General features: G+C 61.5%; 113 protein-coding genes, 1 pseudogene and 1 riboswitch (2 of these 115 only partly in view). Of the genes and pseudogenes, 72 read left to right on the top strand and 42 right to left on the bottom strand.

All coding sequences use genetic code 11. The features are described 5' to 3' along the window. On the top strand, positions 1–403 hold the 3' portion of the coding sequence (hyi, locus tag AC097P_RS21510) for a hydroxypyruvate isomerase (RefSeq protein WP_479612486.1). Its footprint begins 380 nt before the window's first position; only the last 403 of its 783 coding nucleotides appear in the window; its start codon lies off the left edge, out of view; it ends in the stop codon at positions 401–403. 27 nt (positions 404–430) lie between these two features. Then, complete coding sequence (locus tag AC097P_RS21505) at positions 431–1723, top strand: glycerate kinase type-2 family protein (RefSeq protein WP_479612485.1); 1293 nt, start codon at positions 431–433, stop codon at positions 1721–1723. Between the two features lie 35 nt (positions 1724–1758). Here the strand turns inward: AC097P_RS21505 and AC097P_RS21500 are convergent, their stop codons facing one another. Beyond that, positions 1759–2364 carry a DJ-1/PfpI family protein gene (locus tag AC097P_RS21500; protein ID WP_479612484.1) on the bottom strand — a complete coding sequence of 202 codons (606 nt, stop codon included), beginning with the start codon at positions 2362–2364 and terminating at the stop codon, positions 1759–1761. Positions 2365–2465: 101 nt separating this feature from the next. On the opposite strand from AC097P_RS21500, the gene AC097P_RS21495 reads away from it, so the two are divergent. Continuing rightward, entirely contained in the window at positions 2466–3440 is a 975-nt protein-coding gene (locus AC097P_RS21495; protein WP_479612483.1) for a GlxA family transcriptional regulator, read from the top strand. A 41-nt stretch (positions 3441–3481) separates the two neighbouring features. Here the strand turns inward: AC097P_RS21495 and AC097P_RS21490 are convergent, their stop codons facing one another. Continuing rightward, positions 3482–4132 (bottom strand): FMN-dependent NADH-azoreductase, encoded by a 651-nt coding sequence (locus AC097P_RS21490; protein ID WP_479612482.1) that lies wholly within the window; start codon positions 4130–4132, stop codon positions 3482–3484. A gap of 116 nt (positions 4133–4248) precedes the next feature. On the opposite strand from AC097P_RS21490, the gene AC097P_RS21485 reads away from it, so the two are divergent. Further along, entirely contained in the window at positions 4249–5163 is a 915-nt protein-coding gene (locus AC097P_RS21485; RefSeq protein WP_479612481.1) for a LysR family transcriptional regulator, read from the top strand. Positions 5164–5186: 23 nt separating this feature from the next. Here AC097P_RS21485 and AC097P_RS21480 read toward each other — a convergent pair whose 3' ends face one another. The 3 genes from AC097P_RS21480 to AC097P_RS21470 all read right to left on the bottom strand — a co-directional run bounded on the left by AC097P_RS21480 (position 5187) and on the right by AC097P_RS21470 (position 8386). Next, entirely contained in the window at positions 5187–5810 is a 624-nt protein-coding gene (locus AC097P_RS21480; protein WP_479612480.1) for a helix-turn-helix transcriptional regulator, read from the bottom strand. Next, positions 5807–7030: an MFS transporter gene (locus AC097P_RS21475; RefSeq protein WP_479612479.1), complete on the bottom strand. Its 1224-nt coding sequence runs from the start codon at positions 7028–7030 to the stop codon at positions 5807–5809. Before AC097P_RS21475 ends, AC097P_RS21480 begins: the two co-directional genes overlap by 4 nt. Positions 7031–7117: 87 nt before the next feature. Then, a complete protein-coding gene (locus tag AC097P_RS21470) occupies positions 7118–8386 on the bottom strand; it encodes a D-amino acid dehydrogenase (RefSeq protein ID WP_479612478.1) in 1269 nt (422 codons plus the stop codon). A 149-nt stretch (positions 8387–8535) separates the two neighbouring features. Between AC097P_RS21470 and nudC the strand changes: the two genes are divergently transcribed. Then, positions 8536–9360 carry an NAD(+) diphosphatase gene (gene nudC / locus AC097P_RS21465; RefSeq protein WP_479612477.1) on the top strand — a complete coding sequence of 275 codons (825 nt, stop codon included), beginning with the start codon at positions 8536–8538 and terminating at the stop codon, positions 9358–9360. 78 nt (positions 9361–9438) lie between these two features. On the opposite strand, the gene rsmH is transcribed toward nudC, so the two are convergent. The 4 genes from rsmH to AC097P_RS21445 all read right to left on the bottom strand — a co-directional run bounded on the left by rsmH (position 9439) and on the right by AC097P_RS21445 (position 13701). Next, a complete protein-coding gene (gene rsmH / locus AC097P_RS21460; protein WP_479612476.1) occupies positions 9439–10491 on the bottom strand; it encodes a 16S rRNA (cytosine(1402)-N(4))-methyltransferase RsmH in 1053 nt (350 codons plus the stop codon). A 49-nt stretch (positions 10492–10540) separates the two neighbouring features. Then, positions 10541–11683 (bottom strand): HupE/UreJ family protein, encoded by a 1143-nt coding sequence (locus AC097P_RS21455; protein ID WP_479612475.1) that lies wholly within the window; start codon positions 11681–11683, stop codon positions 10541–10543. Next, a complete protein-coding gene (locus AC097P_RS21450; RefSeq protein ID WP_479612474.1) occupies positions 11683–12876 on the bottom strand; it encodes a hypothetical protein in 1194 nt (397 codons plus the stop codon). Before AC097P_RS21450 ends, AC097P_RS21455 begins: the two co-directional genes overlap by 1 nt. A 105-nt stretch (positions 12877–12981) precedes the next feature. Then, the gene (locus AC097P_RS21445; RefSeq protein ID WP_479612473.1) at positions 12982–13701 is read right to left on the bottom strand and encodes a helix-turn-helix domain-containing protein; all 720 of its coding nucleotides are present in this window, start codon (positions 13699–13701) and stop codon (positions 12982–12984) included. Between the two features lie 80 nt (positions 13702–13781). On the opposite strand from AC097P_RS21445, the gene AC097P_RS21440 reads away from it, so the two are divergent. The 5 genes from AC097P_RS21440 (at position 13782) to AC097P_RS21420 (ending at position 20688) form a co-directional block, all read left to right on the top strand. Further along, positions 13782–14705, top strand: coding sequence for a proline racemase family protein (locus AC097P_RS21440; RefSeq protein WP_479612472.1), 924 nt, complete (start codon positions 13782–13784; stop codon positions 14703–14705). A gap of 73 nt (positions 14706–14778) precedes the next feature. Next, positions 14779–15444: a dihydrodipicolinate synthase family protein gene (locus AC097P_RS21435; protein ID WP_479612471.1), complete on the top strand. Its 666-nt coding sequence runs from the start codon at positions 14779–14781 to the stop codon at positions 15442–15444. 385 nt (positions 15445–15829) lie between these two features. Next, complete coding sequence (locus AC097P_RS21430; RefSeq protein ID WP_479612470.1) at positions 15830–17752, top strand: PrkA family serine protein kinase; 1923 nt, start codon at positions 15830–15832, stop codon at positions 17750–17752. A gap of 48 nt (positions 17753–17800) precedes the next feature. Next, positions 17801–19069, top strand: coding sequence for a YeaH/YhbH family protein (locus AC097P_RS21425; protein WP_479612469.1), 1269 nt, complete (start codon positions 17801–17803; stop codon positions 19067–19069). Further along, on the top strand, positions 19066–20688 hold the full coding sequence (locus tag AC097P_RS21420) for a SpoVR family protein (RefSeq protein WP_479612468.1): 1623 nt from the start codon (positions 19066–19068) through the stop codon (positions 20686–20688). Before AC097P_RS21425 ends, AC097P_RS21420 begins: the two co-directional genes overlap by 4 nt. A 20-nt stretch (positions 20689–20708) precedes the next feature. Here the strand turns inward: AC097P_RS21420 and AC097P_RS21415 are convergent, their stop codons facing one another. Beyond that, positions 20709–21530: a transporter gene (locus AC097P_RS21415; protein WP_479612467.1), complete on the bottom strand. Its 822-nt coding sequence runs from the start codon at positions 21528–21530 to the stop codon at positions 20709–20711. An 87-nt stretch (positions 21531–21617) separates the two neighbouring features. Here AC097P_RS21415 and AC097P_RS21410 point away from each other — a divergent pair, with 87 nt between their 5' ends. Together AC097P_RS21410 and AC097P_RS21405 are read left to right on the top strand one after the other, a co-directional pair. Further along, on the top strand, positions 21618–23255 hold the full coding sequence (locus AC097P_RS21410; protein ID WP_479612466.1) for a C13 family peptidase: 1638 nt from the start codon (positions 21618–21620) through the stop codon (positions 23253–23255). 32 nt (positions 23256–23287) lie between these two features. Continuing rightward, positions 23288–24427: a GGDEF domain-containing protein gene (locus AC097P_RS21405; protein WP_479612465.1), complete on the top strand. Its 1140-nt coding sequence runs from the start codon at positions 23288–23290 to the stop codon at positions 24425–24427. Between the two features lie 5 nt (positions 24428–24432). On the opposite strand, the gene AC097P_RS21400 is transcribed toward AC097P_RS21405, so the two are convergent. Further along, positions 24433–25857, bottom strand: coding sequence for an aminotransferase-like domain-containing protein (locus AC097P_RS21400; protein ID WP_479612464.1), 1425 nt, complete (start codon positions 25855–25857; stop codon positions 24433–24435). Positions 25858–26002: 145 nt separating this feature from the next. Between AC097P_RS21400 and AC097P_RS21395 the strand changes: the two genes are divergently transcribed. The 4 genes from AC097P_RS21395 to AC097P_RS21380 all read left to right on the top strand — a co-directional run bounded on the left by AC097P_RS21395 (position 26003) and on the right by AC097P_RS21380 (position 29517). Next, positions 26003–26302 carry a DUF2917 domain-containing protein gene (locus tag AC097P_RS21395; RefSeq protein ID WP_479612463.1) on the top strand — a complete coding sequence of 100 codons (300 nt, stop codon included), beginning with the start codon at positions 26003–26005 and terminating at the stop codon, positions 26300–26302. A gap of 130 nt (positions 26303–26432) precedes the next feature. After that, positions 26433–27095, top strand: coding sequence for a GbsR/MarR family transcriptional regulator (locus AC097P_RS21390; protein ID WP_479612462.1), 663 nt, complete (start codon positions 26433–26435; stop codon positions 27093–27095). Positions 27096–27104: 9 nt separating this feature from the next. Then, positions 27105–28490, top strand: coding sequence for a cytochrome ubiquinol oxidase subunit I (locus tag AC097P_RS21385; RefSeq protein WP_479612461.1), 1386 nt, complete (start codon positions 27105–27107; stop codon positions 28488–28490). Then, the gene (locus AC097P_RS21380) at positions 28483–29517 is read left to right on the top strand and encodes a cytochrome d ubiquinol oxidase subunit II (protein WP_479612460.1); all 1035 of its coding nucleotides are present in this window, start codon (positions 28483–28485) and stop codon (positions 29515–29517) included. Before AC097P_RS21385 ends, AC097P_RS21380 begins: the two co-directional genes overlap by 8 nt. A gap of 27 nt (positions 29518–29544) precedes the next feature. Here the strand turns inward: AC097P_RS21380 and AC097P_RS21375 are convergent, their stop codons facing one another. The 4 genes from AC097P_RS21375 to AC097P_RS21360 form a co-directional block, all read right to left on the bottom strand. Then, positions 29545–29949, bottom strand: coding sequence for a group II truncated hemoglobin (locus tag AC097P_RS21375; protein WP_479612459.1), 405 nt, complete (start codon positions 29947–29949; stop codon positions 29545–29547). A 137-nt stretch (positions 29950–30086) separates the two neighbouring features. After that, positions 30087–30422 (bottom strand): 2Fe-2S iron-sulfur cluster-binding protein, encoded by a 336-nt coding sequence (locus AC097P_RS21370; RefSeq protein ID WP_479612458.1) that lies wholly within the window; start codon positions 30420–30422, stop codon positions 30087–30089. Further along, positions 30377–31018: a transcriptional regulator gene (locus tag AC097P_RS21365; protein ID WP_479612457.1), complete on the bottom strand. Its 642-nt coding sequence runs from the start codon at positions 31016–31018 to the stop codon at positions 30377–30379. The genes AC097P_RS21370 and AC097P_RS21365 overlap by 46 nt, the downstream gene beginning before the upstream one ends. A 42-nt stretch (positions 31019–31060) precedes the next feature. Further along, entirely contained in the window at positions 31061–31195 is a 135-nt protein-coding gene (locus tag AC097P_RS21360) for a lmo0937 family membrane protein (protein ID WP_479612456.1), read from the bottom strand. Positions 31196–31413: 218 nt separating this feature from the next. On the opposite strand from AC097P_RS21360, the gene AC097P_RS21355 reads away from it, so the two are divergent. Beyond that, positions 31414–32238 (top strand): cysteine hydrolase family protein, encoded by an 825-nt coding sequence (locus AC097P_RS21355; RefSeq protein ID WP_479612455.1) that lies wholly within the window; start codon positions 31414–31416, stop codon positions 32236–32238. A 94-nt stretch (positions 32239–32332) separates the two neighbouring features. On the opposite strand, the gene AC097P_RS21350 is transcribed toward AC097P_RS21355, so the two are convergent. Next, positions 32333–32533, bottom strand: a complete 201-nt coding sequence (locus AC097P_RS21350) for a hypothetical protein (RefSeq protein WP_479612454.1) — start codon at positions 32531–32533, stop codon at positions 32333–32335. A 122-nt stretch (positions 32534–32655) separates the two neighbouring features. On the opposite strand from AC097P_RS21350, the gene AC097P_RS21345 reads away from it, so the two are divergent. The 4 genes and pseudogenes from AC097P_RS21345 to AC097P_RS21330 all read left to right on the top strand — a co-directional run. Further along, positions 32656–33693: an acyltransferase family protein gene (locus AC097P_RS21345; protein ID WP_479612453.1), complete on the top strand. Its 1038-nt coding sequence runs from the start codon at positions 32656–32658 to the stop codon at positions 33691–33693. Positions 33694–33785: 92 nt separating this feature from the next. Next, a complete protein-coding gene (locus AC097P_RS21340; protein ID WP_479612452.1) occupies positions 33786–34211 on the top strand; it encodes a VOC family protein in 426 nt (141 codons plus the stop codon). A gap of 42 nt (positions 34212–34253) precedes the next feature. After that, entirely contained in the window at positions 34254–34826 is a 573-nt protein-coding gene (locus tag AC097P_RS21335; protein WP_479612451.1) for a 2'-5' RNA ligase family protein, read from the top strand. 71 nt (positions 34827–34897) lie between these two features. After that, positions 34898–35092, top strand: a pseudogene (locus tag AC097P_RS21330) (3-hydroxyisobutyrate dehydrogenase); the annotation flags it as partial. A 154-nt stretch (positions 35093–35246) separates the two neighbouring features. Here AC097P_RS21330 and AC097P_RS21325 read toward each other — a convergent pair. Then, positions 35247–36911, bottom strand: coding sequence for a zinc metalloprotease HtpX family protein (locus AC097P_RS21325; RefSeq protein WP_479612450.1), 1665 nt, complete (start codon positions 36909–36911; stop codon positions 35247–35249). A gap of 372 nt (positions 36912–37283) precedes the next feature. Here AC097P_RS21325 and AC097P_RS21320 point away from each other — a divergent pair, with 372 nt between their 5' ends. Genes AC097P_RS21320 through AC097P_RS21310 form a run of 3 tightly spaced genes read left to right on the top strand, consistent with a single transcriptional unit; the run spans position 37284 to position 39383 of the window. Beyond that, entirely contained in the window at positions 37284–37763 is a 480-nt protein-coding gene (locus AC097P_RS21320; protein ID WP_479612449.1) for a helix-turn-helix transcriptional regulator, read from the top strand. A 42-nt stretch (positions 37764–37805) separates the two neighbouring features. Then, complete coding sequence (locus tag AC097P_RS21315) at positions 37806–38231, top strand: CopG family transcriptional regulator (protein WP_479612448.1); 426 nt, start codon at positions 37806–37808, stop codon at positions 38229–38231. Positions 38232–38270: 39 nt separating this feature from the next. Beyond that, positions 38271–39383, top strand: a complete 1113-nt coding sequence (locus AC097P_RS21310; RefSeq protein ID WP_479612447.1) for an extracellular catalytic domain type 1 short-chain-length polyhydroxyalkanoate depolymerase — start codon at positions 38271–38273, stop codon at positions 39381–39383. Between the two features lie 12 nt (positions 39384–39395). Here AC097P_RS21310 and AC097P_RS21305 read toward each other — a convergent pair whose 3' ends face one another. The 3 genes from AC097P_RS21305 to AC097P_RS21295 form a co-directional block, all read right to left on the bottom strand. Continuing rightward, entirely contained in the window at positions 39396–39650 is a 255-nt protein-coding gene (locus AC097P_RS21305; protein WP_479612446.1) for a hypothetical protein, read from the bottom strand. Positions 39651–39880: 230 nt separating this feature from the next. Next, positions 39881–40360: a VOC family protein gene (locus tag AC097P_RS21300; protein ID WP_479612445.1), complete on the bottom strand. Its 480-nt coding sequence runs from the start codon at positions 40358–40360 to the stop codon at positions 39881–39883. Between the two features lie 182 nt (positions 40361–40542). Further along, positions 40543–42045: a Do family serine endopeptidase gene (locus AC097P_RS21295; RefSeq protein WP_479612444.1), complete on the bottom strand. Its 1503-nt coding sequence runs from the start codon at positions 42043–42045 to the stop codon at positions 40543–40545. Positions 42046–42166: 121 nt separating this feature from the next. Here AC097P_RS21295 and AC097P_RS21290 point away from each other — a divergent pair, with 121 nt between their 5' ends. Beyond that, on the top strand, positions 42167–43771 hold the full coding sequence (locus tag AC097P_RS21290; RefSeq protein ID WP_479612443.1) for a thioredoxin family protein: 1605 nt from the start codon (positions 42167–42169) through the stop codon (positions 43769–43771). A 62-nt stretch (positions 43772–43833) separates the two neighbouring features. Here the strand turns inward: AC097P_RS21290 and AC097P_RS21285 are convergent, their stop codons facing one another. Beyond that, the gene (locus AC097P_RS21285; protein ID WP_479612442.1) at positions 43834–44208 is read right to left on the bottom strand and encodes a C40 family peptidase; all 375 of its coding nucleotides are present in this window, start codon (positions 44206–44208) and stop codon (positions 43834–43836) included. A 233-nt stretch (positions 44209–44441) separates the two neighbouring features. Here AC097P_RS21285 and AC097P_RS21280 point away from each other — a divergent pair, with 233 nt between their 5' ends. The 5 genes from AC097P_RS21280 to AC097P_RS21260 all read left to right on the top strand — a co-directional run bounded on the left by AC097P_RS21280 (position 44442) and on the right by AC097P_RS21260 (position 48466). Continuing rightward, on the top strand, positions 44442–44693 hold the full coding sequence (locus tag AC097P_RS21280; protein ID WP_209395300.1) for a hypothetical protein: 252 nt from the start codon (positions 44442–44444) through the stop codon (positions 44691–44693). A 22-nt stretch (positions 44694–44715) separates the two neighbouring features. After that, positions 44716–45330, top strand: coding sequence for an isochorismatase family protein (locus AC097P_RS21275; RefSeq protein ID WP_479612441.1), 615 nt, complete (start codon positions 44716–44718; stop codon positions 45328–45330). A gap of 81 nt (positions 45331–45411) precedes the next feature. Beyond that, positions 45412–47301 carry a propionate--CoA ligase gene (locus tag AC097P_RS21270; protein WP_479612440.1) on the top strand — a complete coding sequence of 630 codons (1890 nt, stop codon included), beginning with the start codon at positions 45412–45414 and terminating at the stop codon, positions 47299–47301. A 235-nt stretch (positions 47302–47536) separates the two neighbouring features. After that, entirely contained in the window at positions 47537–47962 is a 426-nt protein-coding gene (locus tag AC097P_RS21265) for a helix-turn-helix domain-containing protein (protein ID WP_479612439.1), read from the top strand. A gap of 114 nt (positions 47963–48076) precedes the next feature. Next, on the top strand, positions 48077–48466 hold the full coding sequence (locus AC097P_RS21260) for a hypothetical protein (RefSeq protein WP_479612438.1): 390 nt from the start codon (positions 48077–48079) through the stop codon (positions 48464–48466). A 13-nt stretch (positions 48467–48479) separates the two neighbouring features. Here AC097P_RS21260 and AC097P_RS21255 read toward each other — a convergent pair whose 3' ends face one another. From AC097P_RS21255 to AC097P_RS21225, 7 genes are all read right to left on the bottom strand, one after another. Continuing rightward, positions 48480–49046: a thymidine kinase gene (locus AC097P_RS21255; protein ID WP_479612437.1), complete on the bottom strand. Its 567-nt coding sequence runs from the start codon at positions 49044–49046 to the stop codon at positions 48480–48482. A 165-nt stretch (positions 49047–49211) separates the two neighbouring features. Further along, positions 49212–49967: a hypothetical protein gene (locus tag AC097P_RS21250; RefSeq protein WP_479612436.1), complete on the bottom strand. Its 756-nt coding sequence runs from the start codon at positions 49965–49967 to the stop codon at positions 49212–49214. 10 nt (positions 49968–49977) lie between these two features. Then, positions 49978–50523: an NUDIX hydrolase gene (locus AC097P_RS21245; protein WP_479612518.1), complete on the bottom strand. Its 546-nt coding sequence runs from the start codon at positions 50521–50523 to the stop codon at positions 49978–49980. A 24-nt stretch (positions 50524–50547) separates the two neighbouring features. Beyond that, positions 50548–51063 carry a superoxide dismutase family protein gene (locus tag AC097P_RS21240; protein WP_479612435.1) on the bottom strand — a complete coding sequence of 172 codons (516 nt, stop codon included), beginning with the start codon at positions 51061–51063 and terminating at the stop codon, positions 50548–50550. Positions 51064–51095: 32 nt separating this feature from the next. Next, positions 51096–51911 (bottom strand): thioesterase family protein, encoded by an 816-nt coding sequence (locus AC097P_RS21235; protein ID WP_479612434.1) that lies wholly within the window; start codon positions 51909–51911, stop codon positions 51096–51098. 5 nt (positions 51912–51916) lie between these two features. Next, positions 51917–52612: a fumarylacetoacetate hydrolase family protein gene (locus tag AC097P_RS21230; RefSeq protein WP_479612433.1), complete on the bottom strand. Its 696-nt coding sequence runs from the start codon at positions 52610–52612 to the stop codon at positions 51917–51919. Positions 52613–52662: 50 nt separating this feature from the next. Beyond that, positions 52663–52965 carry an antibiotic biosynthesis monooxygenase family protein gene (locus tag AC097P_RS21225; RefSeq protein WP_479612432.1) on the bottom strand — a complete coding sequence of 101 codons (303 nt, stop codon included), beginning with the start codon at positions 52963–52965 and terminating at the stop codon, positions 52663–52665. A gap of 73 nt (positions 52966–53038) precedes the next feature. Between AC097P_RS21225 and pgeF the strand changes: the two genes are divergently transcribed. Continuing rightward, on the top strand, positions 53039–53836 hold the full coding sequence (gene pgeF / locus AC097P_RS21220) for a peptidoglycan editing factor PgeF (protein ID WP_479612431.1): 798 nt from the start codon (positions 53039–53041) through the stop codon (positions 53834–53836). Here the strand turns inward: pgeF and AC097P_RS21215 are convergent. Further along, positions 53768–54064: a hypothetical protein gene (locus AC097P_RS21215; RefSeq protein WP_479612430.1), complete on the bottom strand. Its 297-nt coding sequence runs from the start codon at positions 54062–54064 to the stop codon at positions 53768–53770. The genes pgeF and AC097P_RS21215 overlap by 69 nt on opposite strands. Before the next feature lie 155 nt (positions 54065–54219). On the opposite strand from AC097P_RS21215, the gene AC097P_RS21210 reads away from it, so the two are divergent. From AC097P_RS21210 to AC097P_RS21190, 5 genes are all read left to right on the top strand, one after another. Then, the gene (locus AC097P_RS21210) at positions 54220–55914 is read left to right on the top strand and encodes a PHA/PHB synthase family protein (protein WP_479612517.1); all 1695 of its coding nucleotides are present in this window, start codon (positions 54220–54222) and stop codon (positions 55912–55914) included. 48 nt (positions 55915–55962) lie between these two features. After that, complete coding sequence (locus AC097P_RS21205) at positions 55963–57141, top strand: acetyl-CoA C-acetyltransferase (RefSeq protein WP_479612429.1); 1179 nt, start codon at positions 55963–55965, stop codon at positions 57139–57141. Between the two features lie 83 nt (positions 57142–57224). Beyond that, the gene (gene phbB, locus AC097P_RS21200) at positions 57225–57962 is read left to right on the top strand and encodes an acetoacetyl-CoA reductase (RefSeq protein ID WP_394783213.1); all 738 of its coding nucleotides are present in this window, start codon (positions 57225–57227) and stop codon (positions 57960–57962) included. Positions 57963–58198: 236 nt separating this feature from the next. Continuing rightward, the gene (locus AC097P_RS21195) at positions 58199–59485 is read left to right on the top strand and encodes an HD-GYP domain-containing protein (protein ID WP_479612428.1); all 1287 of its coding nucleotides are present in this window, start codon (positions 58199–58201) and stop codon (positions 59483–59485) included. Beyond that, the gene (locus AC097P_RS21190) at positions 59482–61536 is read left to right on the top strand and encodes a putative bifunctional diguanylate cyclase/phosphodiesterase (RefSeq protein WP_479612427.1); all 2055 of its coding nucleotides are present in this window, start codon (positions 59482–59484) and stop codon (positions 61534–61536) included. Before AC097P_RS21195 ends, AC097P_RS21190 begins: the two co-directional genes overlap by 4 nt. A gap of 93 nt (positions 61537–61629) precedes the next feature. Here AC097P_RS21190 and AC097P_RS21185 read toward each other — a convergent pair whose 3' ends face one another. The 3 genes from AC097P_RS21185 to AC097P_RS21175 form a co-directional block, all read right to left on the bottom strand. Next, positions 61630–62442 (bottom strand): sulfite exporter TauE/SafE family protein, encoded by an 813-nt coding sequence (locus AC097P_RS21185; RefSeq protein WP_479612426.1) that lies wholly within the window; start codon positions 62440–62442, stop codon positions 61630–61632. A gap of 216 nt (positions 62443–62658) precedes the next feature. After that, positions 62659–63027: a cell division protein ZapA gene (locus AC097P_RS21180; RefSeq protein ID WP_479612425.1), complete on the bottom strand. Its 369-nt coding sequence runs from the start codon at positions 63025–63027 to the stop codon at positions 62659–62661. Next, entirely contained in the window at positions 63024–63254 is a 231-nt protein-coding gene (locus AC097P_RS21175; protein WP_479612424.1) for a DUF904 domain-containing protein, read from the bottom strand. Before AC097P_RS21175 ends, AC097P_RS21180 begins: the two co-directional genes overlap by 4 nt. Positions 63255–63289: 35 nt before the next feature. Continuing rightward, a riboswitch (cobalamin riboswitch) is annotated at positions 63290–63525 on the top strand. A 77-nt stretch (positions 63526–63602) separates the two neighbouring features. On the opposite strand from AC097P_RS21175, the gene AC097P_RS21170 reads away from it, so the two are divergent. The 17 genes from AC097P_RS21170 to AC097P_RS21090 all read left to right on the top strand — a co-directional run bounded on the left by AC097P_RS21170 (position 63603) and on the right by AC097P_RS21090 (position 82358). Continuing rightward, positions 63603–65474: a TonB-dependent receptor plug domain-containing protein gene (locus AC097P_RS21170; protein ID WP_479612423.1), complete on the top strand. Its 1872-nt coding sequence runs from the start codon at positions 63603–63605 to the stop codon at positions 65472–65474. A gap of 5 nt (positions 65475–65479) precedes the next feature. Next, the gene (locus AC097P_RS21165) at positions 65480–66898 is read left to right on the top strand and encodes a cobyrinate a,c-diamide synthase (protein WP_479612422.1); all 1419 of its coding nucleotides are present in this window, start codon (positions 65480–65482) and stop codon (positions 66896–66898) included. Then, positions 66895–67740, top strand: coding sequence for an ABC transporter substrate-binding protein (locus AC097P_RS21160; RefSeq protein ID WP_479612421.1), 846 nt, complete (start codon positions 66895–66897; stop codon positions 67738–67740). Before AC097P_RS21165 ends, AC097P_RS21160 begins: the two co-directional genes overlap by 4 nt. Then, positions 67737–68342, top strand: a complete 606-nt coding sequence (locus tag AC097P_RS21155) for a bifunctional adenosylcobinamide kinase/adenosylcobinamide-phosphate guanylyltransferase (RefSeq protein WP_479612420.1) — start codon at positions 67737–67739, stop codon at positions 68340–68342. Before AC097P_RS21160 ends, AC097P_RS21155 begins: the two co-directional genes overlap by 4 nt. After that, positions 68339–69241, top strand: a complete 903-nt coding sequence (locus tag AC097P_RS21150) for an ABC transporter substrate-binding protein (protein ID WP_479612419.1) — start codon at positions 68339–68341, stop codon at positions 69239–69241. Before AC097P_RS21155 ends, AC097P_RS21150 begins: the two co-directional genes overlap by 4 nt. Continuing rightward, complete coding sequence (locus tag AC097P_RS21145; protein ID WP_479612418.1) at positions 69238–70320, top strand: FecCD family ABC transporter permease; 1083 nt, start codon at positions 69238–69240, stop codon at positions 70318–70320. The genes AC097P_RS21150 and AC097P_RS21145 overlap by 4 nt, the downstream gene beginning before the upstream one ends. A 56-nt stretch (positions 70321–70376) precedes the next feature. Continuing rightward, positions 70377–71135, top strand: a complete 759-nt coding sequence (locus AC097P_RS21140) for an ABC transporter ATP-binding protein (protein ID WP_479612516.1) — start codon at positions 70377–70379, stop codon at positions 71133–71135. Positions 71136–71210: 75 nt separating this feature from the next. After that, the gene (gene cobO / locus AC097P_RS21135) at positions 71211–71780 is read left to right on the top strand and encodes a cob(I)yrinic acid a,c-diamide adenosyltransferase (protein ID WP_479612417.1); all 570 of its coding nucleotides are present in this window, start codon (positions 71211–71213) and stop codon (positions 71778–71780) included. A gap of 23 nt (positions 71781–71803) precedes the next feature. Beyond that, positions 71804–72850, top strand: a complete 1047-nt coding sequence (gene cobW / locus AC097P_RS21130; protein WP_479612416.1) for a cobalamin biosynthesis protein CobW — start codon at positions 71804–71806, stop codon at positions 72848–72850. 22 nt (positions 72851–72872) lie between these two features. Continuing rightward, on the top strand, positions 72873–76721 hold the full coding sequence (gene cobN, locus AC097P_RS21125) for a cobaltochelatase subunit CobN (RefSeq protein ID WP_479612415.1): 3849 nt from the start codon (positions 72873–72875) through the stop codon (positions 76719–76721). Further along, positions 76718–77800: a magnesium chelatase ATPase subunit I gene (locus tag AC097P_RS21120; RefSeq protein WP_479612414.1), complete on the top strand. Its 1083-nt coding sequence runs from the start codon at positions 76718–76720 to the stop codon at positions 77798–77800. Before cobN ends, AC097P_RS21120 begins: the two co-directional genes overlap by 4 nt. Before the next feature lie 59 nt (positions 77801–77859). After that, positions 77860–78489: a vWA domain-containing protein gene (locus AC097P_RS21115; protein ID WP_479612413.1), complete on the top strand. Its 630-nt coding sequence runs from the start codon at positions 77860–77862 to the stop codon at positions 78487–78489. Between the two features lie 34 nt (positions 78490–78523). Beyond that, positions 78524–78943 (top strand): DUF1636 domain-containing protein, encoded by a 420-nt coding sequence (locus AC097P_RS21110; protein WP_479612412.1) that lies wholly within the window; start codon positions 78524–78526, stop codon positions 78941–78943. 66 nt (positions 78944–79009) lie between these two features. Beyond that, positions 79010–79207 (top strand): CbtB domain-containing protein, encoded by a 198-nt coding sequence (locus AC097P_RS21105; RefSeq protein WP_479612411.1) that lies wholly within the window; start codon positions 79010–79012, stop codon positions 79205–79207. A 24-nt stretch (positions 79208–79231) separates the two neighbouring features. Continuing rightward, positions 79232–80068 (top strand): CbtA family protein, encoded by an 837-nt coding sequence (locus AC097P_RS21100; RefSeq protein ID WP_479612410.1) that lies wholly within the window; start codon positions 79232–79234, stop codon positions 80066–80068. A gap of 485 nt (positions 80069–80553) precedes the next feature. Beyond that, entirely contained in the window at positions 80554–81684 is a 1131-nt protein-coding gene (locus AC097P_RS21095) for an AAA family ATPase (RefSeq protein ID WP_479612409.1), read from the top strand. Further along, positions 81681–82358: a DUF4276 family protein gene (locus tag AC097P_RS21090; protein ID WP_479612408.1), complete on the top strand. Its 678-nt coding sequence runs from the start codon at positions 81681–81683 to the stop codon at positions 82356–82358. Before AC097P_RS21095 ends, AC097P_RS21090 begins: the two co-directional genes overlap by 4 nt. Positions 82359–82395: 37 nt before the next feature. Here AC097P_RS21090 and cobF read toward each other — a convergent pair whose 3' ends face one another. From cobF to cbiE, 4 genes are read right to left on the bottom strand one after another with little or no spacing between them, the layout of a single operon-like run. Beyond that, positions 82396–83166, bottom strand: coding sequence for a precorrin-6A synthase (deacetylating) (gene cobF / locus AC097P_RS21085; RefSeq protein WP_479612407.1), 771 nt, complete (start codon positions 83164–83166; stop codon positions 82396–82398). Beyond that, entirely contained in the window at positions 83163–83960 is a 798-nt protein-coding gene (gene cobM, locus AC097P_RS21080; RefSeq protein WP_479612406.1) for a precorrin-4 C(11)-methyltransferase, read from the bottom strand. Before cobM ends, cobF begins: the two co-directional genes overlap by 4 nt. Then, entirely contained in the window at positions 83957–84409 is a 453-nt protein-coding gene (locus tag AC097P_RS21075) for a cobalamin biosynthesis protein (protein WP_479612515.1), read from the bottom strand. The genes cobM and AC097P_RS21075 overlap by 4 nt, the downstream gene beginning before the upstream one ends. A gap of 13 nt (positions 84410–84422) precedes the next feature. Continuing rightward, positions 84423–85604, bottom strand: coding sequence for a precorrin-6y C5,15-methyltransferase (decarboxylating) subunit CbiE (cbiE, locus tag AC097P_RS21070; protein ID WP_479612405.1), 1182 nt, complete (start codon positions 85602–85604; stop codon positions 84423–84425). Here cbiE and AC097P_RS21065 point away from each other — a divergent pair. After that, complete coding sequence (locus AC097P_RS21065) at positions 85603–86367, top strand: cobalt-precorrin-6A reductase (protein WP_479612404.1); 765 nt, start codon at positions 85603–85605, stop codon at positions 86365–86367. The two genes, cbiE and AC097P_RS21065, sit on opposite strands and share 2 nt — an antisense overlap. A gap of 2 nt (positions 86368–86369) precedes the next feature. Here AC097P_RS21065 and cobJ read toward each other — a convergent pair whose 3' ends face one another. Genes cobJ through cobG form a run of 4 tightly spaced genes read right to left on the bottom strand, consistent with a single transcriptional unit; the run spans position 86370 to position 89671 of the window. Beyond that, on the bottom strand, positions 86370–87119 hold the full coding sequence (gene cobJ / locus AC097P_RS21060) for a precorrin-3B C(17)-methyltransferase (RefSeq protein ID WP_479612403.1): 750 nt from the start codon (positions 87117–87119) through the stop codon (positions 86370–86372). After that, positions 87116–87847 carry a precorrin-2 C(20)-methyltransferase gene (locus AC097P_RS21055; protein ID WP_479612402.1) on the bottom strand — a complete coding sequence of 244 codons (732 nt, stop codon included), beginning with the start codon at positions 87845–87847 and terminating at the stop codon, positions 87116–87118. Before AC097P_RS21055 ends, cobJ begins: the two co-directional genes overlap by 4 nt. Further along, positions 87847–88479 carry a precorrin-8X methylmutase gene (locus AC097P_RS21050; RefSeq protein WP_479612401.1) on the bottom strand — a complete coding sequence of 211 codons (633 nt, stop codon included), beginning with the start codon at positions 88477–88479 and terminating at the stop codon, positions 87847–87849. Before AC097P_RS21050 ends, AC097P_RS21055 begins: the two co-directional genes overlap by 1 nt. Further along, positions 88463–89671, bottom strand: coding sequence for a precorrin-3B synthase (cobG, locus tag AC097P_RS21045; protein WP_479612400.1), 1209 nt, complete (start codon positions 89669–89671; stop codon positions 88463–88465). Before cobG ends, AC097P_RS21050 begins: the two co-directional genes overlap by 17 nt. Before the next feature lie 373 nt (positions 89672–90044). Here cobG and bioB point away from each other — a divergent pair, with 373 nt between their 5' ends. The 17 genes from bioB to AC097P_RS20960 all read left to right on the top strand — a co-directional run bounded on the left by bioB (position 90045) and on the right by AC097P_RS20960 (position 108034). Next, on the top strand, positions 90045–91100 hold the full coding sequence (bioB, locus tag AC097P_RS21040; RefSeq protein ID WP_479612399.1) for a biotin synthase BioB: 1056 nt from the start codon (positions 90045–90047) through the stop codon (positions 91098–91100). A gap of 63 nt (positions 91101–91163) precedes the next feature. Next, entirely contained in the window at positions 91164–92171 is a 1008-nt protein-coding gene (cbiB, locus tag AC097P_RS21035) for an adenosylcobinamide-phosphate synthase CbiB (protein WP_479612398.1), read from the top strand. Next, positions 92168–93184, top strand: a complete 1017-nt coding sequence (locus tag AC097P_RS21030; protein ID WP_479612397.1) for an aminotransferase class I/II-fold pyridoxal phosphate-dependent enzyme — start codon at positions 92168–92170, stop codon at positions 93182–93184. Before cbiB ends, AC097P_RS21030 begins: the two co-directional genes overlap by 4 nt. Positions 93185–93256: 72 nt before the next feature. Next, complete coding sequence (locus tag AC097P_RS21025; RefSeq protein WP_479612396.1) at positions 93257–93352, top strand: toxin-antitoxin system HicB family antitoxin; 96 nt, start codon at positions 93257–93259, stop codon at positions 93350–93352. A 7-nt stretch (positions 93353–93359) separates the two neighbouring features. Continuing rightward, entirely contained in the window at positions 93360–94847 is a 1488-nt protein-coding gene (locus tag AC097P_RS21020) for a DUF3375 domain-containing protein (RefSeq protein WP_479612395.1), read from the top strand. 59 nt (positions 94848–94906) lie between these two features. Then, the gene (locus AC097P_RS21015; RefSeq protein WP_479612394.1) at positions 94907–95143 is read left to right on the top strand and encodes an AbrB/MazE/SpoVT family DNA-binding domain-containing protein; all 237 of its coding nucleotides are present in this window, start codon (positions 94907–94909) and stop codon (positions 95141–95143) included. Continuing rightward, positions 95140–95556, top strand: coding sequence for a type II toxin-antitoxin system VapC family toxin (locus AC097P_RS21010; protein WP_479612393.1), 417 nt, complete (start codon positions 95140–95142; stop codon positions 95554–95556). The genes AC097P_RS21015 and AC097P_RS21010 overlap by 4 nt, the downstream gene beginning before the upstream one ends. Before the next feature lie 23 nt (positions 95557–95579). Continuing rightward, on the top strand, positions 95580–96248 hold the full coding sequence (locus AC097P_RS21005) for a DUF4194 domain-containing protein (RefSeq protein WP_479612392.1): 669 nt from the start codon (positions 95580–95582) through the stop codon (positions 96246–96248). After that, on the top strand, positions 96241–99648 hold the full coding sequence (locus tag AC097P_RS21000) for an ATP-binding protein (RefSeq protein ID WP_479612391.1): 3408 nt from the start codon (positions 96241–96243) through the stop codon (positions 99646–99648). Before AC097P_RS21005 ends, AC097P_RS21000 begins: the two co-directional genes overlap by 8 nt. A gap of 112 nt (positions 99649–99760) precedes the next feature. Beyond that, a complete protein-coding gene (locus tag AC097P_RS20995) occupies positions 99761–100993 on the top strand; it encodes an AAA family ATPase (RefSeq protein WP_479612390.1) in 1233 nt (410 codons plus the stop codon). 3 nt (positions 100994–100996) lie between these two features. Beyond that, positions 100997–101647, top strand: coding sequence for a DUF4276 family protein (locus AC097P_RS20990; RefSeq protein WP_479612389.1), 651 nt, complete (start codon positions 100997–100999; stop codon positions 101645–101647). 27 nt (positions 101648–101674) lie between these two features. Further along, positions 101675–102958: a DUF3322 domain-containing protein gene (locus tag AC097P_RS20985; RefSeq protein WP_479612388.1), complete on the top strand. Its 1284-nt coding sequence runs from the start codon at positions 101675–101677 to the stop codon at positions 102956–102958. Positions 102959–103046: 88 nt separating this feature from the next. Next, positions 103047–104567, top strand: coding sequence for a cobyric acid synthase (locus AC097P_RS20980; protein ID WP_479612514.1), 1521 nt, complete (start codon positions 103047–103049; stop codon positions 104565–104567). 9 nt (positions 104568–104576) lie between these two features. After that, positions 104577–105497: a signal peptidase I gene (gene lepB, locus AC097P_RS20975; RefSeq protein WP_479612387.1), complete on the top strand. Its 921-nt coding sequence runs from the start codon at positions 104577–104579 to the stop codon at positions 105495–105497. Positions 105498–105531: 34 nt separating this feature from the next. Continuing rightward, on the top strand, positions 105532–106626 hold the full coding sequence (cobT, locus tag AC097P_RS20970) for a nicotinate-nucleotide--dimethylbenzimidazole phosphoribosyltransferase (protein ID WP_479612386.1): 1095 nt from the start codon (positions 105532–105534) through the stop codon (positions 106624–106626). Between the two features lie 23 nt (positions 106627–106649). After that, positions 106650–107492, top strand: a complete 843-nt coding sequence (locus AC097P_RS20965; RefSeq protein ID WP_479612385.1) for an adenosylcobinamide-GDP ribazoletransferase — start codon at positions 106650–106652, stop codon at positions 107490–107492. Then, positions 107489–108034 carry a histidine phosphatase family protein gene (locus tag AC097P_RS20960; RefSeq protein WP_479612384.1) on the top strand — a complete coding sequence of 182 codons (546 nt, stop codon included), beginning with the start codon at positions 107489–107491 and terminating at the stop codon, positions 108032–108034. Before AC097P_RS20965 ends, AC097P_RS20960 begins: the two co-directional genes overlap by 4 nt. Before the next feature lie 35 nt (positions 108035–108069). Here AC097P_RS20960 and AC097P_RS20955 read toward each other — a convergent pair whose 3' ends face one another. Both AC097P_RS20955 and nth read right to left on the bottom strand, forming a co-directional pair. Then, on the bottom strand, positions 108070–109413 hold the full coding sequence (locus AC097P_RS20955; RefSeq protein ID WP_479612383.1) for a TAXI family TRAP transporter solute-binding subunit: 1344 nt from the start codon (positions 109411–109413) through the stop codon (positions 108070–108072). A gap of 9 nt (positions 109414–109422) precedes the next feature. Further along, on the bottom strand, positions 109423–110067 hold the full coding sequence (gene nth / locus AC097P_RS20950; protein ID WP_479612382.1) for an endonuclease III: 645 nt from the start codon (positions 110065–110067) through the stop codon (positions 109423–109425). A 236-nt stretch (positions 110068–110303) separates the two neighbouring features. On the opposite strand from nth, the gene AC097P_RS20945 reads away from it, so the two are divergent. After that, positions 110304–110465, top strand: the beginning of a protein-coding gene (locus AC097P_RS20945; protein WP_479612381.1) for an NHL repeat-containing protein. 1491 nt of this gene lie beyond the right edge of the window; 162 of the gene's 1653 nt are visible here — the first part of the coding sequence; the start codon lies at positions 110304–110306; its stop codon lies beyond the right edge, outside the window.

Raw genomic sequence — 110465 nt, 5'->3', positions numbered from 1 at the left:
ATTCGCCGCGCAGGCTTTCAAGGAAGCCGGGCTGCGCTTGCTGGTTGAGCCCATCAATACCTTCGATATTCCCGGCTTTTACGTCAGCCGCACCGCGCAGGCCCTGTCAATACTGGACGAAGTCAACGCAGACAACGTTTTTCTGCAGTATGACATTTACCACGCCCAGCGCATGGAAGGTGAGTTGGCCGCCACCATCAAGCAGCACCTGTTACGCATAGGCCATATGCAACTGGCTGACAATCCGGGGCGCCATGAGCCCGGCACAGGCGAGATCAATTACCCCTTTTTGTTCGCCCACCTGGACCGTCTGGGCTACACCGGGTGGATCGGCTGCGAATACAAGCCCGCAACCACGACCACAGCGGGCTTGGCTTGGGCCAAGCCTTTCATTCAGTCGTAAGCTTCGCACCACCTGAGACCTTCACGCATGACACCTGCCACGCCCCATCACGAATCACCCGCACGTGACCTGCTGCGCCGCATGTTTGACGCCGCCATTGCCAGTGCCCAACCCGCGCTGTGTCTGCCGCCCTATTTGCCATCGCCGGAGTCTCTGGGCAACGGTCGGCTGATCGTCGTCGGGGCAGGAAAGGCATCCGCTGCGATGGCGCGCGCGGTGGAAGACCATTGGGCCGGGCCGCTGATGGGGCTGGTGGTCACACAGTATGGCTACAGCGTGCCCTGCCAGCGCATCGAGATCGTGGAAGCCGCCCACCCGGTGCCCGACGCCGCGGGTCTGGCGGCAGCCCAGCGCATGCTGGACGTGGTGAAGGGCCTATCCGAGGATGATGTGGTCTTGTGTCTTATCTCCGGCGGCGGATCTTCATTGCTGCCGTTGCCGCTACCGGGGCTGACGCTGGAGCACAAGCAGGCTGTCAACCGGGCCCTGTTGAAATCGGGCGCCACCATCAGCGAGATGAACTGTGTGCGCCGCCACCTGTCGGCAATCAAAGGGGGTCGCCTGGCCGTGGCCTGCCACCCTGCGCGGGTGCTGACCTTGCTGATATCGGACGTGCCGGGCGATGACCCTATCAATATCGCATCCGGACCGACGGTGGCCGACCCGACCCGTTGTGAAGATGCGCTGGCCATCGTGAAGCGCTATGGCATTGACCTGCCACCCGAGGTGCGCGCGGTGCTGGATTCGGGCCATGGCGAGTCTGTCAAACCGGGCGATCCACGCCTGGCACGCAACGAACTGCATACGGTAGCCGCACCGCAAATGGCATTGGAGGCCGCCGCCGCTGTAGCGCGCGACGCGGGTTACGGCGCCTACATCCTGGGCGATGCATTGGAAGGCGAGGCGCGCGATGTCGGCAAGGTGCTGGCCGGCATTGCACTGCAAGTGGCCGAACGGGGCCAGCCGGTGCAGGCGCCATGCGTGCTGCTGTCGGGTGGTGAGACCACGGTGACGCTGCGGGGCACTGGCAGTGGCGGGCGCAATGTCGAATGCCTGCTGTCGATGGGCATTGCGTTGGGCGGGCACCCACGCATCCATGCGCTGGCCGGTGACACCGATGGAGTGGATGGCGTCGCCGAAATCGCCGGTGCGTGTGTTGGCCCCGACACCCTGGCGCGGGCCCATGCGCTGGGCCTCAAACCCAACGACAGCCTCAATGACAACGACGGACACGGTTTCTTTGCCAAGCTGGGCGATGCGGTGGTGACGGGGCCCACATTGACCAACGTCAACGACTTCCGGGCCATACTGATCGACTGATACGAAGCGATCACGAAGGTAGAAGGCTGTACCGGTTACGCGCTTTCATTCCAGGTGTATTCCATTTGCCGCGCCGTCTGCATAGCCAGTTCACGGTTGACCAAGGCCTCCACCAGGTGCAGCGACATATCGATGCCGGCCGATATGCCGCCCGACGTCACCGTGTCCCCATCGCGCACCCACCGCCGTTGGGCTTGAACTTGTACTTGCGGGAACATAGCCTGCAGATCGTATGTATCTTCCCAGTGGGTGGTGGCGCGTTTGCCCTGCAGCAGCCCGGCCTGGGCCAGCAGGAATGCCCCCGTGCAAACCGATGCCGTCAGTTCACAACGCGCGGCGGTTGATGCGATCCATGCGATGACCTCGGGCTTGGTCAGCTCTGCCGTGACCACACCCCCGGGAACGATCAGCACATCGACGGCCGGGTGGTTGCCAAAGTCTGCATCCGGCACCAGGCCCAGTCCGGCCCGTGCGCGCAACGGCCGCATCGATTGCCCGACGGTCACGACCCGGAACGGCGGCTTTGCGCCCGGGTGGGCGCGCGCACTGACGCGGGCTGCGCAGGTGAAGACCTCGTAGGGACCTGCCAGGTCCAGCAATTCAACGTCATCAAAACCAAAAATAGCTATCGTTCGCGTCATACAGGCCTCATATGGAAAAGGTCAAAGAAAGCATTGCAAGGCTCGATGATGGTCGAGCCCGTGTTGACAGTTATGACATTCATGGTTGAATACCTGCCAATATGCATCAACCTAAACCCATCGCGATCTGGGTCCTCGTTTACCCCGACTTCCTGTTGCTGGATGCCACCGGCCCGGTGCAGGTTTTCTCAACTGCCAACGATGACGCGCGCGATGCTGGTCTGCAGGAACCGTATCGCATCGCATTGGTTTCCAGCCAAGGTGGCGCGGTGCGGTCGTGCTCGGGCGTCAGCGTGTTGACCCAGAAGCTGCCGCGCGGTGCGCTGGCGGGCGCCACGTTGATCGTTGCCGGCGGGCGCGGTTGCGAAGAGGTGTTGCTGGATGAGGCCAGCATGCGGTGGGTAGCCAAAGCGCACCAAACGCTTGCCCGCTGCTGTTCGGTGTGCACCGGTGCGTTTGTGCTGGCAGAAGCCGGCCTGCTGGATAACCGGCACGCGGTGACCCATCGGCAGGATGCCCAGCAATTGCAGCAACGCTACCCCGCCGTGCGGGTGCAAGACGACGCGATCTACGTCAAAGACGGATCGCTCTACACCTCGGCCGGCATTACCGCGGGTATCGATTTGTCGCTGAGCCTTGTGGAAGAAGACCTGGGCCGCCAGGTTGCGCAACGGGTCGCGAAACGGCTGGTCGTGTTTTTGAAGCGCCCGGGCGGGCAGCGCCAATACAGCTCCGAGCTGTTGGCACAGGCCAGCGATCAGGGGATTGCCTCCGGGTTGACCAAATGGCTTAAGCCACGGTTGAAGCAAAGCATTGGTGTCGAACAGATGGCCGAAGCCCTGGCCTTGACGGTGCGCACGTTGCACCGCAGGCTGCGCCAGGAGACGGACGCATCGCCAGCGCAATTCCTGACCCGCATGCGGCTGGACGCTGCCTGCGCACTGCTGGAGCGCGCGGACACCTCTATCAAGCAGGTCGCACGGCAAACAGGCTTTGGAACGGAATACAACCTGCGCCGCGCCTTTGCTGCCAACCTGGGCGTGGTACCCAGCGAGTACCGCGCCCGTTTCGGGTGAGAGTTAAGCCCCACGGTCACGCAGTGCGTATACCTTCCCAATTAGGCGGCTTTTACGCGTTGCTCTTCGTTGGCGGCGCCGTGTGCGCTGGCCTTGATGTGGGCGGCGGCCAGCGTCAGGGCCTCAGCCTTTTTGGCCTCCCCCATGGCCACACCTTCGGCACGCACAAAGCGCGCGTCGGTGATGCCCAGGAAACCGAACACGGTTTGCAGGTAGCTCTCTTGGTGCTCCATGGCGCGGCCGCCTTCACTGGTGGAATACACGCCGCCGCGGGTCGACGCCACGATCACGGTCTTGCCCCCCGCCAAGCCTTTGGGGCCGGTGGCGGTATAGGTAAAGGTACGGCCGGCCTGCGCCACGCGGTCTATCCACGACTTCAACTGGCTGGGCACGCTGAAGTTGTACAGCGGTGCACCTACGACGATGACGTCTGCGGCCAGGAACTGTGTCACCAATGCTTCCGACACCGCGTTTTCGCGCCGCTGTGCGTCGGTCAGGTTCTCGGCACCGGCGGGCATGCGAAAACCCAGCGATTCTGCTGACAGGTGGTTTGGGGTGTTTTCCACCAGGTCCAGGTACTCCACTGTGGTGTTGGGGTGGCTGGCGGTCCATGTGCTCACAATGTCGCGCGTCAATTGGCGGGAAACAGATTGGGCGCCGGTGATGCTGGAGTCAATGTGCAGGAGTTTCATGGTGAACCTTTCAAGTTGTTGGTAGCGATGGATTGATTGTGAAACTGAATCCATTCGTTGATAAGTCAGCAAAATCACGTTAAATTGTTCTATTAGCAGGACAATGAAAGGGGCCCATGCAAGATTTGAATGACATGCTGTACTTCACCGAAGTGGTGGAGGCAGGCGGATTTGCGGCGGCTGCTCGGCATCTGGGCCTGCCCAAGTCCAAGCTGTCGCGCCGCGTCGCGGAGCTGGAAGAGCGCCTGGGCGTGCGCCTGCTGCAGCGCACCACGCGCAAGCTGTCGCTGACCGACGTAGGTGCTTTGTATTTGCGCCACTGCAGCGCCATGCGCGACGCGGCCTTTGCCGCGCAAGAGGCCGTGGACTACGTGCAGACCGAGCCGCGGGGCACGATACGCGTGGCCTGCCCGCTGACGCTGGCGCTGAGCACCATTGGCCCACTGGTTCCGATCTTCATGGCGCGCTACCCGCAGGTGCGTATCGACATGCGTGTCAGCAACCGAGCAGTGGATCTGGTGGAAGAGGGCTTTGACGTGGCCCTGCGCGTGCGCCGGACGCTGGAAGACAGCGCCAGCCTGGTCGTCAAGAACTTCGGTCAGAGCCGCACCCTGCTGGTGGCCAGCCCGGCGCAGCTTCAGCGCCAATGGCAGCCCGCCACGCCCGAGCAGCTGAGCGGGCTGGATACGGTCGCCATGTCGCCGGCGGATCTGAAATCAACGTGGACCTTGATTGGCCCAGCTGGCGCGACCCACACGCTGGTGCACCAGCCACGCTACTGTGCGGACGATCTCGCTACGCTGCGCTTCGCCGTCATGGGGGGCATCGGCATGTGCTTTATGCCGGACTACATGTGTGAAGAGCATTTGCGGACCGGGCGCATGGTCGAGGTCCTGCCGGGCTGGAACCCGACACCGGGAATCTTCCACGCCGTTTACCCCACGCGGCGGGGCATGGTGCCTGCGGTAAGGGCCTTTTTGGATTTTTTGGGCCAGTCCATCGGTGCTGAAGGTTTGCCGTTGACGGGCTGACGGATAGTGCCCGGCGGTTGCGTCTATTGCACAGGCTTGATGCTGTAAACGCAGCGGCGGCCACCCGCCAGCAGATGCTCCACGCGCTCCACCGTGCTGCCGGGCCCAAGGGTGCGGCGGAACACGTCAAGTTCTGACCGGCAAAACCCTTGGCATTCGGTGGCGGCCGCGCAGATGGGGCAGTGGTTTTCGACCAGTAGAAAACTGCCATCCGCCTGTGGTTCCATCTGGGCCATATAGCCTTCGGCGTCGCGCGCCTCGACCAGCTTCGCGATTTTCTGCGACAAAGTCTTGCTGCCTGCCATCCGCGCGTTGTAGCTGGCTTCGCTCAGCTGTTCACGTGCGGTGATCAGCTTGTCCAGCCCGGAGTCGCCAAACAGTGTGCGAACCTGCGCTATCAGTTGCACTGTCAGCTCACTGTGCCGGTCAGGGAAGCGCGCGTGGCCGGACTCGGTCAGCAGCCAGTAGCGGGCAGGGCGGCCGACCTTGTCGGCGCGGTCTTCTACCAGTAGCAACCCTTTGTCCAGTGCCTGCTCCAGATGTCGGCGCACGCCCATTGATGTCAGCTGCAAGCGCTCGGCCAACTGCTGCGCTGTACTGGCGCCGCGGGTCTTCAGCAAGAAAAGGATATGGTCGTTGGTGTTCATGGATGCAGGCCCTCACGCACAGGGGGCGCGAAGTGGGGAGCCAGGCTCCATTGGCGGATCCGCCACGCCGCCCAAGTGGTCAGGCAGGCGCCCACCAGAAGGATCAGGCGCGTGTCGATCAACGTCAGCACCGAGCCCAGCACCGCCATCAGGATATTGGCCAGACAAAAGATCGTTGACAGCAGGCCCATCACCGCCCCTTGTCCGAGATGGCCAAAGCGCTCAGCACACCAGGCCGGCATCACTGCGTTGTAGTACGCATTCGGTATGCCAAACACCACGATGGCCCCCAGACCCAGCATCGGGCCGCCGAGGCCCACGGCGGCAATGCAGGCTGCGATCATCAGCGCGAAACGGCTGGCCTGCTGCAGCGGCTCGGTGCGGACCACACGGCCGGCAAATATGGATGCCGTCGTCATCGTCGCGCACAACGCTGCTGTGGCCCAGGCAATGCCCTGCGCGTCGTAGTGTGTCACTTCAACCAGCCACAGCGGATAGAACTCGTAGAAGGCGGTCACGCCGCAGGTCAACGCCAGTTGCACACTCAGCAACGTGCGCAGCTCGGCGTGCTTGAGGAGCTTCAGCGCATGCTGGTGTTTGACCACCTGCCACCAGCCCGTGGCCGCCGAGCTGCCTTGCTTGCGCGGTATGGCCACCCAACTGACGGCCGCCGTCACCAGCAGTGCAACCACGGCCACCCAGAAGGGCACTGTCACACCCCAATGCAGGGTCAGACCGGCCAGCAGCGGGCCGGCCAGCCAGCCCATGTACAGCGCACCATTGAGCCACGAAAAGGCGCGCACCCGCAGCGGGCCCTCCAGCTCATCGGCCAGCAGCGCACGGGCCACACTGCCGTTGCCCTCCATCAGACCAGTAGCAAACCGTGCGACGATGAACAGCGGATACGACAGGCTGACCAGGCTGAACGCCGTGATTGCATGGCCGGCCGCCGCGCCAAACGATGTGAGTAGCAGAACAGGCCGCCTGCCATAGCGGTCCGACAAGGGCCCCAACAGCGTGGAGCCGATCAGCAGCCCCAGCGGATTGATGGCCAGCGCAATGCCAAACAGCAGCTTGGGCGGCAGACCCCAAAAGTGGTTCAGGCTATTGGCTGCATCGGCCGCGAACAGCGGCGGCAATATGGGGTAGGGCAGGGCCGCGCCCACCGTGGAGAAGAAGGCCGCCAGGCAGGCGGCGAGTATAAGCAGGGCGGATTGCATGGCTTCATTAGTAAACTTTTGTGTTTACTAATGTAGAGTCCAAGCAGCGATATGTCAACAATTTAGTTGACATATGCCTGGATTCGATCAGCCTTGCCAGGCCTTCGGGTAGCGGTCCATCGCCAAGCCTTCCAACGAAATCTGCGGCTTGCGCCCCGAGATCAAATCGTCAATCACCCGTGCTGTGCCCGCGGCCATCGTCCATCCCAGCGTGCCGTGACCGGTGGCCAGCAGCATATTGGGGTAGGGCGTGGCGCCGACGATAGGGGTGCCGTCCGGTGTCATGGGGCGCAGGCCGCACCAGAACGTGGCTTTGGACACGTCGCCGCCTTTGGGGAACAGATCGGTCAGCACGTGGTTCAGCGTCTCGCGGCGCGATTCGCGCAGTGTCATGTCAAAGCCGGCCAGCTCGGCCGTGCCACCCACGCGGATGCGGTCGCCCAGGCGCGTGACGGCCACCTTATGTGTCTCGTCCATGATGGTCGACTCGGGTGCGAAGTTGGCATCGGCAATCGGCAGTGTGATGGAGTAGCCCTTGACCGGGTAAACCGGAATGTGGATGCCGATCGGCTTGAGCAGCTGCGGCGTAAAGCTGCCCAGCGCGGTCACGTAGCGGTCGGCGGTCAGCGTGCCGGCACTGGTTCGCACACCGGTGACTTTGCCCCCACTGACCTCAATGCCGTCTATGCTGGTGTTGTAGCGGAATTTGACGCCCAGCGCCTCCGCCATCTCGGCCAGCCGGTTCGTAAACTTGAAGCAGTCGCCGGTTTCATCGCCAGGCAGTCGCAGTGCGCCGACAAACTTGTCCTGTGTCAGCTTCAAGGCCGGCTCTACCTTGACAAAACCTGCACGGTCCAGCACCTCGAACGGCACCTTGTAGTCCTGCAGCACTTCGACATCCTTGGCGATGCCGTCCATCTGCGCCTGGGTGCGAAACAGCTGCAGCGTACCCTGGGCGCGGTCGTCATAGCCAATGCCGGTCGCGGCGCGCAACTCTTTGAGGCAGTCGCGGCTGTATTCGGCAATTGGCACCATGCGGCTCTTGTTGATGGCATAGGCCTTCTCGGTGCAGTTGGCCAGCATGGACAGGCCCCAGCGCCACATGTTGGGGTCCAGCACCGGCCAGATCACCAGGGGGCTGTGGCGCATCAGCAGCCACTTGATAGCCTTGACCGGCACGCCGGGCCCGGCCCACGGCGACGAGTAGCCCGGAGACACCTCACCGGCATTGGCAAAGCTGGTTTCCAGCGCGGGGCCGGCCTGGCGGTCTATAACCTCGACCTCGTGCCCGGACTTGGCCAGGTAGTACGCTACCGAGGTCCCGATCACGCCGCTGCCCAATACGATGACTTTCATAGCCCGACCCTTCTATTCAGATGCCTTGGAATGTACCCGCTGGGCGGCGCCAGCGGTAGCTTGTTGCCAAGCGTTCAAGGAATCAGCGGCGACATAAGCTGCGATACTGATAGCCGCACTTCCATAAGCCCACCAAACACATCCGTTCTATGCTGCAAACACCTACCGAATTTGTACCGCTGATGAGCGCCCAGGCCCATACCGACCCGCTGGCCTTTGTTTTCCAGAATGGCAAGCTGCTGGTCCGTGAAGATGATGTGTCGTTGCCCGATGCCCATGTAGGCTTGGCGCTGCACGGCCTGCGCGCGGAAGATTTCTACCCGGTGGGCCTGTGGCAACAGCGCTATTGCTGCACCACCTGGGTAGATGCCAGCGTGCAACCGGAGGCAGGCTTTGCCTTTGTGCCGCTGCGCGCACTGTTTGGCAGCATGGACGAGGCCCTGCTGGGTCTGGCCAGCCGCGCCGTGCAGTTGTCGGAATGGGCGCGCACCCACCGCTTCTGCGGCCATTGCGCCAACCCCATGCAGTTGGCCAGCGGTGAGCGGGCCTTCAAATGCCCGGCCTGCGGTATGACGGCCTACCCCCGCATCTCGCCAGCGATGATGGTGCTGATCAAGAAGGACGACCATATCCTGCTGGCCCGCCACGTCATCTCGCCCACCGGGCGCTTCAGCGCGCTGGCTGGTTTTCTGGAGGCGGGCGAATCGATTGAAGAGGCCATCCACCGCGAGGTCATGGAAGAGGTGGGCCTCAAGGTGACCAATCTGCAGTACTTTGGCAGCCAGTCCTGGCCGTTCCCGCATTCGCTGATGATTGCCTTTACCGCCGAGTACGCCGGTGGCGAGATCACGCCGGATGCGAGCGAGATCGCCGAGGCCCGCTGGTTTGGTCCGCACGATGTGCAGCCCGAAGCGCCACCCGGCATCTCTATCTCCAACCGGTTGCTGAATGCCCATTGGCCGGGTCAGCGCTGATACTTTAAGCCAAATCGGCCGCTAGCCCTCGTGCAGCGCGCGTAAGCCGCTACGAAAACAATAGCGTTTTTCGGAAGGTCAGGCTTTCACCGCCCAGCGCAACTTGGCCGATGTGGAGCGTGGATTGGCCCGGCGCTCTTCAAATGAGGCGCGCATCGGGTCGCTGGCCACGCTCGAATAGATGCCGTTGCGCTCGCCGGTCTGGAATGCCTTCTTCACGCGGCGGTCTTCGCCGGAGTGGAAGCTCAGAATAGCCACCCGGCCGCCGGGTTTCAGGCAGGACGGCAGCAGCGCCAAAAAACGGTCCAGCACGCCAAATTCGTCATTGACCTCGATGCGCAGCGCCTGGAAGGTGCGTTGTAACGCCTTCTTGGTCTCTGCCAGGCGTTCTTCTTCCGGCATCGTCCGCTTGAAGGTTGCGGCCAAGGTTTGGCGGACCAGGTCGGCCAACTGCGTCGTGGTTTCCAGGTACTGGCCCTGAAGCGCCGCGGCCAGGGGAATGGCATAGGGCTCGTCCGCGTTGTCGACAAGCAGGTCGCGCAGGCGCTGGCGGGTCACGGACAACAGCAGCTCCGATGCGGATTGGCCGCTGCTCGGGTCCAGCCGCAGGTCCAGCGGGCCATCAGCCTTGAAGCTGAAGCCACGTGCCGGGTTGTCGATCTGCATGGACGACACGCCCAGATCGGCCAGCACCACGTCAAAGCCGCCACCGGCCTCGGGCAGCAGCGTGGCCAGTTCGGAGAAGTTGATGCGGCGTATCACCAGCGCATCGGGTGAAAAGCCCAGCTTGCGCAGGCGCGCCTCGGTGCGGGGCAATTCGATGGGGTCCACGTCCACGCTAAAAAGGCGCCCGCCGGGCAGCAGCTTGGGCAATATCTCTTGCGTGTGGCCCCCAAAGCCCAGCGTTGCGTCCAGGCCTATTTCGCCGGGCTGGGGTTTCAGAATTTCCAGTATCTCGTTGACGCAGATGGAGCGGTGCATACCGGCAGGGGTCTGGCCCCTGTCCAGCACCTTCTGGATCGCTTCGGCATTGCGTGTGGGGTCCAGCTCCTTGTACTTTTCTTCAAAGCGCTTGGGGTGGGTACCCGCATAGCGCACCCTTCGTTGGTGGGGAGTGGCGTCGTCGGTCATCCACCGATTGTGGCGTATGTTATGCCTAACCGACGGTTCCGCGGGGCCATTAGGTCCCTGCGCCGGTGATCAGTTGAAGATCAAAAATCCGCTCCACCAGCCATACCGCAGCCACCAGCATGGTTAGCAGCGAGCCGCCAACAAACACGCCCTTGCGGTAGAACGCAGTGTGGCGCAGCGCAAAGGCCACCGGCAGAAAGACGGCAACGATGGCCATTTGGCCGGTTTCCACGCCCAGGTTGAACCCTAGCAACGACAGCGCCAGTGCGTCGGCAGGCAAGCCCAGTTCGGCCAGCACGCTGGCAAAACCAAAGCCGTGGATCAGGCCAAAGCAGAAGGCCACGACCCAGCGTCGGTGCGCGACCATAGGCCACACGTTGTTGGCGGCGGCCAGCACCACCGACAGTGCAATGGCTGATTCCACGAGCCGCGACGGAAGGGATACCAATCCCAGCGCTGCCAGTGACAGCGTGATGGAGTGGGCCACGGTGAACGAGGTCACGACCCACAGCACTTCTTTCCACGCCTGGCCAAAGCGCTCGGCCCCTTGCCAGGTTTTTCCATGCAGCACCAACACGGCCGGCAACAGCAAGGACAGCAGGAACAGGATGTGGTCAAACCCGATCCAGATGTGCCAGATGCCTTCGACCAGGTATTGCTTGAACTGCTGCAGCCGGGTCACGCCGTCAGCACCGAACTGCACGACGCCGCTGGTGGGTGACAACACGCTGGTGTGGGTACCGCCGTCCACCGTGGCGCGCAGCAGGCCGCGGTGCAGGCTGTCCAGGTCAAACAGCAGGCGGTAGTGCAGGCCCAGGGGGCCAGTTGCCCCGGCGCAGCTGCCGGCAAGCTTGAGTACGGCAAAGGCGCCGTCCGTATGCTCGTCTACCTGCAATGCGTTGATCTGCAAGGGGCAAGCGCCGCCGCCGCGGGTGAGCTCGAGCCGGCTCAGCGCCCAGGCTGCAATATCGCCCTGGCGGCTGCGCAACTCGCCCCACGTGACTTCGCCATTGCCGTCCTTGTCCAGGCCCAGCGCAAAGTCGATGTCGCGCACGGCGATATCCCACTGCACGGTGACGGCCGCACCCTGGGCGTTGACCAGCAGGTAGCTGTCGCTGGCCTTGTGGGCGTGGGCGTTCAGGTGCAGGCACAGCAGTAAAACCCAGCATGTAAAGGCAAGAAGACGGCGCATCATTTGGCGGCTCCGTCGGCTGCGCTAGCCAGTTGTTGTACTTGTTGGGCCAGTGCGCGTATGGGCTGGCCCGCAAAGCCGCTGCTCTGCAGCCAGTCCATTACCGCCTTAGCATCGCCAGGTTTGCGTGTAGCCAGCGCCGACTCCAACACGATGCGGGCGTCCCGCGGCTCTTTTTGCACACCGTAGTTTTCGACGGCCAGGCGCAGCGCCTCCGCTGCATTGTTGCGCAGCCGCAAGTAGAAGCGTGCCTCTTCGGCCTGGTGCGTGGTGTCGCCGCGCTGCTTGGCGGCCGCGAAGCGATCGCCCAGCATCTGCACATGGGCGCTGGCAGTGGGGCGGTTCAGCAGGGTTTCCGCCTCGGTCAGGCGCAGCAGCAGGCCGTCAGACGCTTCCCATTTGGCCAGCAGCTGCACCACTTCTTCGGTGCGGCCCTGGTCCAGCAGAAAATCGCTCCAGGCCGCGAGCAAGTAGCCATCGTCAATGCCCAGTGACAAGGCCAGGCGGTAGTGTTGCTCGGCCACAGCCGTTTTTCCTTGCCATGAAGCTACTTCGCCCAGCCGGGTGTTGAGCCATAGGCGCTGGTTGTCATCAAGGGTGAGGCCCAGCGCATGTTGCAGTGTGGTGTAGGCCGTATCCAGATGGCCGGTGTAGGCCTGCGTCAGGCCAGCGCAACCGCCGCGTAATACTGGGCGTTGCATCCGCTGCAGCGCATCGCACTCCTGGGCCGCAGCAGCGTAGTTGGCTTGCACCAAATAGATGGCGCCGCGCCAGGCGTGGGCCACCGCCAGATCGGTGTCGATCTTCAGCGCCGCTGCGTAATCTGCCAGCGCATCTGCAAAGTCGTGCCGGTATTGGCGCACGGTGCCGCGCATGGCCAGTAGCGGGGCTGTCATTGCCTTGGAAAACCGACCCAGCAGCGCGTCGGCGTAGCCCACGTAGCGCGGGTCCCCCCGGGCCGTGGCGAGGTCGAAGTAACGCTGTGCCAGCGCCAGCGCAGGCTCGGGGTCTGTGGGGCGCTGTGCCACGGCGGCGCGCAGCGCTGCCAGCTCGCGTGCCGTGGTATCGCCGGGTTTGAAGGGAAGGCGCTCAATGACTTCGCTGTCTTGTGTAGGGGTGCGGGGTGCCGCATAGGAAAGGCCCATCAAGCTGGCCAGCAGTAGAAGGAGGGGAATACGTGCAGTGTTTGGCATGGGAAGGGGTCAGAGCATTGCAGGTTGTTGTGACAACGATCGCGGAGCAAAAATCTATAGTTAGGTAGTGTATTTTGCCGCTTGGAGAGTGGGCCTTGCTCGGATCTAGTCCCGCACTTGCCGGGAGGGGCCGCTATTGAGCAATCGGAAGTCCGTGGGTGACAGGCCTATATGCCGCCGAAACGCGCGGGAAAAAGCGCTGTGGTCGCTGAAGCCGCTGTCCAAACCGATCTGCGCTACGGTGCGTTCGCCCGCAAGCTGGCCCAGCGCATATTCGAGCCGCAAGGATAGCAACCAGCGGCTGGGTGTGAGTTGCAGCAGGGCCAGCACATGGCGCTCCAGTTGCGCGACAGACAGTTTGGCGTGCTGTGCCCAATCCGCCACGCTGATGGGATCGGTACAGTGCGCACGTGCCCAGGCCAGACTGCTGGCCAGGCGTTGGTAGACCGGGTTCTGGGCAGATGGTCCTTTGAGGTCGCGCGAGATGCCGACAATGCCGCACACTTGGCCGCTCTCGCGTACCGCGTGCTTGACCGACAGGCACCAGCCGGACTGGCCGTTTGGAAACAAGTGGCGCTCCAGCATGTCGCCCATACTGGCGTCGCTGCGGATGACCATCAGATCCTGCTGCCAGTAGTGCTCCCCCAGCTGTGCAGGAAAAACTTCAGCGGCAGTCTTGCCTTTCAACGCCTTCAGGTCCGTCAAACCCAGGCGCTGCAGCAGCGTCTGGTTGGCGTGTGTGTAGCGCCCCTGCGTATCTTTGCTGAAGTAGACAACGTCGGGCAGTCGGTCAAACAGGGCGTGGTGGGCGCTGAGGATATCCATAGCTGCATTGTGCCGAATTCTGCATGCAGCGGGCAGACTTTGATCTAGACCACTGCCGCATCGCTCGCCAAAATTCGGGCATGGAAAAAATAGTTTGCATTGATTCCCATACCGGTGGCGAGCCCACGCGGGTGGTGGTGTCTGGGTTTCCGGATCTGGCCGGTTTGCCGCTGCCGGCCGCTGTAGACAAGCTGCGCACAGAGCATGACAGATACCGTAAGGCCACCGTATGCGAGCCGCGCGGCAACGACGTGGTGGTGGGCGCGCTGTTGCTGCCTGCGGTGAATGCGGGTTCGTTGGCCTCGGTCATCTTCTTCAATAATGTTGGCTACCTGGGCATGTGCGGCCACGGCACGATTGGCCTGCTGGCCACGCTGCAGCACATGGGCCGCGTCGGCCCCGGTAGCTATTCCATCGACACGCCGGTTGGCACGGTGCAGGCCCATGTGCACGGCAAGGGCTGGGTCGAGGTGGACAACGTGCCAGCCCACCGGCATCTGGCCGGCGTGGTGATGGACGTGCCCGGCTATGGCCAGGTAGCGGGCGACGTGGCCTGGGGTGGCAACTGGTTCTTCCTGACCGATGCGCGTGAACTGCCGTTGACACTGGCCGGTGTGCAGGACCTGACCGCTTTTGCGATGGCCGTGCGTCGTGCGCTGCGCAAGCACCACATCACCGGCAGTGGCGGCGCCGAGATTGACCACATTGAACTGATGGGCGCCGCCCAGACCCACGGGAACAGCGGCCGCAATTTTGTGCTGTGCCCCGGTGGCGCCTATGACCGATCGCCGTGCGGCACCGGGACCAGTGCCAAGCTGGCCTGCCTGGCGGCTAATGGCAAGCTGGCCGCGGGGGAACGATGGTTCCAGGAGAGCGTGGTGGGCAGCGTGTTTGAAGGCCGCTACCGGCTGGTGGGCGACCAATTGCTGCCCAGCATCCGCGGCCAGGCCCATGTGGTAGCTGAGACTACGCTGCTGCTTGACCAGCGCGATCCTTTCTGCTGAGGGCTGGAATAGCCCTTATTTGCCACGATTTTTGCCGCAACGTTTTTTACAACAACCACTCGGAGACAGACCCATGGCAGCACTGGCCACTGCAGACGCGGTGCGCTTTGCGCAGATGGCCGCCGAGGAAAAGTGCAGCGGCCTGATGGTGCTGCCGCCCTACGTGTACTCCACCGACTGGCGCGAGATGAAGGCCCACGTTAGCGCCGTCATTGCGGCCACGGCATTGCTCTGCATGCTGTACAACAACCCCATCGCCTACCGCACGGATTTCTCCGCCGTTCAGATGCAGGAGCTGGCTGCCGCCCACCCCAATTTAGAGGCCGTCAAGGAACCCAGCGCCGATGTGCGTCGCATTGCGGCCATCAAATCGGCGCTGGGTACGCGCTTGCAGATTTTGGTCGGCGTGGACGATCTGATCGTCGAAGGCATTGCCGCGGGTGCCACCGGCTGGGTGGCGGGTTTGGTCAATGCCTTCCCCAGAGAGTCCATCGCACTGTTCAAGTTGGCGCGCGCCGGCCGCTGGGCCGAGGCCGAGCCGTTGTACCACTGGTTCTTGCCGCTGCTGCGCATGGACGTGGTGCCGAAGTTTGTGCAACTGATCAAGCTGGTGCAGTCGCATGTGGAGATGGGCAGCCAGGCCGTGCGTGCGCCGCGCCTGGTGCTGGAGGGCGAAGAGTTGGCCCAGGCCAACGCCATCATTAAGCAGGCGCTGATGACCAAGCCTGCGCCAGCGTGACATCCGCCGTGATGGCGGAACTGATGCACACGAATACCAGCCCCATTGACCTGACACCCTACGCGGTAGACCGGTTCGGCTTTGCCTGAGCCGGTATGCGTCTTCGAGGAAGCACGCGTTTGCTGTGCAAGTGTCGCTGCTAGCACAAACGTGGACTGTTTACATCAACGCGGCCATTACAAAAAGCCTACAGTAGCCGAACGCAGCACATCGCGCGTTGAAGGTGTGTAGGTTGCAGTAATGGGTAAAGGCGGGTTCTTTGCCACCAAATGTTCTGGTAATTGTTGTCGGTAAGTGCTCAAATGAACTTATCGTTTGTTGTCTATACCTAAGGTTGTAGGAGCCACCCGATTTCTGGTGGTGCCTTATTGAAACAGGAGGCTCTATGGATGCAATTGGCAACTTCGTCGCCCGCTACGCGCGTAGCCGCGAGGAAGAACTTTCCATCGATGATTACTTGGCTGAGTGCAAGCGCAATCCGCTGGCCTATGCCACGGCCTCGGAGCGCATGCTTACCGCGATTGGCGAGCCGGAGCTGGTGGATACGCGCAACGATCCGCGTTTATCCCGCTTGTTTGCCAACAAGACCATCAAACGCTACCCCGCATTTGCCGAGTTTTACGGCATGGAAGACGCGATAGAGCAGGTGGTCAGTTACTTCCGACACGCGGCCCAAGGGCTGGAAGAGCGTAAACAAATTCTGTATTTGTTAGGCCCGGTTGGTGGTGGCAAAAGCTCCATTGCCGAGCGGCTCAAGTTCCTGATGCAACAGGTGCCCTTTTACGCCATCAAGGGATCACCGGTCAACGAGACGCCTTTGGCCCTGTTCGACCCGATTGAAGACGGGCCTATTCTGCAAGAAAATTTTGGCATTCCGCGCCGCTACCTGCAACGCATTTTGTCGCCCTGGGCCGTCAAGCGCCTGGATGAATTTGGTGGAGACATCCGCCAGTTCAAGGTGGTCAAACGCTACCCCAGCATTTTGAAGCAAGTGGGTTTGGCCAAGACCGAGCCTGGCGATGAAAACAACCAGGACATCAGCTCGCTGGTCGGCAAGGTTGACATCCGCAAGCTTGAAAGTTACGCGCAGGATGACCCAGATGCCTATAGCTACTCCGGCGGCCTGTGCCTGGCCAACCAGGGCATGTTGGAGTTTGTCGAGATGTTCAAGGCGCCTATCAAGGTGCTGCACCCCTTGTTGACCGCCACACAAGAGGGTAACTTCAAGGGCACGGAGGGCTTTGGCGCCATACCGTTTGATGGCATTGTGTTGGCGCACAGCAACGAGAGCGAGTGGAAGACGTTTCGTAACAACAAAAACAACGAGGCCTTCCTTGATCGCATTTACATCGTCAAGGTGCCGTATTGCCTCAGTGTGCGCGAAGAAATCCGCATCTACGAAAAGCTGGTGCGCGACTCGTCGTTGGGCGAAGCGAAGTGCGCACCCGGCACCTTCAAGATGATGGCGCAATTCTCGATACTCACGCGGCTCAAGGAGCCCGAGAACTCCAGCCTGTACAGCAAGATGCAGGTGTATGACGGAGAGAGCCTCAAAGACACCGACCCGCGCGCCAAGAGCTACCAGGAGTACCGCGACTACGCCGGTGTCGACGAGGGCATGAATGGTGTATCTACCCGTTTTGCGTTCAAGATTTTGTCGAAGGTCTTCAACTTCGACAGCTCCGAAGTGGCGGCCAACCCGGTGCACCTGATGTATGTGCTGGAGCAGCAGATTGAGCGGGAACAATTCCCTGTGGAACTGGAAACCAAGTACACCGGATTTATCAAGGAGTATCTGGCGCCCCGCTATGCCGAGTTCATAGGCAAGGAGATACAGACCGCGTACCTGGAGAGCTACAGTGAATACGGCCAGAACATTTTTGACCGCTACGTCACCTATGCCGACTACTGGATACAGGACAACGAATACCGCGACACTGACACCGGTGAATCCTTCGACCGATCTGCGCTGAACGCGGAGCTGGAGAAGATAGAAAAACCCGCCGGCATTGCCAACCCCAAGGATTTCCGCAACGAGATCGTCAACTTCGTGCTGCGGGCGCGGGCCAATAACCAGGGCAAGAACCCGAGCTGGACCAGCTACGAAAAGCTGCGCCTGGTCATCGAGAAGAAGATGTTCTCCAACACCGAAGAGCTGTTGCCGGTCATCAGCTTCAACGCCAAGGCCAGTGTGGACGAAGCCAAGAAGCACGAAGACTTTGTGACACGTATGGTGGCCAAGGGCTACACGGCCAAGCAAGTGCGTTTGCTGTGCGAATGGTATCTGCGCGTGCGCAAGAGTTCCTGAGCCCGCAGCACGCAGCGCTGCCACACCCACCAATGACGGAGGACCGCAATGCCCCTTCAGATCATTGACCGCCGCCTGTCGGGCAAAAACAAGTCCATAGGCAATCGTGAACGCTTTCTGCGCCGTTACAAGGACCAGATCAGCGACGCGGTGCGGCGTGCCGTCTCGGGCCGGGGCATACGTGACATGGAGCAGGCCGAGAACATCACGATCCCAAAGAAGGATATCAGCGAGCCAGTGTTCCACCATGGCCAGGGAGGCATACGCGATACGGTGCATCCCGGCAACAAGGACTATGTGCGCGGTGACCGCATTGCCCGGCCCAAGGGGGGAGGTGGTGGGCGTGGAAGCCAGGCCAGCGATTCGGGCGAAGGCGAAGACGACTTCACGTTCACGCTGAGCAAGGAAGAGTTCATGCAGATCTTCTTTGAAGATTTGGCCTTGCCACACCTGCTGCGCACGCAGATTGGTGATAGCCCGGAGTGGAAGAGCCACAGGGCTGGCTATTCGCACGACGGCACGCCGAACAATCTGCACATCGTGCGGTCCATGCGCGGTGCTTTGGGCCGCCGTATTGCACTAGGCACCTCGGCACGCCGCGAACTGCATGAAAAAGAAGCATTGCTGGCGGAATACAAGCGCTTCCCAACGGGCCGAGAAGACGATATCTTGGTGCTGGAGCGCGACATTCTGGAACTCAAACGGCGCTTGAAGAACATCCCGTTTCTGGACCCAATCGACCTGTGCTTTCGCAACCGCGTCAAGGTACCCGTGCCCACCAGCAAAGCAGTTATGTTTTGTCTGATGGACGTGTCTGGCTCCATGGACCAAGACCGCAAGGATTTATCCAAGCGCTTCTTCACGCTGCTGTATCTTTTTCTGACGCGGCACTACGACAAGATAGACATCGTTTTCATACGCCACCACACTCAGGCGCAAGAGGTGGACGAAGACACCTTCTTCCACGCCACCGAGAGCGGTGGCACCGTTGTCAGCAGTGCGCTGGTGCTGATGCACCAGATCATTGCGGCACGTTACCCGCATGGCGACTGGAACATCTACGGCGCCCAGGCCAGCGACGGTGACAACTTTTCGGACGACAGCGAACGTTGCACTGAAATACTGACCGACAAGCTGCTGCCGCTGTGCCGTTACTTTGCCTACGTGCAGGTGGCTGATGAGGAGCAAAACCTGTGGCGGGAATACGTGGCCCTTCAGGCCCAGCACCGCAACTTTGCGATGCGTAAGGCTACGGACGCGTCGCAGATCTACCCTGTTTTCCGCGACTTGTTCAAAAAGGAAGGGAGCACCGCATGACGCTCGACCTGGACCCCGTATTGGAGCGGCGCCATATGGAAAATCTGGGACGTGTCCCACCGACGGGCGATCGGCGACCCCACATGGTCTTGCAGGCGCCGTTACCTGCGCCGCAGCGCGCCGCCGAGCATCTGCCAGACCCCAGCGACTGGACCTTCGATCTGATCGAACGCTACCACGATGCCATACGCCAAACCGCCGAGCGGTTCGGGCTGGATACCTACCCCAACCAGCTGGAAATCATCACCGCAGAGCAAATGATGGATGCCTACGCCTCAGTGGGCATGCCCATCAATTACCGGCACTGGAGCTACGGCAAGGAGTTCATCGCCACCGAAAAGAAATACCGCCGTGGCCACATGGGCCTGGCGTATGAGATCGTCATCAACTCCAACCCCTGCATCAGTTACCTGATGGAGGAAAACACCACGGCTATGCAAGCCCTGGTTATTGCCCATGCGGCCTATGGCCACAACAGCTTTTTCAAGGGCAACTACCTGTTCCGCATGTGGACCGATGCGTCCAGCATTATCGATTACCTGGTCTATGCCCGTAATTACGTAGCCGAATGCGAACAACGCCATGGCCTCCAGGAGATGGAAGACTTGCTGGACTCCTGCCACACGCTGGCCAGTTTTGGCGTGGACCGCTACCGCCGTCCCAGCAAGCGCACGCTGGCGCAAGAGGTGCAGGAGCGTAAGGAGCGCGAGGCCCATGCCCAGCAGCAGATCAATGCGCTGTGGCGCACCGTGCCAGTGAAAGGGGGAGGTGGCGACCACCCGCTCAAGGTAGACCGCTTCCCGATAGAGCCGCAAGAAAATCTGCTGTACTTCATTGAAAAAAATGCACCGCTGCTCAAGCCCTGGCAGCGCGAGATTGTGCGCATCGTGCGCAAGATTTCGCAATATTTCTATCCACAGCGCCAAACCCAGGTCATGAATGAAGGCTGGGCCACGTTCTGGCACCACAAGCTGCTCAACACGCTATACGACGATGGCCATCTGAGCGACGGCGTGATGCTGGAGTGGCTAACCTCCCACACCAATGTCGTCTACCAGCCGCCGGTGGGCCACCGGGCCTACAGCGGTATCAATCCGTATGCGCTGGGCTTTGCCATGTACACCGATATCAAACGCATCTGCGAGGCACCTACCGATGAAGACCGGACCTGGTTTCCGGACATTGCCGGTACGCCGTGGCTGCCTACCTTGCACCACGCTATGCGCAACTTTAAGGATGAGAGTTTCATAGGTCAGTATCTGTCACCGAAGTTGATACGGGACATGCACCTGTTCGCCATCCACGACGATGAAAAGATCAATGACCTGGAAGTGGCTGCCATCCACGACGACGCGGGCTACCAGCGCATACGCCAGGCCTTGTCATCGCAGTACGACTTGGGCACGCGCGAGCCCAACATACAGGTCTGGGACGTAGACCTGCGCGGAGACCGCACACTGACGCTGCGCCACACCCAGTACCAGGATCGCCCTTTGGGTGAGAGTACGCTGGAGGTCATGCGGCACGCGGCCCGCCTGTGGGGATTTGGTGTCACGCTGGAAAGCGTCAACAGCGCAGGTGAGCGGGTCAAGGAGTGGAGCGTTTCCAGCCCGGCTTGAGCCCGGTCTGTATGGCCGGGTCAGTGGATCTTGCCCAGCAATACGGTCAAGCCCGCAAACGCTGTGAACTGCGGTGTGTCCTTGTTCAGGCCGGTGGCAACACCCGCGTCCACCACGAGGCGCTTATTCACCGCGTAGCTGGCCGCGGCGAGAAACTGTGCCGTGGACGGTGCGCCGCTCTGGCTGGTGCCTGACAAATCTCCCGCCAAAGTCCACGCTTCTCCGACCTGGCGTGAAATCGCGGCCGCCCACGTCCACTGGTACAGGCCCTGGTCGGCGCCCACGCTGCCCAAGCGGGTGGCCATCAGGTTGGTGTCCATGTGGAATCCGTTGGACATGTCAAAACCATAGATGCCTTTGAGGCTGTAGTCACGCTCGCCGCTGCCCAGGCCAACGGCGGCTGTGGGGAATTTGGCTGTGGCCTCCAGCCCGTAGCTCAGGCCTTCGGGTGCACCGGCGACCTTGTATTTCAACGTTACCGTCGTGTCGCCACGGCCATCCATCAGTGCAGACTGCGCGGGTGTTGTGGCCACGTAGCTATCACCACCGAGCAACAGCGCAAACCGGTCGTTCAGCGAATATTTCAGCAAGTAGGGCCAACTGTTGCGGGCATCGAAACCGTTGCCGCCCAGGCGTTGCCCGCCAAACTCCAACTCCAGCCAGCCGGGTGCCGAAATGCTGGCGCCGCTGGTGACGGTGGGGCGAAAAGGGGTCGCACTCGGCGCTGCGTCGTTGTCGTCATCGCCACCGGCCGCGTGGGCTGCCAGGGGCAGTGCCAGAGCTACGGCGCACAGGCAGGCATAGCGGGTGAGAGCGGGAAGATATTTGGATGGTGTTGTCATTGCTTTTGCATGGTACGGCGCTGCGGGGAGCGCGTCAACGCTGGCACTGCACGCGGTACGATACTTTATTCCCCATACGCACAACCCATGACATTCAACACACAGCCCGCTGCAATTCTTCTGAAGTGTTCGCCGTTGGCCCTTGCACTGCTGGCCGCGGTCTTGTGTCTCTCGGTGCTCAGCCCACTGACTGTGTATGCACAGGCCACGGCAAGGCCCGACGCGGTAACCCCCGACGGCGGCCGCTACTACGGCACTTTGGTAGAAGGCCTGCGCCAGGGCCCGGGCCGCGTGGAATGGGACAGCGGCATGCGCTATGAAGGCGGCTTTGCCAAAGGCGTCTTCGAAGGCAAGGGCAAGCTGATCGGACCCGCGGAAGAGTACGAGGGGGAATTCAAGGCCGGTCGCTACGCGGGGCGCGGCGAGATCCAGTACCGTGACGGCCGTCGATACAACGGCGAATTCACCGATGGTCAGTTTCAGGGCCAAGGCGAGTACACGACGCCCGACCGACATGTTTACGAAGGGCAGTTCGACAAGAACAGCTTCACCGGCTTCGGCGTTTTTACGCGCGTGGATGGTGTTGTGCACAAAGGCCAATTCGCCAAGTGGCGTCCCCATGGCCCCGGAACCTACACCGATGCAAACAGCAATGTCTACGAGGGCAATTTTGTGGATGGCGCTTTGACCGGCCCCGGCCGCATGCTAGGTAAGGACGGGGTGCGGTTCGTCGGCGAATTCAAGAATTGGGTATATGAAGGCCAAGGAGTCCTCAAGCTGGCCAATGGCGACGAATACAACGGTATGTTTGCCGAGGGACTGTTCCACGGGGAGGGCACCTACGCCTATGCCAAACCACAAAAGGATGGCACGACACAGAAGAACGGAGTTTGGCGCTACGGGACGCTAGTCGACAAGGATGCTGCTCAAAAGATGTTGTCCAATGTCGAGACGGCACTTTACAACCAGCGTGGCCTGTTGGACGGGGCATTGGCTGCTATTACGCCCCGAGACCCGAATGCCATCAACATGTACTTGCTGGCTGTGGCGGGCGACGGTAGCCAGGAGGTCTTTCGCCGCGAGGTTGACTTTGTGCGCCAGCAGTTTGACCGAGACTTCCGCACGCAGGGGCGCTCCGTGGTGCTGGTCAACAGTCGCAACACGGTGGCGCAGCACCCAATGGCCACGCTGACCAGCATCCGCGAGAGCATTCAAGGCATAGCTGCCCGTATGGATAAGGACAAGGACATATTGTTTGTGTACCTGACCAGCCATGGCTCTGCCGACCACCAGTTGACGCTGGACCAGGACGGCATGAACCTGCGTAACCTGCGCGCCACGGAACTGGGCGCAGTGTTGAAGGCATCGGGCGTTCAGTGGAAAGTTGTGGTGGTGTCGGCGTGCTATTCGGGCGGCTTCATCGCCCCGCTTCAGGATGAGTACACGCTGGTGATCACGGCCTCGCGACCGGACCGGCGCTCTTTCGGGTGTGCCGACGAGAACGACTTTACCTATTTTGGGAGGGCCTTCTTCAAGGAGTCTCTGACCCGCGGCACGTCGTTCGCGGATGCGTTTCACAACGCCAAAGTCCTGGTGCAGCAATGGGAGGATGGTGATTTCAAGGCTGTCAGCAAGACAGAGGAGAACGAACATTCCGAACCACAGATATCCAGCAGCCCAAAAATTGAAGAGTACCTGCGGCGCTGGCGAAGCCAGATGCAATAATTGCCCACCATGACAGGACGCTCCACCCGCCCATGCCGCAGATAGATCCACGCACGGTCGTCTTGTTGGCAGGTGTCATGAGCAGCTTCATGGCCCTGATCATGTTCTCGCTGCAACGCAGCTACCCGCCGAGCATCAAGGGGCTGGGTGAGTGGGGTGTGGCGCTGTTGTTGGTAACTGCGGGCAGCACACTGGCGTTTGGTCTGGGCACATTGCCAAACTTTTTGTCCATTACGTTACCGCGGCTACTCTTCCCTACCGGGCTCTTCCTCGGCTATGTAGGCGCCCAGCGCTTCTTTGGCCAGACACCACGCATCTGGCCCTGGGTAGTTTTGCTTGGCTGCACGTTGGCTGTGCAGATGTGGTTTACCGTTGGCGAGCCCAACTTCGCCGCACGCCTGCGGGTGTCGGGTGCTTTGGCTTTATGCCTGTTCGTCGCCTTCGTTAATCTATTGCGCAAGCAGAGCCTTGATTCGTTCGCCAAGATGCTCGCTATGGGTGTGTTGCTCACTATGGGTGCCATTGTCGGCATGCGCGTGATCACCACCCTGATCTGGCCGGTAGGAATAGATATCTACGACAACTCGCCCCACCACATGCTGTACTTAAGCGCGCTGTCGGTCTTCACCCTGCTATTGTCCGTAAGCGTGGTGCTGATGGCAGCCGAGCGCATGCACACCGAAATGGCGTACCTGGCAAGCCATGATTCGCTGACCAATGCGCTGACGCGCCGCCATATGAACGAAGTTTGCAGCATGGAGTTGGAGCGCAGCCAGCGGCAAGGTCATAGCATGGCACTGTTGATCATGGACCTGGACCACTTCAAGGTTGTCAACGACACGCACGGCCACCAGCGCGGCGACCGCGTGCTGGTGGAATTTGTGCGCAGGGTCAATGTTCTGCTGCGCCGGCCCGATCAGTTGGGCCGCTTTGGCGGGGAAGAGTTCATTGTGCTGCTGCCTGAGACATCGCTGTCTGAGGCGCTGGCCGTGGCCGAACGTATTCGCATCGCCTGCACCACCCCAGATGCCGCCGGCGGTTGCACCATCAGCATCGGGGTGGCCACCAATTCGCAAGGTAACGACACCGTGGACAGCCTGATTGCCCGGGCCGATGCGGCCGTATACCGCGCCAAGACCAAGGGGCGTAACCGCGTCGAGACCGCGGAGTAGCCGACTTACGCGCTGCGCAATTGGTCCAGGGTTTTGGCCATCCACTTCAGCATGGCTGGGTTTTGGCTGGTGGCGATATTTATACGCATCCAGGTGCTGGGTGTTTGCTGCGGCGAAAAGATGGCACCGGGCGCCAACAGATAACCGGCCTCCAGTGCTATGGCCGCCAAGCTGGCTGTATCTACGCCTGTGTCAAACCAGCTTAAAAACCCCGCCAATGGTCGACAAAACACCCTGAGCCCCATAGCCTCAAACCGTTTGAAAGCCGGCTCGCGCAGGCTCTCCAGCGCGCCCTGCATGCGCTGGCAGTGCTTGCGGTAGCTGCCCTGCGTCAACGTCTGGTAGACGATGCGTTCATTGATCTCGGGTGTCGCAAAAGATGTCAGCAGCTTCAGCCTGGCCAATGCCTCCACCAGCTCCGCACTGGCGGCTAGGTAGCCGACCCGTATCCCCGGCACCAGCGTTTTGGAGAAGCTGCCCACATAGACCACACGTTTGAGCTGGTCCAGGCTGGCCAGGCGCGCGCACTGCACGCCGCTGGGCAAAAAGTCGGCGTAGATATCGTCCTCCACCACCACGATGTCATGCGCCTCGGCAATCCGCAGAATCTGGTAGGCCGCGGCCGCTGTCAGCAGTGTGCCGGTGGGGTTGTGCAGCGGCGTGTTGATCAGCAGCATCTTCGGTCTATGCGTGGCGGCCAGCTCGGCCAGCGCTTTCACGTCGGGCCCGGCCGGCGTGTAGGGCATGCCGACCACGTTGACGCCCACCATGGCCAGCGACGCCAGTTGGGCAGACCACGCCGGGTCACCGACGATGACCGTGTCGCCAGACTGCAAAAAATGCCGCACCACCAGGTCAATCGCCTGCGTCGAGCCAGACGTGGTCAGGATCTGCGCCGAGGTACTGTAGATTTCCATCTCTTCCAGCTTGCGCGTGATCTGCTCGCGCAGCGGTGCATAACCATGCGCCAGCGCCGTATGCGAAAGCTGTAGCCCCGCGGTGGTGGACACCGAACGCAGCCCAGCACGCAACAGGTCACCGCCGCATAGCTCGGGCGGCAGGTAGCCAAAGCCGGGCGACATGTCAGCCGCAATGCCGCTTTGCATATTGCGCACCAGCCAGCCCATGTCGATGGGGCGCGCTGGCGGGGCGGCTACCTTGGCGCGGCGCACGGGTTTGGTGGTGGCGCGCTCGCGTACAAAGAAACCCGAGCCCTGGCGCGCCTGCAAATAGCCGCGCGCCACCAGCCGGTCATATGCCTCCACCACGGTGAAGCGCGACACACCCCGGTCCAACGCCAGCTGCCGTACCGAAGGCATGCGCATGCCAGGTCTGAAAACCTGCTCCTGGATGCGGTGCGTGGCCCACTGCACGATCTGTTCCGACAAGGTGGTGGTTGCGCCAAAAGCGCTGGATTCGGTGTACTGCATTAAGGCATCTGTATTGGCGTTAATACCAGGCCAGTTTGGCTAACTATCTGCATAACTGTACGGGTACTGTATTGGTACAAATTTTACACTGACAGCATCAATAGGCAAGCGCTTATTGTTGTCCCGTCACCTCCAGGAGCCCACCATGCACAACAGACCACTGCAACACTTCCAACTGGACATACCACAACAAGGCCTTGCGTTGCATCTGGCCGCGGGCGATGTGGTTCGAGCCACACGGGGCAGCATCTGGTTGACGCTGGATGGTCATAGCCGTGATGTGTGGCTTGTAGCCCCTGCGCGTTGGACCGTGCCGCTGGCAGCCAAGGCTTGGATCAGCGCCGATTCCACCGCGGCATTCGCTGTGAACGGACCGGTGACACCGGTTGACATCTCCACGCCGGAACGATCCAAGGAACGGGCGCCTCTGCCCGTCGCTGCATAGGGCAGAGCGCGGCGGGGCCGGCGCCAAATCCCCCCGGTCGCTGATCGGGAATAGGTCGCCTGTGTTGCAATTATTCTTGTAATTTCAGAAAATACTGAAAATTCAAGAAAAACCGCAACCAACGCCGCCCATGAACCTGCCACCCCTGACCCAGTCTTTCGTGCTGCATTTCGGCGAGATGGGTAGCCGTTGGGGCATCAACCGTACCGTGGGGCAGATCTACGCACTGCTGTACGTTTCGGCCAAGCCCATCAACGCCGACGAGATCGCCGACACGTTGAATTTTTCGCGTTCCAACGTCAGCATGGGGCTGAAAGAATTGCAGTCGTGGAACCTGGTCCGACTGATCCACCTGCCGAACGACAGGCGCGAATACTTCCAGTCGCCACAAGATGTGTGGCTGATCTTCCGCACGCTGGCCACGGAGCGGCGCAAGCGCGAGATTGACCCGACCCTGTCCATGCTGCGCGACGCTCTGATGGAAAAGCCCAGTGGCGAGGACGAGCGTGTGGCCCAGGAGCGCATGCGCCAGATGCATTCCTTCATCGAGTTGATGACGGACTGGATGGACGAGGTGCAGAAAATGGACTCCGCCACGCTGGCCAGCCTGATGAAGATGGGCGCCCGCGTGCAAAAACTACTGGAGGTCAAAGACAAGGTCAAGCAAGTGTTTGGCATGTCCACATCCACACCAACAGCCGACGCCGCAACGCGAGACCTGCTGCACGACACCCCTGCTGATGCGCTACCGCCCCCCGTCACAACGCCCGAAGACCCCCGCAACGCCAACTGACTAAGAGCCATGGACCACCTCGACCCCCTCATCCTGGCGCGCATGCAGTTTGCCGCCAACATCACCTTTCACATCCTGTTCCCGACCATCAGCATCTCGATGGGGTGGGTGCTGCTGTTCTTCAAGCTGCGCTTTGCCCGCACCGGTCAGCAGCACTGGATGGACGCCTACCAGTTCTGGGTCAAGATCTTCGCGCTGACGTTTGCATTGGGTGTGGTCAGCGGCATCACGATGAGCTTCCAGTTCGGCACCAACTGGCCGGGCTTCATGAACACGGTTGGCAACGTGGCCGGGCCACTGTTGGCCTATGAGGTGCTGACAGCCTTCTTCCTGGAGGCGACTATGCTGGGCATCATGCTCTTTGGTCGCGGCCGGGTCAGCGAACGCGTGCACACCACGGCCACACTGCTGGTGGCCGGCGGCACCACGCTGTCGGCGTTCTGGATCATCGCGCTCAATTCGTGGATGCACACACCCGCCGGCTTCGAGATGATTGACGGCAAGGCCCATGTGACGAGCTGGCTGCAGGTCATCTTCAACCCATCCTTCCCGTACCGGTTGACGCACATGCTGCTGGCCTCAGGCCTTACCGTGTCCTTTCTGCTGGCGGGCATCAGCGCATTCCGCTGGCTCAAGGGCGACAAGGGCGCCGAGGTGCGCGCCAGCCTGCGCACCGGCCTGGTGTTGGCAGCGGTGTTGATCCCCTTGCAGATTGGCGTCGGTGACCAGCACGGTCTGAACACCCTGCACCACCAGCCCGCAAAAATCGCAGCCATGGAAGGCATTTGGAAGACGCAGAGTGGCGCGCCCGCCGTGCTGTTTGCTTGGCCCGATGCGGCCACCCAAAGCAACCGCTACGAGATAGGCATCCCCAAACTGGCGTCGCTGTACCTGACCCATGGGTGGGACGGCGAGATCAAGGGCATTGACGCCTTTGGAGACAAGCACCCGCCCGTGCTGCCGCTGTTCATCGCCTTCCGCGTCATGGTGGGCGTGGGGATGCTGATGCTGGCCGTCAGCTGGTTTGGTACGTGGCAGACGCGGGCAGGGCGCTCGCCCCCGGTGTGGCTGCTGCGCGGGCTGGTGCTCATGACATTTGCCGGCTGGGTGGCGTTGGTTGCGGGATGGTATGTGACCGAGATCGGACGCCAGCCGTGGCTGGTGCAAGGCGTGCTGTTGGCCAAAGATGCAGCATCCGCCGTGCCATCGCCCCATATCGCGGCCACGCTGGCCATGTACCTGGTGCTGTATGCGTTCTTGTTGGTGGCGTATGTGTCGGTGGTGTTCTATCTGGCCACCAGCGCAGCCAAGAAGAGCTTCGAGCCACTGGTTGCTCCTGATTCTGTAGCGGCTTACGCGCTTCCCGCGCGGGCTGGAGGCCTGAATGATGCTTGATGTAATCCCCGACCTGAGCCAACCCCAAGGCTGGCTGCCCCTGTTCTTTGCCGCGGTGATGGCGCTGGCCATGCTGGCCTACGTGATCATGGATGGCTACGACCTGGGCGTCGGCGTGCTGCTGCGCCGTGCCGACGACCGCGAGCAGAAGGACGCCATGATCGCCAGCATCGGCCCATTTTGGGATGCGAACGAGACCTGGCTGGTGCTGGGCGTGGGCGTGCTGTTGGTGGCGTTCCCGGCAGCGCACGGTGCCATCCTCGGTGCGCTGTACCTGCCCGTGGCGCTGATGCTGTTCGGCCTGACGCTGCGTGGCGTGGCCTTTGACTTCCGCGTCAAGGCGCGTGACCACCACAAGCCGCTGTGGGACACGGCCTTTTACGTGGGCTCCCTGCTGGCCAGCTGGGCGCAGGGTTTCATGTTGGGCGGGCTGATCACGGGCTTTCGCACCGATGCTTGGACCTATGTTTTCTGCGCGCTGATCGGCCTGTGCCTGGTAGCCGCCTACTGCCTGCTGGGTGCGGGCTGGCTGATCATGAAGACTGAAGGCGCCTTGCAACTGAAGGCGGTGCGCTGGGCCCAGGGCAGCCTGTGGCTCACCGCCGCGGGCGTCGTGGCGATCTCGGCTGTTACGCCTCTGGTAAGCCAGCGTATCTTTGGCAAGTGGTTTGCGTTCCCGAATATCGTGCTGCTGTTCCCCATTCCGTTGGTCACCGCCATGCTGCTGGGCGTGATTGCGCGCAGCGTCAAGCGTCTGCCGGTGCGTTTGGCGCAGGGCAATGAATACGGTATCGGTGTGCCATTTGCGTCGACGGTAGGGGTCTTCTTGCTGGCCTTCTACGGCCTCGGCTATAGCCTGTTTCCGTGGCTGGTGGAGGACCGTCTGACCATCTGGCAAGCCGCTAGCGCGCCGGAGTCGCTGATGGTGATCTTCTACGGCGTGGCTGTGGTGCTGCCAGTCATCATTCTGTACACGGTGTTTGCGTACCGGGTGTTCTGGGGTAAGGCGTCGGCGCTCAAATATTGAAGGGCATCGGCCCTCTCGGAGCCTCGATCACCCCTCGGTATTGCGCATCCAGTCAGCCGTCTTGAAAAACGACGCCTTCAGTTGCTCAGCCAGTTCCTGCGACACGCCTGTATCTTCCATGGCCTGGGCCATGCAGGCCAGCCACTGGTCGCGCTCTTGTTCTCCGATTTTGAACGGCATATGGCGCATGCGCAGCCGGGGGTGGCCAAAGCGATCGGTGTAGTGCTGGGGGCCGCCCAACCAGCCGCACAAGAACCAATACAACCTCTCACGGGCCCCACCCAGGTCAGACCCGTGCGCGGCGCGCAGTGCCGCATAAGCTGACTCCAGATCCATCAGATCGTAGAAACGCTCGGTAAGTGCCTTTACCTTGGATTCGCCGCCTATCCATTCGAATGGCGTGTCAAACGGAGGTTTGTTGTCAATATCCATAAGCCAAATGAGCCGCCAGGCCTCGTCGGGCAAGCGTGAGCCGCTCTAAAAAAGATAGTGGAATTTTAGTCGGATCCTGCACGACCCGTTTCGCACGGATGCCGGGACAGTGCAGGCAAGTGCTATTGTGAATCTATTCAGTAGCCTTGGCGCAGCACTACGTTTGAACATGGAAAAGCAACACAGGGCAGAACATACCCTTCGGCATGCTCTTCGCTACTCAGGCCTGGCCATTCCAGTGCATAGCGCACCTGCCCGCTAACCAGCCGCCCTACGCAGGTGCGGCATGTGCCGTTGCGGCACGAGCTGGGCCAGTTGACGCCCCCCATCTCCAGGGAAAGCAGCAAAACCTCGTTTTCTGCGGCATCAACTTGGAGGTCGTCTGGATCGGTGCGTGCAGTAAAAATGTGGGGTTGTAGCGGTTGCGTCACGTAGCGGGGCCGAAGAGCCGGTCTTCGTTCCCCACTAACCATGTCTTCGATGGCTGCAGCAACCGTGTCCGGAATGAAGGATTTTCCGCTACGGCAGCAGCAAGCGACCTGGGGGTGTGCAATGAGAATTTGAGCTGGCGAGCCATGATATTGGACGCATTTTGCATGGCATGCGTCACTGCTGCAGCGTTTGACTCCGTGCCGAGTGCAGCACCAAACAATACCACTACCACCGCAGAAGCTGTGGTGCCGGCAGATGCAGGCGGCTCATTGTGAACAAAGGCGGCACTGATGTGTTGCGACACTGGCTCCAGGGCTGTCCTCAACACGTTGCGCACACCGATCGTTCTTACCACCAGCATGCGCAGTGCCTCAAACACTGGCGACTGTGTGTTGGCTTGGTAGTGCTTTTGCTTGCCCTTCTTTTGCACACTGAGAATCCCTGCGGCACTCATGTCGGCCAGTTCGCGCTGAACGGCTCCAGTGCCAGAGTGCGCCAACGCGATCACTTCCCCCATGTAAAAACTTCGGTGTGGCGCATCAAACAGCACGGCTAGCACACGCTGACGCACCTTGGGAAACAAGGTGTCAGCCACGCTGGCGCATGCCGTTGGCGGCGTCTGCTGTCGTATACCCATGGGGGAGGGAACTTTACCCATACGGGGTATCACCGAGCTGGTCTAACCAATGATGCGCAGCAACACGGAAATCACGGCTACGACGAGCAATATGTGAATGAACCCGCCCAGAGTGAACGACGTTACGACGCCCAGCAACCACAAAATGACGAGAATGATAGCGACGGTGTACAACATGACAAATACCTCTTTGGTAGTGGATTAGCGAAACTCCATTGTTCCCCCGTCTGGCAGTCTGGTCAGTGCGCCACCGCACCCTAGGCTGGGTAGGTAGGTAGATAGTCGAACGCCTGTCCAATAACCCCAGGTTGGGGGCGCTCTGCCAGACACAGCGTTGGCCCGTGCGATGCACCCATGCTCGGTGCAATCCCAGGCTGGTGTAAATTGCGCAGACCATGCCCTCGATCATTACCCATCTACTCATCATTGACCCGCAGAACGACTTCTGCGATATCGCCAACGCCGCACTGCCGGTAACCGGTGCCAACCAGGACATGCTGCGCCTGGCAGCCTTCATCCGGGCGCACCTGACCCGGCTGGACGCCATCACCGTCACGCTGGACTCGCACGCCAGCGTGGCCGTGGAGCGCACCACCTTCTGGCAAGACGCCAACGGCGATGCGGTGCCGCCGTTTACCTTCATCACCGAGGCCGATGTGGAGGCCGGTACCTACCGACCCCGCAGCGCAGAACACGCGCCCAAGGTGGTGACCATGCTGCAGCTACTGGCCCAGCGCGGCAGGCCAGGGCTGGTGGTGTGGCCCGTACACTGCGTCACCGGCACCTGGGGCCACAACATCCACAGCGCTGTGGCCGAACAACTGCAGGCCTGGGAAATGGCCCGGCAAACGCCGGTGCGCAAAGTGCTCAAAGGCGAATACCCGCTGACCGAGCACTTCGGCGTGTTCGAAGCCGACGCCCCGGACGCCGCCGTGCCGTCCACGCTGTTCAACACCGCGCTGGCCCAAGCGGTGAGCCAGGGCGTGGATCTGCTGCTGATCGCCGGCGAGGCCTCCAGCCACTGCGTGGCCGCCAGCTTCGACCAGCTGACCCGCCACCTGGACCAGCAAGCCGGCCCGCGGCCGCGCGTTGTGCTACTCAGCGACTGCATGAGCCCGGTCTCGGGCTTCGAGGGGCTGGCCGATGTGTTTGTGCAGCGGGCTATCGGGTGGGGCGCGGAGGTGTTGCCCAGTGATGACTTGGCTGTGGGGCTGGGTTAGCCAAAAACATTCTGCGTTTTGTCGCTATCACTTTCATAGCTGCTTACGCGCTCTATACGTGGGCTAGCGGCCGATTGATCACTATCCAGCTGGCTCAGACCGGAAACGACGGCCCGCCCTCTGCCTGCTGCAACACGATCTCGGCATACAGCGCGGCCAGCGCTTCGCGGATGCCGTGGGCTATGGCACAGCGTGACTTCAATCCCGGGCGGCGCCAGGCGCGCAGCCGTGCGCAGCAGCGCAGAGAATTGATGGATGCAGCACGCAGGCTGCCCGAGATTGCGAGGACTTTCATGTACAGGCCCTCGTCAGATTGCGAAGAGTTGCGGATTGTTACGCAAACGGGATACGGCTGCCGCTGGTACGGGGTCTATACTGCGGCCCACGGATTCATGGACGACGCCGCTCTCGGAAACCATGTCACGCCGCCAAACCCACATCGATGCCGCCAAAGTGCTGGCATCACACCTCATCGTTCTGCACCATTTCACGGTCTACGGCCCTTTGGCCGATGCGCTGGAGCTGGCCGCGCCCACGCTGACCGACTGGTTTTTCGAATACGCACGCATGGCGGTGCAGGTGTTCCTGGTGATAGGCGGCTACCTGGCAGCCGGCACATTGGCACCACACGGGTACTTTCAGCGCAATCAGCCCTGGCGCGGGGTCGCGCAGCGCTATGTGCGCCTGGTGTTGCCGTTTGGTGTGGCCTTGCTGCTGGTTACCGCGGCCAGCGCCTTGGCCCGGCATTGGCTGCAGGCCGACTTCATTCCCGCTGCGCCCAGCCTCATTGCGCTGCTGGCGCACTTTGCGTTGCTGTTTGACATTCTGGGTTATGCGTCGCTGTCATCCGGCGTCTGGTATGTGGCCATTGATTTTCAGCTCTTCGCTGTAATGGCGCTCCTGCTTTGGATAGGCGGGCGGGCGGCCAAATGGCTGGTGGCGCTGGCCATGCTGGGCTCGCTCTTCTTCTTCAACCTGCACCAGACGGGCGACGTGTGGGCACTGTACTTTTTTGGCTCCTACGGCATGGGCGCGTTTGCGTGGTGGGCGGGTCACTCGCGCCACGCGGGCAAGCTGCTGGCAATGCTTGCAATGGCTGGCACTGCGGCTCTGTTGTGGGATTTCCGGTTGCGCATTGCGCTGGCCTTGTTCCTGGCGTTGGGCCTGGGCGTGGCACGCTGGCACCTTGGCCACGAGCCGCACCACACGCCTACGCTTCGGCCCCTTGCGTTGCGACTGCTGCGTGTATTGAGCCGAAGCTCTTACTCGCTATTCCTCACGCACTTCTCCATCGTGCTACTGGCCAATGTGGTGTGGGTGCAGGCTGGATGGAAGGCCCAGGGATCATCAGCGATCTGGTTCACCGCAACGGCCTGGCTGGTGTGCGTTGTGTTGTCCATGCTGTTCGAACGCTTTGTAGAGCGGCCGTTGTCCGCCATTCGGATACCGGCCTGAAGAGCAGGGCGCTGCAGGTATGCGTGCAGGCGTACAGACACAGGGGGCGGGCACCTTTAGGGTGAACGTTTTCATGCTGAAAGGCAAAAACCATGTTCCAGCTCGACAGCTATGTATTCTTCGACGGCACCTGCGCCGACGCCATGCACTTCTACCAGCAGACGCTGGGCGGCGAGATCGAAATGATGATGACGCAGGGCCAGTCTCCTATCAAGGACCAGGTACCAGAGGGCAATGAGGACCGTATCCTGCACGCCAGCCTGCGCATTGGGCAGATGCGGTTGATGGCGTCCGACTCCATGGCCGGCCAGCCCTATGAGGGTATGAAGGGCTTTTCGCTGTCGCTGAACTACCCTACGGCGGACGAGGCCAAGCAGGCATTTGACAAACTGGGCGTGGGCGGCAAGGTGGTCATGCCGCTGGCAGATACCTTTTGGTCCGAAGCGTTTGGCATGCTGGAGGACCGCTTTGGCGCCCCATGGATGATCAGCGGCGGGGCTGCCAAGAGCCCTGTTTGATCTGCGGGCCTATCGACTAGGCATAACCGTCCCAAAAGCACCATGCCTCTGCACGCGCTGATGTACATGGCCCAACCGGCAGACCCGGTGCGCGCAGACCTGTTGCAAGCTATCGCCGAAAAGGGCCTGGTCCGACAACTTGGGGACCGCATCTTCTCTCCATTGAATTGGCATCAGTCGCTATCTGAAAGGGTTGCCTTCAGCGTCATGAACCGTGACTGCATGATCAGAGCTGGCGCACGGGTTGATGCCGCGGCTTTCACCGAGGTGCTGAACAGGGTCGCAAGCCGGGGCGACCCCGGGGACCCCAAGATCCTTTGGACCCTCCATCCGACGGGCAGACCCCCAGGGTTCGACGCACTGCTGACCGCAATCCGTGAGTCCGTGCTGCAAGAGGGCATGGGCCCCATGGTGCGAAACACGCCGCACGTCACCGTCAGCTACCGCGCGCCCGGCCCACTCGCGCCTATAAAGATACGCCCCGTGCCATGGCGCGTTGACGAACTGTTGCTGGTTGAAACCTGCACGGAGCCTTATTACCACTACCGCACGGTTGCCCGATGGCCGCTACGCGCTGCGCCGGGCGGGTTGGAGAGTCAAGCGGATTTGTGGTGAGGGGTGGGATTCAGGGCACATCCGAAGCTGGCCCTGGCACTGGCATTGGCACTGGCACTGGCACTGGCATTGGCACTGGCAACGGCGTGGACCCAGGGTTTTGTCCGAAATCATGCGCTGCAGCTCCAGCGGCAACTGGACGCTAGAGAAGTACAACCCCGTTCCGGGTTTGAAGGAGACCGCGCCTGCGTCCAAGGGCTATGCGGGTGGCTTTGGTACGGACCTGATGTCGAAGGACTTGGGCCTGGCGCAGGAGAACACGACTGTTGTGCAGGCCGCTACTCGCCACGGTGATCCTGCACCATGCGTACAGCGCGTTCGCGTACTTCGGGGGAAAAACGATTCGATTTCTTGCTCATGACTCCATCTTCTCAAAGGTTGGAGCCTCCTCAAAATCCGGGGCGATTCAAAGTCACAACGCTACATCGCGGAGAGCAGGGCCTTCCTTTTTTCCAAGTATTCCTGTTGCGTGATCAAACCCTCTTTTTTGAGGCCGTTCAGCTCGCGCAGCTTTCTTGCGGTGCTGCCGGTACCAATGTCTGGAGTTGCTGTTGTTGACGAATTCGGCTGCAAAGAAGCAATAGGAACAACTATGCGTTCAGTTGCTTGAGCTGGCTGAGTGGAGCTTGCCACTATCGCAGAGGTCTGCCGCCTGACGCCAGCAAGTTTGCATACGAAGTCAAGTTCCTGACCACCCAGGGTGTTTTCTTTGACGACCGCAAATGGTCGATTTGCAATCTCGTCGGACTCAGTAGTGTCAAAGCGCTTTCCTTCTACACAATCAATCACCGCGGTCCTTTGAATGGGTTTGGCGACTGCTGGCTTGTAGGAGTATTTGACTTGATAAGTTATCTCATTGCCCGCAACCTTCAACGTTTTGGCATCCACTTGCCGCACAGTTTGGGGAGTCTCTGCGGCGATGCGCCAGTCGCGGTTGTGATCTTCAACATTGGCAGTCTGAGCTGTGGAAGGAGCTTGGAATTTTTTTGAGGCCGTCTGACAAGCTATTTCAAGCTCCTGAGCATTGAGCGTGCCCGCGATGACGTCGTTGAAAGGGCGTGTCGCCCAGTCACTCTCCTGAACAGCCTCAAAGCGACGTCGGTTTGAGCAATCGGCAATTGCAGTGCGCTGGAATCCTTTGACGTTGTCATTTTTATACTTGTAGGCGACCAAGTACGTTACCCCTGCATCCGTCTGCCGAACGGACGCAGTGTCAATCAAGCGATAGGAATAGCCGTTTTCTCCTACGTTGGTCCAAATGCCCGGTCCACTTGTAGACGCAACTACGGGCGAGGCAGTTGTACCCGCTTCCCTGATGCCCGCCAGATAGGTGGATTGCTGAGCTTGAGCAGACGCGGTTAATGTGCCATGACGCTCACTACTTGAGGGGTGGCTCGACATCCATAGGCCGCTACCTCCTCCACCTTGTCGCTCCATCAGCTCCCAGAGTCGTGGTGCCGCCGTCGGGTTAAACCCTGCACGTGCCATTCGCGTAACTCCTGAGTCGTCCGCTTCCCGCTCTTGGTCGCGAGAAAACTTTGCATTTACTAGTTGAGCGCCAACCCCTCCCAACTGGACCCCTAGGCCGCCCGTATCAACCCCTTTTTTGGCTTGACTAATGTCAACAATGAGCCCGGCCAAGGCTCCAAGAAATCCCACCACCGCGGCCCTTCCCCTACCGTTGGTCAGATGCTGCCCATGTAGATGACCAATTTCATGCCCAATCACAGCCGCCATTAGGTCATCGTCGTCGCCGACGAGCCTTAGCATGTCGGTGTTCATCACCATTACGGGTTGGTTGTCCTTGTCTAGCGTAACGAACGCATTCGGACCACTTTGCTTGGTAATCAAAAGCTTTGGTGTTGATATACCGTAAACCACCGCCATCCGATCGGATACGTCGTTCATTCGCTGAACCCATTCCCTGTTTACTTGATCAACTTCTTCACTACCCTCAAGGAGGGGAATCGTTGGCGACGATACGTTTAGCAGTCCCTGAAGCGGCCAGTACTCAGCGTGAGCGGGGAAGACAACTAGTGATAGCAGCAGAGCTAGCCATACCGCACGATAGCGTTGTGGATGCATGATGTTTCCTTACAGCAGGGCTGCTAATCGGCCTCCATATGCGGCCGTAACTGGTTCTAAGCTTGTAACTAGTTGTATCACAACGAAGCCGACTGACGCAACCGCCAAAGGGAGGTAGGTCTACACAGGTCTATCTGTAAATCGACTCCCTCTGTTGCACAAGGCGTGGCAGAGGCCAGTGATCTGGCTTCTGCCTCCTTGGCATTGGCTTCTTTGATGGGCGGGGTGCATCCGCCGCAGGCAACCACAGAAATCAGGGCGGCAATGGTGAGAAGGCGGTTTAGAAACATCTTTGGATTGTTTGCAAGTGCGTAGGCTGTTCGCCTCCCACAAATAGGGCATTTTTAGACTCCGCTGTTTACCTTGCAGATCATGAGCAATCTCCCAGACCCCCAAAGCCGCGAGCTACTGCGGCGCTTGCTCCGCGCGAAGGACCGCATGGACGCCGCCTCGCACGAAAACTGGCCGGTGCAGCGGCTGGCGGATGTTAGCCACGTTTCCCAGGCGCACTTTACGCGCGCGTTCAAAGAGGCTTTTGGCCTGCCGCCGCATCGCTATCTGTTGACGCGCCGCATTGAGCGCGCGGTGGCGCTACTGCGCGACAGCGATGTAGCCATCACCGACATCGCTTTCCAGACCGGGTGGCGCAGCCTGGGTACGTTTGGGCGCATATTTCGCGACATTACCGGCGAGACGCCTAGCGCGGTGCGCCTGCGCGCGCGCGAGGCGGCGGGCGATCTGCACAGCGTGCCGGCCTGCGTGGTCAGCGCGGCGCACCGGCCTGATCTGAATATCGCAGTGTTGGAAAAGAAGCGCCTTGGTTTGGCCACCAGCGGCAAAAGGTCTTTATAACCATCCCAATACCATCTGCATGGATGGTGATAGGATGGCCACATGCAACAAACACCCACTTCATTGGCCGCCGCCTCCAAGCTGGCCGATTCCGAAAAAATCACCATCAACCTGGGCTTTGTCGACTTGGGGCAGATCGATTTGCTGGTGGGCGAACGGTTCTACAGCAACCGCACCGATTTCATCCGCACCGCCATACGCAACCAGTTGAGCACGCACGCTGAAGCGGTGCGGCAGGTGGTGACGCGCAAGATGCTGGTGTTGGGGTTGCAGCATTTCACTGCCGAAGATTTGACGGTTGCCAAGCAGGCCAATGAGCAACTGCACATACGCGTGCTGGGCTTGGCCAGCATTGCCGCAGACGTAACCCCGGAGCTGGCGGTGGCCACCATCGCCTCGCTCCACGTATTGGGCGCCCTGCATGCGAGCCCGGCGATCAAAGCCGCGCTTGCTGGGCGCATCACTTGACGCACTGTCGCCGTCCCAACTAACCCAACGAAAGAATGCATGAACGAAACACTCCGCACGCTGATGCGTGACGCCACCCGCATGACGCAGGCTGGTCGACTCAACGAGGCAACACAGACCCTGCAACGCGCCCTGGGCATGGGCAAGACTGTCACACCATTTGCCCAACCGGCCGCAGAAAGAAAGGACGATGCCTCCCTGGTATTGGACGGTTGTGTGTTTGAAGCGGGCGAGTCCACAAGCCCCTACCGCGATCCACAGCCTGCACACCGCGGGGACACTGAACCCGGTACGTTCACCACAGGCTCACACGCGCACGCGGGGCTGACCAAGCGCTACAAGCTCTATGTGCCACCGCGGTCCGCTGGCGGGGCCAAGGCTTTGGTGGTGATGCTGCACGGCTGCACCCAGAACCCGGACGATTTCGCAGCGGGTACAAACATGAACGAGCTGGCGCGGGAGCAGGGCGTTGTGGTGGTGTACCCCGAGCAATCGGGGGATGCCAACCCGCAGCGTTGCTGGAACTGGTTCAAGCACACCCACCAACGCCGTGGCAGCGGAGAGCCGGCGTGGATCGCCAGCCTTGTCCAGCAACTGGCGCAAGCGCACGGCATTGACGCCCGCCGCGTCTACATAGCGGGGCTATCGGCCGGTGGTGCCATGGCAGCCATCGTTGCAGGGGCCTATCCGGAAGTGTTTGCCGCGGTTGGCGTGCATTCGGGTCTGCCCGCCGGCGCAGCCGCCAACCTGCCCGAGGCATTGATGCTGATGAAAAATGGCGGCAAAGGCCCTGCCGGCCTTGCGACAAAATCCGCGGCACAACACGCCGTACCTACCATCGTTTTCCACGGTGACCAGGATCAAACGGTGCACCCCAGCAATGGAGAGCAAGTGATTGCAGCATCGCGTGCAAACGTTTCCGGCACACGCACGGTGGAGCAAGGGGTGTCACAGCACGGCCGACGGTACACACGTTCGGTTTACACCGGTTCCGGCGGCGTGCCTTTGGCAGAGCATTGGCTGGTGCACGGGTCCGGGCATGCCTGGTCTGGCGGTCTTAGCGCTGGCTCCTATACCGATACCAAAGGGCCGGATGCAAGCCGCGAGATGCTACGCTTCTTCTTTGCGCAGCACCACGGGCAAACGCACTGATCACTGGCTCAGCTACTTGGCCTCAAAGAGATCTTTCGCCAGCCGCCGCAGCTGCGCCTTGTGTTCCATGTCCGAGTGCAAGGCCTGGGGCTGGGTCTGCACCCCTGCAATCAGGCTGTCAAACTCTGACCGCAGCAGAAATGGGTTGGGATGCGTCTTGATCAGCGCCCGCACCGCGGCGGCCAGAACCGCGACCTGAATGTCTGTTTGCCTACGGCCTTGGTAGGCATCGTCTTGTTGTTGTCGCTGGTTTTGGCGTGCTTCCATGGGCGTCTCCATCGTGGTTCAACATTTACGGTATGTGCGGGCTCTGGTTTGATCTGTGCGTTCACGCACAATGGCTTGGCCTGAGCGTCGGACTCCCTCTGCCTGCTGCGTATTTGATAGCGGCTTACGCGCATTCTACGAGGGCTACCGGCCGATTTACTATAAGCTTTGCCCGGAGATCGGTTAAGAGGGGATCCAGTAGCGCTGAACGACCTCGCCTCTGCCCGCGCTCAGCCGCGCACGGCCGCTTCGATGGCCGCAATGTCGATCTTCGTCATCCCCATCATGGCTTGGAACGCGCGCTTGGCAGTTGCGGGGTCCGGGTTGCTGATGGCCTCCATCAACACGCGCGGCGTGATTTGCCAGGAAAGTCCCCATTTGTCCTTGCACCAGCCGCATTGGCTGGATTCACCACCATTGCTGATGACGGCGTTCCACAGGCGGTCGGTCTCGTCTTGCGTGTCGGTCGCCACCTGGAACGAGAAGGCCTCGCTGTGCTTGAACGCGGGGCCACCGTTCAGTCCCAGGCACGGGATGCCCATCAGGGTAAATTCCACTGTCAACACATCGCCCTCTTTACCAGACGGGTAGTCGCCGGGGGCGCGGTGTACCGCTTTCACCGCGCTGTCGGGGAATGTCGCCGCGTAGAACGTAGCGGCGTCCAGTGCGTTACCGTTGTACCAAAGGCAAATCGTGTTTTTGCTGTGCATGTGGGCTCTCCCGGATGTGAATCAGTGCATTCTCGCAAACTGCTGAATGCCACGTGAACTACTGGGCCAACTGGCATTCCGCAGTGGGGTCGCATGTGGGCGGGCGCGGCTGGGCACTACCGCAGATGCCAATGCGAGCTGCATAGCGGTGTGCCAGTTGAAAAGGACCGCCGCGCGCTGGTTTAAATTGTCGGTACGGCGGCCAGCCTCAGCGGGATGAAGATGCGGTCACCATCGCGCATCACCAGCAATGCCGCCGAACGGCCGGCGCGGTCAGCCGCAGCCCGTGCCTGGTCGACGGACAGCACGGGCGCATGGTTGATGGCCAGCAGCAGGTCGCCGGGTTGTACACCGGCGCGTTCTGCGGCGCCGCTGACCTTGTCAATGAACAGCCCGGTGGTGGAGCCGGAGTTGCGCTGCTCTTCAGGCTTTTGCGGCCGCAGGGCCACTCCCAGGCGCTGGACTGTTGTGCTGCTGGTTGAAGTGTCCGCCACCTTCTTGGCCATGCTCTCGGCGGCGTCGTCCATCGTCACCAGCATGGGCATTTGCGTGCCGCGCCGCCACACAGTGAGGTTCAGTTTGTCACCGGGCTGCGCCATGCCCACCAGCACCGAAAAAGCGCCTGCTTGGTCCACTACCTGGCCGTCGGCCGCAAGTACGACGTCCCCAATGGCAATGCCGGCCTTGTCTGCAGCGCCGCCCTTGACCAGGTCGGACACCAGCGCGCCAGTGGGCCGGGGCAGGCCAAAGGATTCGGCCAACAGTTGGTCTACCTCTTGCACGGCGACACCCATCCTGGCGTGGCGTACTTTGCCAGTGGCCAGTATCTGCTGTTGGATGTGGTTGGCTACGTCCATAGGGATCGCGAAAGACACGCCCTGGTAGCCGCCGGACAACGAGAAGATTTGCGAATTGACGCCGACCACCTCGCCCTGCATATTGATCAGCGGCCCGCCAGAGTTGCCGGGGTTCACCGCCGCATCGGTCTGTATGAAAGGCACGGTGCCATCGCCCGGCAGCGACCGACGGGTGGCGCTGACCACGCCGGCGGTCACGGTGCTTTCCAGTCCAAAAGGCGAGCCAATGGCCAGTACCCAATCGCCGACGCGCAAGGGTTTGGCCGTGTTCACGGACACTGCGGGCAGATCGCTGGCGTCTATTTTCAGCACGGCGATATCGGTGCGCTTGTCGGTGCCTAGTACTTGGGCTACAAACTCGCGGCGATCGGTCAGTTTGACGACGACCTCATCCGCATCGTTGATCACATGGGCATTGGTGAGGATGACGCCATCTGCCCGCACGATGAAGCCTGAGCCTTCTCCGCGCACCGGCATGTTCAACTCTGCCGGCAGTTCGCCAAAGCGTTGCTGGAAGCGGCGCAAATAGTCGCGCATGGCCTGGTCCTCGGCGACGCCCTTGGCGCCATCCGCGCCCATCGCCTGTACTGTGGTTGACACCTTGCGCACGCCCCGCACGCTGATGTTGACCACGCTGGGCGACAACCGGGCCGCCACGCTGGTCATGTCTGGCAGTGTGCTGGCTGTAGCCGCCGGTGGGGCTGCTGCGGAGGTGCTCTGCGCCAGACCGGGGATGGGCAGGCCGGCGGTGGCAAGCATCCACGCCAGCGCCACAACTTTGAGGGGCAGGGTGGGGAGCGACAGGGTAGGGGGCTGATTGGTTTGCATCGCTGCATCATCTGTGCAGAAGTTTGCGCACCCGTTAACTGATGGTGAAGTGCAAGTAAAGACGAGAGGGGCATCCTACTTGGCGCAAAATCCAGTTTTCCTCATATATGGGTTTGCCTCCATGAAACGTTTCGCACTGCTTGCCATCGTCCCTGCTGTATTGGCCGCCTGCTCAAAGGCGCCGGAAGTCGCCGCAGTGCCAGCGGGCAAGCCGGCCCCTGCCGCGGTAGCGCATGCGGCGACTATTGACTGGGTCAAGCCCGACGGTGCCAGCCTGGACGCGATCTTTACCAAGGCCAAAGCCGACAACAAACCGGTGTTTTTGTATTGGGGCGCCGTGTGGTGCCCACCCTGCAACCAGATCAAGGCCACGGTGTTCAACCGGCCGGATTTTGTAGAGCGCAGCAAGGGATTCATTCCTGTCTACCTGGACGGCGACACGCCCGGCGCTCAGAAGCTGGGCACGCAGTTCAAGGTGCGCGGCTACCCCACCACCATATTGTTCAAACCCGACGGCACTGAGCTGACCCGCCTGCCCGGTGAGGTGGATGCGGTGCAATACATGCAGATCCTGAAGATGGGCATGAGCGCCACGCAACCGATCAAAGAAACATTGGCCGCAGCCCTGGCCGGCCCCAGCGCAACGCCTGCATTGGGCAGCGACGCGTGGCGCCTGCTGGCCTATTACGCATGGGACATTGACGAGGCGCAGTTGCTGCCCAAGAAGGATTTGGCGTCCACCGTCAACCAGCTCGTGCAAAAATGCCCACCCGAACAGCAAGAGGCCGCGGCGCGGTTGACGCTACGCGCAGTGGCCATGGCCGCCCAGGAAAAGACGACTACGCTCGACAAGCCGCAAGCCCTGGCACAGGTCCACAAGATTCTGGCCGACACACCCCGCATGCGCGAGAACGGCGACATCTTCGTCAACTACGCCAACGACATCGTGACCGTGTTGACCACCGCCGGCAGTGCCGAGCGCACCACGCTGTTGGCGGCGCTGAACCCCGCGCTGGACAAGCTGTCGGTAGACGCCAGCCTGTCCAAGGCTGACCAACTGGGTGCCGTGCAGGCCAAGGTCGCACTGGCGTTGCTGGACAAGCCCAAGAGTGCCAAGCCAGAACTTGCCCCCGAGCTGGTAGCCCAGGCGCAAGCCGCCGCTACCAAGGCCGACACGACCAGCACCGACAAGTACGAGCGCCAGGCGGTGATCCCGTCGGCCGCGCATTTGCTTAGCGATGTGGGCCTGATCGATGCGTCGGATGCCATGCTCAAGGCCGAGCTGCCCAAGGCGGTATCGGCCTACTACCACATGCTGGTGCTTGCATCGAACGCCAAGCTGCGCGGCGACACGGCCGCATCGCTGGATTGGACGGAAAAGGCCTACGAGGGCTCCCAAGGCCCGGCCACACGCCTGCAGTGGGGCAGTGGCTATGTGCAAAAGCTGATCACGATGGCGCCGCAGGACAGCGCGCGCATCGAAAAAGCTGCGTCTCAAGTCATTGGTGAGCTGGACGCTGCGCCCGAGACTTTTTACGAGCGCAACCGCCGTAGCCTGGAAAAGATGGGTGCGCAATTGAACACTTGGAATGCCGGCGGCAAGCACGGGCCAGTGGTGCAAAAACTCAGCGCCCAGCTGAACGCCATCTGCGTCAAACTACCCGAGAAAGATGCTGCGCGCGAGGCCTGCACTGGCGTGTTCGGCAAGCCTGCCAAGAAGGCTTGAGCCAGCGCACCGACGATGGGTTGGGCGCTGCAAACCTAGGCGGTTTGCACACCACGGAACTGTCAGGGAGTGGCCGGCGCTGCCGTGTCTTCGACCGCAACGCGGCGAGCACCGTCAAAACGGCGTGCCCAGTAGGCGACCGACAGGCTTTCAACCCGAACTTCGGCACCGGGCTTGGGGGAGTGGATAAATTTGCCTTCGCCCACATATATACCTACATGGCTGAAGGCGCGGCGCATGGTGTTGAAGAAAACCAAGTCACCGGGTTGCAGGTCTGCGCGATCGATCTTTTGGGATGCGGCGGCTTGCTCGTTGGCCTTACGGGGCAATACCAGGCCCGCGGTTTGCTCAAAAATCGCACGGACAAACCCGCTACAGTCAAAACCTGTATCGGCGTTGGTGCCGCCACGTTTGTACGGCACGCCGAGGAAAGTCATCGCATTTATCACTAACTCGGAGGCTTTTGCCTCCATCTTGTCGCTAACGTCGCCGATCCGGCCCAATAAGCCCCGGTCTAGCAGGAACTTGTTTACATCATCTGGAGAGGCTTGGGGTTTGGCGAATGTACTAAAGCTTAGGAAAAGGAGTGCAAGAACGAGGATAATTCGCATCAACGGAGCTTAACCCGTGGTTTTCACGGCGTCAAGCCAAGGCTAAGAAGGGTAAATACATGGCAAAAGCAGAATCGAAGACAACCGTTTTACCGGACGGATTGCGGTACAAATCCAAAGTTTCCGGCTCCCCGTTCATGGCCGCTGCGTCGTTTGGCGGCGCCACCATGTCGTGCTTCCTGTGCGGCAAGCACCGCGCACGTTCACTGATGACCACCCGCAAGGTGTTGGGCAAGTCCCAGGCTGTGTGCTCCCCGTCGTGCAAGGCGCTGGATGAAGCCACTGCCGCCGCCGCGGCCGAGCGTTCGTAAACCCCACTACCTGCCCCCCAGCATGCTGTTAGACATTGAAGACTCCCAGCTGGTGCTGGTGGATTACCAGGCGCGCCTGATGCCCGCACTGCTGGACGGCCCTGCCGTACTGGCCAATGCGGTGCGTCTGGCCCAGCTGGCCGCGTTGTTGCGCGTGCCCACCTTCGCTACCGAGCAAAACCCCTCCAAGTTGAGAGGGAGCGTGCCTGAGTTGGCCGCTGCGCTGCAGCAGGCTGGCGCCCGTGTGCTGTCCAAGATGCAGTTCAGCGCGGTGGAAGAGGGGCTGGGCGAATGGCTGCGCCCGGAACCCAAGCCAGTGCAGGGCAATGCCCGGAGCCTGCCCAAGCATTTGCAAAAGCCGCCCCCCGGTAGCGAACCGCGCGGCAGTATCGTGCTGGCCGGTTGTGAGGCCCATGTTTGCCTGCTGCAGACGGCGCTGGATCTGCTGGAAGACGAATTCGAGGTCTGGGTCGTCACCGACGCCTGCACTTCGCGCACCGAGCGCAACCGCGACGCCGCCTTCGACCGCCTGGCCGGCGCCGGCGCGGAGTTGGTAACCACCGAGATGGTGGCTTTCGAGTGGATCCGCAGCGCGGAGCACCCGGACTTCAAGGCCATGCAGGCCCTTATCAAATAGACCCTGCGGGCGTGCGTCAGCCGCCTGCAAGTTGCATCCACATACTGTTGAATCTTTTTTCGGATTCTTGAGGGATGTTTGATGACCGCTTACGCAGATTTCTACCGCCGCTCCATCGATGACCGCGACGGCTTCTGGGCAGAACAAGCCCAGCGCATAGCCTGGCAAACCCCACCCCGGCAGATTTGCGACTACAGCAACCCACCGTTTGCACGCTGGTTTGTCGGCGGCACTACCAACCTGTGCCACAACGCGGTCGACCGACACCTTGAAAGCAGGGCCGACCAGCCAGCGCTGATTGCCGTCTCTACGGAAACCAACACCGAGCATGTCTACACCTTCGCCCAGTTGCATGCCGAGGTGCAACGCATGGCTGCCACGCTGCTCGACCTGGGTGTGCAGCAGGGCGACCGTGTGCTGATCTACATGCCCATGGTGGCCGAAGCCGCGTTTGCGATGCTGGCTTGCGCTCGCATTGGTGCCATCCATTCTGTCGTGTTTGGGGGGTTTGCCGCCGGCTCACTGGCATCGCGCATTGAAGACGCCAGCCCGACCGTAATCGTGAGTGCTGATGCCGGTTCGCGCGGCAGCAGGGTCGTGGCTTACAAGCCGCTGCTGGATGAGGCGATTGCGCTGTCCAGCCACAAGCCCACCGCCGTGCTGCTGACCGACCGCCAACTGGCTGCTATGGAAATGGTAGCGGGCCGTGACCATTTGTGGAGGGCTCAGCGACAGAAACACTTTAACACCGTGGTGCCGTGCGTGTGGCTGGAGTCCACCCACCCCAGCTACACGCTCTACACCAGTGGCACCACCGGCAAGCCCAAAGGCGTGCAGCGCGACACCGGCGGCTACGCTGTGGCACTAGCGGCCAGCATGGAGCACATCTTTTGCAGCAAGGCGGGCGAAACCTACTTCTGCACCAGCGACATCGGCTGGGTCGTGGGGCATAGCTACATCATTTACGGCCCGTTGATTGCCGGTGTGGCCACCATCCTGTACGAGGGCCTGCCCATACGCCCGGATGCTGGCATTTGGTGGAGCCTGGTCGAAAAGTACAAGGTGACCGTGATGTTCAGCGCGCCCACTGCGGTGCGGGTGTTGAAGAAACACGACCCCGCGCTGCTGTCGAAATACGACTTGTCGAGCCTGCGCGCGCTGTTCCTGGCTGGCGAGCCGCTGGACGAGCCGACCGCCCAGTGGATCAACCAGGCCTCGGGCAAACCCATCGTCGACAACTACTGGCAGACCGAAACCGGCTGGCCCATCCTCAGCATTGCCAACGGTGTGGAGGCCCAAGCCAGCAAGTTCGGCAGTCCCGGCGTGCCCATGGTCGGCTACAACGTCAAGCTGCTGGACGAAAACACCGGTGAAGAGCTGCAGGGCGCCGATCAAAAGGGGGTAGTCGCCATCGAAGGCCCGTTGCCTCCCGGTTGCATGCAAACCGTATGGCGCGACGATGCCCGTTTCGTCAAAACCTACTGGAGCAGCATCCCCGGCAGGCAGGTTTACAACACTTTTGATTGGGGCGTGCGGGACAAGGACGGCTACTTTTTCATCCTGGGCCGCACCGACGATGTCATCAACGTCGCGGGCCACCGCTTGGGCACGCGTGAGATCGAGGAATGCATCTCAAGCCACCCCAATATTTCCGAGGTGGCCGTGGTGGGCATCGCCGACGCGCTGAAGGGCCAGGTCGCGGTGGCATTTGCCGTGGCCAAGGATGCCAGCGCGCTGGTAGACGATGCGGCCCGCGCCAAGCTGGAGACAGAAGTCATGAAGGTCGTGGACAAGCAGCTCGGCGCCGTCGGCCGCCCAGCGCGCGTGCGCTTTGTGACGGTGCTGCCCAAAACCCGCAGCGGCAAACTGCTGCGCCGCGCGATCCAGGCAGTTTGCGAGGGGCGGGACCCTGGCGATCTGACGACGATGGAAGACCCTGCAGCCTTGCAGCAGATCCGGGACGTGTTGTAAAGGCCCGATCCATTGAAGCTCACCTAATGCCGAGGGGGATGCTGTCGTCATCGGCTTGTGGGATGCGCCCACGGTGATTGCATCGGAACCCAAGCCCACGGTTTCTATTGGGGTGGAATTCACGGTAGCCGGTTTCTGCAGGTTTTTTGACAATCCCGCGAGCGAGCTAACGCAAAAGATCGAGCCCGTTGGCAATGTCCTTGGCGCCATTGGAGACCGCTTGGTGCAGCGGGTCATGTCTGCCAGTTCCCCGTTGGAAGCGGTCTCTGTGGTGCAGAATTTTTTGGCTGAGCGCTTGCAGGCCGTCAATCGCTGTGGAGAGACCCTCATCGATGAAGCCCTGCGTTTGATGTCCGCCAGCAATTTCCATATCGACGTCACAGACCTGGAGCGGCGCCTGGGTTACTCCCGCCGCCATCTTGCAACGCTGTTCAAACGGGATGTCGGCTTTGCGCCTAAACGCATCAAATCTATTCTGGTATTTGAGCGCCTGGTCCGGTCACTGAACACCCACCGATCGGTTGAGCAGTTGCGGGACGATGCCTTGGACGTGTTTTATGACCAGTCCCATTTCATCCGCCATTTCAAGCAGTTTGCCGGTGCTTCCCCCCAGCGGTTTGCGGAAATGGACAACGAGTTCGGCCGCATCTTCTACCGGTAGCGCGGCGGGCGGGCCTCTGGCCACTTCCCATTTATCCAATCATTCGCCGCGCTGACGCGTTAGCCTTGGGGCCTGGAATTTCCTCACGTTACATACTGAAAGGCATTTAAAGAAATGGCATCGAAATTGAAAACTGCGCTCTACCTTGTGACCTGCTTGCTCATCGCTCTGGGTGCGCTGGGGCACAGCCTGGGCTCATGGCCCAACGTGCACCAGGCATTGGTGCAAAGCAATGTGCCCGCCGAGACTATTACGTTGATCATGGTTGTCTGGCATTTCGCGGGCGGATGCATGGTCACATTTGGCGCAATCGGTCTTCAACAGTGGTGGGCCAGCCGCCAGCAGCGCGAAGGCGGCGCGCGGCTGATGAGAACGGTGGGGTTTTTCTACCTTGTCTTTGGCCTTGTGGCCGTGCTGGCATCCGGTGGCATGTTTTTTCTGGTGTTTGTGGTGCTGGGCGGGCTGCTGGTGGCCGTGGAGCATGTGGTCCATCCCAGGCGTTAACCTGTTCACACCGCTAGACATCGCCCCGGTAGAAGCAACGCGCGCACACCTGCTGGTAGCGTTCGTTGCCGCCAATCTCTACCTGCGCGCCGGCGTGCACGCGCTGACCCTTGTCGTCAATGCGGATGTTCATCGTCGCCTTGCGGCCACAGGCGCAGATGGTTTTGATCTCTTCGATATCGTCGGCCAACGTCAACAGCTGGGCCGACCCGGGGAAAGCATTGCCCTGAAAGTCTGAGCGCAGGCCGAAACAAATGACCGGCACATTGCCGACATTGGCCAGCCGGTGCAGTTGGCGCACCTGCTCGGGTGACAAAAACTGCGACTCGTCGATCAACACGCAGGCCAGCTTGTCTTGGGCGGATAACAGAGCAAGGAAATTGGTGCGTTCGTCGAATACGTCGGCCCGGCGCTGCAGACCCAAGCGTGACGCGATGCAGCCGGCGCCGCTGCGGTCGTCAATGCTGGCGGTGAACAGGTGCACGCGCTGGCCTTGCTCCTCGTAGTTGTAGGCGATTTGCAGCAGCGCAGTGGATTTACCGGCGTTCATGGCCGAGTAGCGGAAAAACAGTTTGGCCATTGGCGGTGATTCGTGAACAGACAGAGGAATGGTTCGGAAGCCGGGTTCGCCGGGTCGACAATGGTAGTGCCAACCAGAATGTCAGGCCAAGGCCATTGCAGCTGGTACAGGGAGTCGCAAGGATCGCTCCTGTTTTTATAGCTGCTTACGCACGCCCCACCAGGGCTAGAGGCTGTTTTTGCCTTTGACTTTGGGCTTGGGGTCGTGGGCCAAGGGTTTTTTCTTCTTCTCTTGTACGCCGTCCATATTTATCGCGTCCACGTCCACCCAGACGTCGTTGACGGAGTCGGCATCAATGACCGTCTCATGCTCGAACAGCTCCACCGCCGTCTTGGCCACCTGCAGTGTGTCGAAGTAGGCATACGCACCAACGCCCACCGCGCCAATCAGCGGCACAAAGCGCGAGGCGCTCTTGCCGATGACGACCTTGGACACTTGCAGGCCCAGTTGCTGGGCCAGGCCCTGCATGGCCTTTAGCGAGGCCTGCTTGACAACAAACCGCCCTCCAACGCGCACAACCACATCGCGGAACACCTGGGCCGACATATGGCGAAACAGGCAGTACAACATCTGCTCGCGACTGAGCGTCTTGGTCTTGCCGTAAACAGCGGCAATGTCGGACACCATTTGTGCCTGTAGCTTCCACACGCCCATCAGCTCGGGGACCACCGTAAGCCAGCCGAAAAACCCCGGGGGAAGAGACAGCGAACTCGACAACACGCTGGCCGTGCGTGCGGTCTTGCGCGCAATCGCATGGGCACGCTCAGCCGGGTGCGCGAGCACCGCCTCGGCACTGGGGGGCACGCGCAGCACCAACTCCAGCACGGCGTCGGCCAGCGTATTGCTGGCTTTGCTACTGCTAGTGGTGCTGCTGGTGCTACGGTTACTGCCGCTGTCTTTGGATGCGGTGGTGGATGCCATGGTTTTGCCTTTACACAATGTCCATTTGGTGGAAGCCATACTCGCCGGTCTTGCGGTCGGCAAAGTAGTGCTCCAGGGTTTCCTTGACAGTGCGAAACGCTATCTCGTCCCAGGGGATTTCATCTTCGGCAAACAGGCGCGCTTCTATCGTCTCGGTGCCGGGGTTGAACACATCGCTGAGCAGGCGGGCGCGGTAGAACAGGTGAACCTGCCCCACACGCGCCACGTTCAGCAAGGTGAACAAACCCTCCATCTCGATCTGCGCGCCGGCTTCTTCATCGGTCTCGCGCGCTGCGCCCTCGGCCGTGGTTTCGTCCAACTCCATGAAGCCGGCCGGCAGCGTCCACTTGCCCCAGCGCGGTTCGATATTGCGTTTGCACAGCAGCACTTTGTCGCCCCAGTGCGGCACGGTGCCGACCACGTTCAGCGGGTTCTCGTAGTGCACCGTGTTGCAGGCCGGGCAGACGGCGCGCGGCTTGGTATCACCGTCGTCGGGCAGGCGGTAGACGACGGCGGTGCCGCATTGTTTGCAATGTTTGATGGGGCTGCGCTGCATGGTCATAGATGCAAAAAATGCGTGTCAACCTTTGGCGATGACGGCACAGGCCACGCGTGGGCCAGAGTTGCCGGTGGGCTGGGTGGTGAAGTCATCCGCGTCGCGGTGGACGATCAGGCCCCGTCCAACGACATCGGCGGCACCTGAGCCCACGGCGATCGTCGTGGACGTGTAGCTGAAGCGTGCCACGCCATTGGCGTCGGCCTTCAGGCTGGCCAGGTCGCCAGCATGGTGGGCGCTGTGGTCGTGTGCGCCGTGGGCCTGCGCGGTGGGGTTGAAGTGTCCGCCGGTGCTCATGCCATCGCCGCTGGAGCAATCGCCTTTTTCGTGAATGTGGAAGCCGTGGACGCTGTTGGGCGCCAGGCCTCGGACTTCACCGGCGACCAGCACGGCGTCGCCCTGCTGGGTGAACGTGACGTTGCCGCTGACGGTGTTGCCAGTGGTGGGGGCCAGCGTGGCCTTGGCAGTGGGGGCAGTGGGCGCCGAGGCACATGCCGATACCAGAAGGCTTGCGAGCAGGGTGGTGGTGAATTTGGTCATTGCAAAATTCCTGTGGGTAAAAAAATGGGATGCTAGCGGGCCTTGACGGCAAGGCTTTGCGTGGAGCGGCCTATCAGTCCTTCACTATCGTACAGCGCCGATTCGGCCAGGCCGCAGCCGTTGCTGCCCAGCCAGGTGCGCGCGTCCAGGCACACCCACTCGCCGACCGGTGGGCGCAGCAGGTGGATGGTCAGGTCGGAGTTGACGAAGCTGTAGCGCTCATAGTCGAGCACGGCGCTGATGCCGTTGCCCGAATCGGCTGCCACTGCTACGCGCTGGTAGGGGCTGGGTGAGCGGCCGTCTTGCAGCGGGTGGCGCAGGCGGAACCAGATGGCGCACGGGCCGCCAAAGATACGGCCCTGGGCTTCGCGGGTCTCGACCAGATCGGAATAGCCAACGCGCCTGCCCGCAAACGGGAAGTGGGCCACTGGCGAATCCTCTGGCGGGCGGGGCGCCATCGGCAGCGGGTGGCCGGCTAGGTTGTCGGGCAATTCCATCGCATTTTCACGCTGGGCCAAGGCGGTGAACATGCCCACCTTTTTGCCGTCGGCCATCAACTGGGCTGAGAAATGCCCGGCATTGCGCCCCACGTACACCGGTGTCACCTGCACCTGCAACTCACCAATCGGCACAGGACGAATCAGGTTAGCGGTCAGGCGTGCGATGTGGGTCAGGCCGTGGGTCTGGGCTGCCGCCTCAAACGCGCCGCAGACCAGCGCAATCGGTGGGCCGGCATGCTGATGGTCGGGATGCCAGGGGCCGCGCGTTAACTCGGTGGACTGGTAGCGGCCCTCATTTGCCAACGCAGCATAGGCGAAAGCGGGCAGGGCGGTTGCTGTGGTCGACACCGGCACTACTCCATGCGCACAGTAATGCTCTGCAGGCCGTCAATGCCGCCGACCAGCGTGTCGCCGCGTACGACGGCACCCACGCCTTCGGGCGTACCGGTAAAAACCAAATCGCCTGGCTGTAACGTCCATGCGGCGGAGAGCTGTTCTATGGTTTCGCCAATGTTCCAGATCAGCTTGGCAATATTGCTGCGCTGGCGGTCCTGGCCGTTGACCTGCAGGTGGATGGCGGCGTTGCCAATATCGGGCACCTGGGCCGCAGGGGTGATGGGGCCAATGGGCGCGGAGTGGTCGAAGCCCTTGCCGATGCACCAGGGGCGGCCCTGCTTCTTCATGTCGTTTTGCAGATCGCGCCGTGTCATGTCCAGGCCAACCGCGTAGCCGTAGATGTGCTTGGCAGCATCGGCGGCCTTGATGTTGGCGCCGCCCAAGCCAATGGCCACCACCAACTCGATTTCGTGGTGCAGGTTGGCGGTCAGGCTGGGGTAAGGCATGGCAACCGTGTTACCGGGTGAGGCCAGCAGCACGGCGTCGGCCGGCTTCATGAAAAAGAACGGGGCCTCGCGCCCGCTGTGGCCCATCTCCTGCGCGTGCTCCACATAGTTGCGGCCCACGCAGTAGATGCGGTGCACGGGAAACTGGGCACTGTGGCCGACGACGGGAATGCTGACGGTAGCTGCTGGGGGAAAGACGTAGGACATGGCGTATGGCTGTCGTTGCAAGTGGTAACAATAAACAGATGGGGCTTGAATCAGGCGGACTGCGTGACCAGTTCAAAGTGCTCCACCGTGGGTGTGCTGGCGAAGAACGGGCCCACAATCGCGCGCCACTCGTTGAAGGCATCGGATTGGCGAAAGCCCACGGTGTGGTCCTCCAGCGTATCCCACGTGATTTGCAGCACATAGCGGTCGGCGCTTTCAATGCCGCGGTTGACTGAGAAGCTGCGCGCGCCCTTGGCCTTGCTGATGACGGTGGCCAGGCCGCGTTGGATGGCTTCTTCAAAAGCGGCATTCTGGCCAGGATGGATGCGGAAGTCGGCGATTTCGAGAATCATGGTGGGCCTTGGTGCAGAGTGGTGGGCGGGACACGGGGTTCAATGGTAACGGGCTTGGTTTATCCTTGTTTGCATGACACGTTCATCGCTTGAGGCTATTGATTGGCTGCAACCCGACTGGCCCGCACCGGCCAACGTGCGGGCCGTTTGCACCACGCGCAGCGGCGGGGTTTCGTTACCACCATATGGCAGCCTTAACCTGGGCAACCATGTGGGGGACGATGCCGCCGCAGTCGCGCACAACCGCGCAGCGTTGCAGCAGACGCTGGGTGTTAAGCCCATATTCCTGAATCAGATCCACGGCACCGACATGGTGGCTATAGACGGCGACACGCCAGACGGAGCTTCATTTGATGGCGTCTTCACCCGCGAACGCCGCGTAGCGTGCACCATCATGGTGGCGGACTGCCTGCCGGTGCTGCTGTGTGATGCAGGGGGCACGCAGGTGGCGGCCGTGCACGCAGGTTGGCGGGGCTTGGCAGGTGTCGACGGGATTGGAGTTCTGGAGAATATCTACAAGCGTTTTAGGCCTGTAGCCCTCGTGCAGCAAACACAAGCAGCTACGGAATTGATAGCGTGGCTGGGGCCTTGCATCGGTCCTACCGCCTTTGAAGTGGGCGCCGATGTGGTGGAAGCGTTTACCGGCATGGACCCGCAGGCGCAGCATTGCTTCACGCCGCAGCCCGACGGTAAATCGCTTGCAAACTTGCCGGCCCTGGCTCGGCGGCGTCTTGCGGCGCTGGGCGTGACCCAGGTATTTGGCAACGACGGCAGCGCAGCCTGGTGTACGGTCAGCAACCCGTCACGGTTCTTTTCCCACCGGCGGGACCGCGTCAGTGGCCGGCTGGCCGCCTGCATCTGGCTGGTCTGAGGTTTGCTGGTGCTGCTGCCGTTGCTGCTCCAGCTCTGCCGCTTCCTGTGCGCGGATCTTGCGCTTGCGACCGGGGGCGCCCATGAAATACAGGATCAGGCCGACCGGCATCAAACCGTAAAGAACAAAGGTCACAATGGCACCGAGGATGGTGCCGTTGGAATTGGTGGCTTCGGCCACCGCCATCATGACGGCGACATACAACCAGGCGATGGGAATGATGTACATAGGCTCACTGCGTATTTACCACATGTCCAGGAACGGAAGGGCGTATGCTGAGATACTACGATCTGCTGCTCAAGAACAAATGAAATGAAGGTGACAGTGTGACGCAAAACGCCCCCGAATTCTGGACCCAGGCCGCCCAGCAGTTTCAGCAGTCCATGACGGACAACTGGAGCAAGGCGGTGCAGTCCCTGCAGAGCATGGACTTGGGCGCAGTGGGGGCGGGCATGCCCACCGGCGCGCCCAGCAAAGCGCCCGAAATCCGCTTCGCACCCGACAAGCTGCAGGCGCTGCAAAAGCAGTACCTTGAGGATGTGATGGGCCTGTTCAGTCAGGGCATGGCCACACCGGCTACCGGGGGCGACAAGCGCTTCGCCGGCGAGGCCTGGGGCAGTAACCCCGTAGCATCCTTCACCGCCGCGGTCTACCTGCTCAATGCCCGCACCATGCTGGGCCTGGCCGACGCGGTGGAGGCCGACGCCAAAACCCGCAACCGCATCCGATTCGCCATCGAGCAGTGGATGGCCGCCGCAGCCCCCAGCAACTTTTTGGCCTTCAACGCCGAAGCGCAAAAGAAAGCCATAGAGACCAAGGGCGAGAGCATTGCCAAAGGCCTGCAGAACCTGATGCACGACCTGCAGCAAGGCCATGTGTCCATGACAGACGAGAGCCTGTTCGAAGTGGGCAAGAATGTTGCCACCACCGAAGGCGCCGTGGTGTTTGAGAACCCCTTCTTCCAGCTCATCGAATACAAGCCACTGACAGCCAAGGTGTACGAGAAGCCGTTCTTGATGGTGCCGCCCTGCATCAACAAGTACTACATCCTTGATCTGCAACCCGAGAACTCGCTGGTGCGTTACGCCGTGGCGCAAGGCCACCGCACCTTTGTCGTCAGCTGGCGCAATCCCGATGCTTCGATGGAGAAGTCGACCTGGGATGATTACATCGAGCAGGCCGTCATCACAGCCATTGCGGTGACACAAGAAATCACCGGCGCGCCCAGCATCAATGCGCTGGGCTTCTGCGTGGGCGGCACGATGCTGGGTACAGCGTTGGCCGTGTTGGCGGCGCGCGGTGCGGCTACCAAAGGGGCCTCCAAACCCTTGCCCGTGGCCAGCGCCACCTTCCTGACCAGCCTGCTGGACTTCACCGACACCGGCATTCTGGATGTGTTTATCGACAACGCCTTTGTCGAATACCGCGAGAAGGAAATGGGCCAAGGCGGCATGATGAAGGGCCAGGACCTGGCCAGCACCTTCAGCTTTTTGCGCCCCAATGACCTGGTCTGGAACTACGTGGTGGGCAACTACCTCAAGGGCGAAACGCCACCCCCGTTTGATTTGCTCTACTGGAACTCCGACAGCACCAATCTGCCCGGCCCGTATTACGCCTGGTATGTGCGCAACACCTACCTGGAAAACAACCTCATCAAGCCGGGCAAGTTGACCGTGTGCGGAGAGAAGGTCGATCTGAGCAAGGTGGACATCCCCGTCTACCTGTACGGTTCGCGTGAAGACCACATCGTGCCGATTGGTGGTGCCTACGCCTCCACCCAGGTGCTGCCGGGCAAGAAGCGTTTTGTGATGGGTGCATCCGGCCACATTGCCGGCGTCATCAACCCGCCGGCCAAAAACAAGCGCAGCCACTGGATTCGTGCTGATGGCAAATTGCCCAAAACGCAGACCGCGTGGCTGGAAGGCGCGGTAGAGCATCCCGGCAGCTGGTGGACGGACTGGTCCGCCTGGCTCAAGAGCCATGCGGGCAAGCAAATTGCAGCACCTAAAACATACGGAAAAGGCAAATACAAAGCCTTGCAAGCCGCGCCCGGCAGCTACGTCAAGGCCAAGGCCTGAATCTGTTCCCCGACCCCAATTAATTTTGACCACTGAAGGAAGATAAAAATGGAAGACATCGTCATCGTTTCAGCCGCCCGCACCGCCGTCGGCAAGTTTGGCGGCACGCTGGCCAAGACCCCCGCGCCCGAATTGGGTGCAGCCGTTATCAAGGCCCTGATGGCCCGCACCGGCCTGGGTGCAGACCAAATTGGTGAAGTCATCCTGGGCCAGGTGCTGACAGCAGGCTCAGGCCAGAACCCCGCCCGCCAGACCGTCATCAAAAGCGGCCTGGCCAAAGAAACACCCGGCCTGACCATCAACGCCGTCTGCGGCTCTGGCCTGAAGGCCGTGATGCTGGCGGCCCAGTCCATCGCGTATGGCGACAGCGACATCATCATCGCCGGTGGCCAGGAAAACATGAGCGCCGCGCCCCACGTGCTGCTGGGCAGCCGAGACGGCCAGCGCATGGGCGATTGGAAAATGACCGATTCCATGATCGTCGACGGCCTGTGGGACGTCTACAACCAGTACCACATGGGCATCACCGCCGAGAATGTGGCCAAGGCCTACAGCATCAGCCGCGAAGCGCAGGACGCGCTGGCACTGGCCAGCCAGCAAAAGGCGGCTGCCGCGCAAGACGCCGGCAAGTTTGTTGACGAGATTGTGCCGTTCAGCATTGCGCAGAAGAAGGGCGACCCCATCGTGTTCGCCGCCGATGAGTTCATCAACCGCAAATCCAACGCCGACGCGCTGGCCGGTCTGCGCCCTGCGTTCGACAAGACCGGTGGTGTGACCGCCGGCAATGCATCCGGCATCAACGACGGCGCCGCTGCCGTGATGGTGATGACTGCCAAGAAGGCGGCCGAACTGGGCCTGACGCCCATGGGTCGTATCGCCAGCTTTGCGACCAGCGGGCTGGACCCTGCGCTGATGGGTATGGGCCCGGTGTCGGCATCCAAGAAGGCCCTGGCGCGTGCTGGCTGGACGGCGCAAGAGCTGGACCTGCTGGAGATCAACGAAGCTTTTGCCGCACAGGCCTGCGCCGTCAACAACGAAATGGGCTGGGACACGTCCAAGGTCAACGTCAATGGCGGCGCCATTGCCATCGGCCACCCCATCGGCGCGTCTGGCTGCCGAATCCTGGTCACGCTGCTGCACGAGATGCAACGCCGCAACGCCAAGAAGGGAATCGCCAGCCTGTGCATCGGCGGCGGCATGGGCGTGGCTTTGACGATTGAACGATAGGTAAAATGGGCTGCTAGCCCGCGTGCAGCGCGCGTGAGCAGCTACGAATTTTGTAGCAAGTAAAACCAAAGAGGAGAGAGCATATGAGTAAAAAAGTAGCCTACGTGACGGGTGGTATGGGTGGTATCGGTACCGCCATCTGCCAGCGCTTGCACAAGGAAGGCTTCACGGTCATTGCAGGCTGTGGCCCTACCCGTGACCACGCCAAATGGATTGCCGAGCAAGCCGCGTTGGGTTTCACTTTCTACGCGTCGGTGGGCAACGTCGGTAACTGGGATTCCACCGTGGAAGCCTTCACCAAGGCCAAGGCCGAGCATGGAAGCATTGATGTGCTGATCAACAACGCTGGCATCACCAAGGACCGCATGTTCTTGAAGATGACGCGCGAGGACTGGGACGCCGTCATCGAGACCAACCTCAACAGCATGTTCAATGTCACCAAGCAGGTGGTGGGCGACATGGTGGAAAAGGGCTGGGGCCGCATCATCAACATCTCGTCGGTCAATGGCGTCAAGGGCCAGGCCGGGCAGACCAACTATTCGGCTGCCAAGGCTGGCATGCACGGCTTCTCGATGGCGCTGGCTCAGGAGTTGGCAACCAAGGGCGTAACGGTCAACACCGTGAGCCCGGGCTACATCGGCACCGACATGGTCAAGGCCATTCGCCAGGAGGTGTTGGACAAGATCATTGCCACCGTACCCGTCAAACGCCTGGGTGAGCCGGGTGAGATTGCCTCCATCATTGCGTGGCTGGCGTCCGATGAGGGCGGATATGCAACAGGTGCCGAATTCTCTGTGAACGGCGGCCTGCACATGGGTTGAGTCTTTTGCGGCCAGATGCCGCATGGTCGAACCACGAAGAACCCGCTTTGGCGGGTTTTTTTACGCTGGGCGTGTAACTGCCATATTTATGGGATGGCCGAGCGCAATAACACGCGTAGTATCCATTCGAAACTGCCAAATGCTTGGGTTATGCTTGTGCGAAACCGACCAAGGTAGCCGCTCTAGAACATATGTGCGGGGGAGCTTGGGTGGTGTGAATCGATGAAGGACGGCCCATGAAAAGCAAGGACGACGGTGTCGAATTACTGGATAGCGAGTCTCTGCGCATCGGCATGTTTGTGGAACTGGATGTGGGGTGGCTCGCACACCCGTTCCCCGTGGGCAGTTTTAAACTCGCGTCTGCCAAACAAATAGAAACCATCCGCGGGTTGGGCCTTGACCACGTACGCGTCAATTGGACTAAAAGCGACCCCGAACCCGTTGCAACTGTGGCCAAACCCGTTGGTGATGGCCATGCCGCAGAACGTGCCAGCGCCTTGCAACGCGACAGCCTGCACCGGCATCAGCGCGCAGAGCAACTATCCGCCCAGCAGCGCAGCTTGCTGGCCTGTGAGAAACGGTTCGGCGATGCGGTGCGGCAATACCGGAGAATACTGGAAACCATTCCTACGCAACCCTCTGCCGCTGCCAAGCATTGCCATCAGCTGGTCGACAGTTTCCTAGGGGAAATGCTGGGTGAGGGCGATTCGGCGATACGCCTTCTGTCTGAAGCGGCTGGCGAAAAATCATCCATGCACCCGGTCAACGTCACCGTGGTGTCGCTGCTGTTGGGCAAGGCCATGGGGCTTACCCACCCGGATTTGTTGGACCTGGGTGTGGCTGCGTTTCTGCACGACGTGGGTAAGGCCCAGCTCCCTGACCGCGTACGATGGCTGGAAGATAATTTCTCTACCGCCGAGTACAAGCTCTACCAGGAGCACGTGGCCCAGAGCGTGCAGGTAGGCAAGTCCATGGAACTGCCCCGCGGGGCACTGTTGGCCATTGCGCAGCACCATGAGCTGACCGATGGCAGCGGTTTTCCGACCCACGCCCGGGGCGAGTCGATGACGGTGGGCGCACGCATCCTGGCACTGGTGAACCGGTACGACAACCTGTGCAACCCCAGCCGGCCAGCCGCAGCGATGACGCCACACGAATCCCTGTCGTTGATATTTGCGCAACTCAAAGCCCGCTTTGACACTGCTGCGCTGAGTGCCTTCATCCGCATGATGGGCGTGTACCCACCGGGCTCGGTGGTGCAGCTGATTGATGATCGCTACGGCATGGTGGTCTCCGTCAACTCGAGCCGCCCGCTGAAGCCGCGCATCATCGTGTACGAGGCTGGTGTGGACAAGCACGAGGCGCTGATTCTGGATCTGGAGCGCGCGCCCCATATTGGCATTCGCCGTAGCCTCAAACCTGGCGGTCTGCCGGCGGCTGCCATGGATTTTTTATCACCACGCCAACGGGTGAGTTACTTCTTTGAGCGCGCGGTGGACTCACAAATGGGTGCGCTGGCATGACCCCCGGCGTGTGCGGTTCGCTGCTTGATGCCTTGATCGAGGCAGTCTGCCTGGTAGACCCCAAAACGCTACGCATCAGCCTGGTCAACCAAGCCATGGCCAGCATGGTGGGTTTGCCGGTAGAGGAGTTTGTTGGTAAGCCCATCGTGGAGTTGACCAGTTCCCCTGAGGATTTGTATTTCTGGGAGGACGTGGCGGCCGGTCTGTCGGACCAGATCTTGTCAGAATCTTTTCTGCGCGGCGCCGACGGCATTGCGATACCGGTTGAACGCAGGGTGAGCCGCGTCTGGCTGGAGCCGCGCGAGCCGTTTTACCTGGTAGGCCTGCGGGACCTGCGCGACCAGCGCCTGGCCGAGGAGCAGTTGGAAAACCGCATGTCCGAGTTGCGGGCTACGCTGGAGTCCACCGGCGATGGCATCCTGGTCATTGATCGGGCAGGCAAGGTGCGCCACTACAACCGCCGGTTTGTCGAGTTGTGGAATGTTCCACCCGATACGCTGGAAAAGGACCATGACGCGGCCCTCCTGTCTCATATGCGCGGGTGCGTCAAGGACGAGTACGCCTACCTGGAACGCCTGGACATGATTGCAAGCGACCCGCATATGGATTGCACCGACGTGTTGTTGTTGCGCTCCGGGCGCATGCTGGAGCGGGTGACGCTGCCCCAGACCAGTCGCAGCCGCGTCGTGGGCCGGGTGTATTCTTTTCGCGATCTGACCGAGCGGCTGGATGCCCAAAAACGTATCGAAGCCCTGGCCTATACCGACGTGCTGACCGGCTTGCCGAACCGCTTGCTCTTGGGCCAGCGGGTGGCCGTAGCACTGCGTACCGCGCAGCGCAATGGGTCTACTTTTGCCCTGTTGTTCGTCGACCTTGACCGGTTCAAGAACATCAATGATTCGCTGGGCCACGCATTCGGCGACCGGGTACTGATAGAAGCTGCAGCGCGTATTTTGCAGACGCTGCGCGAGGTGGACACGCTGTGCCGTGTGGGCGGCGATGAGTTTGTCGCGTTTTTGCAAGAGGCCGACGCCTTGGGCGCGGAAATCGTCGCCCGCCGTATTTTGGAAAGGCTGGCCCAGCCCTTTGTGCTGGACACGGTCAACTTCTCGCTGGGTTGCAGCATCGGTGTGGCAATGTACCCGGCCGATGGCCGCACGCTGGACACGCTGATCCAGTGCGCCGACACCGCCATGTTCCGGGTCAAGGAGCGTGGGCGCGGCAATTTCCGGTTCTACCAGCCGCAGATGAATGTGGACCTGCTGTCGCGCGTCAAGATGGACCACGCGATGCGGTTGGCCATGGAGCAGGGCCTGTTCCGCCTGCATTACCAGCCGCAGATTGCGTTACTGGACGGGCGGTTGCTGGGCGTGGAGGCGCTGATACGTTGGAGTGATGCGGAACTGGGCAATGTGTCGCCGGGTACGTTCATCCCGCTGGCCGAAGAGTCCGGCTTCATCATCAACATAGGAAACTGGGTTTTGGCCGAAGCGGTGCGACAGGCCATGGCATGGCAAGTAGCGGGGCGCCCGGTCATCGTTTCGGTCAACGTCTCGGCCTTGCAATTCCAGCAGGGTGACTTTGTCGAACGCGTTGCCAGCGCCATCCGCGATGCGGGGCTGGACTCCAGTTTGCTGGAGCTGGAGTTGACCGAGTCCATCCTGATCAAGGACATCCACGAAACGCTGTCACGCCTGGAAGCGCTGGCGGCGCTGGGCGTCAGCCTGGCCATTGACGACTTCGGTACCGGTTATTCCAGCCTGGCGTACCTGAAGAAATTTCCGATATCCAAGCTGAAGATTGACCGCGCTTTCGTGATGGGTCTGCCCGACGACGAAGGCGACCGCGCCATTGTCGGCGCCACCATCGCGATGGCCCGTGCGTTGAAGATGTCTGTAGTGGCCGAGGGTGTGGAAACCGATGCCCAACGCGACTTTTTGCATGGTCTGCAGTGCGAGGCCTTCCAGGGCTTTTTGTGCGCACCGGGTTTGCCGGCCGGAGATTTTGAAGAGCTGTACGAAACTCTGCCGATGGGGCTCCCGGCCAGCTAAATAGCGGATAGGTTTGCGCCGCCGGGCCGCCCCAAGGCAAACGCGCCCCCTTTGGGGGGCAGCGATCCGCTCAGCGGCGCAGCGTGGGGGCTATCATCCGTGCAGCCCTTTCCAGAGCATGTAGCCGGCCAGGCCGTACAGAATCACGGCAAACACCTTCTTCAGCTTGGCCACCGGCAGCCGGTGCGCAACCTTGGCCCCCAGCGGCGCGGTGAAAACGCTGCAGCTGGCAATCACAGCCAAGGCCGGCAGCCACACATAACCCAATGAATGGGGAGGCAGGTCGGGCAAGGACGCACCGCTGACCACATAGCCCACGGTATTGGCCAGCGCAATCGGAAAGCCCAAGGCCGCGCTGGTGGCGACCGCATTGATGATGGAAATATTGTGGGCCACCATAAAGGGCACGCTGATGAATCCACCGCCCGCGCCTACCAATCCGGACACGAAACCGACGACGCCGCCCGCCCCCAGCTGACCGGCCGTGCCCGGCATTTGCCGGCTGGGTTTGGGTTTCTTGTCCAGAAACATCTGCGTGGCCGAGAAGCCGACAAACACCGCGAAAAAGATCGCCAGGTAAGTGCCCTTGAGCAGCGCAAACACGCCAGCACCTGCAATCGCACCACCGATCAGGATGCCGGGTGCCAGGCCTTTGACAATATCCCAGTGCACCGCGCCGCGCTTGTGATGGGCCCGCACGCTGGAGATGGATGTGAACATGATGGTGGCCATCGACGTGGCAATCGCCATCTTGACCGCAAGGTCGGCCGGCACGCCCAGCGCCGACAGGATGATGGTCATGAAGGGCCCGATCAGCATGCCCCCGCCAATGCCCAAAAGGCCGGCCAGAAAGCCGGTGGCCAGGCCCAGCGTGGCCAGTTCAACGATCAGAAGGGGGGAGAGCATGTAACAAGAATAAGGTGTCTGCAAATGCCACCGGACCGGCATCCTGAACCTGGGTTCAGGTGGGCTAGGTCAGCGCAGGCTTTGGGTTCATCTGACGCGAGATGATCACGCTAGCGAGGCAATATTCCAGGCCCGGGCTCAAAGAGCATTGGTTACAGGAAATATAAAGCCCGGCGAGCACTGCAGACGAAGCCATTGTAGGCTTTTCAGCGCGGCTTATAACAATCTGCCGTCTTCGTTAAGGGCTTCGTCCAGCCGCTCCAGCAAGGAGATTAGCAGGACGTCTGAATCAGGGTTGTGTTCGGTGGGGCGGGGTGCATCACCACTGGCGGGTGCTGGTACTGCAGCGTCGCTATCCGACCCGCCAGCGCTGGCGGCCGACGGGGCGCGTTCGGGCACGTCAAAGGCCAGGTTCAGCGCGGCCAGCACCGCAATGCGGTCACGGGCGCGGACCTTGCCGGCATCGCGAATCTTGCACATGGCGGTGTCCACGCGTTCCACGGCTTCGAGCAACCGGGCATCGCCACCTTCCGGGCAACCCAACAAGTAGGTCTGCCCCATGATTTGAACTTCAAGCTGTTTCATGATGGATCTTTTTGCACCGCATTCGACGACGTATCCGGCAGTCTGTCCAGCAAGGCGTCGACCCGGGCGCGCGCCGCGTTCAGGCGAGACTTCAGCGTGTCCCGCTCATGCGTCAGCGCCTCTACCTGGCTGGTGAGCAGCACGTTGGTGCGTTGCAATTCAGCATAGCGCACCAGCAGGCGCTCAACGCGCTCAGCTATTTGGTCGATGTGGTTCTGGTTCGCCATAGAGAGCCCATTGTAGGGTTTCGCTCGGCAAACTGACGTAAAATTCCTGTGTTGGTTCTCGCGGCGTGGTTCACACGCTGCAGTTCAACGGGAAGCAGGAGGGTACGCTGGTCACAGCAAGCTTAACCTGCGCTGCCCCCGCAACGGTAAGTGGACGAGTCGCCCCGCGATTCCGCTCCCATCACAGCCACTGGGCGTTTGAACACGCGCCTGGGAAGGCGATGGGAGTTGCTCCACCAGCCCGGATACCGGCCAACGCGGTGGTTGCACGCCTGCGTGCAACCGTGATGCCCATGCGCTGTCGGGGAAGACGGTGAGGGCTCCTTGTCGATGGTTTTCATTATTACTATGAAAAATAGCACTTCTTGTGCGCGCCTTGCCACGCTATCGTTGGCGCTGGCCGCTGCATTTCCTGCGTACGCCCAACTTCAACTTCCACAAGCTGTTGTCACCGCTAGCCGTGTTCCTACCCCGATCACCGATGTGATTGGCGATGTCTCGGTGATTGACCGCGCTACGCTGGAGCTGGCAGGCCAATCGTCATTGCGCGACCTGCTGTCCCAATTACCCGGCGTACAGATTGCGATCAATGGCAGCTACCGTTCCTCCACCAGCGTTTTTCTGCGGGGCGCCAGTTCCTCACAGACTTTGGTGTTGGTAGATGGCATCCGTGTAGGCTCGGCCACACTGGGCACAGCCTCGTACGAGAATTTGCCGCTGTCGCGCATTGAACGTGTCGAAATTTTGCGTGGCGCTGCGTCCGCGTTGTACGGCCCCGACGCCGTGGGCGGAGTGATCCAGATATTTACCCGCGACACAGGCGAAGGCCTGCAGATGGACGCCAATATCGGCGGTGGTACAGATGGTCAGCAGCAGATGGGCGCATCGGTGCGCGGCAGCAGCGGCGCCATTGGCTACAGCCTGGGCGTATCGCGTGAGAAAGCCGCTGGCATCACCGTGATTTCCAACCCCACCGCCAGCAGCTACAACCCCGATGAGGACGGCTTTACCTCCACCAGCATTGACGCCAAATTAGCCGCCAAGCTCAACAAGGAGCACGGGCTGACGCTGAGCCTGCTGCACAGCGACACGGACCTGCAATTCGACGGTACGCCGTTTCCCAATCCTCTGGGCTTGACCAAGCTCACGTCAGATCCCCATTCCAAACTGGCCATCGACAACGCCACGTTGAAGTGGGATGCCCAGTGGCTGGCGCAATGGCATTCCACACTGGTGGTGGGCACCAGTGAAGACAAATCCGCGGGTGACTACTTTCGCATTGGCGACGGCGCGTACGGGGGTAGCTCCAAGTTCAATACCAGCCGCCGCCAAGTGACTTGGCAAAATGACATTACGCTAGACAAGGATGTGCTGTCGTTGATGGTGGAGAACCGCAACGAAACCGTAGACAGCTCTACCGCCTACACCGTCACCAGCCGCGATATCCGCAGCGCACTGGTTTCGTACGCACTCAACCGCCCCACGTGGAATGCGTTGGCTGTTGCACGCAATGACGAGAATTCACAATTCGGGAGCTTCAACAACTGGGCCTTGTCCGGTGGATACCGGTTGACGGACGCCTTACGCGCCGTCGCCAGCGTGGGCACCAGCTTCCAGGCCCCGTCCTTCAACCAGTTGTACTTCCCCAACTTCGGTAACACCACCTTGGTGCCGCAGCGTAACCGTGCCACCGAGCTGGGTCTGAAATACCAGTCCGGTAATTTGTCGATGGGTGCCGTGGCGTATAACAACGACGTACAAGGCTTTATCGTGCCGACGACCAATGCCCAGAGTTCGCTGGCCGTGCTGCGCGGCGTTACGCTAAGCGCGGCCGCACAGTCTGGCGACACCAGCTACTCTGTGTCTTACGACTACGCGGACCCCCGCTCGTATTCCACCAACACGGCGTCCAACGATCTGCGCCTGGTGCGCGTGGCTCGCAACGTGTTCAACGCCCGCGTCAACCAGCGCATGGGAGCGCTCAGCGTATTCGTCGAGGTCAAGGTATCAGGCGACCGCGAAGACAATAACTTGGCTTTCAATGGCCGAGATGTACTGCCGGGCTACACGCTGTTAAACGTAGGCGCTAACTGGCAGGTTCAAAAGAACGTGTCCGTATTGGGACGTATCAATAACGTCACGGATGCGCAGTACATGCTGGCCAACACCTATTCGACCCCTGGTCGCAATGTGTTCGTGTCAGTCAATTGGGAGCTGTAAAGCCCATGTCGCACGCTGCCTGTGCGGCCATCCTGGTTGCCGCCCCGGCCTCTGGTCAGGGTAAAACCACCGTCACCAGCGCTCTGGCGCGTTTGCATACGCGTCAGGGCAAACAAGTACGCGTGTTCAAGTGCGGGCCGGATTTTCTGGACCCCTATTGGCACAACCTGGCTAGCGGCGCGCCGGTCTACCAGTTAGACCTGTGGATGACCGGCGAGGCCGATTGCCGCGCGCGTCTGCATGCTGCTGCGCAAGCAGCGGACCTGATCATTGTTGAGGGCGTCATGGGCCTGTTTGACGGTGATCCCAGTGCGGCGGATCTGGCGCAGCGCTTTGGTATCCCCGTACTGGCGGTCGTGGATGCGTCCGCGATGGCGGGCACGTTTGGCGCGCTAGCATTTGGCCTGCAACATTACCGTGTCGACATGCCCTGGGCGGGTGTGCTGGCCAACCGCGTGGCCAGTGCGCGCCATGCCGACATGTTGCAAAACAGTTTGCAAGACCCTGCTGCGTGGATGGGCGCGTTGATGCGCAATGCGGATATGGTGTTGCCCGAGCGGCACTTGGGGTTGACGATTGCTAGTGAGGTGCCAGATGCTTTGGCGCGGCTGGACGCAGCAGCAGATGCTTTGGCCGACACGCCATTGGGGCGGATGACTTTGGATGACTTGCAGCGGTGGTCTGTGGATTTTGCGGATTCGGAAGTTGCTGCGACTATTGCCCCGGGAGTGCCGGTGGCAGAGCGTTCTGCTCCGTGTCCCCCGCCCGCTGTGCGGGCTCCTCCTTTACCTGCGCAGAACGCCCTGCCACCGGCACTCCCTCTGTTGAGCGGCAAAGTGATTGCCATTGCGCGGGACGCGGCGTTCTGTTTTATCTATACCGCCAACCTGGAGTGCCTTAGCGTATTGGGCGCGGAGCTTGTTTTCTTCTCTCCGTTGGCGGACAAGGCGCTTCCCGCTTGCGATGCTGTCTGGATTCCTGGCGGCTACCCCGAATTGCACGCGCACACCATTGCCTCAAACACTTCGCTGCGCGACAGCCTGGCCCAGCACGTCGCCGCTGGAAAGCCCCTGTGGGCCGAGTGCGGCGGCATGATGGCGCTGTTTGACACCCTGGTTACGGTAGATGGTCTGCGCCACACGCAATGGGGTTTGCTGCCGGGTGAGGTGACGATGCATAAGCGCCTGGCCGGCCTGGGGCCGCAGCAACTGGCGATGGCCGGGGGCACCTTGCGTGGTCACACCTTTCATTATTCGACCACCGACACGCCTTTGCAGGCGGTTGCGCGCACGTCACGCCCAAACAGTGCGCCGCAGGCCGAAAGCGGTGAAGCGCTGTGGCAGCAGGGCGCATTACGCGCCAGCTACTTCCACGCGTGGTTCCCGTCGTGTCTGGCGGCCGTGGTAGAACTGTTTTCACCATGACGCTTAATTTTTTACACGGCCCGCAGCGCATCGTCTGCTTGACCGAGGAGACCACTGAATGGCTGTACCTGCTCGGGCAGGAGGCGCGCATCGTCGGCATCTCGGGTTATACCGTGCGCCCCAAACGGGCGCGGGAAGAAAAACCCAAGGTCAGCGCTTTTCTAAGCGCCAAGATTGACAAGATCATGGACCTGCGGCCCGACTGCGTGCTGGGCTTTTCTGACTTGCAGGCCGACATTGCCGCCGAACTGGTGCGCAAGGGTGTGCAGGTCACCATCTTCAACCAGCGCAGCGTGGCCGAGATTTTTTCCATGCTGTTCCAGGTCGCCGCTATGGTGGGCGAGGCGGAGCAGGGCTTGCAGCGCATTGCCGCCATGCAAGCTGACCTGCACGCCATGCAGGCCGTAGTGGCCGCGCGGGTGGCGGCTGGCGCGCGGCGGCCGAAGGTGTTTTTTGAAGAGTGGGACACGCCGCACATCAGCGCCATACGTTGGGTGTCTGAGCTGATGGCAATTGCCGGTGGTGATGATTGCTTTGCCGAACTGTCGCTGGAGTCATTGGGCAAGAACCGCATCATTGCCGACGGCGCGGAGATTGTCCGGCGCAACCCGGACATCATTTTCGGCTCGTGGTGCGGCAAGAAGTTTCGGCCTGAGAACGTGATGGCGCGCGAGGGCTGGGGCGGGGTGAATGCCGTGCGCGACCAGAAGCTGTTTGAAATCAAATCACCCGAGATCCTGCAGCCTGGCCCTGCGGCGCTGACGGACGGAGTCACCAAGATGCACAAGATCATCTTGCAATGGATGGATTCCCATATGAATAGCGCGGAGCCTTTGGTATGACCACGCTCACCATCGCCAAAAGCGAACTCATACTCGGCGGCCAGAAGAGCGGCAAGTCGCGCCGCGCCGAGATGCTGGCGCGCACCTGGCTGGACCAGTCTGACGCGCACCGCGCCGTGCTGATCGCCACGGCCCAGCCATGGGACGATGAGATGCGCCAGCGCATTGCGCGCCACCAGGCAGACCGCGCGTTGCGTGTGCCGGGCATGGCCACGGTGGAAGAGCCATTGGCGCTGGCTGAAGCGATTGCGCAGCACAGTGATCCGCAGACGCTGGTGGTCGTGGACTGCCTGACGCTGTGGCTGACTAATTTGCTGATGCCAGCAGAAACCGAAGCTACAGTCGAAACGCTTAAGCCCAATCAGGCTGTAGCCCTCGTGCAGCGTGCGCAAGCCGCTTCTCTTTTGATAGCAGTCCAGGACTGTCTCGGCCCTGTGGTGCTGGTGGGCAACGAGATTGGGCTTGGCGTGATTCCGCTGGGCCGGGAAGTGCGCACCTTTGTGGACGCGCTGGGCCATCTGAACCAGGATGTGGCCGATGTGTGCCAGCGCGTGACGCTGATGGCAGCCGGGTTGCCCCTGTATTTGAAAGCTTCGCCATGACAACGACGCGTTTTTCCATTCAAAAGCTGCTGGCCTGGATGGTCTTGTTGACCAGCGCAGCGGCGTACGCCGTCCAAGTCGTGGACGACCGTGGCGTCACCGTCACGCTGCCGAGCGCGCCGCAGCGCATCGTCAGCATCCTGCCGTCGCTGACCGAAACTGTGTGCGAGCTGGGCCATTGCGCCCGACTGGTGGGGGTGGACCGCTACTCCAACTACCCCGCCAGCGTGCAGACGCTGCCCCAGGTCGGCGGCGGTATTGATCCCAACGTGGAAGCCATCGTCGCGCTGCGGCCTGACGTGGTGCTGATGGCCAAGTCCTCGCGCGTTGGTGAGCGGCTGGAGTCGCTGGGCATCAAGGTGGTCGCGCTGGAACCCAAAACACATGCCGATGTTGAGCGTGTAATGCTGAAGATCGGTCAACTGCTCGAGGTGGCGGACGCGCAGCGCGTTTGGCGAGCGATTGATGCCGGGGTGTCGGCTGCTGCGCAGTCGGTTCCCGCCAATGTGCGCGGCGCCAAGGTCTACTTTGAGGTCAGCCAAGGGCCGTACGCGGCGGGGGAGTTGTCCTTCATTGGCGAGACGCTGGCACGGCTCGGGGCCAAAAATATTGTGCCCGCAAAGTTGGGGCCGTTCCCCAAGCTCAACCCCGAATACATTGTGCGGGCCAATCCAGACCTGATCATGATTGGGCGCAGCAGTGCCGAGGGCCTGCAGCAGCGCCCGGGCTGGCAGAGCATCCGCGCGCTGCGAGAGCAACGTTTGTGCATCTTTCCGTCCGAAGAGGCTAATGCGCTGGTGCGTCCCGGGCCGCGTATGGCCGAGGGCGCACGCTTGATGGCGGCTTGCCTGCAGGACAAGGCACCCAAGGCGACGGCGAAAGACAAGCCCACGCCATGATGCAGGCGCGCGTTCGCTGGATGCTGTGGTTTGCCATTGCCAGCGCGCTGGCTCTGACGGCGTTGGGCATCTGCGTTGGCAGCGTGGGTTTCGAGAATCTGCTGCAGCCCCTGCTAAACCCTGAGCTGGACCCCGATCGCACCTCCATGGCCAAACAAATCGTCTGGGAGATACGCCTGCCGCGCACAGTAGGAGCCTGGGCTGCTGGTGCACTGCTGGGGCTAGCCGGTGCGGTGGCGCAGGGACTGTTCCGCAACCCGTTGGCGGACCCGTATTTGCTGGGCAGCGCTTCAGGGGCGTCGTTGGGCGTGGCGCTTGCGCTGGCTGCCATGGGTGGCGCCGCGGGCATGCTAGGCGGTAGCGGCAACATGATGAACAGCGGCACGGTGATAGGCGTGTTCTCCAGCAGCGTGTTGGTGCGTGTGGGTCTGACGGGTGCTGCCTTTGCGGGCGCGGTGCTGGCGATTGTGTTGACACTGCTGCTGTCTCGCGGCGTGAGCCACACGCTGCGCCTGCTGCTGGCGGGTGTCGTGGTCGGTGCCGTGCTGGGCGCGGTGACACATTTGGTGCTGTTGCTGTCGCCCGATTCGCTGCAGGCCATGTGGGCGTTCATGTTGGGCTCAACTGCTTTTGTGGGATGGGTGTCGTGCGGGCTGATGGCCATAGCCTGGGTGATAAGTGTGGTCGTTGCCTGGCTGCTGGCCCGCGTGCTGGACGGCATGAGCCTGGGAGACGCTACGGCTCAGAGCCTGGGCTTGGCCGTTGTGCGTATGCGCGCCGCGCTGGTGGGCGTGCTGGCGCTGGCTACCGGAACTGCAGTGGCGCAGACGGGCTTGATCGCCTTTGTGGGGTTGGCTGCGCCCCACCTGGTGCGTTCGGTGGTGAAGACCACACATGGCCAGCTGATTCTGTTGGCCAGCCTGGTTGGCGGCGTACTGCTGATGGCCGCAGACACGCTGGCGCGCTGGCTGATCGCACCGCAAGAGCTGCCGGTTGGCGTGCTCACTGCAGTGCTCGGTGGCGGCTACCTGTTGTGGCTGATGAACCGGGGCCCGACCAAGGTGGGGAGCGCACTTTGACGACCCACCGCACGTCCGGCTCCGTAGCGCTGAGAGCCGACGCCGTCTATGCCTCCATGGGCAGCGGACCGAGCAAGACAGCTGTATTGCACGGCCTGTCGTTGGAGATCGCAGCCGGGCAGTGGACCAGCATCGTTGGTCCCAATGGTGCCGGCAAGTCCACGCTGCTGAAGACACTGGCCGGTGTATTGCCGCATACCGGGACCGTGTCGCTGTGGGGTAAACCGTTGACTGCTATTCCGCTACGCGAACGCGCCCGGCAGATGGCATGGCTGGGACAAAACGAAACCTCGGCCGACGATTTGACCGTGTGGGACGTGGCCATGCTGGGCCGCCTGCCGCACCAGGCCTGGCTGGCACCGGCCAGCGCGGCAGACGAAGCCGCAGTCGAGCAATCTTTGCGTGCCACACAGGCCTGGGACTGGCGTTTCCGTGCGCTGGGTCAGTTGTCAGGCGGCGAACGCCAGCGTGTTCTGCTGGCCCGTGCGCTGGCCGTGCAGGCCCAGGTGTTGCTGATGGACGAGCCGCTTGCCAACCTGGACCCTCCCCACCAAGCGGACTGGCTGGTGGTCGTGCAGGCGCTGGTGGCCAAGGGCACCACGGTGGTCAGCGTGCTGCATGAGATCAGCATGGCCTTGCACGCAGACCAAGTGGTGGTGATGGCGCAGGGGCGAATCACCCACCAAGGTCCTACGGGCGACAGCGCCAGCCATGCTGCACTCATCGACGTGTTTGACCGCCGCATCACCATCCATTTCATCCAGGGCCAGTGGGTGGCGTTGCCGCGCACTGACCGCCATGTTGACAGTGAATGAAGCTGCGGTCATCGACTCTTCACCCCGATCACTTATGTTCAATACGCGTTTTTACTCAAGGAGAACACCATTGCCATGCAAATAGAAGCTCCACCGGTCGGTTACGAACGGGTTATCCAGACGGCCGAACGTCGCGGTCTGATCCTGGTGCACACCGGCAATGGCAAAGGCAAGAGCACGGCGGCTTTTGGCTTGGCCCTGCGCGCGCACGGCCGGGGCAAGGCCGTCAAGGTCTACCAGTTCATGAAGGTGCCCACCGCGCGTTTTGGTGAACACCGCTTGTTTGAACAACTAGGCATTCCCATTGAAGGCCTAGGCGATGGCTTCAGCTGGAAGAGCCGCGACCTGGACCACTCGGCCCAACTCGCGCTGGACGGATGGGCCAAGGCCGAAGCCACCATCCGCGCGGGGGAACACTTCATGGTGGTGCTCGATGAAATCATGTACCCGCTGCGCTATGGTTGGATTCCGCTGGAGACCATAGTCACTTGCCTGCGCGAGCGCCCCTCCCATGTGCACGTGGTGCTGACGGGTCGCAACGCCCCGGCTGAATTGATCGAGTTGGCCGACACGGTGACCGAGATGACCCTTATCAAACACCACTTCAAGGCCGGTGTGCCCGCACAGCGCGGTATTGAAGACTAACTATTTTTAGAATCACAACCCTTATGCAAACCCGAAAAATCCCCGCCACCATCGTTACCGGCTTCCTGGGTAGCGGCAAAACAACCCTGTTGCGCAACCTGCTCACCAACGCCCAAGGCCGCCGCATCGCGGTCATCGTCAATGAGTTTGGCGAATTAGGCATCGATGGCGAATTGCTGCGCGGCTGCGGCATTGGTTGTGACGAAAACGGTGTGGAAAACGGACAGTTGTACGAGCTGGCCAATGGCTGCCTGTGCTGCACCGTGCAGGAAGAATTTGCCCCCGTGATGGAGCAACTGGCCGCCCGGCGCGACCAGATCGACTATCTTGTGATCGAGACCTCTGGCCTGGCCTTGCCCAAGCCGCTGGTACAGGCTTTTCAATGGCCTGCGCTGCGCAACGCGTTTACCGTGGACGCGGTCATTACCGTGGTGGATGCGCCCGCGGTAGCGGCCGGTGACTTTGCCGACGACCCGGTGGCCGTGGACGCTCAGCGCCGCGCCGACGAAAACCTGGACCACGACTCACCCCTGCACGAGCTGTTTGAAGACCAGCTCGCCACCGCGGATTTGGTCATCGTGCACAAGGTAGACGGCATGGATGCCGCAGCGCTCGAGGCCGTTGAAGCCACCATTCGCGCAGAAGCTCCCGCCGGTGTGAAGCTGGTGCGCGCATCGCACGGCAACGTGCCCATGGACGTGCTGCTGGGGCTGGAGCGTGCGGTAGAAGACGTGATCGACGCCCGCAAAACCCACCACGACGCGGAAGAGGACCACGACCACGACGCCTTTGAGTCGGTGTCCATCGCGCTGAACGTGCTTGATCGCGCCAAGGTGCTGACCGCGCTAGCTGCCCTGGTGCAGCGCCACGAGATCTACCGTGTCAAAGGTTTTGTTGCTGTGCCGGGTGCGGCGATGCGCCTGGTGGTGCAGGGCGTGGGCCAGCGCTTTGACAGTTATTTCGACCGCGCTTGGCGTGCAGACGAGCCGCGTCAGACGCGCCTGGTGCTGATTGGGGACCACCTCGACGCTAGCGTCCTGCAAGCTGAAGTCCAAGCCGCTTTGGCTTAAATCAAAAACGGCGCTCCAGCACATGCACCTGCTCTCTACCCGCCCCGGCGGCCATGTTGAAGACGATGGCCTGGGCGTCGTGCGCGTGGAGCAAACGCCAGGCGACATCGTGGTGCTCACCGTGGCGGACACCACGCTATCTTTGCTAGCCGAGGTGGCCAGCGGCTTGCCGGATGACTTTCCCCGTGTGCGCCTGGCCAACCTGATGTGGCTGCGCCAGCCCGCGTCTACCGATCTGTACAAGGACGACGTGCTGCGCCACGCCAAGGCCATCATCATCGAACACCTGGGCAGTCCCAGCGACTGGGCCTACGTCGTAGACCAGGTCTGCGAGTCTGCCCGGTCGCGCGGCCAGTGGCTGGTCATGGTGTCGGGCGAATGTGTGGAAGACGCGCAGCTGCTCATGCGCAGCACCGCCAAAAAAGACGATTGCACCCACCTCTGGCGCTGCCTGCGCGAAGGCGGGCGCGACAACGCCCGGAACTTTTTCCAGCTGATCGCCCACGCCGCCTTTGGCCAGGGCGAGCGCCCCGCACCCGCTGTAGTGCTGCCCGCCGCAATGCCCTACACACCCGCCATGCCTTTGGCCCCTTGGCGCGCGGGGGCACCGGTGGCCCTGCTGGTGTTTTACAAAGCGCATTTGCAGGCGGGCAACACAGCCGCGTTTGATGCCATGCTGGCTGCGCTGGCGGATGAGGGCCTCAACACGCTGGCCGTGGCGCTGGATTCGCTCAAAAACCCTGAGAGCATGGCGCTGCTGCAATCGCTGGCCCAAGAGCACAAGGTAGACGTTGTGCTCAACGCCACCAGCTTTGCCGTAGGCGCGATGGATGGCAACGACGCGGGTGTAGAGGTGCAACCCGTACTGCTGGCAGGCGATGCGCCGGTGTTGCAGCTCATCACTGCGGGCTGCACCCAAGAGCAATGGCAAGAGGACCCGCACGGCCTGACCCCGCGCGACCTGGCCATGCAAATCGTGCTGCCGGAGGTGGATGGCCGCATCGGCACCCGGCCCATCAGCTTCAAGGGCCTGGCCTGGCGCTGCGAGCGCGCCCAGATCGACGTGGTGCGCTACCAGCCCGAACTAGAACGCATAGCCTTTGTAGCCGCTACCGCAAGTAAATGGTGCGCATTGCGCTTTAAAAGAAATAGCGATAAGCGTGTGGCATTGGTGCTGGCCAACTACCCCAACGACGACGCGCGCCTGGCCAACGGCGTCGGCCTGGACACGCCCGCATCCACCGTCGTCATCCTGCAAGCCCTGCAGGCCGCAGGTTATGCCACCGGTGATGTGCCACGCAGTAGCGACGCGCTGATGGCCGATCTGGTGCGTGGCATCACCAACAACCTGCATGCCAACGACGACCGCCCCGCGGGCCAAAGTTTGGCCATGGGCGATTACCTGCAAGACTTTGCGGCCCTTCCTCTAGAAAACCAAGCCGCCATCAACGCGCTGTGGGGCGAGCCTGCGCAAGACCCGCTGGTGCGCGCAGGCCGCTTCATGGTGTCGGGTCAGCGTTACGGCAATGTGTTTGTGGGCAACCAGCCCGCACGCGGGCGGGGGCTGGACCTGGTGGCCACTTACCACGACGCCGACCTGGTGCCCACCCACAACTACCTGGCGTTTTACTTTTGGCTGCGCCGCGCCTACGCGGTGGATGCGGTGGTGCACGTGGGCAAACACGGCAACCTGGAGTGGCTGCCCGGCAAAAGCGTGGCGCTGGGGGCAGCCTGCTGGCCCGATGCCATTTTGGGCCCGCTGCCACACCTGTATCCCTTTATCGTTAACGACCCCGGCGAAGGCGCGCAGGCCAAGCGCCGCACGCAGGCCGTCATCATCGACCACCTGATGCCCGCCATGACCCGGGCCGAAACCTATGGGCCCTTGCAGCAGCTGGAGGGCCGCATGGACGAGTATTACGAGGCCCTGTCACTGGACCCGCGCCGCGCCAAGCTGCTGCGCGCCAGCATTCTGGAGCAGGTGCTGGCAGACGGCCTGCACGCAGAGTTGGGTTTTACCAAGCCCACCAACGACAGCGAGCAGCAAGCCTTGTTGCAGCGCCTGGATGCCTACCTGTGTGAAATCAAGGAATCGCAAATCCGCGATGGCCTGCATATATTCGGCCAGTCCCCTACCGGCCGCCAGCGGGTGGACACCTTGGTGGCGCTGGCCCGCTACCCCGGCGGCGCAGGTGCGGCACAAGGCAGCCTGACGGTGGCCTTGGCGCAGGACTTGGGGCTAAAAGATTTCGATGCCCTGAGCCCAGATTGGGCCGCACCGTGGACGGGTGAACGCCCGCAGATCTTGCAGAGCCTCAGCGACGACCCCTGGCGCCACGCGGGCCACACCCGTGAGCGGCTGGAGTTGCTGGCCGTCCGTGTGGTGCAAGATCTGGACAAAGAGGGTGGCACAGGGCAGGGCGGTGCGATGTCCGGCGGCCCTGGCGCTGCGCCAGACATGTGGCCCCACACCACCCAGGTGCTGCGGCGCCTGCACTTCACACTCGCCCCGCGTCTGGATGCCTGTGGCCCCAACGAAATAGGTCAACTGTTGCGCGGACTGGACGGGCGCTTTATTCCCCCCGGCCCCAGCGGCGCACCGTCGCGCGGCAGGCCCGATGTGCTGCCCACCGGGCGCAATTTTTACTCAGTGGACACGCGCGCCATCCCCACCCAGACCGCGTACGCCATGGGCGCCAAGGGCGCAGCCCGCGTGGTGGAGCGGCACTTGCAAGACCACGGTGCCTACCCCACGGCCATGGGCCTGTCGGTATGGGGCACCAGCACGATGCGCACCGGGGGCGAAGATGTGGCCCAGGCCTTCTCACTCCTGGGCGTGCGACCCAAGTGGGCGGCGGGCAGCAACCGCGTGGTGGACATTGAAGTCATGCCCATGAGTGTGCTGGGCCGCCCCCGCGTAGACGTGACGCTGCGTGTGTCCGGCTTCTTCCGCGATGCGTTTCCCAACGTGATTGACTTGTTCGACACAGCCGTGCGCGCCGTGGCCGCCATTGCGCCTGAGGACGAGCCGGACGATATCAACCCCATCCGCGCACGCGTGCAGCGTGATGCCACGCAGGCGCAAGCCGCAGGGCAGTCGGATGCACAGGCCGAGCGGGCCTCTACATGGCGTGTTTTCGGCCCCCGGCCCGGTGGCTACGGTGCGGGTTTGCAGGCGTCTATCGCCAGTGGCAACTGGACCGAACGTGCCGAGTTGGCCGAGGCCTATTTGCGCGCCGGTGCTTTTGCCTATGGGCAAGACGCGCATGGCACCGCTGCGCCCGAGGCGTTTGCCCAGCGCATCACCGCTCTGGACGCGGTGCTGCACAACCAGGACAACCGCGAGCACGACATTCTGGATTCGGGCGACTACTACCAGTTCATGGGCGGCATGGCCGCAGCGGTAGAGCACCTGAGCGGCACGCCCGCCGCGCTGTACCACGGCGACTTCAGCGTGCCCGGCGCACCGCGCATCCGCACGCTGAGTGAAGAAGTGGCCCGCGTGGTGCGCTCCCGCGCCGTCAACCCCAAGTGGCTGGAGGGTATCAAGCGCCACGGCTACAAGGGTGCGTTTGAAATGGCCGCCACGGTGGACTTTTTGTTCGCGTTTGACGCCACCACCGGCGTGGTGGGCGACCACCAGTACGCGCTGGTGGCCGATGCCTATGTGCACGACGACGATACCCGTGCCTTTCTACAGCAGTACAACCCGCTGGCCCTGCGCAGCATCGGCGAACGACTGCTGGAGGCCATGGACCGTGGCCTGTGGGCCGAGCCGGGCGACCAGCGCGCGCGCATTGAAGACCACCTGCTGGCACTGGAACAGCGACTTGAAACATCTGACGACACATTAGAAAAGGCTAAGCCATGAAGCTTGAGCAAGCCGCCGCACGTGCGGCATTCCCATTCACCGCACTGGTCGGCCAGCCGCTGCTGCAGCGCGCCTTGCTGCTGGTGGCGATCGACCCGCGCATCGGCGGCGTGCTGGTTAGCGGCCCGCGCGGTACGGCCAAATCCACGGCTGCTCGGGCACTGGCGGCTTTACTGCCCCATACCCCAGTTGCAGCGCCGTTTGTCACCCTGCCGCTCGCGGCCAGTCTGGAACAACTGGTGGGCACGTTGAACGTGGAGGCCGTGTTGGTTGATGGTCAATTGCGCCTGGCACCAGGCCTGGTAGCGCGCGCCCACAATGGCGTGCTGTACGTGGATGAGGTTAATTTATTACCCGATGCGCTGGTAGACGCGCTGCTGGATGTTGCCGCCAGCGGCGTCAACACCGTAGAGCGCGACGGCATCTCGCAGCAGCACGCCGCGCGTTTTGCGCTGGTGGGCACGATGAACCCTGAAGAAGGCGAATTGCGGCCCCAACTACTGGACCGTTTTGGTCTGTCGGTGGTGCTGGGCAACCCGTTAGACCCGCAGCAGCGGCTAGACATCTTACGCACCCGGCTTGCTTTTGACGAAGACCCGCAGGCGTTGACGGCATCGCATGCGGCGCAGCTAGCCGCGTTAGCGGCAACCCTGGTGGCAGCGCGCGCCGCGCTGCCCAGTCTGGCGTGGCCCGATGCCGTGATGCAACACGCCGCCGCACTCGCATTGGCCGCTGGAGTGGACGGCATGCGTGCCGACCTGGTGATGCTGCGCGCCGCTCGGGCGCTGGCCGCTCTGGAAGGCCGCAATGCCGTGACCCTGCAAGACGTGGACGCCGTGGCAGAACTGGCGCTGGCGCACCGCCGCACGCTGGAGCCATCCGTGAACGGCAGAACTAACGACAGATCCGGCGATAAGCCCAACGGCAGTGCCAATAGCAACAGCAACGCTGGCCCACGCAAAGAACCGCCACCCGCTTTAACCCCCATCCCAGAAGGTGATTGGGGTGCGTTGCCGCCTATACCGACCCCCACTACCCGGGTGCTGTCCACTGGAGCCTGGCCCGCAAAAAAAGCCTGAGCCACCGCATCCGCCAGCCGCCGACACCGGCTGGCAGTGTGCGGTGGCGCAACCCCCCCATGCAGACACCACCCCTGAAACCCACCGTAAAAACGCTAGGCGACAGTTCCGCGATTGCCTGGCTGCGCACCCTGCTGGCCAAAGGCCCGCGCGCGTTGCAGCGCGAGCACCTGCGCTACCAACCGCGGGCGATGGCTGCTGCGCGCCTGCATCTGATCGTGCTGGACACCTCGGGCTCGATGCGCCAAGGTGGCCAAGGCGGTCGCCTGGCGCTGGCCAAGGGCTATGCAGCCCGCCTGATTGAGCAGGCTGCGCGCGCTGGAGACCATGTGGGTCTGCTGTGTTTTGGGGGTAGCGGTGTGCAGCTGGTGCTGCCGCCCGGACCGGCGCGGGCCGCTGGTGCCGCACGGGTACGCCAATGCGGCGGTGGTGGCGGTACACCGCTGTGCCAAGCCTTGGCGGTAGCGAACACTTTGCTGGCGCAGGTCCGACGGCGCAGTAACGGACCGGCCTGGCTGTGGCTGCTGACCGATGGCCGCACGCTGGAGCAGCCCGCTGCGCCCAAGGGGGTGGAACACGCTGTGGTGCTGGATTTTGACGAACGCTCGCCCGCATCACGTGCCAGTGGCCGCTGCGCCGCCTGGGCCGCCCGCTGGGGCGCGGAGTACCGTTTGGCCAGTGCGTCCTGATTACTTATTTCTACGCAAAAAATACACCTTTCAAATGACCGAAGCTGTTGATCACCCCGCTGTGACCGAACTCATCATCTGCACCACGTGTCGACCCGCCGGTGTATCGCGCGATCTGCCTGCGGCGGGCGAGGCGCTGCTGGAAGCCGTGCAGATCGCTACCTGGAGCATTGATGATGTCCAGCAGGCCCGAATCCGCGTGCGCGGTATGGCCTGCATGAGCGGCTGCTCCAGAGCCTGCACCATAGCGCTCCAGGCACCAGGCAAATACACGTATTACATCGGCGACCTGGTCGCCGATGACACCACCGCCGCCCAGGTGCTGGCCTGCGCGCAACTACACGCGTACAGTACGGACGGTAATCTGCAGCGCAAAGAGCGGCCCGAACGCCTGCGTAGCGGTATATTGGCGCGATTGCCCCCGCTCGCTACCATTGGCCCGGCAGGGCCTTGAATAGTTTTTCCGTAGTGCATCCACAGTCCCACTGGTGCGCCTCATTTTCTTTATAAGGAGTTCTTTATGCATTCATCCGCCACCGCCACCGCCACCACCGAACTGCCCCGCACCGCTAACGCGGTGCACAGCCTTTTGTTGCAGCTTGCCGCAGGTGCAGCCCTTGGCATGGTCGTGTTCTACGGCGTGGCATTTTCCGAAAGCCCGCTGGCACATAACGCCGCGCACGACGTGCGCCACATCACCGTGAAACCCTGCCACTGAGTAAATTTTTTCCGAGAGCTGTTCATGATTTTTCAACGGTTGATTTGGGCGGCGCTGGCTACCGCTTTGGTGGTGGGTAGTGTGCAAACCGGCGTGCAGCGTTGGCAAGCCGCGCCGCTGATTCTGGCTGCCGAGGTGTACGAGGCGCAAAAAGCCCAGGCTCTCGAACCGGTGGCCCCCGCTGCGCATGCGCATTCCGATGCGGCTGCCCCGCATGAACATGAACACGCGCATGAACACGGTGCTGCCAAAGAGTGGGAGCCTGCAAACGGCTTCGAGCGCATAGGTTGGACTTGGGTGGTTAATAGCCTGCACGCCTTCAGCATGGCGCTGCTGGTGTTTGCGGTGATGGGTGTGTGGCTTTACCGGCGTGGTGCAGCCGTTGGCTCTTCGGCTTTGGCTGGTTGGGTGGCTGCAGCGGGCTTTGTCAGCCTGCACCTCTGGCCTTCGCTGGGCATGCCTGCTGAGGTGCCGGGCATGGAAGCCGCCCCATTGCATGCCCGCCAGGTCTGGTGGGTGCTGGCAGTGGGCAGTGCGGCGGGCGCATGTGCTGTAGCCGGTTTTGCACGTGCCTCTTGGCGCTGGTTGGTAGCAGCGGCCTTGCTGGCGCTGCCCTTTTTAGTGGGTGCACCGCAGTTGCAGGGTGATGCACTTGCAGGCTTTGGCCCCGAAGCCCGGGCCGCGCTGGAACAGTTAGGTGGTCAGTTCATCTGGGCTACGACCCGGGCTGCGCTGTCGTTCTGGGCCAGCATGAGTGTGGTGGGGGGTTTAGCGTTCCACCGTTGGGTGCGGCCGAGCTTGATGGCGGTTATGAAAGGTGCTGGTGTAGTTGATCTGGGGGCGGTGAACGCGGTTCGGTGACCGGTGCGTTTGTCATACCAAAATTGGCCTCAAGCCCACGTGGTACCTGCTTACGAAGCTATCAAAAAATAGCAAATTCGCGATACCCTCAGCATCTGCCGCTACGATGGATGAGCTGAGGCGGCCTGTGTAGCAGAGTAGCCCGTTTGCCTTACGCACTTGCGACAGGCGGATGCTATGTCCGTGGATTGGAATGCCGAGCATGCAGCCGTGAGCTCATTTGCAGGCGATCACTCCACTTTGTAAATGCCGCTACAGCGGGCTCCTTGATGAAACCTGAGTTTGACGGGGAGGTGTGCGGGTGGTGGTGCAGCAGCTGGACATGGTTTCGGTAGCGCTGGGTCAGCTTGGTGAGTGCGGGCGAGCGATTGCGGACGCGTTGGACGAATTGCTGACCCTTTCTTTGGGGTGAAGCCCAGCGGGAAAGGTCTGACAGTCCGAGAGGATAATCCAGCGAATATGAAAAAATTGCCGGGGAAGTGCACATGACGCAACTTCAGAAAATTACTGTTAAAGGGTTCAAGTCTATTCACTCCTTGGTGGACTTTGAAATGCGTGCGCTCAATGTGCTGATCGGTGCCAATGGTGCGGGTAAAAGTAATTTCATCAGCGTTTTTCGATTTCTAGCAGCCCTCACCGGGGATAACTTTCCTGTGGATGTTCAGAACTGGGGTGGTCCGGATGCCTTGTTGCATTACGGGCGAAAGGTAACCGATTCCATGGAGTTTGAGGTGTACTTCGCGCCTGAGAATGGTGTGGCCAACGGGTACAAAGTGACGCTCGCACCGACCCAGGACAATCGATTAATTTTTACTCGCGAACAGTCTTGGATTAACGGTCGCTTTGGCGTAACTTCATATCCCTTGGGCGTTGGACATGATATTGCTAGGGTAACTTCTGATGAGTTGGAGCGAAGCAAGAACGTGAGTCGATACGTTTCTGGCAAGCTGAAAGTTTGGCGGCAGTACCATTTTCATGATACAGGAGATAAAGCGGCCGTAAAGCAGGTGCACCAGGCTAATGACACCCTACGCCTCAAGCCCGACGCGGCCAACTTGGCTGCCTACCTTCGCAAACTGAAGATTACGCCGTTTTGGGAATCGAGCTATCAGCGCATCGTAGAGACGATTCGTCTGGCTGCCCCATTTTTTGGGGATTTTGTGATTAGAGATGACGAGCCTGACGGCGTTGCGCCGACGTCCGTAGAGTTGGAATGGACAGAGCGAGGCCGCCCTGATACGCCCTGGAAAGCCCACGTTTTGTCCGATGGCACCTTGCGCTTCATTTGTTTGGCGACATTGTTGTTGCAGCCACCGCAGTTAATGCCTGACATCATCTTGATCGACGAACCCGAGTTGGGTTTACACCCCTACGCGATCAATTTGTTGGCGCAAATGCTCAAACGTGCGGCAGAGGCTAAGCAAGTAATTGTTTCAACGCAGTCGGTAGAGTTGCTGAACGCTATGACACCTGAAGATGTTGTCGTTGCCGGGCGTGATAACGGCGCGACAACGCTCAAGAGGCTTGATTCGGCAGATTTGACCGATTGGCTTGAAGATTATTCGTTGGGAGAGCTATGGAAACGTAATGTGCTCGGCGGAAGGCCTTCGCGATGACCAGGATTGTGGTTATTTGCGAAGGGCAAACCGAAGAAACCTTTGTTCGCGATGTGCTTGAACCGCATTTTTCCCCATCCGGTCTGTACTTGCATGCGCAAACAATTGAAACATCACCGGGCCATCGAGGCGGAGCTCTAAATTACGACCGAGTTAAAGGTCAATTGCGCAATACGCTCAGGCAAAAATCAGCGCCAGTAGTCACGACTTTTTTTGATCTTTACCGATTGGATAAGCGTTTCCCTGGCTTTGATTCGGCGATGCTCAAAAGTTCTATGCAAGCAAAAGTGGAAATATTGAACTCGGCGTTGGCTGAGGATATTGTTGCGTTGGCTGAATGTGATCCGGTTCGGTTTATTCCCCACATCCAGCCACATGAATTCGAGGCATTGCTATTCAGTGATGTAACTACTCTCACCGGCGTAGAGCGAAATTGGGCTCGTAGTACCGCGGAGCTAGGCGCGATAAGGCAACAAGTGGACACGCCCGAACACATCAATGACAAGCCAGAGACCAAGCCTGCGGCACATCTTGAGCGATTGCTAAAAAGCCCACGATTCAGTAAGGTTGATCACGGACCGATTGCGGCGGCTCGCATGGGCTTGGTACGCATAGAGCAGGAGTGCTTGCATTTTGCTGCTTGGCTGCAAAAAATTCGCTCGCTAACGATGTGATTGGCTTTTTCGGGCAGTCATAACGCTGACTACAAATTTATACAAAAGCCAGCGCTTTTCTGCGCATCAAATACGTATCCATGATCCACCCATGCGCCGCCCGCGCGGCTTGCCGCTCCACCAGAATCCGCGCGCTCACTTCCGCCAGCGGCCCCGCAATGCACATCTGCTGCGGCATACCCAGGTAAGCCCCCCACCAGATCGTGATGCCGTGCGGCGGCAGGTGCTGAAACGCGCAGTGCCCGTCCAGCATCACCGCCACGGTATTGGCGCTTTGGGGCCAGCCATGGTCGCGCAGTTGGCGGCCGGTGGTGATGGTGACGGGGGCGTTGATGTCGTTCAGCGCAATGGCGTGCGCGGCGGTCAGCGCTTGCAACGCGGTAATACCGGGCACCACGGACACTGTTAGCGGCACTTGTACTGCCAAGCGCTCAGCGATGCGCAGGGTGCTGTCGTACAGCGATGGGTCGCCCCACACCAGCAGGGCAACACGTCCACCCGCAGGCAAATGACTGCGGATGGTGGCCAGCCACACCTCAGCAATAGCGTCATGCCAGCGGTTGACGGCAGCAGCGTAGTCCGGGTCATCGCCATCGCGTACCGGCATGTCAAAGCCCACCACCTGGGTGGCGGGGTTGGTCACCAATTCCTTGCAGAGTTGCAGGCGCAGTTCGGCCAGGTCCGCTTTGCCTGCGCCTTTGTGGGGCACCAAAATCAGGTCGGCGCTATTGAGTGCCTTGACGCCTTGGCGGGTCACATGGTCGGGGTTGCCGGTGCCTATGCCGACCAGGCAAAGGTCGATCTTCATTTGGTGCCTGCCGGAAAGCGGGGCGTGGTGCCCAGCGGGCGGTAGCGGCGGTCGTAGTCACCCGCGTACAAGCGGCTGTGGGCAAAGTCTTGCTCGCCCAAGTTTGGGCCCAAGGTGTGGCCGACCAGAATCAAGGCGGTGCGCTCCATGCCTTCGCCCACGGCGGCTTCAATAGTGGACAGGGTGGCGCGCACTACGCGCTCGTCTGGCCAGCTGGCACGCCAGACCACGGCCACCGGGCAGTCTGCGCCATAGTGGGGTACCAGCTCTGCCACCACACGCGGCAGCACGTGGATGGACAGGTGGATGGCCAGTACCGCCTGGGTGGCGGCAAAGTTGGCCAGCGACTCGGTGCTGGGCATGGCCGATGCGCGGCCTGATGTGCGGGTGAGTACCACCGACTGGCTCAGCCCTGGCAGCGTCAGCTCGGCCTCCAGCGTGGCGGCCGCTGCCGCAAACGACGGCACGCCGGGCGTGACGGTGTAGTCAATACCCAGCGCGCGCAGGCCGCGCAGTTGCTCGCCCATGGCCGACCACACCGACAAGTCGCCCGAATGCAGGCGGGCCACGTCATGCCCTGCCGCGTGCGCGGCGCTGATCTCGGCCAATATCTGCTCCAGTGAAAGCGATGCGGTGTTGACGATGTGCGCACCGGGCGGGCAGTGGGCCAGCACGCCTTCTGGCACCAAAGAGCCTGCGTACAGGCACACCGGGCTGGCAGCAATGTAATTGCGGCCACGCAGGGTCAGTAGGTCTGGGGCGCCAGGGCCTGCGCCGATAAAGTGAACGGTCATGGTTGTGTATTGTGGGTGGAGGCAATGGCTGCGGTTGCCATGCGGTCGGGGCTGGTGCAGCGGGGGGTGAGCAGTTGGGCTTTAACAGGCTCAGCCTGAACGGCCATTGCTGCTGCGGCCAGCGCTGCGGCTTCGGCCACGCTGTGCGCGCCGTAGCGGGCGGGCACATGGGCGCTGGGTGTTGCGGCTTGGCTGGCTAACTGCGGCAGGCTGACAGGGGTGATGGGTAATTGCAATTCTGCTGCCAGTTGCAGCAGGGCGGGGTGGCCGGCTTTGTCGGCGGCCGTGGCCAGGGCGGTAAGGGTTGTGGGCCTGCTGGGCGTGCCGGATGTGCCTGCGGGGCCCTGGGCTTGCTGTGCCGCATCCTGTGCGGCGCTAAGCGCTGCATTCAGGGCGGCGCGCAAAGACGCCACATCGCACTGCGCGCGAAAACCCAAGCCCGCCACCATCACCAAGGCGCCCTCACAGCGTCACGCTCCACTGCACCACGGCGCGGCTGGGCTGCCAGCCGCGCATGCGGCCCAGCGGTGCGGCCTGCGCCAGCTCTATGCGCAGCAATTCACCGCCGTGTTGGGCGTGCAGTTGCAGCAGGGCGGATTCGGTTTCCAGCGTCACGGCGTTCACCACCAAGCGGCAAGCTGGGGGTGCTATGGACTGCAATGCGGTGAAAAAAGCCATGTCAAAGCCGCCGCCTACAAAAATGGCTTGGGGCGTGGGAAAACCAGCAATGAGGTCTTGGGTGTCACCGTGGTGCACGGCCAGGCGGTGGTCAATGCCAAAGGATATGGCGTTGGCTCGGATGTTCGCCACGCGCTCTGCGTTTTGTTCCACCGCGCTGGCTGTGCCGCCCGCCAAACACCACTCCACCGACACCGAACCCGAGCCCGCACCCAAGTCCCACAAGTGTTCGCCGGGGCGCGGGGCCAGTGCGCTCAGGGTGAGGGCGCGGATGGGCGACTTGGTGATTTGCCCGTCGTGGGCAAATCCGCTGTCCGGCAGGCCGGGGGTGTTTGGAAACTCCAGCGGGCCGACCACCTGCACAGCCACTGCCACCGGGCTCTGTATGTCTGCAAATTCCAGCGCATGGGCGGGGCACTGGCGTACGCGTTCACGCGGGCCGCCCAGCGCTTCCAGCACCCACACCGCAGAGGCACCACCGCCTTGCTGTGTCAGCCATTGCGCAAAGTCCCGCACCGCTTGGCCATCGCGCAGCAAGCACAGCAGTTGCGCGCCGCCATGCAGAGCAGGGCGGGTGCGTGCAAAAGGGGCGGCGTGCAGACCAAAGCAGTGCACATGCTCCAGGCGCCAGCCTAGCCGGGATACGGCCAGTGAAAAGGTGGAGGGTGATGGAAAAGCCACCCATTCACCCAGCGACAGGTGCGCCGCCAGGCTGCCGCCAGCACCAAACCAGAAGGGATCGCCCGAGGCCAGCACCGCCACCCGCTGGCCACGCAGGGCCAGCACTGGGGCTACGTCAAACGGAAGGGGCCACTCCGCGCCACGGCTGCCCGCACCGGCCAGCGCCAGGTGCCGTACGCCGCCGAAGACGTGTTGCGCCTGGGCCAGGGCCAAGCGGCTACCATCGCCCAGACCATGCAGACCATCTTCACCTATACCAATGATTGACAACCAAGGTTCAGACATGGTCCGCACCTCCTTGCGTGTGCTGGTGCTTGGGGGCACGCTGGATGCCAGTCGCCTGGCGCAAGCCTTGGCGCAGGCGGGGGTGGACGGTATTTTTTCTTACGCAGGCCGCACCAGCGCGCCCATAGCCCAGCCGCTGCCCACCCGCGTGGGCGGTTTTGGCGGCGTGGCTGGTTTGCAGGCCTTTTTGCAAGCCGAGTGCATCACCCACGTGGTGGACGCTACGCATCCCTTTGCCGCGCAGATGAGCAGCAACGCAGTGCAGGCCTGTGCTCGTGCGGGGGTGCCCCTGCTGGTGCTTGAGCGGCCCACGTGGCAGGCTAACAGTGGCGATGTTTGGCAACACGTGCCCGATATTGCCGCCGCAGTGCAGGCCTTGCCCGCCGAGCCTGCCCGGGTGTTTTTGGCCATTGGCCGCCAGCATGTGGCGCCGTTTTTGGCTTGCACGCAGCATTGGTATCTGTTGCGATTGGTGGACGCTGTGGTGGATTCCGTTTTGGATTTGCCCGCTGCGCGTGGTCATGTGGTATTGGACCGTGGGCCGTTCACCTTGGATGGCGACCGAGCCTTGCTGCAAGCGCACGGCATCACCCATGTGGTGTCCAAAAACTCCGGTGGCGCGGGCGCGCAGGCCAAGCTGAAGGCGGCGCGGGAGCGGGGGTTGCCCGTTATCTTGATTGACCGCCCCTTCATCCCCGCGCGCCCGACGGTGAGCACCGTGGAGGGCGTTTGCCGTTGGCTGGGCTTGGGTGGCAGCGATTAACTTCATAGCGAAGAGCGCGGTGTGTAGACAAAGCGGCCCACCCGGCGTGTGGCGCTGTTGCCTACGATGACCACGGTGCGCATGTCAGCCATCTCGGGGGTTGCCTCTGCCAAACGTACAGTCTGCAGCACTTCGTTCGGCGTACTTACAGCGCGGGCAAAGGTGATGAGCCGGTCGGGTCCGCAGGTCTCGCGCAATACCTCTAGCATGCGGCCGAAAGTGTGCGGGCGGCTGGCCGAGCGGGGGTTGTAGAACGCCATCGCAAAGTCGGCCATGGCGGCGGCGCGCACGCGGGTTTCGATCAGTTCGGCAGGTTTGAGGTTGTCGCTGAGGTTGATGGCGCAGAAGTCGTGACCCAAGGGCGCACCGGCTTTGGCTGCCGCCGCCAGCATGGCGGTGATGCCGGACAGCACGCGTATGTCCAGTGCCTGCCACTCAGGGCGGCCTTCCAGCGCTTCAAACACGGCGGCGGCCATCGCAAACACACCGGGGTCGCCGGAGGACACGATGACCACTTGCTTGCCTTCAGAGGCCATTTGCAGCGCCGCGCGGGCGCGGTCCATCTCGACCCGGTTGTCAGACGCATGCAGGGTGAGGCCAGGGCGCGGTGCGATGCGGGCCACGTAGGGGATGTAGCCCACGATGTCGGTGGCGGCGTCAAGGGCGGCCGTCACTTCGGGCGTTACCAGTTGCGGGTCGCCGGGCCCCAGGCCTGCGATGCAGAGCCATCCCTTCAAACTATTCCGGTTCATTCCTGCACCTCGGGGCGGCGGCCGCTGCCATGCACCAGCACGATGGCGAAGTAAGGGCAGTCGCTGCCGTCAGCCTCTGCCAGTTTGAGCACGCGCTCACCGGGCATGGTGCCGCGCTCTACCAGCCAAGCCTGTTCCAGGCGGCCTGCTGCGGCCAGTGCGCGGCGCACGCGGGGCAGGTTGCGGCCGGTTTTCATGATGACAAGGGCATCCGCACCCTGCATATGGTGCACCAACTCATCTTCGGGCAAGGTACCCATCAGCACCGTCATCACGTCATCGCCCCAGGTGATGGGCACCCCCGTGGCCGACCAGCAGCCCACCATGCCCGGGATGCCGGGTATCACTTCCACCGTGGTGCGGCCCTGCAGGCGGGTGTAGAGGTGCATGAAAGAGCCGTAGAAAAACGGGTCCCCCTCGCACAGCACCAGCACGTCCTGCGTCTGGGCCAGTTCGGCCAGGCGCTTAGCCCAGTGGTCATAAAACGTGGCCAGGCAGTGGATGTACTCGGGGCTGTCAAAGGGCAGCTCGGTGGTAACCGGGTATTCCATGGGGTACTCGACCACATCGGGGGCAAGCATGCCTTCCACAATGCGGCGGGCCTGGCCGGGGCGGCCTTTTTTGCGAAAGTAGGCCACGTGGCGGGCAGCGCGGATGGCGCGGTCGGAGCGCACGCTCATCAAGTCCGGGTCACCGGGGCCTAAACCGGCGCAGAGGATGCGGCCCATCAGATTTCCCTCCGGCAGGCCAGTGCGTTCACCGCTGCAACTGTGATGGCGCTGCCACCCAGGCGGCCCAGCACCGCCATGGCGGGGGCGGGGGGCGCAGCCATCAGCGCGGCTTTGGATTCGGCAGCGCCCACAAAGCCTACCGGGCAGCCGATGACGGCCGCAGGGCGCGGGCAGGCGGGGTCTTGCAGCATGTTGAGCAGGTGAAACAGCGCGGTGGGCGCATTGCCGATGGCGACTACGGCACCGGCCAGATGCGGGCGCCACAGTTCCAGCGCAGCCGCGCTGCGTGTGGTGCCCAGGCGTTGCGCCAGATCGCGCACGCTGGGGTCTTGCAGGGTACAAATAACGGCATTGTCGGCAGGCAGGCGGCTGCGGGTGATGCCTTCGCTCACCATGCGCACATCGCACAGGATAGGGGCACCCGCCTCCAGTGCAGCTCGGGCAGCGTCAGCCATGCCGTCGGTAAAGCGCACATGGGCCTCTAGCCCGACCATGCCGGTGGCGTGGACCATGCGGACGACGGCCAGCTCTTCAGTGGCGCTGAATCGGCTGAGGTCGGCTTCAGCCCGGATGATGGCAAAAGACTGTCGGTAGATGGCATCGCCATCGGTCTCATAGGTGTGGCGCATGCGCTAGCTGTTGTAGATGGACGGCGATGGCCGCTGGACTCAGATGGCGCGCATCCGGGGGGGATGCGGCAGTGCCGTGTTGTATCAGATCAAACCCTGCGGACGTGGCCACCAGCGTGAGTGCAGCTTGCGGGTGTGCGCAGCCTTTGCTGCAGCCCGATACGTGCAGCCGGTAACTGGGCGGAACCAGGGGCGCCAGCGCGTGGGCCAGCTCCCGCGTCGGTGCGGCGGCCTGGGGGCAGCCGGGCGCACCGGTGCAGGCGCTGACGCGCAGACGCACATCGTCGGCGTGGGTGATGAGTGTGGAGCGTGTTGGTATTGCGGGCACGCTCTGGGCGCCTTCAAGCAGCACACTGCGCCACGGAGTGAGGCGCAAGGGGCTTAAGGCGGACAGTGCGCGCAGCGTTTCCACAGGCATCTGGCCGAATTCAAAGCCCACCACGCAACCCTTTGGCACAAGGCCCCACGGTGGGCAAGCCCCATTTCCGGGGGGCACCGGGGTGTCTGCCAGATGGGACGGAACAGGCGTTTGGGCAACCAAAGGGGCCATGCGGCCACGCCCCAAGGGTGCGCCGCCAGCAGCGATGAACCAGTGCGCCAGTTCCACGGCGTGCCCGATGGCATGCTCTGCATGGGCCACTACCCCGCGGGCGCTGCCGTTGGCATAGACCAAAAAGCCCTGTGCATGGCGCTCCAGACGGATGTCGGCCGAGCAGCCGCGCAGCACAGGGGTAGGGCCACAGTCCAGTGCAAAGCCAAATTTGGCGGGAACTTGGGGGGCGGTTGACTGAGACAAGGCCTCGGTGAGCAAGCACGCCAGGTCTGGCGTACCGTCGTCCGTCTCCCACAAGGGGGACACGAGGAGGTTGCGGCGCGATTCGGCGTTGATATCGGTGTCAATCAAGTCGAGGGCTTGCAGGCCAGCGAGCAGGACAGGGTAGTTGGCCTCGGCAATGCCGCGGAGTTGCAAGTTGGCGCGGCTGGTCAGGTCCAACAGCGGTTGTGCGTAGCGTGCCGCCAACTCTGCAATGCCGTGGCCTTGCGCCTGGGTCAAACGCCCCAGCGGCGGGCGAATGCGCAGCACCAACCCATCCCCAGATGGCATGGGGCGCAGTGCCCCGGGGCACCAGCCTTGGATGTGCGCCGCGGGGGTAGCGTGTGTGGCCTTGGTAGTGTCGGGGTGGGCGGGCATGTAAGGGAAGGGAATAGCGTTCCCGGTCTGAGAATTTACTAATACAAACCCGGGGTCTGCAAAGCCCGTAAGTATCGCATCCATCGCCCGACGAAAAGCCTGTGCGCTACCCCAGTAAGTTGAGCGCCGCTTGGCGCAGTTATGATGACGCGCCCTTGTGCGATCTGCTCTCTTAAATCTTCCATGACCGAATGTATTTCCTCTTCTAACCTTGGCTTTGGTTACATCGTCGGGGCGGGAGCGCTGGGCCAAACGCAGCGCCCTGGATGACTTGCTGTTTGACAATGCCTGGGGCCAGCCGCCCGGGGCACCCCAATGCGCAGCCGACCCGGACATCCGCTGCGCCCTGACCTGTTGACACTGTTGAAACTCTATGACTAAAACCGTTACACATTTCGCCGAGACCACCCAGCCCTTGCATTTCCATGCCCCGCACAAAACCCCAACGCATGTCAAAGTACAGCGCCCCGATGCGGGCCAGCGCGTGTGGACCGTGGCCGAGATCCAGGCCCTGCTGGAGCTGCCGTTCAACGACCTGATGTTCCAGGCGCAGACCGTGCACCGTGCCAACTTTGACCCCAATATGGTCGAGTTGGCGACACTCTTGTCGGTCAAGACCGGCGGCTGCCCCGAAGATTGCGGCTACTGTCCACAAAGCGTGCACTTTGACACCGGTGTTGAAGCCGGCAAGCTGATGGGCGTGGAGGCTGTGCGCGAAGCCGCGTTGGCCGCCAAAGCCGCCGGCGCCACGCGCTTCTGCATGGGTGCAGCCTGGCGCGCCCCCAAAGACCGCGATATCGAAGCCGTGGCCGAGCTCGTCAAGACCGTCAAGGCGACGGGTTTGGAGTCGTGCGCCACCTTGGGCATGCTGAACGATGGCCATGCCGAAACCCTGCGCGATGCGGGCTTGGACTACTACAACCACAACCTGGACAGCGCACCCGATTTTTACGGCGACATCATCACTACGCGCGACTACCAGGACCGCCTGGACACGCTGACCCGCGTGCGCAATGCGGGCGTCAGCGTCTGCTGTGGCGGCATCGTCGGCATGGGCGAATCGCGCCTGCAACGCGCCGGTTTGATTGCCGAGTTGGCCAACCTGTCGCCGTACCCCGAATCCGTGCCCATCAACCATCTGGTGAAGGTAGAAGGCACCCCGCTGGCCGACCAGCCGGACCTGGACCCGCTGGAATTTGTGCGCACCATCGCCGTGGCGCGCATCACGATGCCCAAGGCGCGCGTGCGCCTGTCGGCCGGCCGCCAAAGCATGTCTGAGGCGGTGCAGGCCCTGTGCTTTGTGGCTGGTGCCAATTCCATCTTCTACGGCGACAAGTTGTTGACCACGCCCAACCCGGCCGGCAATTCGGATCTGGATTTGTTGGCGCGTTTGGGCTTGAAGACGGGCCAGCCCGTCGCCAAACCCTAATGGCATGCCTTTAACCAGCAAGCTCTACCGCCTGCTGTGGTTTTGAACCCGTCCCTGTTTGGCATGCCAGCGCTGCCGGCCACCGTGCTGGGTGGGGCTGTGCTGGTGGCCTTGGCGGTAGACCGCTGGTTGGGCGAACCAGCTGTGCGCTGGCACCCGGTGGTGTGGATGGGCAATATGCTGGGCTGGGCCGGGCGGTTTGTGCAGTCTCACACCCGCCAAGAGCCGGTTCTGAGCCGAGATCTCAAGGCGTTCTGGCTCGCAGCCCTCGTGTGGTGCGCGCAAGGCGCTCTTGTTTTGATAGCGGCGGTGGGGTTGCAAAACGGTGCGGTGTGGCTACACACAGTGTGCGGCGGAATCGGCGCCGCCGTGCTGCTGGGCCTGATGCTCAAGCCGATGCTGGCCTGGGCACTGCTGAAAAGCGAAGTGCTCGCGGTGGAGCGTGCGCTCAGTGATCCCCAGACCGGTTCAGTGGAGGCCGGCCGTGAGCGCCTGCGCTGGCTGGTCAGCCGCGATGTGACCACGTTGAGCGAAAGCCAAGTGCGCGAAAGCGCCATCGAGACGCTGGCCGAAAACCTGAACGATTCCGTCATCGCACCGCTGTTCTGGTTTGCGCTCTTGGGCCTGCCGGGCGCGGCGCTGTTTCGCTTTGCCAATACGGCCGACGCCATGTGGGGCTACCCAGGCCTCTACCCTAAGGACGGCCAGGGCCGCAACTGGGCCTGGGCCGGCAAATGGGCGGCGCGGGCGGATGATGTGCTGGCCTGGGTGCCCGCCCGCATCACCGCGTTACTGCTGGTGGTCGTATGCGGCGGCGTATCGCTCGCCAAGTTGCGCACCGAGGCCGCCTGTACACCTTCCCCCAACAGCGGCTGGCCCATGGCCGCCATGGCCCTGGCGCTGGGCGTGCGCCTGGGCAAGCCGGGCGGCTATGTGCTCAATGGCGATGCCAGCCCTCCACAGGCGCAAGACACGCTCCGGGCAATCCGCTTTGCGTCAAATGCACTGCTAGCCCTCGTCGGTATTGCGTTATCCGCTATTGTTTTGGTAGCGATTGGGTTTCTAGAATGAGCGTGGCCACAACTCCACACGGCGGGCCGGACGCGCTGGGCGTGCCGATGCACGACTTTTCCACCAACAGCAACGCCTGCGGGCCATGCCCCCACACCCTGGCAGCATTGCAGGCGTGCGATGCCAGCCGCTACCCCGATCCCGCGTATACCGCATTGAAGGCACAGCTGGCCGACTTCCACGGCGTGGAACCCGGCCGCATTGTGCTGGCCGGCAGCGCCAGCGAGTTCATTTTTCGAATCACGGCCTGGGTAACGCAACAAGGTTGGCAACAAGGCTGGCAGCAGGGCGGGCAAGCCGTGCGCGTGCCCTTGCGTGCTTATGGCGACTATGCACAGGCCGCCCTTGCGTGGGGATTGTCGGTTGTCACTACTGGGTATGAGGAGGCCGCATTGCAATGGCATGCTGATCCGTCCAGCCCACTGGGACAATCCGTAGCCGCTGATGGGGCAACGAGCGCCGCCACCGTGCAGGTGCTGGACTGCGCCTATGCGCCGCTGCGGCTCAGCGGCAGCTCCCCGTGGACCAACGCGCAGCGCGACCGGTTGTGGCAGCTCTACACGCCCAACAAAGCCCTAGGCCTGACGGGCGTGCGCGCCGCGTACGCGATTGCGCCACTCGGCAGCGCGCAGGACGTGGCTACGGTGAACGGCCTGTGCGCATCTTGGCCGCTGGGTGCCCATGGTGTCGCGCTGCTGCAAAGCTGGGTGCAAGCCGACACGCAAGCCTGGTTGAACACCAGCCTGCAGACCCTGCGCGGCTGGAAGCTGCGGCAGATCCAGTTGTTGCAAGATGCGGGCTGGACAGTGCAGCCCAGCGACACCCCATTTTTTTGCGCCCAGCCACCGGCCGGTATGGACGCGGTAGCGCTGTGCGTGCAGTTGCGCGCGCAGGGCATCAAGCTGCGCGACGCCACCTCGTTTGGCTTGCCCGGTTGGGTTCGGGTGGGGGTGCTGTGGCCAGCAGCACAGGATGCGCTGCAAGTCGCTCTCAATAGCCGTAAAGTAGCATGAGCAAACCGTTTGGTGTGCCAGCCGCCACGCCGGGTGATTCTTTGAATGGTTTGAAGAAGGAGGAGCAATGACATGACTGCATTGACGATTCGCTTACCCCACTCGGTGCACGAAAGCATCAAAGCGCTGGCGCGCAAAGACGGCATTTCGGTGAACCATACCCGTTGATGAGATCGTGACTCTCGACTACACCACGCTCGACGCCCTGCGTCGCCAACACCCCGCCTGGCGTTTGCTGACGGCCGAGCACGCACCGCTCATCGGCAGCTTCTTGCACCGCGCATTCATCACGCCCAATATGCGGGTGATGGCGCAGTCGGACCTGGTGGAGGCGCTGGAGGACACCTTGTTTGGCGTGCGCGAACAGGCAGCAGCGCGCGGCGGTACAGCACCGTTCCCCAAGTCCGCCCAAGAATATTTGAAAGACTGGGCCGCCAATGAAAAAGGCTGGTTGCGCAAGTTTTACCCCGCAGGTTCGGATGAACCACACTTTGATTTAACCCCGGCCACCGAGCGCGCCTTGGCCTGGCTCACCAGCCTGACGGAGCGCGCCTTTGTCGGCACCGAGTCGCGGTTGCTCACGCTGTTTGAATTGCTCAAACAAATGAGCGAGGGTAGTGACACCAACCCGGAAACACGCCTGAAAGAATTGTACAAAAAACGCGACGAGATTGATGCCGAGATTGCGCGCGTGAGTAGTGGCGAGATGCCCCTGCTGGACGACACCGCGCTGAAAGAGCGCTTCCAGCAGTTCACCGGCCTGGCGCGCGAACTGTTGACAGACTTTCGTGAGGTGGAATACAACTTTCGCGGCCTTGACCGAAAAGTGCGCGAGCGCATTGCGCTATGGGACGGGACCAAGGGCGCGTTGTTGGAAGAGATCATGGGCGAACGCGACGCCATTGCCGACTCGGACCAGGGCAAGAGTTTTCGCGCCTTCTGGGACTTTTTGATGTCTCAGTCGCGCCAGGAAGAACTGACTCGGCTGCTGGAACGTGTGTTGCAACTGCCCCCCGTGGCGGCGTTGTCGCCGGACCTGCGGCTCAAACGTGTGCACTACGACTGGCTGGAAGCGGGCGAACACGCGCAGGCCACGGTGGCACAGCTGTCGCAGCAATTGCGCCGCTTCTTGGACGACCAGGCCTGGCTGGAGAACCGCCGCATCATGGACATTTTGCGTGGCATCGAGGCCAAGGCGCTGGCGGTGCGCGATACCGCCCCGGTGGGTAACTTCGCGGCGGTCGACGACTTAACGGCCAGCTTGGAGTTGCCGATGGAGCGGCCGTTGTACAACCCCGCCGTGAAGACCGTGATTGCCAACGTGGCGCTGGAGGTGGGTGACGCGGATCTGGATGCTGCCGCCCTGTACTCGCAGGTGCGGGTGGACAAGGCGGTTTTGGCCGGCCACATCCGCCAGTCCCTGCAAACCCGCGCCCAAGTCAGCCTGGGTGAGTTGCTGCAAACGCGGCCGCTGGAGCAGGGATTGGGCGAGCTGGTGGCGTATCTGCAATTGGCCAGTGAAGCACCGAACTCCGTGGTGGATGACACCACGTTGGAGTCGGTGGAGTGGCAGATGCCGGACGCACCAGAGACAACGCAGAACGGGCATGCCCCCGTCATTCGCCGAGCCCAACTGCCACGCGTCATTTTTGTGAGAAGTTGAGAGGATGCGAAGGAGGCAATCATGCTAGTATTACCGCGTAATACTTTTGGAGCATTGCCATGCAAACTACTCTGACGAGCAAGGGGCAAGTCACGATACCCCGTGATGTACGCCAACATTTCGGACTCAAGCAAGGCATGGCCATCACCTTTGCCATTGAAGGTGATCACATCGCTTTGCGGCCTGCACGCTCACCCCGCCAGGCGGAACCCAGCGGCTTCGGTCTGATCCAGAGCCGACGCAAGGGCGTGTCTGCGGATTTTGATGTCGCCAGCCTGCTTGCCGACGTACCATGATTGGGCTGGATACCAATGTATTGGCCCGCTACTACGTTGCCAGCGCCGATGCGCCGTCGCAAAAACAAAGTTTGGCGGCTAGAAAGTTGTTGGAAAGCGGCAAGTCGCTATTCGTCAGCAAGTCGGTTGTGCTGGAGTTGGAGTGGGTGCTCAGAGGCTATTACAAGAGTCCGCCCAAAGACGTGTTGACCGTGCTGTTGCACTTGCTGACCCTACCCAATGTTGATGTCGAAGACCGTGTGGCGGTAGAACTGGCCACTGCGGCTTTGGGCGATGGTTTCGACTTTGCCGATGCATTGCACCATGCGTCATCCCGCCATTGCGCCAGCATGGCCACGTTTGATGACAAGAAGTTTGCCAAGCGGGCCGCTGCGAAAGGCTGGAAGCCGCCGGTCAAGCTGTTGACTCCATGACAAACGATGCGAAAGCTCTTGTTATGACAAATGAAGTTGACATCGAGGCGTTGGAGGCAAGTGCCAAAGCGCCGCAATACGACCTGACCAGCCTCGTCATCCCGCTGCTCAAAAGCGTGTTGTACCGCGATGAAGACCCCCAGGCCTGGGACGCGTTGCTCAAGCTCCAAGCGCGCGTACGCGACTACGTGGCTGTGCTCGCGCTGGACCTCGTGTTGGACGAGGCCGAGGGGTATGCCTTTTTGCGTTCACGCCCGGTGCCCGACGAAGATGCGCCCAAGCTGCCGCGTCTGGTGGCGCGCAGGCCCTTGAGTTTTCAGGTCAGCCTGCTGCTGGCGCTGCTTCGCAAGAAGCTGGCCGAATTCGACGCCAGTGGTGGTGACACCCGCTTGATTTTGTCGCGCGATGCGGTGGTGGAGTTGATTCGCGTCTTCCTGCCCGCTGGCTCTAACGAATCGCGTTTGATGGATCAGGTGGAAACCTACTTGAACAAGATCATTGACCTGGGCTTTGTGCGGCGCTTGAAGCCCCAGGCCAGCAGTGTGGGCCGGACGGCGCAAGAGCCGGTGTACGAGGTGCGTCGCATTCTTAAGGCCTTTGTGGATGCGCAATGGCTGGCGGACTTTGATTTGCGGCTCGCAGCCTACCGGGCGCAACTGGCAGAGCCTGAAGCAGGGGCCTCCGATGAGTGATGGAACCACATCAGAGAAGCAGACTGCGCCTGAACTTGATTTCAGCCCCCTCGATTCCCTATCCGGCTTTCGCCTGCAACGGCTGGAAGTCCTGAACTGGGGCACCTTCGATAAAAAAGTTTGGACCTTGGAGCTGGGTGGCAAGAACGGCCTGCTGACCGGCGATATTGGCTCCGGCAAGTCCACCTTGGTCGACGCCATCACCACCCTGCTGGTGCCCGCCCAGCGCATTGCCTACAACAAGGCCGCAGGGGCCGATGCGCGTGAACGCTCGTTGCGCTCCTATGTGCTGGGCCACTACAAATCCGAACGCAACGAGATCAGTGGCAACGCCAAACCGGTGGCCCTGCGCGACCAGACCAACTACTCGGTGATTCTGGGTGTGTTCCACAACGCCGGGTTTGACCAAACGGTGACGCTGGCGCAGGTGTTCTGGATCAAGGACGCGGGCGGCCAACCCGAGCGCTTTTATGCCGTTGCCGAAAAACCCCTGTCCGTGGCCGGTGACTTTGCCCACTTTGGCACCGAGATACCGCAATTGCGCAAACGCCTGCGTAAGAACGGCGTGGAGTTGTTTGACAGTTTTCCGCCCTATGGCGCGCATTTCCGTCGCCGTTTTGGCATTGAGGGTGAACAGGCGCTGGAGCTGTTTCACCAAACCGTGTCGATGAAGTCGGTCGGCAACCTAACCGACTTTGTGCGCCACCACATGCTAGAACCCTTTGACGTGTCGCCGCGCATTGCAGGTCTGATTGCGCACTTTGACGATTTGAACCGCGCCCATGAGGCCGTGCTCAAGGCCAAGCAGCAGGTGGAGTTGCTGACGCCGCTGGTGGCAGACTGCGACCGCCATGCCGCGCTGGTGGCTGGTATTGACGAACTGCGGGCCTGCCGTGACGCCCTCAAACCCCACTTTGCCGGGCTCAAGCTGGCGTTGATTGATACGCGGCTGGAGACGTTGGCCGACAATTTCAACAGCGAAAGCACCAAGGTCGAACGGCTGGAAGCGCGCAAAACCGGTCAACAAATTCAAGAGCGCGAGCTGCGCCTGAGCATTGCCCACAGCGGTGGCGACCGCATCGCCCACCTGGACGCCGAGATTGCGCGTCGACAGTTGGAAATGGCACGGCGCAAAACCAATGCCGCGCGCTACGACGAACTGCGCCGCAAGCTCAGCCTGCTGCAAGTGGGTAGTGCGGAAGACCTGTTGGTGCAGCAGCAAACCTGTGTGCAAAAACACACCGTGGAGAGCGACCGCGCGGTGGAGTTGCAAAACCTGCGCAACGAATTGGGCGTGGCTTTTGCCCAAGGGCGGCAAGAACACGACGCCCTGAGCGCAGAAATCACCAGCCTGCAAGGTCGGCGCAGCAATATCGACGCGCAGCAAATCGCCATGCGCACCGCCCTGTGCCAGGCCCTGCAACTGCGCGAAGACAGCATGCCCTTTGCCGGGGAGTTGATCGAGGTGCGCGACGGGGAGCGTGATTGGGAAGGCGCAGCCGAGCGTTTGATGCACAACTTTGCGCTGTCCTTGTTGGTGCCGGAGGCGCACTACGCCCGAGTGGCCGAATGGGTGGACCAGACGCACCTCAAGGGCCGCTTGGTGTACTTTTGTGTGCGCGTGGCCAAACCGGCGGATCTGCCATCGGCACACGCCGATGCGCTGGTACGCAAGCTCACGATCAAGCCCGATTCGCCGTTTTACGCCTGGCTGGAGCAAGCGGTGTGGCAGCGTTTCAACGTGGTGTGTTGCAGCACCCAGGAGCAGTTTCGCCGCGAGCCCAAGGCCATCACCCGCGCCGGCCAGAGCAAAGGCGGCGAGCGTCATGAGAAAGATGACCGACACCGCATTGACGACCGTAGCCGCTACGTGCTGGGTTGGAGCAATACCGCCAAGCTGGACGCGCTGAATGGTAAAAAAGGGGGGCTCGAAGCGCGCCTGGCCCATACCGGCAAACAATTGGCGGATGTGGGCCGCGCGCAGGACGACATCAAAGAACGGCTGAACACCTTGGCCAAACTGGTCGAATACCGCGACTACGCCGAACTCGATTGGCAGGCCATTGCGCTGGAGGTGGCCAAGCTGGCGGACGAGTTGGCTGCGCTCAAGGCAGCTTCCGACGTATTGCAAGCCCTAACCAAAAGCCTGGCCGACTTGGAGGCCGAGCTACAGGCCACCGAAATGCAGTTGGCCGAGCAACGTGAGCGCCGTGCCAAGACCGAACAAAAAATCAGCGACCTGCAAGCCCTGCGCGGCCAAACCGAGGCGCTGCGTGGCCACTGGCGTGGGGCGCAAGACCCTGTAACACTGCGCCTGGTCAGTTTGCAAAGCGAAATACTGGGCGAACACTCGCTGACCATCGAATCCTGCGACAACCGCGAACGCGAAATGCGCGACGGCTTGCAAAAAACGATTGATGCCGACGATGGCCGCATCAAACGCCTGCGCGACAAAATCATTGACGCCATGCGCAGCTTCAGCACCCGTTACCCGTTGGAAACCCAAGAGGTTGATGTGGCGGTGGAGGCGGCTGGCGACTACCGCACGCTGCTCGACAAACTGGCGGCGGATGACTTGCCACGTTTTGAGGCGCGCTTCAAGGAGCTGCTCAACGAGAACACCATCCGCGAGGTGGCGCATTTCCATTCACAACTGAACCGCGAGCGCGAAACCATCAAGGAACGCATTGCCCGCATCAACCAGTCGCTGACCCAGATCGACTACAACCCCGGTCGCTACATCGTGCTGGAGGCGCAGTTGGCAACCGACGCCGAGGTGCGCGACTTCCAAACCGAGCTGCGCGCCTGCCTGGAAGGTTCACTGTCGGGCTCCAACAATAGCAACAGCGATGAGAGCCAGTATTCCGAAGCCAAGTTCCTGCAAGTCAAACACATTATCGAACGCCTGCGCGGCCGTGAAGGGCAGGGCGAACAAGACCGGCGCTGGACCGCCAAGGTAACCGACGTGCGCAACTGGTTTGTGTTCGCCGCCAGCGAACGGTGGCGCGAAGACGACCGCGAGCACGAGCACTACTCAGACTCGGGCGGCAAGTCCGGCGGTCAAAAAGAGAAACTGGCCTACACCATTCTGGCCGCCAGCCTGGCTTACCAATTCGGTCTGGCCTGGGGCGAAAAGCGATCCCGCAGCTTCCGCTTCGTCGTGATCGACGAAGCCTTTGGCCGCGGCTCGGACGAGTCCGCACAATACGGCTTGAAGCTGTTCCAGCAACTCAACCTGCAACTGCTGATCGTCACCCCGCTGCAAAAAATCCACATCATCGAACCCTATGTGTCCAGCGTGGGATTTGTGCACAACGAGGAAGGGCGGGACTCCAAGTTGCGCAATTTGAGTATTGACGAGTATCGGGCGGAGAAGAGTCGGGTAGGGTTGGCGAAGTAGACTGGATATGGTTTCAAGACACGACACTCCAATCGTTCGGTTTTTCCGAACAGTTGCGGCCAAACAAGATTTGAAGTGATGGCTCGGGTGCAAGCCCCAAGAAGGACAGAACATGGCATTGATCGAAGGTTTTCGCGTTCAAAACTACCGCGCGTTGCGCGACGTAACGTTGGGCAAGCTCTCGTCGCAGCAGGGCGGTGCACCGTTGACGCCATTTACCGTAGTGATCGGAAAAAACGGAGTGGGTAAGAGCACCTTGTTTGACGCCTTCGGATTTGTGGCCGACTGCTTGGCACACGACGTGGAGCAGGCCTGCGACATGAAGCAGCGCGGTGGCTACGAACGGTTACGTTCCAGGGGCACGACCGAACCGATTCGGTTTGAAATCTATTACCGGGAGGCCACAGGTGAACGACCAATGACTTATGAGCTGTCGATTGCGTTGGACGAAACCGGTCGCCCTTTCATTGAGTCCGAGGTACTCCGGCAACGGCGTAAAGGGCAAAGTTATGGTCGCCCCTATCCGTTCCTTCGCCTGAGTCATGGCAAGGGAGTGGTTTGGGCTGGAGAGGAGGCGGTAGAGGTGGAGGGCGGGGAAGAAGACCGTGCTCAGACCTTGGTCGAGTTGACCGATCTGCGGCAGCTGGGCATTGCCACCTTGGGAACCCTCAAAGAACATCCTCGCATTAAGCGTTTTCGAGACTTTCTCAAGGGGTGGTACTTGTCGTACTTTTACCCGGATGCTGCCCGCAGCCTTCCTACGGCAGGTCCGCAGAAGCATTTAAACAGCCATGGCGACAACATTGGCAATGTGGTGCAGTTCATGGCACGGGAACATAAGGATAGATTCAAGACCGTACTAGACCGTATAGCAGCCAAAATCCCCGGCATTACTAGCATAGACACGCAGGAAACCCAAGACAAGCGCTTGCTGCTGCGCTTCAATGATGGAGCGTTTGCAGACCCTTTCTTCGCGCAGCAGATGTCCGACGGTACTCTCAAAGTGTTTGCCTACTTGCTGTTGATGGACGACCCCGAGCCGCCACCGTTTATCTGCATTGAGGAGCCCGAGAACGGCCTGTACCACAAGCTGCTTGAGGCGTTGGCGCAAGAATTCCGCAGCCATGCCAATGGCAAGAAAAATGCGCCTCAGATCTTTGTGACGACGCATCAACCGTATTTTGTCGATGCCCTGTCGCCAGAAGAGGTCTGGATCCTTGAGAAAGGCGCAGACGGGTATTCGGTGATACGACGGGTCTCTGATTTGGAGATTGTTAAAAACTTGGTGGAAGAGGGTTTGCCGCTGGGCGGCCTGTGGTACAGCGACTACCTGGAGGCGCGTTAGGCCATGCACATCGAGGTCTTGGTAGAGGACAGCTCCGGGGAAAAATTGTTGGCACAGCTGTTGCCGCAAATTCTGGGCGAACAGCGTGCACCGCACACCTGGCGGCTCAAAGCCTACAAAGGCATTGGGCGCATTCCGCAAGGGTTGACGTCCAAGGCAGACCCAGCCAAGCGCATTTTGCTGGATCAGTTGCCAAAAATTCTTAGAGGCTACGGGAAATCACCCGGGTATGACGCGGTCGTGGTGGTGCTTGACTCGGATCGACGTGATTGCAGGGCATTCTTGCAAGAATTGAAGTCTGTCGCTGAAAAATGCGAACCCGCTCCCAAAACCCTGTTCCGGCTGGCAATTGAGGAAATGGAAGCCTGGTATTTCGGCGACCGCGCGGCCTTGTTGAATGCCTTCCCGCGCGCCAAGCGCGATGTGCTGGATCGGTATGTGCAGGACAGCGTGTGTGGCACCTGGGAACTGCTGGCCGATGCCGTCCATGCCGGTGGCGCTGCGGCCATCAAAAAGGCGGGTTGGCCGCTGCCTGAGCAGCTCAAACACGAGTGGGCAGAAAAGATAGGCCCTTTTATGGACCTTCATCAAAACGTATCGCCCAGTTTTGGAAAGTTTCGCGACGGCCTCTCCAGGTTGATTGCGCAAGAGTGACGTGGCTGTGGCCGATACCGCAACCAAATGACCTGGACTACCCCCGCTGACCTGCGCACCCAAGCCCAAAAGCTATGGGACAAGGGCGACTTGCTACGCCCGTGCGTGCAAGGCACTGCGATCCTGCCCCGGCGTTTGCGACTTTTGGGGCCTACTTCGACCGAACTGACGGAACGCTTCGACGCGGTGCGGACGTGGATGAAGGACTTGGGGTGTGGCGCGCCCCCAGCGAGCGGGCCACGCTATCGCATCGTCATGCGCGAATTCCGCCACCGCGTGCTGGGTGTCAATGCTGTGCCGGATGAGGTCTGGCTTGACACGGTGGATGACGCGCTGGCGTTGATTGGCAAACAAAAAGAGGCCAAGCGGTTTGCGGGCCTGGTGCAACTGACACGTGAGCACTATTTGACCCTATGGCCCGCCGTGTTGCCGTGGCTGGAGAGGCGGCCCTTGAACGCCCTGGCTCTGGCAGATGCCTGGCCGCGTGTGCTTTCGGTGGTCGCATGGTTGCAAGCACATCCACGCCCTGGCATCTACTTGCGTCAGGTGGACTTGCCCGGTGTGGACAGCAAATTCATCGAGGCGAACCGTGGCGTGCTCTCGGAGTTGCTGGACCTGGCCTTGCCTGTAGATGCCATCGATTCCCGTGCCGGTGGCGTCAGTCAGTTTTGCCTCCGTTATGGGTTCAAGGACAAGCCCTTGCGCATCCGTTTTCGGTTGCTGGACCCACGCTCGGCGCTGTTGCCTAAAGGCTGTGAGCAAGATATTGGTGTGACCCAGGCGGCGTTCGAACGGCTGGATGTGTCTGTGCGGCGTGTGTTTATCACAGAGAACGAGGTCAACTTTCTGGCCTTTCCACCGCTGGCGGATAGCCTGGTGGTTTTTGGTGCGGGTTATGGGTTTGAGGTGTTGTCCGGTGCGCGGTGGTTGCAGGATCGCGATGTTTACTACTGGGGCGATATCGACACCCATGGTTTCGCCATTTTGGACCAATTGCGTGCGCAGTTGCCCCACGCGCGATCCTTGTTGATGGACCGCAGTACTTTGATGGCGCACCTTAGCCAATGGGGTGACGAGGCGCAGCCGATGGTGCGAGACTTGCCCCGCCTGACTGTGACCGAGTCCGCACTGTTTGACGAACTGCGTGACAAGCGCCTGCGGGCCGACCTATTGGGTGCAAAGCAGCCAAGCGCCGGTGTGCGCCTGGAGCAAGAACGTATTGGTTTTGAATGGGTGAAGGCGGCCTTGGCCGTACTGCCCGGCTCGCATACCGCAGTTGTCGTGGCGGCGGACGAACTTGAGAGAAAATAATGGCTGTAGCCCTCGTGGAATATGTGTCAGTAGCTCACTTTTTGATAGTGAATTTCGTGAAAGCTTGCGCTTGACCGCTCTTTGCATCATGGTGCTGGGCACCACCAGCGGTGCCGGCAAAAGCTGGCTCACCACCGCGTTGTGCCGCTACTACGCGCGCCAAGGCCTCAAGGTCGCGCCGTTTAAGGCGCAGAACATGAGCAATAACGCTAGGGTGGTTGCCTCCGAAAACGGTCAGGGAGAAATCGGATCGGCTCAATACTTCCAGGCCCTGGCCGCCAACGCCGTGCCCGATGTACGCATGAACCCCTTGCTGCTCAAGCCCGAGCGAGACACGCACAGCCAGGTGGTGTTGATGGGCCAGGTTAGTGCCGAGTTGACAGTCTTGCCGTGGCGCGGCCGCAGCCTGCTGGTGTGGCCGCACATTGCCGCAGCGCTGGATGCCTTGCGCGCGGAGAACGACGTCGTGGTGATCGAGGGCGCAGGCTCACCGGCCGAGATCAATTTGTCGTCCAGCGATATCGTCAACATGCGTGTTGCCAAGCATTGCAACGCTTCGTGTTTGCTGGTGTCTGATATTGACCGGGGCGGCGCCTTCGCCCATCTGTATGGCACCTGGGCGCTGTTGCCGGAGGATGAGCGCGCGTTGATCAAGGGCTTTGTGCTGAACAAGTTTCGCGGTGATGCGACGCTGTTGGCACCCGCGCCGCAAATGCTGCAGGACCTGACCGGCATCCCCACGGTGGCCACGCTGCCGATGTGGTGGCACCATGGCCTGCCCGAAGAAGATGGTGTGTTCGATGACCGCACCATTGCCAAGGGCGCGGTGAACCTGACGGTAGCCGTGGTGGCCTATCCGCGTATCAGTAATTTGGATGAGTTCCAGCCGTTAAAGAACATTCCCGGCTTGCGTTTGCAGTGGGTGCGCAGCCCCAGTGAGCTTGCCTGCCTCAAACCCACCGACTGGATTATCCTGCCGGGCTCCAAGCACACCAGTGGAGACCTGGCCTGGCTGCGCGCGCAGGGGCTGGATGCTGCGGTTGCCCAGCATGCGGGGCAGGGTGGGGCGGTGTTGGGCGTGTGCGGCGGTTTGCAGATGCTGGGCGAGGCGCTGATTGATACGCATGGCATTGATGGCAATGCACCGGGCTTGGGGTTATTGCCCTTGGTAACGGTGTTTGCTGAGGACAAGACGGTTCGGCCTACGACCACCCGTTTTGCTGAAGCGGACGCCGGTGCGCCATCGCTATCACCATGGACGCCCCTTGCCGGGGTGGCTGTTAGCGGCTATGAGATTCACCATGGGCAGACGCAGCAGCATGTAGCCATGGCGCGTGCTGGAGACGTGGCGCATGCGGTGTTGCCCGATGGCCTGGGTTGGTTAAACGCCCGAGGTAATGTGATGGGCATTTACCTGCACGGGCTGTTTGAAGACCCCAACGCGCTACAAGCCTTGTTTGGCGCACAGTTGCTGGGCGCGGTGCCTACCTTGGACACGGTGTTCGATGGGCTGGCAGATTACATCGCTGCGCACTTCGCACCCGGCATACTGGACAGCCTTATCGGTCCGGACAGCAGTTCGACTGGGCAAAAAAATTACAAACTTTGAAGGGAGTTGATGGAGATGGTGAATCGTCCTAAGGGCTGGTTGGCGGCGCTGTTGGGTTTCTTTGTTCCACCCATTGGTTTGCTCTATGTGGGGCGATGGAAGTGGGCGGCTGCAGCTACTGTGGCTATATTCGTACTGGCAGGTTTGCAGTTCGCAGTTGTCGGTACGCAGGAAGAGTTGCCTCTGCTGGTGCAACTGGCTTTCGCGTGTGCAATCTCACGGACTGCCTACTTGCAAGCCGTTCGTTTCGAAGCGGATCGCGTGCGGCCTGGCTACAGCCGTTGGTACGGCCTGTGGCTCACCATTTTGCTCTTTGTGTCACTGTGGCTAGCGTTTCGCGCTTTTTTCTATGAGCCTTTCCGTGTCCCATCCGGTTCCATGCAGCCTACCTTGAAACCCGGTGCGAGATTCATCGCGCAGAAGTGGGGTTACGGTAACTACGCGGTGTTTGGTATTCGGCTGGCGCGTTCGCCGGTTTCTGAACCCATTAAGAGGGGAGATGTTCTCGTTATTGAATTCCCCAAGAACCGCAACCTGCATTACATCGAGCGAATCGTTGGTCTGCCCGGTGACAAGATTGATTACCGCAACAAGACTCTCTTCGTCAACGGGCAAGAAGCAAGTAGGCGCCCCATGGCAGACTATTTAGAAGAATCGGCCATGCGCTACTACAACCAGTTCAGTGAAAAACTGGGCGACAACGAATACGCCATTTTGTTGGACAAAGATAGACCGGACATCCTCCCGTTCCAGGGAGAGTTTTCAAATTCTGGAAATTGCACCTATGGCAAGGATCGGGTCACCTGTGTGGTACCGGATGGGCACTACTACGGCATGGGTGACCATAGGGACAACAGTTTTGACAGTCGATACTGGGGTTTTGTGCCAAGGGATCACCTGGTCGGTAAATTGATCTACGTTTTCCCCTAGCCGCTGTTTAATTTTATTTTGACGAACTACACCAATGTCGCAAACACACTTTCTTCCTGCTCTGCAGGACATCCACGACTCCGCCCTCACCGAGGCCCTGCACCACACCCTCAACAACAAGACCAAGCCCCTGGGCTCCCTGGGTCGTATCGAAGACCTGGCCTTGGCCATTGGTCAGATTCTGGGCAGCACAGCACCGGTGCTGATGCAGCCGCAGATGGTGGTGTTTGCGGGCGACCATGGCCTGACGGCTCGCGGCGTATCGGCCTTTCCCAGTGACGTGACCTGGCAGATGGTGGAGAACTTTTTGGCCGGTGGCGCGGCGGTCAGCGTGTTGGCCAAACAGAACGGCATTGCGTTGACGGTGGTGGACTGCGGCGTCAAGCATGACTTTCTGGCGGGCCTGCCCGCAGGTGCGCAGCGCGCGGGTTTGCAGGTGCGCAAGGCCCCGGGGGCGGAGCAGGGCACTGCGAATTCTTCGGTGCAGGCGGCCATGACCACACGCCAATGTGATGAAGCACTGCAGCACGGTATCGATCTGGTGAAGGGTCTGCCCGGCAACGCGCTGTTGTTGGGCGAAATGGGTATCGGCAATACCTCGGCCGCATCCTTGTTGCTGTCACGCCTCGCTGGGCTGGATATTGCACAGTGCACCGGTGCTGGCACCGGACTGGACGCGCCGGCTGTGTTGCGCAAGACCGAGGTGCTGCGCGAAGTGTTGGCGCGCCATGCGAACGCAATAGCACCCTTGGATGCGTTGGCAGCCTTTGGTGGCTTTGAGATTGCGACCATGGTGGGCGCTGTGCTGCAGGCTGGGTCTGAGCGCCGCGTCATCGTCGTGGACGGTTTCATTGCCACCAGTGCGGTGCTGGTGGCGCATGCCTTGCAACCGCTGGTGTTGCAGCGCTGCGTGTTTGCCCACCGGTCTGGCGAGCGGGGCCACGAATTCATGTTGCAGCACCTGGGTGTGCAGGCGCTGCTGGACCTGGGCTTGCGCCTTGGCGAGGGCTCGGGTGCTGCACTGGCCTGGCCGCTATTGCAGTCCAGCTGCACCATCCTGCGGGACATGGCCAGCTTTGCATCGGCCGGTGTGTCGGAAAAGTCCGACGCACCGGTGCACACGGCCTGATCCCTGCGCAATCGACCTGCCCCATGCGCCAATCGGTTCGCCACTTCCTGCTGGCTATCCAATTTTTCACCCGCATCCCGGTGACGGGGCGGCTGGCGGACTGGGTGGGCTATGGCCCGGCCATGCTGCGTGCCAGTGCCGGGCACTTTCCGGGGGTGGGCGTGGTGGTGGGCGCGTTGGTGGCCGCGTTGACTGCGGTGCTATTGACCTGCTTGCCGCCCAGCCCGTTCGCACCGCTGGTCGCCGCCGTCATGGGCACCGTGCTCAGCGTCATGGCGACCGGCGGTTTCCATGAAGATGGCCTTGCCGATGTGGCAGATGGTCTGGGCGGTACCAGCGACCGGGACCGGGCGTTGGTCATCATGAAGGACTCGCGCGTCGGCGCATTCGGCGTGCTGGCCGTGGTGCTGGCTTTGCTTGCCAAGGTGTCGCTGCTGGCGCTCATCGGTGCGGTCAGCCCACGCTGGATGCTGCTGGGTATCTTTGCAGCACACGTGGTGTCGCGCACCTGGCCGTTGCTGCTGATACGGCTGATGCCGCATGTGGGCGACGCCGCGGGGTCCAAGTCCAAGCCGCTGGCCGACCAGATCAGTGGGCGCAGCCTTTTGGCGGCGGGCATTTGGTGTTTTGGTGCGCTAGCCCTCGTGGTTGCTACACAGTACGCTATCAATTCGGGAGTTTCCGCCGCCTGGAGCTGGGCGCAGATCCAGCCGCTGGCACCCGCGCTGGTGGCCTCAGCTCTGGCCTTTGCCTACATGGGGCGCTTGCTGTGGCGCCGCTTGCAGGGCTTCACCGGCGACGGCTTGGGCGCCACGCAACAGGTGTGCGAGATTGCCTTCTACCTGGGCCTGGCCGTGGCGCTATGAAGCTATGGTTGGTGCGCCACGCGCAGCCCCTGGTGGCTCCCGGCATTTGCTATGGGGCCATGGATGTTGCCGCGGATGTGTCCGCTACCGCCCAAGCGGCTTACCAGCTGGCCGGTGCGCTGCCGGTGGGTGTCCGGGTGCTGTCGTCAACGCTACAAAGATGTGAGCAGCTTACGCACGCCCTGCGAGGGCTGCGGCCCGATTTGTCTTATGAGTTTGAGCCTGGATTGCGTGAAATGGACTTTGGCAGCTGGGAGGGGCAGCGCTGGGACGCCATAGCCCGCACCGAGTTGGATGGTTGGACACAGGCTTTTGCGACCTGGCGTTGCGGCGGAGCCGAGAGCGTGGTTGATTTCATGCGCAGGGTAGGCACGGTGTGGGACCACTGCCTTGCACAGGCCAAGCCTACGGTTTGGATCACGCACGCGGGGGTGATTCGTGGGGCATCGCTGCTTGCAAAGGGGTTACGGCATGTCGACCGCGCAGACCAATGGCCGCTGGATGCCCCTGCCTGGGGTCAGTGGGAGCTTGCCGATATTTGACAAATCACGGCCTTTCAAGTCGTGAAAGCCGCCGCTTATTGACGCGGCGCGGCGCTGTTGTGCTGCAGCAGCTTCTTGCGCACCAGTTGGATGTTGTTGCGCAGCGAATAGAGTTCGTCGGTATAGGACAGCGGCACGACGATCTTCTCGGCGTGGCGGTCCATCTGGTTCAGTTCTTCCAGCAGCGGCGCAGTGTCTTCAGAGCATTCAGCCCGGGCCTCAAGCTCACGCAGTTGGGCGTACCAGCGGAAGATGCGCGAGCGCACCCGAAACGCATATAACGGCGGCACCACGCGCGACAGCGGCAACAGCACCGCCAAAATAATACCCATGGCCAGCCACATGCGCTCTACCAGATTTGCCACCCAGAAAGGCAGGTAGCGCTGCAGCAGCGGCGGGCCGCCCTGTATGCTGCGGTCCGCCTCCTGGGCTACCGGCAGCTCGTTGTTGCGGATGTTGGGGTACTCGCGCGCATGTTTGAACCAACCGGCAGTACCGTGGATGGTGTTGCCCGCCAGCGCAAACAGTTGCAACAGGGCAGGGTGTGTGTTGGCGTGGGTCAGCAGCGTGGTGGTGGGTGCTACCAGGCGCACGTTCTTGGGCGGTATGTCATTGGCCAGATCGACAACGCCGCGCGGCAGCAGGGCTGGGCTCAGGAAGGCAAAGCGGCGGGAATAGGCTTCGGCCTGCGCAAAGTCCATCAGCTTGACGCCGGGCGTCTGCAGCAGCATCTGCACCATCTGCGATTCGGGTGCCGACGCGAAGACAATGGCGTCCAGCTCGCCGCCCAGAAAGGCCACGGTGGCCGGTGTTTGCTCCAGCTCCGACAGTGTCAGCGTGGACAAGTCCACGCGGTTACTGTCCAGCAGCTTGCGCATCAGATTGGGGACGCCACTGCCCGCGGTGCCAATATTGATACGCAGGCCGCGCAACTGCGTCAGCGAATCCAGCGTGTGCGGTGGTGTGGTGTCGGCCGGTGCCGCGGCCTCGCGGTAGAACAGCCAGACCGGCTCCAGGAACAGGCTGCCCAGTGATTCCAGGTCGGCATCGTCCGCCCCCTCGGCGTCGCGCGTGCCGCCTTGCACAAAACCGAAGTCGGCCTTGCCTTCGCGCAACAGGCGCAGGTTGTCAGCCGAGCCTTCGGATGGGATCAGGCTTACGGCTATGCCGTCCTTGGCCAGCAGCTTGGCGTATCGTTTGCCAAACTCTTCGTACGCGCTTTGCGCAGGACCGGTGGCCAGCGTCACACGCTTGGGAGGGTTCGGGTCCAACCACCAGTAGGCCAGGGTCAGCAATACCACCGCGAGGGCGACGAACGGGCCTGCCGAGACCATCAGGTCGCGCAGGGAGAGCAGAGTGAAGCGAATGGATTTGGTCACGTTGATGCCTTAGTGTGTGGGTGCTGGCGTCTTGTCTGCGAAGTCACAGTGGGCGATAACGCCGCACCGCCAGCACAGCGGTTTGCGGGCCTGGCACACATATCGGCCGTGCAATATCAGCCAGTGGTGCGCATCGACCATGTATTGCGGCGGGACGCGTCGCAGCAGTTGTTGCTCGACCTTGTCGGGCGTCTTGCCCGCAGCGAGTCCGGTACGGTTGGACACGCGGAAGATGTGCGTGTCCACCGCCATCGTGGGTTCGCCAAAGGCCACGTTCAGCACCACGTTGGCCGTTTTGCGCCCCACGCCTGGCAGGGCCTGCAATTCTTCACGCGTACCCGGCACTTTGCCACCATGCAGATCCACCAGCATGCGGCAGGTCTGCATCAGGTGTTTGGCTTTGCTGTGGTACAGGCCAATGGTCTTGATGTAGGACTCCAGTCCATCCAGGCCCAGGTCCAGAATCGCCTGCGGCGTGTTGGCCACCGGGAACAGCTTGCGCGTGGCCTTGTTGACACCAACATCGGTAGCCTGTGCGCTGAGCAAAACGGCGGTGAGCAGTTCGAACACACTGGTGTATTCGAGCTCCGTCACCGGCATGGGGTTGGCGGCGTGAAGGGTGGCGAAGAAGGCTTCGATATGGGGTGGCTGCATGGCGCTCGATGTGGTCCGTTACACGCAATTATTGTCGCGTCTGCTTATGTCGTATACGCCGCGAACTTTCTGTCACCATTTTCCCGTATGCCCTGGCACTGCGCATGGCTGCGGTCGATAAGATCGGTCCTTCTGTCTATTCCATGAGTAGCAGAACGCCGGGCTGGCTTTTTGGGAAATTGTGCAAATGAGCGGCTCAATGGTCTTACATAATAATTTTCGGGGAAGGTATTGCAATGAAGAATTTTGCAGCGCTGTTGTGCGCCTGGTTGCTGGTCTCGTGTGGAGGGGGCGGAGGCGGATCGGCACCGCTTCCGAACACCAGTTCGCCCCCCCTGTCACTGATGAGCGATAGCTTTGGACGCTCCATTCCCGAAAATGACTTTGGAGGTGGAGAC

This window comes from Rhodoferax sp. ZS1R8 (assembly GCF_056521325.1).
The sequence above is the reverse complement of the archived record's forward strand: the minus strand, read 5'-3'. Positions and strand labels throughout refer to the sequence as shown.

Bases quoted from the DNA above. Each gene is read 5' to 3' on its own strand.
- AC097P_RS21505 (WP_479612485.1), top strand. From the start codon at position 431: ATGACACCTGCCACGCCCCATCACGAATCACCCGCACGTGACCTGCTG.
- AC097P_RS21500 (WP_479612484.1), bottom strand. From the start codon at position 2,364: ATGACGCGAACGATAGCTATTTTTGGTTTTGATGACGTTGAATTGCTG.
- AC097P_RS21495 (WP_479612483.1), top strand. From the start codon at position 2,466: ATGCATCAACCTAAACCCATCGCGATCTGGGTCCTCGTTTACCCCGAC.
- AC097P_RS21490 (WP_479612482.1), bottom strand. From the start codon at position 4,132: ATGAAACTCCTGCACATTGACTCCAGCATCACCGGCGCCCAATCTGTT.
- AC097P_RS21485 (WP_479612481.1), top strand. From the start codon at position 4,249: ATGCAAGATTTGAATGACATGCTGTACTTCACCGAAGTGGTGGAGGCA.
- AC097P_RS21480 (WP_479612480.1), bottom strand. From the start codon at position 5,810: ATGAACACCAACGACCATATCCTTTTCTTGCTGAAGACCCGCGGCGCC.
- AC097P_RS21475 (WP_479612479.1), bottom strand. From the start codon at position 7,030: ATGCAATCCGCCCTGCTTATACTCGCCGCCTGCCTGGCGGCCTTCTTC.
- AC097P_RS21470 (WP_479612478.1), bottom strand. From the start codon at position 8,386: ATGAAAGTCATCGTATTGGGCAGCGGCGTGATCGGGACCTCGGTAGCG.
- nudC (WP_479612477.1), top strand. From the start codon at position 8,536: ATGCTGCAAACACCTACCGAATTTGTACCGCTGATGAGCGCCCAGGCC.
- rsmH (WP_479612476.1), bottom strand. From the start codon at position 10,491: ATGACCGACGACGCCACTCCCCACCAACGAAGGGTGCGCTATGCGGGT.
- AC097P_RS21455 (WP_479612475.1), bottom strand. From the start codon at position 11,683: ATGCGCCGTCTTCTTGCCTTTACATGCTGGGTTTTACTGCTGTGCCTG.
- AC097P_RS21450 (WP_479612474.1), bottom strand. From the start codon at position 12,876: ATGCCAAACACTGCACGTATTCCCCTCCTTCTACTGCTGGCCAGCTTG.
- AC097P_RS21445 (WP_479612473.1), bottom strand. From the start codon at position 13,701: ATGGATATCCTCAGCGCCCACCACGCCCTGTTTGACCGACTGCCCGAC.
- AC097P_RS21440 (WP_479612472.1), top strand. From the start codon at position 13,782: ATGGAAAAAATAGTTTGCATTGATTCCCATACCGGTGGCGAGCCCACG.
- AC097P_RS21435 (WP_479612471.1), top strand. From the start codon at position 14,779: ATGGCAGCACTGGCCACTGCAGACGCGGTGCGCTTTGCGCAGATGGCC.
- AC097P_RS21430 (WP_479612470.1), top strand. From the start codon at position 15,830: ATGGATGCAATTGGCAACTTCGTCGCCCGCTACGCGCGTAGCCGCGAG.
- AC097P_RS21425 (WP_479612469.1), top strand. From the start codon at position 17,801: ATGCCCCTTCAGATCATTGACCGCCGCCTGTCGGGCAAAAACAAGTCC.
- AC097P_RS21420 (WP_479612468.1), top strand. From the start codon at position 19,066: ATGACGCTCGACCTGGACCCCGTATTGGAGCGGCGCCATATGGAAAAT.
- AC097P_RS21415 (WP_479612467.1), bottom strand. From the start codon at position 21,530: ATGACAACACCATCCAAATATCTTCCCGCTCTCACCCGCTATGCCTGC.
- AC097P_RS21410 (WP_479612466.1), top strand. From the start codon at position 21,618: ATGACATTCAACACACAGCCCGCTGCAATTCTTCTGAAGTGTTCGCCG.
- AC097P_RS21405 (WP_479612465.1), top strand. From the start codon at position 23,288: ATGCCGCAGATAGATCCACGCACGGTCGTCTTGTTGGCAGGTGTCATG.
- AC097P_RS21400 (WP_479612464.1), bottom strand. From the start codon at position 25,857: ATGCAGTACACCGAATCCAGCGCTTTTGGCGCAACCACCACCTTGTCG.
- AC097P_RS21395 (WP_479612463.1), top strand. From the start codon at position 26,003: ATGCACAACAGACCACTGCAACACTTCCAACTGGACATACCACAACAA.
- AC097P_RS21390 (WP_479612462.1), top strand. From the start codon at position 26,433: ATGAACCTGCCACCCCTGACCCAGTCTTTCGTGCTGCATTTCGGCGAG.
- AC097P_RS21385 (WP_479612461.1), top strand. From the start codon at position 27,105: ATGGACCACCTCGACCCCCTCATCCTGGCGCGCATGCAGTTTGCCGCC.
- AC097P_RS21380 (WP_479612460.1), top strand. From the start codon at position 28,483: ATGCTTGATGTAATCCCCGACCTGAGCCAACCCCAAGGCTGGCTGCCC.
- AC097P_RS21375 (WP_479612459.1), bottom strand. From the start codon at position 29,949: ATGGATATTGACAACAAACCTCCGTTTGACACGCCATTCGAATGGATA.
- AC097P_RS21370 (WP_479612458.1), bottom strand. From the start codon at position 30,422: ATGGTTAGTGGGGAACGAAGACCGGCTCTTCGGCCCCGCTACGTGACG.
- AC097P_RS21365 (WP_479612457.1), bottom strand. From the start codon at position 31,018: ATGGGTATACGACAGCAGACGCCGCCAACGGCATGCGCCAGCGTGGCT.
- AC097P_RS21360 (WP_479612456.1), bottom strand. From the start codon at position 31,195: ATGTTGTACACCGTCGCTATCATTCTCGTCATTTTGTGGTTGCTGGGC.
- AC097P_RS21355 (WP_479612455.1), top strand. From the start codon at position 31,414: ATGCCCTCGATCATTACCCATCTACTCATCATTGACCCGCAGAACGAC.
- AC097P_RS21350 (WP_479612454.1), bottom strand. From the start codon at position 32,533: ATGAAAGTCCTCGCAATCTCGGGCAGCCTGCGTGCTGCATCCATCAAT.
- AC097P_RS21345 (WP_479612453.1), top strand. From the start codon at position 32,656: ATGTCACGCCGCCAAACCCACATCGATGCCGCCAAAGTGCTGGCATCA.
- AC097P_RS21340 (WP_479612452.1), top strand. From the start codon at position 33,786: ATGTTCCAGCTCGACAGCTATGTATTCTTCGACGGCACCTGCGCCGAC.
- AC097P_RS21335 (WP_479612451.1), top strand. From the start codon at position 34,254: ATGCCTCTGCACGCGCTGATGTACATGGCCCAACCGGCAGACCCGGTG.
- AC097P_RS21325 (WP_479612450.1), bottom strand. From the start codon at position 36,911: ATGCATCCACAACGCTATCGTGCGGTATGGCTAGCTCTGCTGCTATCA.
- AC097P_RS21320 (WP_479612449.1), top strand. From the start codon at position 37,284: ATGAGCAATCTCCCAGACCCCCAAAGCCGCGAGCTACTGCGGCGCTTG.
- AC097P_RS21315 (WP_479612448.1), top strand. From the start codon at position 37,806: ATGCAACAAACACCCACTTCATTGGCCGCCGCCTCCAAGCTGGCCGAT.
- AC097P_RS21310 (WP_479612447.1), top strand. From the start codon at position 38,271: ATGAACGAAACACTCCGCACGCTGATGCGTGACGCCACCCGCATGACG.
- AC097P_RS21305 (WP_479612446.1), bottom strand. From the start codon at position 39,650: ATGGAAGCACGCCAAAACCAGCGACAACAACAAGACGATGCCTACCAA.
- AC097P_RS21300 (WP_479612445.1), bottom strand. From the start codon at position 40,360: ATGCACAGCAAAAACACGATTTGCCTTTGGTACAACGGTAACGCACTG.
- AC097P_RS21295 (WP_479612444.1), bottom strand. From the start codon at position 42,045: ATGCAAACCAATCAGCCCCCTACCCTGTCGCTCCCCACCCTGCCCCTC.
- AC097P_RS21290 (WP_479612443.1), top strand. From the start codon at position 42,167: ATGAAACGTTTCGCACTGCTTGCCATCGTCCCTGCTGTATTGGCCGCC.
- AC097P_RS21285 (WP_479612442.1), bottom strand. From the start codon at position 44,208: ATGACTTTCCTCGGCGTGCCGTACAAACGTGGCGGCACCAACGCCGAT.
- AC097P_RS21280 (WP_209395300.1), top strand. From the start codon at position 44,442: ATGGCAAAAGCAGAATCGAAGACAACCGTTTTACCGGACGGATTGCGG.
- AC097P_RS21275 (WP_479612441.1), top strand. From the start codon at position 44,716: ATGCTGTTAGACATTGAAGACTCCCAGCTGGTGCTGGTGGATTACCAG.
- AC097P_RS21270 (WP_479612440.1), top strand. From the start codon at position 45,412: ATGACCGCTTACGCAGATTTCTACCGCCGCTCCATCGATGACCGCGAC.
- AC097P_RS21265 (WP_479612439.1), top strand. From the start codon at position 47,537: ATGTCTGCCAGTTCCCCGTTGGAAGCGGTCTCTGTGGTGCAGAATTTT.
- AC097P_RS21260 (WP_479612438.1), top strand. From the start codon at position 48,077: ATGGCATCGAAATTGAAAACTGCGCTCTACCTTGTGACCTGCTTGCTC.
- AC097P_RS21255 (WP_479612437.1), bottom strand. From the start codon at position 49,046: ATGGCCAAACTGTTTTTCCGCTACTCGGCCATGAACGCCGGTAAATCC.
- AC097P_RS21250 (WP_479612436.1), bottom strand. From the start codon at position 49,967: ATGGCATCCACCACCGCATCCAAAGACAGCGGCAGTAACCGTAGCACC.
- AC097P_RS21245 (WP_479612518.1), bottom strand. From the start codon at position 50,523: ATGCAGCGCAGCCCCATCAAACATTGCAAACAATGCGGCACCGCCGTC.
- AC097P_RS21240 (WP_479612435.1), bottom strand. From the start codon at position 51,063: ATGACCAAATTCACCACCACCCTGCTCGCAAGCCTTCTGGTATCGGCA.
- AC097P_RS21230 (WP_479612433.1), bottom strand. From the start codon at position 52,612: ATGTCCTACGTCTTTCCCCCAGCAGCTACCGTCAGCATTCCCGTCGTC.
- AC097P_RS21225 (WP_479612432.1), bottom strand. From the start codon at position 52,965: ATGATTCTCGAAATCGCCGACTTCCGCATCCATCCTGGCCAGAATGCC.
- pgeF (WP_479612431.1), top strand. From the start codon at position 53,039: ATGACACGTTCATCGCTTGAGGCTATTGATTGGCTGCAACCCGACTGG.
- AC097P_RS21215 (WP_479612430.1), bottom strand. From the start codon at position 54,064: ATGTACATCATTCCCATCGCCTGGTTGTATGTCGCCGTCATGATGGCG.
- AC097P_RS21210 (WP_479612517.1), top strand. From the start codon at position 54,220: ATGACGGACAACTGGAGCAAGGCGGTGCAGTCCCTGCAGAGCATGGAC.
- AC097P_RS21205 (WP_479612429.1), top strand. From the start codon at position 55,963: ATGGAAGACATCGTCATCGTTTCAGCCGCCCGCACCGCCGTCGGCAAG.
- phbB (WP_394783213.1), top strand. From the start codon at position 57,225: ATGAGTAAAAAAGTAGCCTACGTGACGGGTGGTATGGGTGGTATCGGT.
- AC097P_RS21195 (WP_479612428.1), top strand. From the start codon at position 58,199: ATGAAAAGCAAGGACGACGGTGTCGAATTACTGGATAGCGAGTCTCTG.
- AC097P_RS21190 (WP_479612427.1), top strand. From the start codon at position 59,482: ATGACCCCCGGCGTGTGCGGTTCGCTGCTTGATGCCTTGATCGAGGCA.
- AC097P_RS21185 (WP_479612426.1), bottom strand. From the start codon at position 62,442: ATGCTCTCCCCCCTTCTGATCGTTGAACTGGCCACGCTGGGCCTGGCC.
- AC097P_RS21180 (WP_479612425.1), bottom strand. From the start codon at position 63,027: ATGAAACAGCTTGAAGTTCAAATCATGGGGCAGACCTACTTGTTGGGT.
- AC097P_RS21175 (WP_479612424.1), bottom strand. From the start codon at position 63,254: ATGGCGAACCAGAACCACATCGACCAAATAGCTGAGCGCGTTGAGCGC.
- AC097P_RS21170 (WP_479612423.1), top strand. From the start codon at position 63,603: ATGAAAAATAGCACTTCTTGTGCGCGCCTTGCCACGCTATCGTTGGCG.
- AC097P_RS21165 (WP_479612422.1), top strand. From the start codon at position 65,480: ATGTCGCACGCTGCCTGTGCGGCCATCCTGGTTGCCGCCCCGGCCTCT.
- AC097P_RS21160 (WP_479612421.1), top strand. From the start codon at position 66,895: ATGACGCTTAATTTTTTACACGGCCCGCAGCGCATCGTCTGCTTGACC.
- AC097P_RS21155 (WP_479612420.1), top strand. From the start codon at position 67,737: ATGACCACGCTCACCATCGCCAAAAGCGAACTCATACTCGGCGGCCAG.
- AC097P_RS21150 (WP_479612419.1), top strand. From the start codon at position 68,339: ATGACAACGACGCGTTTTTCCATTCAAAAGCTGCTGGCCTGGATGGTC.
- AC097P_RS21145 (WP_479612418.1), top strand. From the start codon at position 69,238: ATGATGCAGGCGCGCGTTCGCTGGATGCTGTGGTTTGCCATTGCCAGC.
- AC097P_RS21140 (WP_479612516.1), top strand. From the start codon at position 70,377: ATGGGCAGCGGACCGAGCAAGACAGCTGTATTGCACGGCCTGTCGTTG.
- cobO (WP_479612417.1), top strand. From the start codon at position 71,211: ATGCAAATAGAAGCTCCACCGGTCGGTTACGAACGGGTTATCCAGACG.
- cobW (WP_479612416.1), top strand. From the start codon at position 71,804: ATGCAAACCCGAAAAATCCCCGCCACCATCGTTACCGGCTTCCTGGGT.
- cobN (WP_479612415.1), top strand. From the start codon at position 72,873: ATGCACCTGCTCTCTACCCGCCCCGGCGGCCATGTTGAAGACGATGGC.
- AC097P_RS21120 (WP_479612414.1), top strand. From the start codon at position 76,718: ATGAAGCTTGAGCAAGCCGCCGCACGTGCGGCATTCCCATTCACCGCA.
- AC097P_RS21115 (WP_479612413.1), top strand. From the start codon at position 77,860: ATGCAGACACCACCCCTGAAACCCACCGTAAAAACGCTAGGCGACAGT.
- AC097P_RS21110 (WP_479612412.1), top strand. From the start codon at position 78,524: ATGACCGAAGCTGTTGATCACCCCGCTGTGACCGAACTCATCATCTGC.
- AC097P_RS21105 (WP_479612411.1), top strand. From the start codon at position 79,010: ATGCATTCATCCGCCACCGCCACCGCCACCACCGAACTGCCCCGCACC.
- AC097P_RS21100 (WP_479612410.1), top strand. From the start codon at position 79,232: ATGATTTTTCAACGGTTGATTTGGGCGGCGCTGGCTACCGCTTTGGTG.
- AC097P_RS21095 (WP_479612409.1), top strand. From the start codon at position 80,554: ATGACGCAACTTCAGAAAATTACTGTTAAAGGGTTCAAGTCTATTCAC.
- AC097P_RS21090 (WP_479612408.1), top strand. From the start codon at position 81,681: ATGACCAGGATTGTGGTTATTTGCGAAGGGCAAACCGAAGAAACCTTT.
- cobF (WP_479612407.1), bottom strand. From the start codon at position 83,166: ATGAAGATCGACCTTTGCCTGGTCGGCATAGGCACCGGCAACCCCGAC.
- cobM (WP_479612406.1), bottom strand. From the start codon at position 83,960: ATGACCGTTCACTTTATCGGCGCAGGCCCTGGCGCCCCAGACCTACTG.
- AC097P_RS21075 (WP_479612515.1), bottom strand. From the start codon at position 84,409: ATGGTGGCGGGCTTGGGTTTTCGCGCGCAGTGCGATGTGGCGTCTTTG.
- AC097P_RS21065 (WP_479612404.1), top strand. From the start codon at position 85,603: ATGGTCCGCACCTCCTTGCGTGTGCTGGTGCTTGGGGGCACGCTGGAT.
- cbiE (WP_479612405.1), bottom strand. From the start codon at position 85,604: ATGTCTGAACCTTGGTTGTCAATCATTGGTATAGGTGAAGATGGTCTG.
- cobJ (WP_479612403.1), bottom strand. From the start codon at position 87,119: ATGAACCGGAATAGTTTGAAGGGATGGCTCTGCATCGCAGGCCTGGGG.
- AC097P_RS21055 (WP_479612402.1), bottom strand. From the start codon at position 87,847: ATGGGCCGCATCCTCTGCGCCGGTTTAGGCCCCGGTGACCCGGACTTG.
- AC097P_RS21050 (WP_479612401.1), bottom strand. From the start codon at position 88,479: ATGCGCCACACCTATGAGACCGATGGCGATGCCATCTACCGACAGTCT.
- cobG (WP_479612400.1), bottom strand. From the start codon at position 89,671: ATGCCCGCCCACCCCGACACTACCAAGGCCACACACGCTACCCCCGCG.
- bioB (WP_479612399.1), top strand. From the start codon at position 90,045: ATGACTAAAACCGTTACACATTTCGCCGAGACCACCCAGCCCTTGCAT.
- cbiB (WP_479612398.1), top strand. From the start codon at position 91,164: ATGCCAGCGCTGCCGGCCACCGTGCTGGGTGGGGCTGTGCTGGTGGCC.
- AC097P_RS21030 (WP_479612397.1), top strand. From the start codon at position 92,168: ATGAGCGTGGCCACAACTCCACACGGCGGGCCGGACGCGCTGGGCGTG.
- AC097P_RS21025 (WP_479612396.1), top strand. From the start codon at position 93,257: ATGACTGCATTGACGATTCGCTTACCCCACTCGGTGCACGAAAGCATC.
- AC097P_RS21015 (WP_479612394.1), top strand. From the start codon at position 94,907: ATGCAAACTACTCTGACGAGCAAGGGGCAAGTCACGATACCCCGTGAT.
- AC097P_RS21010 (WP_479612393.1), top strand. From the start codon at position 95,140: ATGATTGGGCTGGATACCAATGTATTGGCCCGCTACTACGTTGCCAGC.
- AC097P_RS21005 (WP_479612392.1), top strand. From the start codon at position 95,580: ATGACAAATGAAGTTGACATCGAGGCGTTGGAGGCAAGTGCCAAAGCG.
- AC097P_RS21000 (WP_479612391.1), top strand. From the start codon at position 96,241: ATGAGTGATGGAACCACATCAGAGAAGCAGACTGCGCCTGAACTTGAT.
- AC097P_RS20995 (WP_479612390.1), top strand. From the start codon at position 99,761: ATGGCATTGATCGAAGGTTTTCGCGTTCAAAACTACCGCGCGTTGCGC.
- AC097P_RS20990 (WP_479612389.1), top strand. From the start codon at position 100,997: ATGCACATCGAGGTCTTGGTAGAGGACAGCTCCGGGGAAAAATTGTTG.
- AC097P_RS20985 (WP_479612388.1), top strand. From the start codon at position 101,675: ATGACCTGGACTACCCCCGCTGACCTGCGCACCCAAGCCCAAAAGCTA.
- AC097P_RS20980 (WP_479612514.1), top strand. From the start codon at position 103,047: ATGGTGCTGGGCACCACCAGCGGTGCCGGCAAAAGCTGGCTCACCACC.
- lepB (WP_479612387.1), top strand. From the start codon at position 104,577: ATGGAGATGGTGAATCGTCCTAAGGGCTGGTTGGCGGCGCTGTTGGGT.
- cobT (WP_479612386.1), top strand. From the start codon at position 105,532: ATGTCGCAAACACACTTTCTTCCTGCTCTGCAGGACATCCACGACTCC.
- AC097P_RS20965 (WP_479612385.1), top strand. From the start codon at position 106,650: ATGCGCCAATCGGTTCGCCACTTCCTGCTGGCTATCCAATTTTTCACC.
- AC097P_RS20960 (WP_479612384.1), top strand. From the start codon at position 107,489: ATGAAGCTATGGTTGGTGCGCCACGCGCAGCCCCTGGTGGCTCCCGGC.
- nth (WP_479612382.1), bottom strand. From the start codon at position 110,067: ATGCAGCCACCCCATATCGAAGCCTTCTTCGCCACCCTTCACGCCGCC.